The following is an 86,832-nucleotide window of genomic DNA, read 5'->3' as shown; positions in this document are numbered from 1 at the left end:
CTCGGACAGCAGCGTGACCTGCGGGACACCCAACCGCTCCGCCAGCACCGCCGGCAGCACACCCATCGTGCCGTCCGTCGACGCCATCCCGCAGATCACCAGGTCGTAACCCGCCTTCTCGACCGCCTTCGCCAGCACCAGCGACGTACCCATCACATCACTGCCGTGCAGATCGTCGTCCTCGACATGAACAGCCTTGTCCGCACCCATCGACAACGCCTTGCGCAACGCGTCCCTCGCGTCCTGCGGCCCCACCGTCAGCACAGTGACCTCCGCACCGTCCACCCCGTCCGCGATCTGCAGCGCCTGCTCCACCGCATACTCGTCCAGCTCCGACAACAGACCATCGACATCCTCACGGTCCACCGTCAGATCATCGGCGAAATGCCGGTCACCCGTGGCGTCGGGCACATACTTCACACAGACAACGATCCTCAAGCTCACGCCGGCTCTCCTACTGCATCGTCATTTCTGGGCTGCCTTGTTGCACGCAGCATAGGCGCCTGATGGGGCGGTTTCCGGTCGGGGCGACCGATGCTCCGAAGGAAATATTACTAGCCAGTACATCCAGTGCTTCACCCATGAGCAAGCGCTTGGAACTGTGATCTGGCCAACGTGCCGCACCCATGTGCCGCTTGGGAGTTCTCAGTCCCGCAGGGCGGTGAAACCGCCCTGGTGATAGAGCAGCGGGCGACCGCCTCCGGCCGGATCTCCGACCACGGCCTCCGCGATCACGATCCGATGGTCGCCCGCCGGGATCCGGGCCACCACGCGGCAGACCAGCCACGCCAGCACACCGTCGAGCACCGGCACACCTTCGGGGCCGCTGCGCCAATGGGTGGACGGGCCGAACCGGTCGGCTCCGCTGCGGGCGAACGTGGCAGCCAGGTCCCGCTGGTGCTCACCGAGTATGTGGACGCCGATGTGCTCGGCCTCGGCCACGACCGGCCAACTGGAGGACGAGGTTCCGACCCCGAAGGAGATCAGCGGCGGCTCGGCGGCGACGGAGTTCAAGGAGGTGGCGGTGAAGCCGACCGGCCGGTCACCTGCGGCGGTGATCACTGCGACACCGGCGGCGTGCTGCCGGAAGACCGAGCGGAGGAGTTCGGGGGAAGCCGTACGGGAGGTGCCGAGCTCGGGCGAAGCCGTCATGGAGATGTCCTTCTGCGGAAGAGGTGTACGGGGGCCTTGTTCGCTCAGGCACCCGGACAGCGCGCACTCGCGTTGCGGGCGAGATCCACGTGGGCCCGGCCGTAGAGAAGGAGTTCCGGCGGCATAGCGTCAGACTGACGATGCGTGGTGGGTGCAGTCAAGGGCGTTCCGCAATGTGGGAGATGCATCACGGTCCGTCACATCGCTTGTCCCAGCGCGGCGACGACATCGACGGTGCGCGGCTGCCCGACGGCCCTGCGGACGATCCGGCCGCCGGAGTCGAGGACCATTACGGTCGGCGTCCGGCTGATCCCCAGCTCGCGCACAAGAGTGAGATGCGCCTCGGCGTCGATCTCGACGTGGGTCACGCCGTCCACCATGCGGGCCACCTCGGCAAGAGTGCGCCGGGTGGCCCGGCACGGCTGACAGAACGCGCTGGAGAACTGCACCAGGGTCGCCTTCTCCCCCAGTTCCGCGCCGAGTCGGGCCGCGTCCAGCGTTCCCCCGTGTGTCTGCCCCTCCACCTGCGGCCTCCTGTCAGAGCTCTTCGCAAGAGGTCAGCACCACCGGGCACCGTGGCATTCCCCGAGCTTGCACGTGACGAGAATCTCGCGCCCCGCGGCCCCTGAGACTGGCCACCGCGTCGCGCATGGGGCACGATCGGCCCAATGCCGCAAACCTACGGCTGCGTAACTTCCGCCGGGAGAACCCTCCCCAGGCGCTGAAGAAGGGTCTTCCCCAGATGGCAGAACTCGTCTATCGACCGGTCATCGGCGCCGCTCGTACGTTTTTCAAGGCGCTTGACCTGAAGATCGACACTCAGGGTTCCGAGCACATCCCGAAGACCGGTGGCGCGGTGCTGGTCAGCAATCACATCAGTTATCTGGACTTCGTCTTCACCGGGCTCGCGGCGCTGCCGCAGAAGCGTCTTGTCCGCTTCATGGCGAAGGAATCGGTCTTCCGGCACAAGGTCTCCGGTCCCCTGATGCGCGGGATGAAGCACATCCCGGTCGACCGCAAGCAGGGCGAGGACGCGTATGCGCACGCGCTCGCCTCGCTGCGGTCCGGGGAGATCGTGGGTGTGTTCCCCGAGGCGACGATCTCGGAGTCGTTCACCCTGAAGAGCTTCAAGTCGGGTGCCGCCCGACTGGCCCAGGAGGCCGGCGTCCCGCTGATCCCGATGGCGCTGTGGGGGACGCAGCGGTTGTGGACCAAGGGACGGCCGCGCAATTTCAAGCGCAACCACATTCCCGTGACGATCCGGGTCGGCGAGCCTGTGGAGGCGCCCACCGACCAGTACGCCGGCGCGATCACCCGGCGGCTGCGGGAGCGGGTCCAGGAGCTTCTCGAAGCGGCCCAGCGCGCCTATCCCGTACGCCCGAAGGACGCCGGCGACACCTGGTGGGTGCCCGCGCACCTCGGTGGTACGGCTCCGACGGCCGCCGAGGTGCGCGGGGCGAGCTGACCCGGCGGCCGGTCGCGGCCACGGCTGAAACGTCACTCCGGAGCACCGACGGCGATCCGTGCTCCGGAGCTCAGCTGCTGCGGCCACTCATCGGGTTCGGCGCCTGTGGCTTCGAGTTCGCCGATCGTCCGAACCGTTCGGCCGATCGGCGGGCGGCCCCGTCCAGCAGGGCCGGACCCACGTCGTCGACGACGGTGAGCGCCGGCGGCGTCGACGGCCTTGCCCCGGGACGGGATCTCAGAGCGCCGTGGGGAGAGTGCGCCACAGCTGCGGGCGGCCCTCGGCGGACCGCAGGCTGTGCAGTACCGCCGGATGTGGTGACGCATAAAGCACTGGATAGTCCACTTCATTGAACTCCGGCCGCACGGGCCACGCCAGCCGCTCGCCGTCGAGCGAGAAGTGGGCGTCGACGCCCGGCTTGTTGCCGCGGGGGTCCTGACGGTCCCAGCGGTCACGGCCGGGCAGCCTGACCGCGATCAGCCCGTGCAGGGGGCCGGGCTCACCGCCGTCCTCACAGAGTGCCTGGTAACACAGAGCGGTCGGAATGCCCGCCGCACGGAGGAGGGCGGCAAGGGCATGGGACTTGGCGTGGCAGATGCCGTTGCGTGTCGCGAGGATGTCGGAGGCACGCCAGGCGACCCGCATGTCGCCCGAGTCGGCCGAGTACGCAATCGTGTCACGCACGAAGGCATAGGCAGTAGCCGCGTATGAGTATGCATCAGCGGTCTTGCCGCGGAGAGCGGCGACCGTCTCCCGTACCACCGGGTGCCCGTGATCGATGGCCTCGTCCGCGGCAAGGTAGGCGGAAAGTTCCGGGACTTGCTGGATCAGCTCCATGACCGTCGAGCGTAAGTATGCGGCCGACCGAGTGTCAATGACTTTCCGATAGACCGCATACTTATTCAGACTGGCTACTTCGCCATCTCGTCCTTCAGCGCAAGGACGAACGCGTCGACATCGTCCTCCGTCGTGTCGAAGGAACACATCCAGCGCACATCACCGGCGGCCTCGTCCCAGAAGTAGAAGCGGAAGCGCTTCTGCAGCCGCTCGCTCACCTCGTGCGGCAGCCGGGCGAAGACGGCGTTGGCCTGGACCGGATGGAGGATCTCCACCCCGTCCACCGCGCGCACGCCATCCGCGAGCCGCTGGGCCATGGCGTTGGCGTGCCGGGCATTGCGCAGCCAGAGGTCTCCGGCGAGCAGCGCCTCCAACTGCACCGAGACGAAGCGCATCTTCGAGGCGAGCTGCATCGACAGCTTGCGCAGGTGCTTCATGGCACGCACGGCGTCCGGGTTCAGGACGACCACGGCCTCGCCGAAGATCGCCCCGTTCTTCGTGCCGCCGAAGGAGAGGACGTCGACGCCGACGGTGTTGGTGAACGTCCGCATCGGTACGTCCAGCGACGCCGCGGCGTTGGCTATCCGGGCCCCGTCCAGATGGACCTTCATGCCGTGACCGTGGGCGTGGTCGCAGATCGCGCGAATCTCGTCGGGTGTGTAGACCGTGCCCAGCTCGGTGTTCTGGGTGATCGAGACGACCTGCGGCATGGCCCGGTGCTCGTCGTCCCAGCCGTACGCCTGCCGGTCGATGAGCTCGGGCGTGAGCTTGCCGTCCGCAGTGGGCACGGTGAGCAGCTTGAGACCGCCCACCCGCTCCGGGGCACCGCCCTCGTCGACGTTGATGTGGGCGGACTCCGCACAGATCACCGCGCCCCAGCGGTCGGTCATCGCCTGGAGGGAGACGACGTTGGCGCCGGTTCCGTTGAAGACCGGAAAGGCTTCGGCGGTGGGGCCGAAGTGGCTGTGCATGACGCGCTGGAGGTGCCCGGTGTACTCGTCCTCGCCGTAGGCGATCTGGTGACCGCCGTTGGCGAGGGCGATGGCCGCGAGAATCTCCGGGTGCGTGCCCGCGTAGTTGTCACTGGCGAAACCGCGTACCCGTGGGTCGTGGTGGCGTCGCGCGTCGGTCCTTACGGTTGTGGGGTCAGCCACAGGCGCTTTCCGTTCACTTCCGGGGCGGGCCGGTCCCAGACGCCGACGATGGCGTCGGCCAGATCCTTGACGTCGGTGAAGCCCGCGAATTTCGCATGGGGGCGCTCGGCGCGCATCGCGTCGTGCACCAGTGCCTTGACGACCAGGATCGCAGCCGCCGTTCTGGGCCCTTCCTCGCCCCCCGCCTTGCGGAAGGCGTCCGCGAGGGCGAGGGTCCAGGCCTCGGCCGCGGCCTTCGACGCGGCGTAGGCCGCGTTTCCCGCGGTGGGCTTGCTCGCCCCGGCTGCGCTGATCAGCACATAACGGCCCCGGTCGCTGCGCTGCAGCCCCTCCTGGAAGGCCAGCGAAGTGTGCTGGACCGTGCGGATCAGCAGCTTCTCCAGCAGGTTCCAGTCGGCGAGGTCGGTCTCGCCGAAGGTGGAACTGCCTCGCCAGCCGCCGACGAGGTGGACCAGGCCGTCGATCCGGCCGAATTCCTTCTCCGTCCTGTCCGCCCAGTCGCGGGTGGCGCCGAGGTCCAGCAGATCGACCGTGTCACCCGTGACGGTGGCGCCGCCGTGGGCGTAGCGGGCGGCATCGACCGCCTCGGCCAGGCGGGTGGCGTCCGCATCGGAGGCGACGACGGTCGCACCGGCTTCGGCGAGCCTCAGCAGCGCGGCCCGGCCCGCCGGGCCGGCGGCACCGGCGACCGCGACCACGGCACCTTCGAGAGCACCGCTCCCGTTGCCCTTGCCGTTTCCGTTCATGGCCACCGCCTCCTCAGGACCGGCGCTCACGCGGCTGCCCGCTCGGCATCCGCGGCAGTGATCCCCTTGGTCGAGGCGATCACATTCTTCAGCTTCTTGGAGAGCGCCTCATAGAACATGCTCAGCGGAAACTCGTCCGGAAGCACCTCGTCGACGAGCTTCCGCGGCGGCTGCGACAGATCGAGCGCGCCCGGGCCCTTGGCCCAGCGGGAGCCCGGGTGGGGTGCGAGGTAGGTGGAGACGAGGTCGTACGCGGCGAACCAGTGCACGAGCTTGGGACGGTCGATGCCGTCGCGGTAGAGCTTCTCGATCTCGGCGCAGAGTTGATTGGTGACCTGCGGGGCACGGTCCCAGTCGATCCGCAGCGTGTTGTCGGTCCAGCGGACGACGTCGTGCTTGTGGAGGTAGGCGAAGAGCAGCTGACCGCCGAGGCCGTCGTAGTTGCGGACGCGCTCGCCGGTGACGGGGAAGCGGAACATCCGGTCGAACAGCACGGCGTACTGGACGTCGCGGCCCTGCGGGAAGCCGTCGGCCTCCAGCTTCACGGCCTCCTTGAAGGCGGTGAGGTCACAGCGCAGCTCTTCGAGCCCGTACATCCAGAACGGCTGGCGCTGCTTGATCATGAAGGGGTCGAACGGCAGGTCGCCGTGGCTGTGCGTCCGGTCGTGGACCATGTCCCAGAGCACGAAGGCCTGCTCGCAGCGCTGCTGGTCGCCGACCATCTCGCGGATGTCGTCGGGCAGCTCGACGCCGAGCAGCTCGACCGACGCCTCGGTGACCCGGCGGAAGCGAGCGGCCTCACGGTCGCAGAAGATCCCGCCCCAGCTGAACCGCTCGGGGGCCTCGCGCACGGCGACGGTCTCCGGGAAGAGCACCGCGGAATTGGTGTCGTAACCCGAGGTGAAGTCCTCGAAGGTGATGCCGCAGAACAGCGGGTTGTCGTAGCGGGTGGCTTCGAGCTCCGCCAGCCACGCGGGCCAGACCATCCGCAGCACGACCGCTTCGAGGTTGCGGTCCGGGTTGCCGTTCTGGGTGTACATCGCGAAGAGGACCAGGTGCTGCACCCCGTCGGCGCGGTTCTTGGCCGGCTGGAAGGCGAGCAGCGAGTCGAGGAAGTCCGGCACACCGAAGCCGGCCGCGGCCCAGCGGCGCAGGTCCGCGACAAGGGCACGGTGGTAGGCGGCGTCGTGCGGAAGCAGCGGGGAGAGCTCCTCGACCGCGGCGATCACGCGCTCCAGGGTCGCCTCGGCGACCGCCGGTGACGGCGCGTCCTCGGCGCCGAAGTCGATGGATCCGTCCTTCGACTGCCAGGGGCGGATCTCCTCCACGGCATTCTTGAGCGCGGGCCAGGCGGGGTGATCGACCACCCGTTGGTCCTCCGTAGCTATGTCACCTGCGGCGACGTCGTGCACAAGAATTTCCGTCATCACACTTCCTCCACGGGAGAACCTCGCGTCAAGCAACCGTATCCGTGTGCAGTTCCTTCGGACAAGTGAGACTCAGAAGATTATCCTGCCGACCCCCCATGGTCACCGCGATTCTTCCTGTGCAGAACCTCCAGGGCGACCACTTCCGTCGACCTGATGCATTCCAGCGACTGCCGACCCGACAGACCTCGAACGCATGCGCGATCAGGTCGGGCGGGACGCGCCCACGCACGAGCGACACGGCTCCGCGGACACGGCCGCAGACCGCCGGGACGGACGGCATCCGCCCTTCGCCCCAGCGCCGGAGATCCACCGCGCGACTGTCCGTGCCGTCCATGTCGCAACCGTCGTCACCGGGCTCCTGCTCGGTGCCGCTGATGCCCGGGAACACGGCGCCGCTCCCCCGGCGCCGGACGGTTCCCTCCCGGCAGCGGGCGGTTCGGGGCTGTCCCGCAATCCCCGGCGGGCGCACGACGACAGCTACGGCACCTCGCCGCGTCGGTCGGAACCTCCGCACACATCCAGTACGCGGAAGTCCCTCCGCCTCGCGATGCACCGCATCCGACGCCGCGCGCTGGTTCACCAGGGATTACGGAGCAGCCCTTAGGCTGCCGAATTGCCGTAATGCCGCGGTGCTGCGTGGGTAGGAGCAGTCCGCGGGGAGACGCCGTCGACGGAAGCGAGTTGCCTTGTCCTTTCTCACCATCGGTCATCGCGGAGTGATGGGCGTCGAGCCGGAGAACACCCTGCGGTCGTTCGTCCACGCGGAACGAGCCGGGATGGACGCCATCGAACTCGATCTGCATCTGAGCAAGGACGGCGCGCTGGCCGTCATGCACGACGCCGAAGTGGACCGCACGACGGACGGCAGCGGTCCGATCGCCGAGAAGACCCTCTCCGAACTGCGCGAGCTCGATGCCGGGCTGGGCGAGCGGGTGCCGGTCTTCGAGGAGGTGCTCGACGCCGTACGGTCCCCCGTACAGGCCGAGATCAAGGATGTGGCCGCGGCCCGCGCCCTGGCCGAAGTGATGCTGCGACGCGGCCTCGTCGACCGGGTCGAGGTGTCGTCGTTCCACGACGAGGCGGTCGCCGAGATCGCCCAACTGGTACCGGGTGTAAGGACCGTGCTCATCGCCAGCCGCTGGCGGAACGACGTGGTGGACCGGGCGAAGACGGTGGGCGCGGCGACGCTGGCGCTGAACATCCGCCGCCTCACCCTGGAGGTGGTCGAGCAGGCACACGCCGAAGGACTGAAGGTCATCGGCTGGGTGGTGAACACCCAGGATCATCTGCGGCTGGTACGCGCCCTGCGGTTGGACGGCGCGACCACCGACTACCCGGAGATCCGCCGCGCCGGCCGCTTCACCGCTTGATCGCCGCCCCGGTCAGACCAGGTCCTTGACCAGGAGTTCGAAGGCGAGATCGTCACGCTGCGGGATACCGAAGCGCTCATCGCCGTACGGGAACGGGCTGAGCCTGCCCGTACGGCGGTAGCCGCGGCGCTCGTACCAGGCGATCAGTTCCTCGCGCACCGAGATCACGGTCATGTGCATCTCCGTCACCCCCCAGCCGTCCCGGACGGTGCGCTCGGCCTCGGCGATGATCACCTTGCCGAGACCGGCCCCCTGCAGCTCGGGACGGACCGCGAACATCCCGAAGTAGGCGGCGTCGCCGCGGTGTTCGAGCTGGCAGCAGGCGATGAGCGCACCATCGCGCTCCACCACGAGCAGTCGGCTGCCGGGCGCTTCGACGACCTGGCGGACGCCGTCCGGGTCGGTCCGCTGCCCCTGCAGAATGTCCGCCTCGGTGGTCCATCCGGCCCGGCTGGAGTCCCCGCGGTAGGCCGACTCGATCAGCGTCACGAGTGCGGGCACATCGGCGTCGGCCGCATCGCGGAAGGTCAGCTGCGAGTCCTGGGCGGGGGCTATGTCCATGGCGATGGCTCTCCGTTTCTCTGCTGTGGCCGTGCCGGAGCAGCGTAACGCGCATGCTCCGGTCCCAGGACCGCTCGTTCCGATCACGCCCGGCTCTCGTGCCCGGCACCCATGACGCCGGGGGTTCGCTCGCCATCGCGCATCAGGCCGTTAAAGTGCGGCGCATGGTTCATGTGCTGAGCAGCCGGATCCTGTTGCGTCCGGTCGATCCCGAGCGGTCACGGGTCTTCTACGGGGAGCGCCTCGGGCTGCCCGTCTACCGGGAGTTCGGCACCGGCCCCGAGCGGGGCACGGTCTACTTCCTCGGCGGTGGTTTCCTGGAGGTCTCCGGCCGCGCCGCCGCGCCGCCGGTGCCCGGTCTCGAACTCTGGATGCAGGTGGCGGACGTCCGGGCGGCGCACGAGGAAATGTCGGCCCGCGGCGTCGAGGTGCTGCGGCCGCCGGTGCGCGAGCCGTGGGGGCTCGTCGAGATGTGGATCCGTGACCCGGACGGGCACCGGATCGTCATGGTGGAAGTGCCGGCGGACCATCCGCTGCGCCACCGCCCCTGACGCGGTCGCCCGTACAAGGCCGTCAGTGCGGCGCGCGGCTGCGCTCCGCACAGTCGACGAGCACGGGCAGGGCCTTCTCCAGACTGCCGTCGTGGTCCGCGAACGGCAGGCGCAGGTGGTGGCGGAAGCCGTCCACGGCGGAGAAGGCGGGGCCGGGCACGATCAGTACGCCCGCGCGCCGGGCCAGCTGGGCGATGGCCTCGGCATCGGCGCCGGGGATCTCCACCCAGAGGGCGGAGCCTCCCGCGGGCCGGTCCCATCGCCATCCGGTCCGCTGGGCGCGCAGGAGCCGTTCGGTCTCCGTCAGGCGTTCACGCAGTCGGGCGCGGCGCGTGGCTCGTGCCTCGGGCAGTTGCCGAAGCAGCTGTACGGCCAGCATCTGGTCCACCACCGGGCACGAGAGGTCGACGGACTTCTTGATGTCGGCCAGACGGCGGACGACAGTGGTGGAGGCGCGTATCCAGCCCAGTCTCAGGCCGCCCCAGAAGAGCTTGGACAGGGTGCCGACGGTGGCGGTGGCGGCGGGCGGCAGCTGGGCGGCCAGGGAGACCGGTGCGGTGTCGTGACACAGGGACAGTTCCGCGTAGGCGTTGTCCTCCACGGTGTACAGGCCCTGTTCGGCCAGCACGGCGGCCCAGGCACGGCGGATGTGCTCGGCCATGCCGCGTCCGGTGGGGTTGTGGACGGACGGCTGGAGATAGACGAGGCGTGGGCGGATGTGGCCGGCCAGCCGTGCGAGTGCGGCGGCGCCGTCGCCGTGGGCGGTGTCGGCGGGCAGCGGGACCAGCCGGGCGCCGCGGGCCCGCAGCGCTTCGAGGGCGCCGCGGTAGGTCGGGTCCTCCACGACCACGGTGTCGCCGGGCTGGACCAGCCCCTGGGTGATCAGCCAGACGGCCTGCTGGGACCCGGCCGTCACCAGGATCTCTTCCGGCGAGGTCGGCAGGCCGGCCGAGCGGTGGTACTCGGCGATCCCCTCGCGCAGTTCGGGCAGACCGTACGGCTGGTACCCGTCGCCGGCCAGCGCCGCGGTGAGGTCCCGGGCGGACAGCGCGCCGACCGCCTCCGCGACCGCGGGCAGGCCGTCCAGCGCACCGCTGGACAGGTCGATGACCCCGTCCCGGGTCCCGAAACTGGCCAGCCGCCCCTCCGTCGCGGGCCCGCCCACCGCACCCGAACCCCGCAGCCGGGAGCCGCTCCCCTGCCGGCTGTCGAGCCACCCTTCCGCTTCCAGCAGCCCGTACGCCGCCGTCACCGTGCTGCGGCTGACACCGAGCGCCGCCGCGAGGGCGCGCTGCGAGGGCAGCACCGTACCGGGGGCGACGTCTCCCCGTTGCGCCAGCTCGCGCAGCGCCTCCGCCAGCAGCAGCGGCATCGCACCCGCACCGCCCTTGGACCACCCGGTCAGCAGGCGCGACAGGCGGGTGGGAGGAATGCGGTGCATGCCCCCATCATCACCCGCCGCAGGCCAATTGCCGCCAAGTGGTCTTTGCCGCTCCCCGGCACCCGACACATGATCGGGAGAACGCCGTTGCAAAGGAGCAGAACATGGCGACCGTGGTGCTCGTCGGGACACTGGACACCAAGGGTGCGGAGTACGCGTGGCTCTCGGCGCGCCTGCGCGAATCGGGATGCGATGTCGTCCTCGTCGACGCCGGTGTGATGCCACCGCCGGTCGGTGCCCCCGCGGGGGACGTCGACGCCGCCGCCGTCGCACACCGCGCCGGGCATGATCTGGAGGCGCTGCGCGCCGCCGGGGACCGCGGGGCGGCCGTGACCGCGATGGCCGAGGGCGTCGAACTGGTCGTCGGTGATCTGCACCGCGAGGGCCGGCTGCACGCGGTGCTGGCGGTGGCCGGCAGCGGCGGGTCATTCATCGCCGCGCGTGCCATGCAGGCGCTGCCCGTCGGCGTCCCGAAGCTGCTGGTGTCCACCATGGCCGGCGGGGACGTGTCGCCGTACGTGGGCAGCAGCGACATCACCATGATGTACAGCGTGGTCGACGTCGCGGGCATCAACTCGGTGTCGTCCCGGATCCTGGGCAACGCGGTGGCCGCGGCGGCCGGCATGGCCGCCCACCACGAGCGGAGCGTCAACCGGCCGCACCCCGGCGGGCGGCAGCTGATCGGTGCCAGCATGTTCGGCGTCACCACGCCGGCGGTCGACGCCGCCCGGCGGCGTCTGGACGAACTGGGTTACGAGGTCCTGGTCTTCCACGCCACGGGCGCGGGCGGCCGGGCGCTGGAGAAGCTCGCCGCGGGCGGGTTCCTCGCCGGTGTCCTGGACCTGACCACCACCGAACTCGCGGACGAACTGGTCGGCGGAGTACTGAGCGCCGGACCGGACCGGCTGACCGCGGCCGGCCGGGCGGGCATCGCGCAGGTCGTCGCACCGGGCGCCCTGGACATGGTCAACTTCGGCGCCCGGGAGACGGTTCCGGAACGTTTCGCCGAACGCCGTCTCCTGGTGCACAACCCCACTGTCACCCTGATGCGCACCACGGCGGACGAGATGACGGAACTGGGCACCCTCGTGGGGCGGAAGCTGGCCTCGGCACGCGGCCCGGCAGCGGTCTTCTGGCCGCTCGGCGGCGTCTCCGCCGTCGATGCCCCGGACGGCCCCTTTCACGATCCGGAAGCCGACGCGGCGGGGCTGGCGTCCCTGCGTGCGGCTCTCCGGGGCAGCGCCGTCGAGCTGCGCGAGATCGACGCGCAGCTGAACGACCCGTCCTTCGCCGTGGCGGCAGCCGACCGTCTCCACGAGCTGATCACCGCTCATGACCACTCGTCCGCGAGCGTCTGACTCACACACTCACCGAAGAGGAGTCCTTCCGTGAACCGTAACCAAGCCCTGACACGCCTGACCGACCAGGTCGGCGCGGGCAAGGCAGTCATCGGCGCAGGCGCGGGCACCGGTCTGTCCGCCAAGTGCGCGGAGGCCGGCGGTGTCGACCTGCTGATCATCTACAACTCGGGGCGCTACCGGATGGCCGGCCGGGGCTCGCTGGCGGGTCTGCTGCCCTACGGCGACGCCAACGCGATCGTGCTGGACATGGCCGGCGAGGTCCTCCCCGTGGTGCGGGACGTCCCCGTGCTCGCCGGTGTGTGCGGCACCGACCCGTTCCGGATCATGGGCAACTTCCTCGACCAGCTGAAGGCCATCGGCTTCACCGGTGTGCAGAACTTCCCCACGGTCGGCCTGTACGACGGGAAATTCCGCGAGAACCTGGAAGAGACCGGCATGGGTTTCGGTCTGGAGGTCGACATGATCCGCCAGGCACACGAGCGCGACCTGCTCACCGCCCCCTACGTCTTCGACCCGGGGCAGGCCGCCGACATGGCGCGGGCCGGTGCGGACGTGCTCGTACCGCATGTCGGGCTGACCACCAAGGGTTCCATCGGCGCCTCGACGGCGCTCACGCTCGATCAGGCCGCCGCCGCCGTGCAGGACATGCACGACGCCGCCAAGCGCGTCAACCCCGACATCATCGTGCTCTGCCACGGCGGCCCGATCGCCGAGCCCGAGGACGCCCGCTACGTCCTGGAGCACACGTCCGGAATCACCGGCTTCTTCGGTGCGTCGTCCATGGAACGGCTTCCCACCGAGCGGGCCATCACCGACCAGGCACGTGCCTTCAAGTCCCTCACCCTCGGCTGACCCGGCCGGGTGAGTACAGCGCGCGGCGGGGAACACTCCCCCCGCGCGCTCCCCGTGCACCTCAGTGCGCCGCGTACGACGCTCCCGGTCCGGGCATCGACTAGGGGGGACCATGTCGTACGTCCAGGGGGAGGTGCGCCGTGCACGGACCGGCGATGTCCGGCTGGCTGCTCATGGCATTGTGCGCGACGACGGGCGCGTACTGCCTGTTGCGCACACGGAGCGAGACCGCGGAAGAGCGCAGGACGGCGCGTGCGGAGGCCTTGATGGGCTTCGGCATGGCGGCCATGGCGATGCCGGCCGCCGTGATGACACCACCCGGGTGGGGGTGGGCGGTGTACGCGGTGCTGTTCGGCGCGGCCGCGTTGCGCGCGCTGTGGTTCTCCCGGCGCAGCGGGCACCATCTGCACCACCTGGTCGGGTCGTCGGCGATGGTCTACATGGCGTTGACGATGGCGCCCGGCGATGGAGGGGGACACGGCGGGCACACGGGCCATGGCAGCATGGAAACGGCCGGGGGCATACCCCTGCTGACCGGACTGCTGCTGGCCTACTACGCGGTGTACGTACTGCGGTCGGGGGCCCGGCTGATACCGGTGGTCGCCACGGCGGGAGGCGACGGACCGGTCGGGGAGGTGCCGGTCGGGGGCGGCTGGGGCACACGGCCGGAGCTCGCGCTCGCCTGCCGGCTGACGATGGGGATCGCCATGCTCGCGATGCTGCTCACTCTGTGAGACAGGGGGGCGAGCAAACCGTGGCGTACGTCACTTGCCGTGCACAGCCATACCGTGGCCACCGCGCCGCTCATAGGCTGACGCCATGTTGGTCTCCCTGGCCCTGCTGCTGCTCGGCGCACTGACCGCCGTCGTGACCCCGCGTCTGATGGCCCGGGCGCAGTGGCCGGAACGCGAGCCCGTCGTCGCGCTGTGGTTGTGGCAGTGCGTGGTGGCCGGAGTGCTGGTCTCCTTCGCGCTCTCCATGACCTTCAGCGCGGCAGCGGCCTGGCAGGCAGTACGCGGGCATGTCTTCGCACCGGCGCCGCGCGGCGTGGTGGAAGCGTATGCGCTGAGCGGGCACGGACAGTGGTCCGCGGCCATGGCGGTGCTGCTGGCGCTCGGCGGGGTGTGGACGGCGGCGATGCTGACCCGGGAGATCCACCGGGCTCAGGTGCGCCGCAGGCAACGCCGGGCGGAATTGCTGGTGCGTTCCCCGCTGATGCCCGGGGAGGAGCCCGGCAGGGGTCGGCTCGTCGTCCTGGAGGGAGAGCGCCCGGGTGCCTGGTGGTTGCCAGGTGCGGCGCCTCAACTGGTCATCACCACCGCGGCACTCGGCCGCCTGAAAGGTCGTCAGCTGGATGCGGTGCTGGCCCATGAGCAGGGGCACGCAAAGGCCCGGCACGACTGGTTGCTGCACTGTTCCGGCGCCCTCGCGACGGGGTTTCCGCAGGTGCCGGTGTTCGCAGCCTTCCGTGACGAGATGCACCGGCTGGTCGAGCTGGCGGCGGACGATGTGGCGTCGAGACGCTTCGGACGGTTGACGATCGCCCTGGCCCTGGTCGAACTCAACGAGGAACGGGGGGTGTTCGGCCCGTGCCCCTCGCCGGACGCGCAGCTGCCGCGGCGGGTGAACCGGCTGCTGACCCCGGTGGAGCGGCTCACCGCGGGCCGTCGGCTCCGACTCACCGCGGCGGGCGCCCTGGTACCGGTGGTTCCGCTTCTGGTGGCCTTCCTTCCGGGACTCAGCGCACTGGGATAGGCGGATGCGCGGATCTTCCGAGAAGATCACCCCATGCCCACCCCGCCTCTCGCACCACCGGGCCGCACCCGGTTCCGCGCCACGCCGTTCGGCACGGCCACGGCCTGCGCCGCCCTCGCGCTGATCCTGCTGGTCCTGGTCGCCGTGCGCTGGTCGCCGCTGATGTCGGTCGATCGCACGGTCGCGGACACCCTGCACCGCAGTGCGGTCACCGAGCCCGGTCTCGTCCACGTGAACCGGATCCTGACCGACTGGGTGTGGGATCCGTGGACCATGCGCGCGCTGATCGCGGTGGCCGTGGTGGCGGTGTGGTGGCGTGGGGCACGGGCCCTCGCGGTATGGGTGGCGGTGACGAGCGTGCTGTCGGCCCTCCTGCAACAGGGACTGAAGTCCGCGGTCGGCCGGGAACGGCCGCGGTGGCCGGATCCGGTGGACTCCGCCCACTACGCCGCGTTCCCCTCCGGTCACGCGATGACGGCGACGGTGAGCTGCGCCCTGCTGCTCTGGCTGCTGCGCCGGCACGGCACGGGGCCCCTGGTGTGGCGGACGGCTCTGGTGGTGGGCTGGTTGTCGGTGATCGGGGTCGGTGTCACCCGGCTCTATCTGGGGGTGCACTGGCTGAGTGACGTGCTCGGCGGATGGCTACTGGGGGCGGCCCTGGTCGGGTTCTCCGTCGTCGGCTTCGCCCGGTACGAGGGACGCGGTGGCCCGGCCTTGCGTCGGCATTCCTGATCCGGGGAGGATCGCGCCCATGCAGATCAAAGGTGTGCTCTTCGATTTCTCCGGGACTCTGTTCCGTATCGAGCCGATCCGGTCCTGGCTGCGCGCGGTCCTCGCCGAGCGGGGGGTGACGGTCGACGGGGCCGACTTCGAGCGGTACGCGCGGGGGCTGGAGGACGCCGGGGCACTTCCGGGCGGTCCGCCTCCACGGCAGGTGCCCACCGGGCTCGCCGCCTTGTGGGCCACCCGTGACCAGAGCGCGGAACTCCACCGGGCGGCGTACACCGAACTGGCCCGGCAGGTGGCCCTGCCGGATCCGGGTCTGTACGACGCGCTGTACGAGCGGCACCGGTCACCCGCTGCCTGGCAGCCGTACCCGGACGCGGCGGAGGTGCTCGGCGCACTGCGCGACAGCGGCACCCGCGTCGGTGTGGTCAGCAACATCGGCTGGGACCTCCGGCCGGTGTTCCGGGCGCACGGGCTGGACGCCCTCGTGGACGCCTACGTCCTGTCGTACGAGCACGGCGTCCAGAAGCCGGACGCACGACTCTTCCACAGGGCCTGCACACTCCTCGGACAGGATCCGACGCATGTGGTGATGGTCGGCGACGATCCGCAGGCGGACGGCGGGGCGGCAGCACTGGGCTGTGACGTGCGGTTGGTACGGCATCTACCGGTGGAGGAGCGGCCCGACGGGCTGCGGACGCTCGGACTGCTGCCAAGCGTTGCCTGATGGACATGTGAGAGATGTCCCTGACGCGCAATGGGTCCGATTGTCACATCGGGGCCTTAGCCTGTACGCATGTCCCGTTCTCCGTGCTCCTCCGATTCCGTGCGTACCCCCGCCGTGGTGAACAAAGAGATTCGTGACCTGTGGCAGCGCTCCGGCGGCTGCCTGTCCCCCGAGGACGAGGAGCACTACCAGCGACTGCTGGTGGAGTGGGCGGCGGCGACCGGCGGGAGCGCCAGGCCCGCCGCCTGACGCGGCTGCCGGCCCCGAGCGGCGCCTGGACGCCGCCGTGCCTCCCACCGGGCGGGGAATCCGCCCGGCGGGAGGCACGGGTGCGCGCTGGAGCCGACTGGCGCGGGTGTGGGGGTGACCGGCCGGTTCAGCGGTCGAAGTAGTCCGGCTGCGTCTGCACATTGAGCTCGTCCAGTCGCACCTGCTTCGCCGGGTCGGTCCGCCGGTCGTCGAGCTTCAGGACGTCGAAGCCCTTGGCGATGTCGTTGGAGTAGATGTAGCCGTTGTAGTAGTACGCCGACCAGGAGCCGGCCGTGGTGACCGCGTCGGTGCTGACGGGGCCGCGCTCGAAGTAGCCGATCTCCTTCGGCTTGGAGGAGTCGGTGAAGTCCCAGACCGAGACTCCGCCCTGGTACCAGGCCTGCACCATCACGTCGCGGCCCTTGACCGGGACGATCGAACCGTTGTGGGCGACGCAGACCTCCGTGTCGGCCTGCGGACGGTCGATCTTGAAGTAGCTGCGGAAGACCAGCTTGCGCTGGTCTCCCTTGCCGACGATGTCGTAGATGCCGTCGGCACCGCGCTTCGGGCCGACCTCCTCGTTGCAGGTGGCCGCGCCGCCGCCGCCGAGTTCATCGGTGAAGACGACCTTGTCGGCCTTCTGGTTGAACGTCGCGGAGTGCCAGAACGCGAAGTTCACGTTGTCCTGCACCTGGTCGATGATCTTCGGGTGCTCCGGGTCCTTGATGGAGAACAGCAGACCGTCGCCCATGCAGGCTCCGGCGGCAAGATCCTTCGAGGGCAGCACCGTGATGTCGTGGCAGCCGCTGGTCTTGGAGACGCCCGGGTTGGTCGGAGCGCCCGGGTTGCCGCCGTCCGGGAAGAGGACCGGGAAGTTCACGACAGCGGCCTTCTCGGGTGCGTTGCGCGGCACCTTGATGACGGAGATCCCGTCGTGCGGCGGCTGGCAGTCGGGGAACGCCTCGCTCGGCGCGTACGAGGAAACGTACACGTATACGTTCTTGCGTTCGGGGACCAGCGTGTGGGTGTGCGATCCGCAGGCGGTCTCGACGGCGGCGACGTACTTCGGATTCCGCTTGTCGCTGATGTCGAAGACCTTCATGCCCTCCCAGGAGGACTTCTCCGTGGCGGGCTGGGTGGTGCTGGTGCAGGAGTTGTCACTGCGCGAGGAGTCGGTGGACAGGAAGAGCAGGTTTCCCGAGACCGAGATGTCGTTCTGCGAACCGGGGCAGAGGACCTGTGCGACGGTCTTGGGGGACTTGGGATTGCTGATGTCATAGATCCGGAAGCCGTCGTAGTTTCCCGCGAAGGCGTACTTCCCCTGGAAGGCCAGGTCCGTGTTCAGCCCCTTGAGCGCGTCCTTAGGGACGTTGGCCAGATGGGTGATGTTGCCGCTGTGGACGACCTCGTCCACGCCGGGTATCTCACCGCTCCTGATGGCGGCCGCGGCTTCGGCTTCCTGGGCGGCGGAGACATCGGTACGGGCGGCGGCCGCGTCACCGGGGTCGGGCGTCGCGGCCGCGGGACCGGCCAGGAACAGCGTGGCCAGCAGCCCGGCGACCGCCGCGGCGGCCCCGAGGCGTCTGCGCCGCACCGGGCTCGTGTGCAACGAAATCACTGCGTCCTCCCATGTATCCGAACGTAGTTGAACGGTTCACGGACCTCGGCAGTATCGTCCCTCCCATGGCCATCCCAACAGATGGCAACAGAGACGTAATGAAAGTTTCTGATCACTGTCGCGCGGAAGCGTGTTAGGACGGTGGGCAACCACCCATATGGCAATGGAGGTCCACTTGTTGATCCGCCGTCAGACCATGTGTGTCCGCCGCTTCGTGTTCGTCGCGGCCGTCATGTCCGCCGCTCTCACCCTGAGCGCATGCGACGCGGGGAGCGGTGACAGCCGTACGAAGGCGCGGACGGACGCGGGCCCTTCGGTGGTGGCGCCCGGAAAGCCCGGAGAGCCCGCGCGGACCCTCTCCGCCGAGGAGGCGCTGAAGGCCGCCGGGGACGACACCCCCAACTCCGCCGACTTCCGGTACGTGCAGATGATGATCCAGCACCACGCGCAGGCACTGGAGATGACCGAACTCGTTCCCGGCCGCTCCGGCTCCGCCGCCGTCGCGCGGCTCGCCGAACGCATCACCGCGGGCCAGAAGCCGGAGATCGGTGCCATGCAGGGCTGGCTCAAGCACAACGGCGGAGTCGGGCGCGCGAGCGGCCACGACCACGCGGCGATGCCCGGCATGGCGACCCCGGCGCAGCTCGAAGAGCTGCGGGCGGCGAACGGCGCGGCCTTCGACAAGCTCTTCCTGAGACTGATGACCACCCACCACCGGGGCGCGATCACGATGGCGACCGAGGTGCTCTCGCAGGGGAACAATGTGCAGGTCGAGGAGATGGCCGGGGACGTCCTCGCCCAACAGACGGTGGAGATCGACCGGATGCGCACGCTGTCGTCCTGACCGCGCCCCGGGCGCGCCTCCCCTGCGTCCCGGCCGCCGGTGTCATGCTGGAGGCATCCCGCGGGAAGAGGTGCGCCGTGCTCCGTGTCGCCGTCGTCGGCTCCGGCCCGAGCGGGGTCTACACCGCGCAGGCCCTGGTCGAGCAGGACCGGGTGCCCGGTGTCCGGGTCGATGTGCTGGACCGGCTCCCCTGTCCGTACGGCCTGGTGCGCTACGGCGTGGCCCCCGATCACGAAAAGATCAAATCGCTCCAGAACAGCCTGCGGACCGTCCTGGAGCACGAGCGGATCACCTTCCTCGGCAATGTCGAGGTGGGCGGCGGCGGGATCCCGCCCGAGCGGATCGGGGAGCTCTACCAGGCGGTCGTGTACTGCGTCGGGGCCGCGACCGACCGCGGCCTCGCCGTCCCCGGCGAGGACCTGCCCGGCAGCTTTTCCGCGACCGAGTTCGTCTCGTGGTACAGCGCGCACCCGGACGCCGCCGCCAACGGCTTCGCGCTGCGGGCCCGTTCGGTCGTGGTGATCGGTGTCGGCAATGTGGCGGTGGACGTGGCGCGGATTCTCGCGCGGGGCGCGGAGGAGCTGCGCACCACCGACGTACCGCACGGAGCGCTCGGCGCGCTGGCCGGCAGCCGGGTCCGCGAGGTCCACATGGCCGGCAGGCGTGGGCCCTCGCAGGCGAGGTTCACCACCAAGGAGCTGCGGGAGCTGGGCGGGCTGCCGCACGCCCGGGTGGTGGTGGACGAGGCGGAGCTGGCCCTCGATCCGGCATACGTCGATCCGTCCGCCGCGCCGGCGACGGCCATGTCCGCCCCGCCCGACGTGCCGCGCCTGACCGCGGCGGCGCGGCGCAACGTCGAGGTGCTGCGCGGATGGGCCTCGGCCGGCGCCATGGGCGCGGGCCCGGGAGCAGATCCGGCGCGCACCATACACCTGCGGTTCTTTCTGCGGCCCGTCGAACTGCTGGAGCGGGACGGCCGGGTGGCCGGGGTGCGGTTCGCCCGTACCGTGCCGGACGGCAGCGGGGGTGTACGCGACTCCGGGGCGTACGAGGACATCGGCGCCCAGCTCGTGCTGCGGGCCGTCGGCTACCGGGGGCTGCCCCTGCCCGGCCTCCCGTTCGACACGGCGCGCGGGACGGTGCCGCATCTGGCGGGACGGGTGCTGCGCGACGGCGTGCCGTCGCCCGGGGAGTACGTCGCCGGGTGGATCAAGCGTGGGCCGACCGGGGTGATCGGCTCGAACCGGTCGTGCGCGAAGGAGACGGTGGCGTCCTTGCTGGACGACGCCCCGCTGCTCACCGGGCGCCCGTCCGTGCCCGATCCGGTGACCGCCCTGCGGGCGTGGGGGCTGCGGCCGGTGGAATGGAAGGGCTGGCTGTCCATCGAGCGGGCGGAGGCGGCACTGGGCCGGTCACTGGGCCGGGGGCCGGTGAAGATCCCGGACTGGGCGGGGTTGCTGGACGCCGCGGAGGGTGCCGAGCGGGGCGGATCGTGAGGCTATCGGTCCTCGCCGATGCGCTGCACCTGCCGGTTGGCGGCGTCGAGGACGGTGTCGAGGAGCCCGGGGAACAGTGCTTCCAGATCGTCCCGGCGCAGCCCGTTCATCTTGGCCGTGCCGCGGTAGAACTGCTGGACGATGCCACTCTCGCGCAGCACCCGGAAGTGGTGCGTGGATGTCGACTTGGACACCGGCAGGTCGAAACGGGAGCAGGTGAGCTCGGAGTCGGCGACGGCCAGTTCACGGACCACGCGCAGCCGCATCGGGTCGGAGAGCGCGTGCAGCACCGTCTCGATGCGGATCTCGTCCCGCGTGGGATGGTCGAGCGCGCGGCCACCGACCGCAGCGACTCTTTCGACGGGGGCGCTGGCTGGGGTCACGATGGCTCCATTCCCTGGCTTCGTCCGGTCTCCCATAATACGAGACTCTTCGTAGTTCGAGGTTCGCCGTAGGACGTGTGCGGCCGCGCATGACCCGGCGCCATCGGCGCGCGATGCCGCTCCACGGGCGTCGACGGGTTCTTCCTTGCGGAGCTCCGCCCGGCCGCGCACCGGCCGCGGCGCGGTCGGTCAGCCGCTGAGCAGGTCCGGGTTCCCGGCGAGTGAGGCGAGATGCCCGGCCGGATCGGCGATCAGCCTGCGGGTCGTCAGATCGAGCAACCCCGCCACGCCCGTGACCTGCGCCGCGACCGTGCCGTCCTCCTTGAGGACCTCCTGCGCCACCGCGAACGTCTTTCCCTCGCCGTATTCGAACCGGCAGGTCACCCGAACCCGGTCACCACCCCTCAGTTCGCGCAGGAACTTCACCGTTGTTTCGAGCGCCACCGGCCCGACCCCACTGGCCAGCAGCTTCTCCTGCGGCAGGCCGGCGGCGCGCAGCAGTTCCCAGCGCGCGTGCTCGGCGTACTGCAGGTAGACGGCCTGGTTCAGATGTCCCTGCGTGTCGAGTTCGTAGCCCCGGACGATCACGTCCACAGAAAAGGTCATGGACATCCCAACATCGCGACGTATTCCGTCATTCCCCCCTTCCCGGGATCCGCGCCACTGTCCACGCCTCAGCCCCTTACGCACCTGTCACGCCCCGTGAACGCGGCGCCGGGCAGGATCGGCGCCGCGGGGCCCGTACCTCAAGCAGCGGGACCGGAGGCGGGGGCCCGGTCCTCCCGTGGGGCGGGCCCCCGCCGGGGCACGGTGGACTCGCGGACGACGAGGGCGTAGCCGGGGCGGGGCCGACGCGGTTCGGGAACCGGGTTGCCGGAGAGCCGTTCGACGAGGCTGTCGACGGCGAGCCGCGCGATGGCTTCCTTGTCGGGGGCGACGGTGGTGAGGGTGGTGGCTCCGTACAGGCTCTCCTCGATGTTGTCGAAGCCGACGACGGCGACGTCCTCGGGAATGCGCAGGCCGCGTGCGGTGAGGGTGCGCATAGCGCCGATGGCGATGAGGTCGTTGTACGCGAAGACCGCATCGGGCCGTTCTCCCCGGTCCAGGAGTGCGGCCATGGCCGTGGCTCCGTCTTCGCGCCCGTAGCCGTCGGTGACGACCACCAGTGACTCGTCGGGCTCGATGTCGGCCGCGGCCAGTTCCTCGCGCCAGCCCCGCAGCCGCAGGTGGGCGGGCTGCCGTTCGCGTCCGGTGCGGGAGCCGAGGAAGGCGATCCGCCGGTGGCCGCGGTCGATGAGGTGGCGTACGGCGTCACGGGCGGCGGCCACGTTGTCGATGGCGATGTGGTCGTACGGGGCCTCGTACTCCCGCTCGCCGAGAAGGACCAGGGGCGCGGTCTCGGTGCGCGCCATGAGGTCCTCGGTCTCCAGATGGATGGGACTGAGGATGAGGCCGTCGATGACATGCGAGCGGAAGCCCTGGCTGACCAGGAGTTCCTTCTCCCTGAGGCCGGCGGTGTGGTCGACCAGGACGGTGTAGTCGTGCCGGGCGGCCGCGTCGACGACCGCGCCGGCCAGTTCGGCGAAGTACGGGTTGCCGAACTCGGGCACCGCCAGGGCGATGATGCCGGTACGGCCCTTGCGCAGATGGCGAGCGGTGAGGTTCGGCCGGTAGCCGAGTTCGTCGATGGCCCGTTGCACCTTGGCGCGCATCTGTGGAGTGACGTGCTGATAGTTGTTCACCACGTTGGACACGGTCTTGATCGACACGCCCGCCCGTTGCGCAACATCCTTGAGGCTGACGCCCACGGCACTCCCTGACTCGGCTCGGTGCGCACCGGTGCGCACTGGATCGGCTTGGCTCGCGCTTCGAGGGCCGGGGGGCTGCCCCGTCCGGCACGGCTCAGCTGGTTCTGCGGCCGCGCGCAAGCCAGCGCTGGGCCACCACGACAACGATAAGGAACCCTCCGCTGACCACCGACTGGTAGGAGGAGTTCAGCGAACCGATCTGGTTGATGAGGTTCTGGATGACGGCCAGCAGCAGGACGCCCCAGAGGGTGCCGCTGATCGAGCCGGCGCCACCGACGAGGAGGGTGCCGCCGATGACGACGGCGGAGATGGCGTCGAGTTCCATGCCCACACCGACGATCGTGACGCCGGAGGACAGTCTGGCCGCGTTCAGCGCGCCGGCGAGTCCGGCGAGCAGCCCGCTGAGCGTGTAGACCAGGAGTTTCGTACGGGCCACGGGCAGGCCCATCAGGGCCGCCGCATCGCTGCTGCCGCCGACGGCGAAGAGGGACTGGCCGAACGAGGTGCGCTGCAGGAGCAGTCCGCCGGCGCCGAACAGCACCAGGGCGATCAGGACCGGGTGTCCAAAACCCCATATGCTCCCCTGGCCCAGTTCCGCGAAGGCGGAACCCTTGGGGACGAGATAGGTGGTGGCGCCCTCGTCGGTCAGGGCGAGGAGTATGCCACGGGCGGCCAGCAGGGTGGCGAGAGTGACGATGAAGGGGGCCATCGCGGCACGGGCGATCAGCAGGCCGTTGAGCAGACCGATCGCCCCGCACACCACCAGCGGCACGAGCAGCGCGGGCAGGAGACCCCCTTGCGAGGCCCAGGCGGCGAGCACTCCGCCGAGGGCGAAGACGGAACCGACGGACAGGTCGATGCCGCCGGTGATGACGACCATCGTCATGCCGAGGGCGACCACGGCGAGGAACGACGCCTGCACGGTCACACCGCGGGCGTTGTCCAGCGTCGCGAACGTCGGGTAGACGAACGAGGCGGCGATCACGACGGTCAGCAGAACGGCGAGCACGCCCTGGCCCTGCAGGAGTTCGGCGAGCCACCGTGTGATCGTCGGCGCGGGACCGGGTGCCGGTCGGGGCTCGCCGTCCCCCGGCACCTCTGGGCTCCTTCGTGGTGCCGGGGACTGGGCGACCGCGGCAGGTGTGGTTTCGTTCATCGGGACCGACGCTCCCGGGCGACGTAGACGGCGGCGATGATGATCGCCGCCTGGGCGATCTGTGCGGTGGAGTCGGGCAGGTCGTGCTTGACCAGAGTGGCGCGCAGCAGCTGCATCAGCAGGGCGCCCGCGACGGTGCCGAGCACCCGGACGGAACCGCCGTTCAGCGGGGTGCCGCCGACCACGACCGCCGTGATGGCGGAGAGTTCCATGAGGGTGCCGAGCGAGGAGGGATCGCTGGCGGTCAGCCTGGCGGTGGCGAGGATGCCGGCCAGGGCGGCCAGTACGCCGCAGAGCACGTAGACGCTGATGAGCACCCGCCGCACTGGCAGGCCGGCGAGGACCGCGGCCGAGCGGTTGCCACCGACGGCGACGACCTGACGGCCGAACGTGGTGCGCTGCACGAGGAAGGCGACGGCCACGGCGAGGACCGCGGCGATCAGCACGACCAACGGGACGCCGAGGAAGGAGCCCGTGCCGAGCGAGAGCAGATCCGGGTTGACGATCTGCTTGAGCCGCCCGTCGGCCATGACGAGGGCCAGGCCCCGGCCTCCGACGAAGAGCGCGAGTGTGGCGACGATCGGTTGCAGCCCGATGAGCGAGACCAGTGCGCCGTTGACCGCGCCGACGACGGCGCCGGCGAGCAGCGCCACGACGAGCGCGGGCACGAGCCCGTATCCGAGGTAGAGCGGCAGGAGCGCGGTGGCGAGCGCCATCGTCGAGCCGACGGACAGGTCGACGCCCTCGGTGCCGATGACCAGGGCCATGCCCAGGGCGACGATGACGACGGGGGCGACCTGGACGAGCTGGGTGCGCAGATTGTCGGCGGTCACGAAGTGATCGGTGAACAGGGCGTTGAAGACGAGCACCACCGCCACGGCGACGTACACGCCGTACTCCTGGTACCAGGCGGGGTCGCGCAGCCGCGCCAGGGGGCGGGCGGAGGTGGCGAGGGCGACCTGGGTCATCGGGGATCCTCCTGGGCGGCCGGGGCCTTTCCGGCGGGCGCCGGCGCGTGGTCGGCGAGCACTTCGAGCAGATGGCTCTCGGTCACCTCGTCGCCCGTGAGTTCGCCCGCCACCGAGCCGCCGCGCAGCACGACGACGCGGTCGGCGCCCTCGACGAGTTCCTCGATGTCGGAGGAGATGAGCAGGACGGCGAGGCCCTCACGGGCGAGCTCGTCGACGAGGCCCTGGACCTCGGCCTTGGCGCCGACGTCGATGCCCCGGGTCGGTTCGTCGAGCAGCAGCACCCTGGGTTCCAGACAGAGCCAGCGGGCGAGAAGGACCTTCTGCTGGTTGCCTCCGGAGAGTTCGCCGACCTTCTGCTCGGGGCTCGCCGCCTTGATCCTCAGCCGCTTCATGAAGATGTCGACGACGCGGTCCTGCTTACGGCGGGAGACCACCCCGAATCGGGAGAGCCGGGGCATGGCGGCCAGCACGATGTTCTCGCGCACGGAGAGACCGGGCACGATGCCATCGGCCTTGCGGTCCTCGGGCAGCAGGCTGATTCCGCGGCGGATGGCACCGGCCGTGCCGATCCTGCGCAGCTTCCGTCCCCCGATGACGAGTTCGCCGGAATCCAGGCTCAGTGCACCCGCGAGGGCCTTCGCCGTCTCGCTGCGGCCGGAGCCGAGGAGGCCGCCGAGGCCGAGCACCTCGCCGCCGTACAACGACAGCGATACGTCGTGGAGTTGGTGGCGGCGGTGGAGGCCGGTCGCGGTGAGTGCGGGGGTACGTGCCGCGTCGTGTGCCCCGCTGCCGAAACCGGTGAGGCCGGTGCGGCGGACCTCGGACAGATCGCGGCCGAGCATCATGGAGACGAGCCGCATCCGGTCGAGGTCGGCGAGGCCGCCGGTGTGGATGTGGTGGCCGTCGCGCAGCACGGTGACGCGGTCGCAGATCCGGTAGAGCTCGTCCATGCGGTGGCTGACGTAGAGAACGGCGATGCCCCGGCCGCGCAGGTTCTCGATGACCCGGAAGAGGGTCTCCACCTCGCGCGGCTCCAGCGAGGAGGTGGGCTCGTCCATGATGACGACCTGGGCGTCGACCGAGACGGCGCGGGCCAGGGCGACCATCTGCTGCGTGCCGATGCCCAGTGTGTGCAGGGGCGTTCGCGGGTCGACACGTACGCCGAAGCCCTCCAGCAGTCCCCTGGTCTCGCGGTGCATCCGGGAGAAGTCGATGAGGCCGAGGCGGCTCTTGGGCTCACGGCCGAGGAAGATGTTGCGCGCCACGCTCATCAGCGGGACGAGATTCACCTCCTGGTAGATCGTGGAGATCCCGGCCTGCTGCGCCTCGAACGGCCGGGCGAACGCCACGGGACGACCGCTCAGCCGCAGTTCGCCCTCGTCGGGGCGGTGGACGCCCGTCAGCACCTTGATCAAGGTCGATTTGCCCGCGCCGTTCTCCCCCACCAGGGCGTGGGTCTCCCCGGCGCGCAGGGCGAAGGAGACACTGTCGAGGGCGACGACGCCCGGGAACCGCTTGCTCACCGAACGGGCTTCGAGGACCGTGCCGGCGTCGGGAGGAGAGGTGACGTCCGCCGGGTGGACGGCGGGCTCCGGCGCCTGTGGTACTGCTTCGGGTGATGCCATGGACGGTATCGGCCTTCCGCTGCTCCAGGGGGTGGGCCCGTGCCGCCGCGGCGGGGCGGCGTGCGGCTGCGGAGAAGGGCTTCGCCGCGGCGGTGGACCAGGACGTCGCGGGTCCCTGCGGACCGCTGCGGTCAGAACGCGCCGCCGAGCGAGGCCTTGGCGTTGGACTCGTCGTACGCCCGGTCGGAGATGATGACGTTCTCCGGGATCTCCTCGCCGTTGTAGAACTTCTGAGCGGTCGCGAAGGCGAGCGGCCCGAAGCGCGGGTTCGACTCGATGACGGCGTTGTACTCGCCGTCGACCAGGGCCTGCACGGCATTCCGGGTGCCGTCCACGGACACGATCTTGATGTCCTTGCCCGGCTTCTTCCCGGCCGCCTTCAGCGCGGTGACCGCGCCGAGCCCCATCTCGTCGTTCTCCGCGTAGACGGCGGTGATGTCGGGCTTGGACTGGATCAGCTGCTCCATGACCTGCTGCCCCTTGTCACGTGCGAACTCGCCGGTCTGCTGGGCGACGATCTCCAGGCCGGGGGCCTGCGCCTCGAGTTGGTCGACGAAGCCCTTGGTGCGGTCGGTGGTGACGTTGTTGCCCGAGGCGCCGAGGAGGACGGCGACCTTGCCCTTGCCGCCGGTCGCCTTGATCATCGCGTCCGCCGCGCGCCTGCCCTGCTCCACGAAGTCGGAACCGAGGAAGGCCACATGGTCCTTGCACGCGGTGGAGTTGACCTTGCGGTCGATGGTCAGGACGGGGACCTTCTTGGCCGCGGCCGCCTTGAACGCCGGCTCCAGCCCGTCGGAGTTCAGCGGGGCGACGATGAGGAACTGGGCACCCTGCGACAGCATGTCCTGGATGTCGCTGATCTGCTTGGAGAGTTGCGACTGCGCGTTGGTGGTGAGCAGCTTCCTCACACCGACCTTCTCGGCCTCGTCCTTGATGGACCGTGTTTCGGCGATACGGAACGGGTTGGCCTCCTTCTCCGACTGGGAGAAGCCGACCACCGCATCCTTGAGGTCCAGCTTCGGCGCGCCGTAGGCCTGCAGCGAGCAGCCCGAACCGGAGCTGCTCTCCAGGGACTTGGCGGTCTGGGCCCCTTGGCTGCTGTCACCCCCCGCATTGTCCGAGGTTTCCGACTTGGCGCAGCCGGAGGCGGCCGAGGTGACGGCGGCGAGGAGGAGGCAGGCCACGACGAGGGGACGGGATCGGCGCTGGATCATCATGCGCGGGGCGCTCCTTGGCGAGGTGACGGCACGCTTCGGGGCGTGCGGTCGGGGCATGACCGGACGATGCATCAACCGCCGGGCCACTGATGCCGCCGCATTCCTCACGGTCCCGCTCCGAGCTGCCTGAACAGCCGTGGAAACGGTGGTCATGAGCGCCTGCGCGGCCTGTCGGCAGCTCGGTTTACAACGTTATATAGGCGGTGTGGCGCAGGCGGCAAGAGAGCGGCCGGCGCATTTCCAAAATGCGCCGGTCCCGAAGCGCGATGTGTTCGCGGCCGACCCCCGGGTGACGGGCAGCGGAACACCGTGTGCGGCCAACGATGTTCACCCCCGACCGGAAGTCGGCGACGACGCCGGCGTGACCGAAGCGGCCCCCGTGGTCCACCGTCGCCGTCGTCCCGCATCTGACACAATCGGTCGGATGCGAGGATGGACAGGCCGTGCACCGTGGTGGGTGGTCGCGCTCGTCGTGGTGTACGTCGTCGTCATGGTCTTCGTGGGAGCCGCCTCGCACATCGCCGACCTGGTCCGCGACGGCCTGTTCCCCTATCGCTGGGCGCCCGACTGGCTGAACCTGTACTGGTCGTCGCTGGCGGCATTCGACTCGGCGGCGGCGCTGCTCCTGATCGGCGGGAGGCGGGTCGGCATGGACCTGATGTGCGCCGTCATGGCGACCGACCTGGCGGCCAACTGGTATGCGGTGTACGGCATCCAGCACAGCGATGTGGCGGCGGAGCCGGGACTGCAGCGCCTCGCCGCCTTCGCTTTTCTCGTACTCCTGACCGGCCCGTTCGTCCGTGCCCGGCTCAGCCCCGTCAGTCGATGACACGCGGACGCCTCGGGCCCGAGCCTCCTGCGGCACGTCACGGCGTGCCGGGCGCCCGGGCCGACGAGGTCCGCGCGGTCAGACCGCGCGGAGGTACTGGTCCGGTGTGCGGAGTTCGCCGCCCAGTTCACGGGCCGCGTGCTGGGCCCACGAGGGGCTCCGCAGCAGCTCACGCCCGAGGAGGACCGCGTCGGCCCGCCCTTCGGTGATGATCTTCTCGGCCTGCTGCGGCTCCGTGATCAGACCGACGGCCGCCACGGGGAGCGAGGTCTCCGCCTTGACCCGTTCGGCGAAGGGAACCTGGTAGCCGGGCCCGGTCCCGATGCGGGCGCGCGGGGCGTTCCCACCGCTGGAGACGTCCAGCAGGTCGACGCCGTGGGCGTGGAGCTCCTTGGCCAGCCGCACGGTCTCGTCGACGGTCCAGCCCTCGCGCTCGTCCTCGTCGTTCTCCGTGAGCCAGTCCGTCGCGGAGATCCTGAAGAGGACGGGCAGTTCCTCCGGCCAGACCTCACGCACGGCGTCGACGACCTGAAGTGCGAAGCGGACGCGGTTCTCGAAGCTGCCGCCGTACTCGTCGTCACGCCGGTTGCTGTGCGGGGAGAGGAACTGCCCGATGAGGTATCCGTGGGCTCCGTGCACCTCGGCGACCTCGAAGCCCGCGTCGAGCGCACGGCGGGCGGCCTCACGGAACTGATCGACGACGCCCCGGATCTCGTCCACCGTCAGCTCGTGCGGTACGGGGTGACCGTCGTCGAACGGCAGCGGGCTGGGGGCGACGGGCGTCCAGCCGTGCGCGTCCGGGCCGACGGGGTCGCCGCCCAGCCAGGGGGCCGCCGTCGATGCCTTGCGACCGGCGTGCGCAAGCTGGATGCCGGGAACCGACCCCTGCCCCTTGAGGAAGTCCGTGATCCGGCGGAAGGCGGCCACCTGGGTGTCGTTCCAGATACCGAGGTCCGCCGGGCTGATCCGGCCCTCGGGGCTGACGGCCGTCGCCTCGGTGAGGATGAGCCCCGTTCCGCCGATGGCACGCGCCGCGAGGTGGGCGAAGTGCCAATCGGTCGCGACGCCCGCGTTCGGCCCCACCGGTTCGGCGCTGTACTGGCACATGGGCGCCATCCACACCCGGTTGGGAATGACGAGCGAACGCAGGGTGTAGGGCTCGAAGAGGGCACTCACGTCGGACTCCGTTTCGACGGCACGAAAGACTCACTAGTACGATACATATCGTACTACGAAACCTGTCAAATTACGACGCCCCTCGTACAAAGGCGTGAACGCGCGTGAGGCCCGTTCCCGGCCGGAAACGGGCCTCACGGCACCGACAAGGGCTGTCCTGTAGGGGGCGTGCGTACGCGACCTATCCACGACGCCTGAGTGTGATGACCGCGTCCGCGTCATACCCCTGGGTCCAACTGCGTCCGGCACCCGACTTCCAGGTCACATGGGCGGTGGCCCCGTCGATCCTGACGCCCTCCACCGTCATGGCCCGGTCGCCGTCCCGCACGTCCCCCCGGCGCAGCTCGCGCGCTCGGACGCTGACGGGCTCCGCCGACCCCGCACTCTCGGCCCCGTCCGCCGCCAGGGCGAGGGCCGCCGCCAGTTCCCGGGCACGGTCAGGCGTACAGACCAGCACGGTCTCGCCCGCCGGCACCGTGACCCGGACCTCGACCCCCGAGCCGACAGGGACCACCTCCAGGTCCACACCGCGCCCCTCGCGATCCTCGATCCCACGCGTCATCGCGCCACCTCTCCCTTCGCCCTTCGCCCGGCTCACCTCTCGACCGGGTGCGGCCGGAAGCTCTCCGGCAAACACGGACCACCGAGCCCCCGGCCACCGGTGCCGACCGCCGGTCCATGGCGGCACCGCCGGGGCGGCCTTCCAGAATTCCAGCACACGCGGCATCCCCGAGGACCTCAGTGTCGTCGGCTTCGACGACCTGCCGCTCACCCGGTGGATCGGGCCGCCGCTCACCACGGTGCGTCAGCCGCTCATCGAGATGGCCGAGACCGCCGCCCGTCTGGTCCTCGATCTCGCGCGGGGCGAACGCCCGGCGACCACCCGCGTCGACCTGGCCACGAAGCTGGTGGTCCGCAGCAGCACCGCCGGGCCCCGCCGCTGACCCCTTCCGCCGGGGCCCGCCGACCCGGTCCGGCCCGCCCTCCTATCCCGTTGCGGGCCGGAGCGGCGCCACGTAGCGTCCCGCCTCATGACGACCCCCACCCTGCACACCGGGCGGCTGAGGCTGGAACCGTACGTGCCCGCGGACGAGGACGACTTCGTTGCGCTCTTCCAGGACAGCCGGGTTTCCCGGTGGATGGGTGACGGACCGCAGACCGAGGCCGAGGACCGCGCCCTGTTCGGGCGGATCTTCAGCAAGGTGTACGCACAGGGTCTCTTCGACGTGTGGGCCGTACGACTCGGCGATCGCCTGGTCGGCCACGCGGAGATCAAACCCTCCCCGTCCCCGGAGGTGGACGGCCACGAGATCGTCTACGCCCTGGCTCCGGCCGAGTGGGGGCTGGGGTTCGGTACCGAGATCGCGCGGACGGTGACCTCGTACGGATTGGACATCCTCGGGCTCAGCGAGGTGTACGCGACGGTGGCCGCAGAGAACGCGGCGTCGCTGGCGCTGCTGGGCCGGATCGGCTTCCGGCACGTCGGGGACGCCCGGGAGGACGACGGCCGCACGATCCGGATACTGGCACGCCCGGCGGGCGGTGACGGCACGGGATCCGGTCAGCCGCGGTAGACATCAAGACGTCCGCACATGCCGAACCTGCCGTGCACGGAAGGGTGTTCGGCGTGCACACAGGCGTCGGCGAGGTATCCGGCGTCGCCGCGCGCCAGGGCGTCGAGCTGGTCGCCGGTCACCTCGGACGCGGCGGCGGCCCCCTTCCGCCAGCGCTCCCGCCAGTCCTCGGTCCTCGGACGCACGAGTGCGGCGGCGGCCCGGTGGAAGGCGGCGAGCGGTTCGGGGTCGCCCGCCTCGGTGGCCCGGCGCAGCGCGAGAAACCCCTCGACGGCGAGGTCACGGCGAGCGCGTGCGGCCCGTTCCTGTTCCGCCTCGGATCCGTCGACGGGGAGGGCGACCGCCGCCCGGTAGGCATCGGGGTCCGCCAGGTGGCGGGGCGGCAGGGTGAGGACGGCGTCACCGGCCTCGGGCAGTCCGCTGTTCTCCATGAGGACGACGATACGCAGCCCGTCCTCGTTGACGAGGCGGTGGATCGTGCCGGGCGTGAACCAGACAAGGGCGCCCGGCGTCAGCGGTGTCCGCCGGAACCCGGACGCGGTGAGGGTCTGCACCGAGCCCGCGCCCGCGACCACCACATACCCTTCGGAGCAGGTGAGATGGACGTGGGGCGTCCCGCCGCGCAGGCCGTCCTCGGCGGGCCAGTCGTACACCCGCAGATGGGAGACGGCGACGGAGCCGGGCAGCCCCTCGAAGGTCGGCACTGGTGCTCCTCGGTCTCTCGGTCACGATGCCGGGCAAGCGCTTTCTACCTCTGCTGCACCGTACTTCACCGGCCGGGGAAGCAACAGGGTCCGGTGTCCGGGGCCGCGCTGCGGGCCTCTGTCAGTGGTGGGGTGCAGACTGGCCCGTATCCGACACAACGGCGTTTCGGGAGGTTCGGCATGACCGACGTACTGCTCACCGTGGGCACCCGCAAGGGACTCTTCATCGGCCACCGGCGCGGCGGCGCATGGGAGTTCGACGGCCCGCATTTCAATGCCCAGGCGATCTACTCCCTCGCCATCAACACCCGCAGGCGCGTACCCCGGCTGCTGGTCGGCGGGGACAGCGCGCACTGGGGCCCCTCGGTATTCCATTCCGACGATCTGGGCGGCACCTGGGTCGAGCCGCAGCAACCGGCCGTGAAGTTCCCGGGGTTCACCGAGACATCGCTGGAGCGGGTCTGGCAGCTGCACCCCGCCGGCCCCGAAGCGCCCGATGTCGTCTACGCCGGGACGGAGCCCGCCGCGTTGTTCCGTTCCCAGGACGGCGGGGCGTCCTTCGAGCTGGTCCGCCCCCTGTGGGAGCATCCGACGCGTTCGAAGTGGGTGCCGGGCGGGGGCGGCGAGGGTCTGCACACCATCCTCACGGACCCGAGGGACGCCCGCGCCGTGACGGTCGCTGTCTCCACGGCCGGGGTGTTCCGCACCAAGGACGGCGGCGCGAGCTGGGCTCCTTCGAACAAGGGGGTCTCGGCGGTCTTTCTCCCCGACCCGGATCCCGAGTTCGGCCAGTGCGTCCACAAGGTGGCCCGGGACGCCGTCGATCCGGACCGGCTCTACCTCCAGAACCACTGGGGGGTGTTCCGGAGCGACGACTCGGGAGACAACTGGACGGACATCGGCCGGGGACTGCCGTCCGATTTCGGTTTCGCCGCTGCCGCGCACCCGCACCGCGCGGACACGGCGTACGTCTTCCCGATCAACGCCGACATCGACCGCGTACCGGCCGAGCACCGCTGCCGGGTGTTCCGCACCGGCGACGCGGGCAGCACCTGGGAGCCGTTGTCGGCGGGCCTGCCGGAGGAGACGCATTACGGCACGGTGCTGCGCGACGCGCTCTGTACGGACGACGCCGACCCGGCGGGCGTCTACTTCGGCAATCGCAACGGCGAGGTGTACGCGAGCGCGGACGACGGGGACACCTGGCAGCAACTCGCCTCGCATCTGCCGGATGTCCTCTGCGTGCGGGCGGCGGTCGTCGGCTCCTGACCACCGGGGCACTTCGTCGCCGGCATCGGCCGCCCGCGCCGGCTCATGACGGGTTCCGCCGCGGGGCAGGGCCCGACCTGGCGCCCGACGCTCTCCGTCGGCCGCCGACATCGACATGGACTTCGCCGGTTTCGCCATCCTGCCGGCCGAGCGCGGGGCGGCATTGTCCACCCTCGATGTCGAAGAGCGCTGATCGCGAAAGAACTTCGGTGAGTCGTCGCGCCCGGTCCGGCCGCCGTCCCGGATGGTGGAGCGTCCCTGCCCGGCCCGGTGGTCACCGCGGTGGTGCGGGACGCTTCGTACGGGCGGCGCGCAACGCGTCCGACCGAAGGACGTGGCACCGGGCCCGGGTGGAAACCGATGCCGCGCCGCATCCGGCGGAACGGCCGTGCGACTGCCCCGGGTTACGGCAGTTGCCAGTCGACCGGCTGGGCCCCCTGGCGGAGCAACGCTTCATTGGTGCGGCTGAACGGGCGCGAGCCGAAGAAGCCGCGGTCCGCCGACATGGGCGAGGGGTGCGCGGACTCGATGGCCGGAAAGGCGTCGAGGAACGGCCGCAGATTGCGCGCGTCACGCCCCCACAACACGGACACCAGCGGCTTGCCGCGTGCGGCCAGCGCCCGGATCGCCTGCTCGGTCACTTCCTCCCAGCCCTTGCCGCGGTGCGCGCCGGGCTTGCGGGGCGCAGTGGTGAGCGCCCTGTTCAGCAACAGCACGCCCTGCCGCGTCCAGGGCGTCAGATCCCCGTTGGACGGCCGCGGAAGCCCCAAGTCCGTATGCAGTTCACGGAAGATGTTCTCCAGGCTGCCGGGCAACTGACGCACCTCGGGGGCCACGGAGAAGCTCAGCCCCATCGCCATCCCGGGCGTCGGATAGGGGTCCTGACCGACGATCAGGACGCGTACGTCGTCAAAGGGCTGCTGGAACGCGCGCAGCACGTTCGCTCCGGACGGCAGGTAGGTGCGACGTGCCGCTACCTCCGCACGCAGGAAATCGCCCATCGCGGCGATCTGTCCGGCCACGGGGGCGAGCGCGTCGGCCCAGCCGGACTCGACTACTTCGTTCAACGGTCGTGGTGCCACGAAACATCACTCTACCGGCGTACACGACCGCCTTCCCGCCACGGAGCCACCACATGGAGGCCGATCTTCCACACCCCCGGTCACGGCTCGCGGTACCGGGGGTAGGCTGCCGCCGTCCTTTTCTCTTCTTTCTGGAGCCGGTCCATGAGCTCACGCGGGCGTTCGCCGGAGAACAACGCTGCCGGCGCGGGTCGGGACGGGTCCACCAGCGCGACGGGTCCGTACGTGCTCGGCGTGGATTCGGGCGGCTCCGGGCTGCGGGTGGCGCTGGGCTCCGTCGGCGCGTCCGCCCCGGCGGGCACGACGGTCTGCGCCGAGCCGGTACGCACCGGAGCCACGGGGATCGACGCGGGCCATCTGCTGGAGCAACTGTTGCCCGCCGCCCGTCGGCTGCTGGAACGGCACGGCGCGGGCACCGGCTCCCGGATCGCCGCCGTGGCGGTCGGAGCCGCCGGTATGGCGACACTCGGCGGACAGTTGCGCGCCGAGCTGCCCTCGGCTCTGGAGCACGCGCTCGGGGTGCGCCGACTGGCTCTGGCCGCCGACGCGGTGACCGCGTACGCGGGTGCGGTCGGTCAGCGCCCGGGGGCGGTCGTCGCGGGTGGCACCGGCATGATCGCGCTGGGCACGGATCTGACCGGCTGGCACCGGGCCGACGGCTGGGGGCATCTGCTGGGTGACAGCGGTGGCGGCGCCTGGATCGGGCGGGCGGGCCTCGACGCGGCCATGCGCGCCCACGACGGGCGGCGCGGCGGGTCCGGCGCGTTGCTGGCCCGACTGGAGGCGGTGTTCGGGCCGGCGCCGGAACTGCCCGGACTGCTCTATCCGCGCACCGACCGCCCTGCCGTGCTGGCCTCGTTCGCGCCCGAGGTCGCCGCGTGCGCCGGGCACGATCCGGTGGCCGCGGGCATTCTGCGCGAAGCCGCGGGGCACATCGCGGAGGCCGCCGCGGCCGTGTGCCCGAAGGCCGGAGCCGACGACGAACGGTACGAAGTGGCCTTGACGGGTGGCCTGTTCCGGATGGGCGATCCGCTGCTCGTACCGCTGCGCGAGGAACTGTCCCGACAGGTCCCGCAGGCACGGGCGGTCCCCGGTTCGGGTGATCCGTTGACCGGTGCGCTGTCCATCGCCCAGGCGTTGGCCACCGGGGATCTGCGGCTACCGCACCATCCGACGCTGCTCCGCGTACTCGGTGACGATCCTGGGCAGGGCCTGAACAGCCACTGACAGAGCGGGACAGTCGACCAGTAAGCCTCCCATCGGATAAAAGCGGACAGATAACACCCGACTGGGCCCTCCCCGAACGGAGGCGTACCCAAAACCAGTAGCATGCGGCGCCATGAGCACCCCCACTGGGCCCGCTTCCGGCCTGCCTGTACGAATGCCGCGACCTCGCCAGTCCGGACGGCACCGCCGCCCGGAGCCCGTGGTCGCACCCGAGGGCGCCGCCGCGCTCGTTCTCGCCGTTCCCGGCACCCCCTCCTCGGCCACGCGCGGCCTGGCCGAGGAGGTGATCAGCATCGCCCGTTCCGAGCTGCCCGGCCTCAATGCCCGGATCGGCTATCTCGACGGTGACGACGACGAGTACCCCACGCTCTCGTCCGTACTCACCCACAGCGCCGCCGAGCGCGTCGCGCGCTTCGAGCAGGCGCAGGCCGCCGGCCGCGAGGTCGCCGAGCCCGAGGGTCCCTCCGCCGTCGTGGTGCCGTTGCTCGCGGGGCCGGACAGCGCCCTGGTCCGGCGGATACGGCAGGCCGTGATGGACAGCGGTACGCAGGTCGAGCTGACCGATGTGCTCGGGCCGCACCCGCTGCTCGCCGAGGCGCTCCACGTACGTCTTTCGGAGGCCGGGCTGGCCCGCGCCGACCGGGCCAGGCTCTTCACCGTGGCGACGGCCGCCGACGGCATCGTACTGGCCACGGTGGGGGGCGAGGAGGCCGTGCAGGCCGCCGGGATCACCGGCATGCTGCTCGCGGCCCGGCTCGCCGTACCGGTGATGGCCGCCGCACTCGATGTGGAGGGTTCCGTCGCGTCGATCGCCGAGCAGCTGACGGGCTCCGGCTCGGCGCAGCTCGCACTGGCGCCGTACCTCGTCGGCCCCGAGGTGCCCGAGGGGCTGCTGGACGCCGCCGCGAAGGAGGCGGGCTGCGCGACGGCCGAGCCGCTCGGCGCCTATCCCGCGATCGGCAAGCTCGTGCTGTCGATGTACACGACGGCGCTCGGCATCGCGCCGGCGACGGCGCAGGGTGCTCAGGCACACTGACCCGATGCCGGGCACGCCCGGCAGGATGTGCGTCCCCGATCGCCGGACGGCCCTGGATTCCCGGGCCCGTCCGGCGATCGCGTCATGCGTGGCGTGGTCTCGTGACGCCGTGTCGTGCCGTGCCCTCAGACGAAGATCACGCAGGACGCGGCGGGGGCGCCCAGGGAGCCCGCGTGACGCGGAACGCCGGTCACCGGGTCGAGCGTGAACCAACTGACGTCGCCGGACCGCTCGTTGGCCGCGTACAGCCGTCGGCCGCTGGGGTCGAGTGCGAGGTCGCGCGGCCAGTGCCCGCCGCAGCCCACGGTCGTGACCAGGGACGCCTTCGCGCCCGCCGCGTCGAGCGCGAGGACGGAGATGCTGTCGTGGCCCCGGTTGGCGGTCCAGAGGAACCGTCCGTCGTGCGAGACGACCACCTCGGACGGGTACGTCACCGTGTCCCCGTCCCGCGTCGCCGCCTCGGGCAGCACGGACGTCTCACCGACCGGTTCCAGGATCCCGGTGGTGGCGTCCCACACGCATACGGTCACGGTCGGTTCGAGTTCGTTCAGGACGTAGGCGTGAGCGCCCGCGGGATGGAAGGCCAGATGACGCGGGCCCGTGCCCGGCCGCAGGGCTGTCTCACCGTGCAGCCGCAGCGCCCCCGCGGCCGCGTCGAGTGCGCAGATCCGTACGGAGTCGGTCCCGAGGTCCACGCTGAGCACCCAGTTCCCCGAGGGGTCCGGGAGCACCTGGTGGGCGTGCGGGGCCTGTTGACGGTCGGCGTTCGGACCGCTGCCCTCGTGCCTGAGCACGGAGGTGGCGGCGCCGAGGGAACCGTCCGCCCGCACGGACAGTGCGGTGACGCTGCCGGAGCCGTAGTTGGCGGTGAGCAGATGACCGCCCGCGAGCGCGAGATGGGTCGGGCCGTCGCCCTCCACCGGCCGGATCCGGCCGATCGGCTCCGGCACTTCACCGGTGATGTCGAGGGCGGCGGCCGCGCCGTGCTCCGTCTCGCTGACGGCGTAGAGCACGCGACCGTCCGGCCCCGGGCCATGGCCCAGGGCGAGGTACGAGGGGTCGGGAACGGCGTCCGTCGCGCCGAGGACGGTCAGCGCCCCGGTCTCCCGGTCCACGGCGGCGACGGTGATCCCCCGTCCGCCCGCCGAGGTGAAGGACCCGATGAATGCCCGCCCCGCGCCGTCGTCGCCGTCCATCGCACCGCTCGTCACCACAACCGCCCCTCTTCGCCGACTGACCGCGGCCGTTCCCGCCGTCGCGATCCTCCGGGGCGACGGTAGCAGCCACCCTCCCAGGTCCAGACCAGGCGTCGGTCACCCGTCGGCTCCGTGGAAGCCGCTTCACACACCGATCGACGGGGCGCGCGGATCGCTGCGCAGCGGTACGGCGAGTTCGGCGAGCGCCCGCTCCAGACCGTGCAGATGGGCGAGCGCGGGTTCCGCGGCGGCCGGGTGCGGCGGGAGGCCCGGCACGCCGGCCCTGCGCGGCAGGTCCGGGGCCGTCAGTGCCTCCACGGCGGCCTCCACCCGCCAGCAGGCGGCCGCGAGGCGCGCGTCGTGGGAGGCTTCCGGGTCCGCCGCGACACCGGCCAGCCCGCGCACCTCCCGTGCGCATGTGTCCAGCAGACCGAGCACCTGTCGGGCACGGGCCTTGCGGGCGCGCAGCGGGCTCAGCGGATGCACCAGCGGAGCCAGGGACAGCCGCACCCGCCCCAGCAGCGCCTCCAGCTCGGCGATCCGGGGCGCGGGGTCGGCGGTCGCCGAGCCCGCGAGTCGCGCCGCGGCTTCCGCCGTGCAGGTGTGCACGCAGCGCAGGGCCCGCTGGATCCACCCGTCGGTCGTGGCGTGCGTGGTGACCGGCAGCACCAGGAGCACCGCGAGCATCGCGGCGAGCGCTCCCACGACGGTCTCGGTGAGCCGCAGCACGAGCAGGGCGGGGTCCAGTACGCCGAGCAGTCCGTAGAGCGCCCCGGCCAGGACCGTCACCGAGAACACCATCCAGGTGTACGAGACCGCCGCGGTGTAGAAGATTCCGAAGATGCCGAGCGCGACGAGGACCGCGCTGGGCACGGCCGAACCGTGCAGCGGCACGACGACGGCCAGGCCCACGGGGACGGCGATCAGTGTTCCCAGGATCCTGCGGTAGCCGCGCACCAGCGTCTCGCCGCGCGAGGCGGTGTTCACGAAGACCCACCAGGTGGCACCCACGGCCCAGTACCAGCGCTGCTCGGAGAGGAGCAGTCCCGCGGCCAGAGCCACGGCTCCGCCGACGGTCGCCTGGATCGCCTGGCGTGTGGTCGCGCGGGCCAGCCCCTCACCGGTCGTCGGGACGGGCGGGGCGGCGACGGGCAGCCGTCGCTCATAGCACCAGAGCCCGAAGCGGACGGTCGACGAGGCGAGCAGGGAGAGAGCGACCGCGGAGTACAGCTCCGGCAGTTGTCCGGGCAGTGTGTGGAGGAACTGCGTGGTGAAGAAGGCCATGAACGCGAAGACGCCCAGCGAGTGACCGCGCGGCCCCCATCGCCGGGCGTACACGCCCAGCCCCATGACCGCGAGAAAGGCCGCGTCCCGCGCCGGCGGACAGTCGTGCAGCAGCGCGGCGAGGGCGAGCACGGGGAAACCGGCGGCGGGCAGCAGCGCGGTGGTGATCGCCTGGTCCCGCACCGTGGTGTCGAGCACCGTGAACAGGGCCAGCAGCGCGGCGAGGCCGCCGGTGACGGCCGCGACGAGCGAATGACCGGCCAGGCCGCACACGGTGACGGCCGAGCCGATACCGAGGACTGCCCGGACGGCGCCGCGCAGCCGCGATCGGCCCGGGTCCGGGGCAACGAACATCCTCTTCAGCACGGCATGCTCCCGCTTCTGCACACCGGCCCTGCGCACCGGCATGAAAAAGGCGCCGCGGGGATCCGCAGCGCCATCGACGGATCCATCACAACATCTTTGCGACTCATGGCTCAACTGAAGGGCGAACCAGTGAGCCATTGGCCCAGTCAATGAAAGATGAAAGGCGACGTCATTGGGCCAACGGGCGACAATCGGGCCCAACCCGCTCGAATGCCGCCCCGGCGCCACCCCAGGGTCACCCGCCGGGCGGGCGGCAACACCCGGCACGGGACGGCCGGGCCGGGCCACGGAGCCCACGGCGCGCCCGCACGCGCGCTGCCGGGCAGTGCACGCGGAACCGTCGCGGGCCACTTCTCCCGCGCCGCCCCCGCGGGTACGGGACGCGGGCCGGGCTGTGCGGAATCGGTCCGGAAGGGGCGCCGACCTGACCATTGGTACAGTCTCAGCCCGGATCGGCCTACCAGGAGGAGACCAACGGACCATGGCGGTGGACGCCCTCGACACCCGCATCCTGCGCTTGCTCATCGAGCAGCCGCGTACCAGCGTCCGTGAGTACGCACGCCTTCTCTCCGTCGCCCGGGGCACCCTCCAGGCCCGTATCGACCGACTGGAGAGAGACGGCGTGATCACCGGCACGGGGCCGGTCCTGTCCCCGGCCGCCCTGGGTCACCCGGTGCTGGCCTTCGTTCATCTGGAAGTCACCCAGGGGCATTTGGACGAGGTCGGTGAGGCGCTCGGCGCGGTGCCGGAGATCGTCGAGGCCTTCTCGACCACGGGTGGCGGCGATCTGCTGGCCCGGGTGGTGGCCCGTGACAACGGGCATCTGGAGGACGTGATCCAGCGGTTGATCCAGTTGCCCGGTGTGGTCAGGACGCGCACCGAGGTGGCGCTGCGCGAGCGGGTGCCGCACAGGTTGCTGCCGCTGGTCGAATCGCTGGGCCGCACGGCCGTCGGCAACTCCGGGTGATCAGCGGCTCGGCACGCCGGATGTCCTGACTTCCCGGCACATTCCCCACCCACCCGGTGAGGAATCCGCGGCGCCTCCTCCTCCCGGCCGACGCCGGTGGACGGCCGGGAGGGTGATCGGCGTGCCGTCGAGCTCCGGGGCCCGATATCCTGATCTTGCCGCGCGCCCCCCACCCGTCCCGATCCCGATCGGGACGCCGCCGTGGCAGTCGAAGCGGCCCACAATTCGAGATTGGTGTACAGGTGCTGGTAGCAGGTCGGTACCGCTTGATGTCCTCCATCGGCAGAGGCGGCATGGGCGAGGTGTGGCGCGCCACCGACGAAGTGCTCGGCCGGGCGGTGGCCGTGAAGCTGCTGCTGGGCGACCAGGCGGACGAGTCGGCCACGGCCCGATTCCGTCTGGAGGCACAGACCGCGGCCCGCCTGAGCCACCCTCACCTGGTGGCGGTCTTCGACTTCGGCGCCTGGGAGGACCGCTTCTTCCTCGTGATGGAGCTCGTCGAGGGCAGAAGCCTGGGCGATCTGCTGACGGCCGAGGAGCGGCTCGGCGCCGAGCAGGTCGCCAGGATCGCGGGACAGGCCGCGGCGGGACTCGCCGCCGCCCATCGGCAGGGCATCGTGCACCGTGACATCAAGCCCGGGAACCTGATGCTGGATTCCGAAGGGTCCGTCAAGATAGGCGACTTCGGCATCGCCCAGTTCGTCGACGACCCCTCCGCCGCCCTCACCACCGCGGGGCAGATCGTCGGCACCAGTCTCTATCTCGCCCCGGAACGTGCCCTCGGCCATACGGCCGGTGCGGCGTCCGACATGTACTCCCTGGGCTGCGTGATCTACCAGCTGCTGCTGGGCGATCCGCCGTTCCGTTCGGACACGGCGACCGCCACGCTCTATCAACATGTCGATACGGCACCCGTGCCACTGAGACAGCGGGGCGTCGACCTCTCCCCGGCCTTCGACTCCTATCTGCTGGGGCTGCTCGCGAAGCAGCCCGAGGACCGGCCCACTGCCCAGCAGGTCGCCGACTGGTTCCAGAGCGACGCGTGGCGGGGGCAGCCGGAGCCCCTGCCGCTGTACGCCCCCATGCCCCCTCCCACTTCCGCGGCAGCCGGCGTTCCCTATGCCTCGTCATCCACTCCCGCGTTCAGCCCCACCCCGACGCCCGCCTCCGCTCCGCAGGCCGACGGTATGACGTACCGACTGCCACAGGCCGGCGGGCACAGGCGGCGTCCGGCGGAGCGCTCCGCGCCCGTCAGGCGGCGTACCGGCGCCCGCGAGGCGATCAGGCGTCGCCCCAGGGTGGCCAGCGCCATAGCCGGCACGGTGGCCTTCCTCGCGGCCGTCTATCTGGGGATGAGCCTGTTCTCGCCTGATTCCAGCTCGGCCGGCACCCCGGACACCGGTGCCACCACGACCACCGGACCCGAAGCACCGGCCCCCGACGGGCCGACGCCGGACAGCGGAAACAGCGGAAACAGCGAGAACGACGGAAACAAGGTGAACAACGGGAACGGCCGGAACAACGGGAACAACGGGAACAACGGGAACGGCTGGGGCAACGGGAACAGCAGGGACCACGGAGACAACGGCGACGACGAACAGGACTGAGGCGCGGCACCGACCGTCAAGCAGCCGTCAGGACCGGCGGTCGGGGCGTCAGCGCTTCATCAACGAATGCCGACGGGCCGGTCGGCTTCCCTAACGTCGCAGCCATGGATCGACGTAACATCCGGGCCGTACCCGGCCGTCGCACCGGTCGGGCACAGTCTTCCGGCGACACGACCGCGCACGACCACGGCTGGGCCGGGGACCTGCGATTCGCGGCTCACTGCGCCATGACGCTTCTCGGGCTGCTGCTGGTCGTCGACGCCGCGGCCGGTCGCTTCACCTGGCCGCGCGCACTGTTGTGGACGAGCTTGGCCGCCCTGCTGTTCGTGGTGCTGGTGCCGCCGCGGATCCGTGCGGGTGCGGGGTGGGTCTCCCGCCGGGGCCTGATGCGCGAACACATCGTGCGCACCGACCGGCTGGTGTCGGTGCGCTGGTCCGACGGCGTCTCCCAGCGCCTGGTGCTCCGTGACGCGGACGGCCGCCGAGTCGAGCTCGACCCCCAGGTGCTGCTGGACAATCCGGCGCTGTGGCACCGGCTGGACGAGGACGCACGCGGCTGCGTGAAGCGTGGGACACTACGCTGCGGGGTGACGGCGCTGCGGCAGCTGGCCGACCGTATCGACCGCCGGACCGCGCGTACGGTTTTCACGATCTCCGGTCTGGAATAACGGCCTGGTGCACGATGGCGAGCGGGTTCCCGGCGCCATCGTGCACCAGGCCGTAACCGTCCCGCCCTCCACGGCAGTTGTGCGATCCCACCACCGTCGCTTGACCAAACTTGCCAAGTCCCTCCGCACCGTTCGCAGTTCGTTGACGCAGCCATGACGGCATGTGAGTGTTCGGTCGCTCGATCACGGACGACGGCGACGCGGACGACGGGGCCGGTCTTCGACGGCCGAAACAGGGGTGCCGCCGTATGCCACCGCCCGTGATCGAGACCCCCCGACTCAAGGAGCCTCGATGAAACGCAGACCGATGACGGCCGGGACGACCCTGGCCGTCCTCGCCGGAATGCTCGTCGCCACCAGCGGCCAGTCGGCATCCGCCGAACCCTCTCCACCGGCCCCGACCGCACTCTCGGCCGCGGTGTCGGCGGCCGACCGGGCGGCGGCCGGCGGCCTGGATGCCCTGGCCAAGGGGCCCGACGAGCGCTACGAGCGGCAGATGGTGACCCCTTGGGTCAAGGGCATGTACTCCATCGCGTATCAGCGCACCTACCGCGGTTTGCCGGTCGTCGGCGGGGACGCCGTGGTGGTGGCGGACTCCAAGGGGCGGGTGCGCGGCACCCGGTCGGCCGTGTCCCGGCGGATCAACGTGCCGACCACACCGACCGTTTCCGCCAAGGCGGCCGAAACCACCTCGCGCAAGAAGCTCGTCACGGTCAAGCGGGTCGACTCGCACCGCTTGGTGGTCCGCGCCATGGGCAGGACCTCCAGGCTGGCCTGGGAGACGGTACTCACCGGCCGCACTGCCAAGGCGCCCAGCCATCTGCACGTCTTCGTCGACGCGGGCACCGGCAAGGTGTTCGACAGCTACGACGACGTCAAGGCGGGTACCGGCAACAGCCAGTGGAACGGCCCCTCCCCGTTGGCCATCGACACCACTGCCTCGGGCAGCAGCTACTCGCTGCGTGACCCGAACCGGCCCGGTCTGAGCTGCGCCGACTACAGCACCGGCAGCGTGTTCAGCAAGTCGAGCGACTCCTGGGGCACCGGCAACGCCTCCAGCAAGGAGACCGGCTGCGTCGACGTCATGTGGGCGGCGCAGCACGAGTGGAACATGCTCAAGGACTGGCTGGGCCGCAACGGACACGACGGCAACGGCCGCAGCTGGCCCGTCAAGGTCGGACTCAACGACGTCAACGCCTACTGGGACGGCTCCACTGTCTCGATCGGCCACAACAACGCCAACCAGTGGATCGGCGCGATGGACGTGGTGGGCCACGAGTTCGGCCACGGCATCGACCAGTACACGCCGGGCGGCGCGAACAACGAGTCCGGGCTCGGCGAGGCCACCGGCGACATCATGGGCGCCCTCACCGAGGCGTACACCAATGAGCCGGCCCCGTACGACGACCCCGACTACACCGTCGGCGAGAAGATCAACCTGGTCGGCAACGGGCCGATCCGGATCATGTACGACCCGGGACAGACCGGCGACCCGAACTGCTACAGCGCCTCCATACCCGACACCGAGGAGCACGCGGCGGCCGGTCCGCTGAACCACTGGTTCTATCTGCTGGCCGAGGGTTCGAACCCGGGCGGCGGCAAGCCGTCCAGCCCGACGTGCAACAACTCCTCGGTCACCGGCGTCGGCATCCGGAGCGCCGGCAAGGTCTTCTACGGCGGAATGCTGCTCAAGACGAGCGGGATGACCTACAAGCGCTACCGCACGGCCACACTCACCGCAGCCAAGAACCTCGACTCCAGTTGTGTGCTCTTCGACCGGACCAAGGCCGCGTGGGACGCCATCGGCGTCACCGCCCAGAGCGGCGACCCGACGTGCACGTCCGGCGGCACCAACGACTTCACGATGTCCCTGGACCCGGCGTCCGGCTCGGTGAAGCCGGGCGGCTCGGTGACGGCCGCGGTCCGGACCGCGGTCAGCTCCGGGAACGCGCAGACGGTGAACCTGACGGCGAGCGGTCTGCCCAGCGGTGTCACCGCGTCGTTCAGCCCGTCGTCGGTGCAGTCCGGGGCGTCCTCGACGATGACCGTGTCCGCCTCGTCGGGCGTCGCTCCCGGCGCGTACACCTTCACGGCGAAGGGTGACGGCACGCAGAGCCACACCGCGCAGTACACCCTGACGGTGGACAACGGCGGCACCCCGGGCGGCGGCGCACCCGACATCAGCGTCGCCAATGTGCAGGCCCACCTGACGCAGCTGAACACCATCGCCGCCCAGAACGGCGGCAACCGCCGGGCGGGCAGCGCCGGTTACACGGCCTCGGTCGCCTACGTCAAGGGCAAGCTGCAGGCAGCCGGTTACACGGTCAGCGAGCAGACCTGCACCAGTTGCACCTACCGCGGCAACAACCTGATCGCCGACTGGCCGGGCGGCCCGTCCGACCAGACCGTCATGTTCGGCGCCCATCTGGACGGTGTCGCGGCCGGCCCCGGCATCAACGACAACGGTTCGGGCTCCGCCACCCTGCTGGAGAACGCGCTCGCCCTGGCCCAGCGGAACCCCACGATGACCAAGCACGTCCGCTTCGCCTGGTGGAACGGCGAGGAGCAGGGCCTCCAGGGTTCCCAGTACTACGTCGGTCAGCTCACCGCCGCCCAGCGCGGCACCATCAAGGCGTACTACAACTTCGACATGATCGCCTCGACCAACGCCGGGTACTTCATCAACAACCTCAACTCGGCGGCCTCGGCCCCGATGAAGGAGTACTGGGACTCGCTGAACCTCGCGCCGGAGGAGAACGTCGAGGGCCAGGGCCGGTCCGACGACTACTCCTTCCAGCAGGGCGGCATCCCCACGTCGGGTTACGCCACCGGTGCCGGCGACACCAAGTCGTCGACGCAGGCCGCCAAGTGGGGCGGTACGGCAGGCAGGTCCTACGACTCCTGCTACCACCAGTCCTGCGACACCACGGCCAACATCAACGCGACCGCGCTCGACCGCAGCGCCGACGGTGTCGCCTACACGGTGTGGAAGACCTCCGTCGGTGCCACCGCCCCGGCCGATGACTTCTCCGTGACGGTGAAGCCGGTGTCCGGAAACGTCCAGCCGGGCGGCTCGGTCGCCGCGAGCGTGTCGACGGCGACCACCAGCGGCTCCGCGCAGACCGTGAACCTGTCCGCCTCCGGGGCGCCGAGCGGTGTCACGGTCTCGTTCGCCCCGGCCTCCGTGCAGTCGGGTGCGTCGTCGACCATGACCGTCTCCGCCGGGAACGGGACCGCGCCGGGTACGTACACCCTCACGGTGACCGGAACCGGCACGGCCACCCACGCCACCACGTACTCGCTCGTCGTCGGTGGCGGCGGCACCTGCCGGCCCCGACAGATCGTCGCCAACGGCGGTTTCGAGGAGGGCGTCGCGCCGTGGACCCAGACGGACGGCGTGATCAACAACCGGACGTCGGAGAAGCCGGCGCACAGCGGCGCGTACACGGCCTGGCTCGGCGGCTGGGGATCCACGCACTCCGACACCCTCGCGCAGTCGCTGACCGTTCCGGCGGGCTGCTCGGCGTACAAGCTGTCGTTCCACCTGCGCACCGACACCGACGAGTCGGCGGGCGACCCGACCGCGTACGACACGATCACCGTCAAGCTGGGCACCAGGACGCTCGCGACGTACTCCAACACGGACGCCACGGGCTCCTACTTCCAGAAGACCTTCGACGTCGGCGATCTGGCCGGCCAGACGGTCGGCCTCACGTTCACCAGCAATGAGGACGCCTATCTGCAGACCAGCTTCGTCGTGGACGACGTGACGCTGAACGTCGGCTGATCAGGCATCAGGGGCGGTCCGGGCGGGGCGTGTACGCACACGCCCCGCCTCCGGTGTGTCAACGCACGACGGCCGCGAGCCTACGGGTGAACTCGTCGAACTCCGGCCGGCCGCCGTGTGCGGCCGTCAACCTGACGTGCAGACCGCGCAGTTCCTGGCCGAGGAGGGTCGACGCGGTCACCTCGGTGGCGTCCAGCACAGGTCCTGCGATGTCGATCGCCGCCTGCGGGTCCCGCGCACAGACGTGGGCGTCGGCCATCCGCACCAGGAACAGCATCCGTGCCGAGTGCATCCCCGGCGGGAGCAGACCCAGGGCGGTACGGGCCGCGGCGACCGCGCGCAGCGCCAGTCGGCGGTCCCCGGTCGCCGCGGCGAGGTCCCGCAGCGCCCCGGCGGCGCCTGATTCCACCCGCAGGCGCACGGAGGCGACGGACAGCCAGGGTGCCTCCGTCTCGTCCCGCTCGCCGACCCGGTCCATCTGCGACCAGGCACGGTCGATGTGCCCCAGGGTCCGGGGTGCGTCGCCCCGTACCGCGTGTCCGCGCGCCTGGTAGAGATCGCTCATGGCGCCCGCCCAGTACCGGCCGGCGGCCGCCTGCCGGATCGCGCCGCCGTAGGAGAGGGCGGAGGGTCCGTCGCCCTCCAGCCGCGCCAGTGTGCTCATGTCGCTGAGCGCCGCCACCTCCGTGCCGACATGACCGGCCATGCCGGCCCAGACCAGCGACCGGTCGAGCCAGGCCATCGCTGTGGCGTTACGACCCCAGAGCAGCCTCAGGCACCCGGACGACTGCGCGTACTCGGCCGCCAGCGGGGCGAGTTGAAGCTGGTACGGTGCCGCGGGCAGGGCCATCCAGCGGAGCATCGCATGCAGGGTGCGCTCGACCACCGCGGTCGCTCCGTGCCAGGCACGCTCCTCGTCGGCCCGCAGGCAGACGGCGAGCAGTGCCGTCAGGGCGTGGACGGTATCGATGTCCAGCGGCGGGCACGAGACGGTAGCCGGGCCCAGGGCGCAGAAGGCCGAGTGCAGCGCGATGACATCGGCGCGTGCGGGAACGGCGCAGCCGTCGCGGCCGTGCACCGGGCACATCAGACCGTAGGTGGGCAGGCTCGTGGGCAGGACGGTGTCCGGTGGCAGCGTCGAGAGCAGAGCGCCCCCAGGGGGCTCACCGGGCAGCGGTCCTGTGCGCGCGATGGTCGGCGCGGGAGGTGCGGTGGCCGGCGCGGGACGTACGTCCTCGCCCATTTCGCCCGTGCCGACCGGCCCTTGGGCCTCCGCCGCCTCGCAGGCGTCGACGAGGTCGCCGCCGGCCGTCAGCAGGTCGTCCAGCCTGCGGGCGAGCGGCAGGGGGGTCTTGCGGGTGCCGTGCTCCAGCTTGCTGATGGCGGTGTGGTCGTACCCGACGCGGGTGCCCACCTGGGCCTGGGTGAGCCCGGCGCGCCTGCGCCACTGACGCAACCGGGTCCCGAAGTCTCTCCACGCCTCTGCGGTACGGACATCCGGCGAAGGACGCATAGCCGGGAGGATAGCGAGCACGTGTGCGCGCTGTCCCGGTGCGGCGGGAAGATGGCGCCTTCCCGCGCCTCGGCGCGGACTCCCGCGCCGCCGCGCCGTCCGGTCGCCGGCCCCGCCCCGGGTCCGGTGCGATGCCCGCGGGTCGCGGAGCGCCGGACGGTCCGTGCCGTCGTGTCCGCTCCGACCGCCGTCCCGCTTCGTCACACCCGCCCACAAGCGGCCGGTCGGACGGGGGGATCCGCATGAAGGGGCGACCTGCCGGGCATATGACGATTATCCGTCAGGAGGTGGTGCAGTGGGCCGCATCAAGATCGTCCGACGTCCCCAGCTGCCTTCGCGGCCTCCGCCCCTCGATCTGCGCACTCCGTCCGGCCGGCCGCTGCCGTACTGAGCGCGCCCTCCGTGACCACGCACACCGGGCCGCACCTCCCCTCCCGGCCGCCAGGGGGCAGGCGCCTCACCGGGCACGGGCGCGCGGTGCGGACGGGGACACGGACGCGAGGGAGCACAACACCGGCGCGTGGTGCGGTGTCCGGCCGCGGGGCAGGCCATGAAGGCCTGGGGCGCCGGGTCATTACGGGAAACCGCAGGGTGGCGGGTGCGGAGAACATCATCCGGTTCGAAGGAAATCCTCGTACCGGCTCCGGTCGGCGCTTTCTAGCGTTGCCGGTGAGGCGCGACGGACTTCTCGCGTCTCTCCGCCACCGGCCAGGAGCCAGTTCGTGGATTTCGTCACCCTGGGCCTCCCCCAGGAACCCGCAGGCGGTGTCGCGGGCTGGGCAGCCGACCTCGTCGACACCATGGGAGGTCCGGGCGCCGGCCTCGCCATCGCCCTGGAGAATCTCTTCCCGCCGCTGCCCAGCGAGGTCATTCGCCCACTGACCGGGTTCGCGGCGGGGCGGGGCGTCATCAGCCTGGCCTACGCGCTCTCGTGGACCGCACTCGGTTCAGTGGCGGGGGCGGTGGCTCTGTACTGGATCGGAATGCTCTTCGGCCGTGACCGGGTGCATGCGATCTGGGCGAAGCTGCCGCTGGTCAAGACCTCCGATCTGGAGCGCACGGAGCAGTGGTTCGCCAAGCACGGCACCAAGGCCGTCCTCCTCGGCCGCATGGTGCCGATCTTCCGGAGTCTCATCTCCGTGCCGGCCGGTGTGGAGCGCATGCCGCTGCCGCTCTTCATGGCCCTGACCGCACTGGGCAGTCTGCTGTGGAACTCGGTGCTGGTGATGGCCGGATACTGGCTCGGCGACCGGTGGGACCGGTGGAGACGTATGTCGGGGTCCTCTCCGAAGCCGTTCTGGTCGTGGTCCTGGCGGCCGTCGCCGTGTACCTGGCCCTGCGCCTCCGATTGGCATCTCCCGCCATTGCCCGCCGGAGGCTCAGGCACGTGAGGTGTCTATCTGTTTCGTCAATCCCGGCGGCGGTGTTTACGCGGAGTTCGCTCTGGTTTTCGGGAACGGCCCGCAAAGCGGGACGTTCCCGGCGGGTCGGTGCTGTGCGGGTAGCCAGCCTGTTCGATTTCCGCCCGTCCACTCCCTCCGGCTCTGCGGCAGTAAGGGCGTACACCTCGCCCCCGTCGGACGCGATCCCCCTCGCTCGACGCCCGCCGTGCCGCGTTGCGGGCGCAATTCCGCCGAACCCACGGCGACCGGTCACAGAGTTCCGGAGTCCGGCCAGTTGGACCAGTGAGTATTGGGTGAAAGGCTCGGTCGGTAGCGTCCGACGTCACCAGACGCTAGAACTTCCGCGATCTGCTGGTAGGTCTCACTCGTGCTGGGAGGTGTCTCGATATCCTCCGGCTGGTGCCATTCCTCCAGTTGCAGAACCTTCGGCAGGTCCCCGGGAATCCTTGACTGCACTTCGGCTTCGTCGGCAAGGATCAGATCCCGGTACTCCGGCACCAGCCTGCGGAACACGACTTCGAGCGGCTCGCCGGGCTCCGCCTCCACGGCCGGCGTCCGACCTCTGACAACCATGGGAGCACCACCTGCGTAGGTCTCCTGATCGTCGATCTCCTCCATGTTCTCGACGCGATAGTGGAAGCCCTCGTTCTCCCAACCCGGTTCACCACTGATCAGGCAATTCCCTTAGGTGCCCACCACATTGACGAGGTTGCCCATGCGCGGGTTGTATCCGACGGTCTCGATGATCAGGGCCCAGCGTCCCGGGTCACGGTAGAGGTGCATCCGCACGTCCACTGCGTAGAAGTAACCGTTGTCGGGATGCGGGAGCTTGAACTCGTTGGCGCATTCGTCCAGTTGGGCGAGAATATCGTTCGCTTCGATCACGTCGCGGACGTTACCAGGGCTGACTGACTGTGGAGCTTGCCTCACTTCGTTTTGAGGAAGCCCAGGATGTCCGCGGCGACTTCCCGCGGCAGCTCGACGCCCGGGGAGTGCGTCTCACCGTTGAGCCGCGTGTATGTGAACCACGGGTTCTGCGCATGGAACTGCTTGTGCAGGGAGTCGTAGCTCTCCGGCTTCGGATGCGAGAACACATGCGGGACCGGATGGGGCTCGGTGAGTTTTTCGAGGCGGACCGTGACCCGGTCCTCCTCTCCTTGTGTTCCCCGCCGTGCTCCGGCTCGGGTGGACGCCACCGTCCGTCCGACAGGACCTGATCGGCTTCTTCTCCGGCCCCGCCGTCTTTCAGCGCGACCGACCGCCTTCCGGAACCATCGCCCGGCCCGGGGCACGATGCGGGAGGCACCCCCCTTCGCTGTCTGGCCGTCCGCGCCTACGCGGGGACGCTGTTCGGTTTCGTGGTGGCGCTGCTGGGCGTCGGGGTGGTCCTGGCCGGGCTCCTGATGGTCGGGGTGGCCCGTGCCACCACGAGCCGGCAGGAGCTGCTGACCCAAGGGGTGCTCGGCGGTGTCCTCCTCTTCCTCGACCTCCAGGGAATCCACTCGCTGGGCGCCCTCGACGCACGGTCGGCACGCGAGCACTTCGGCCCGTCCGAGCGGGAGTTGCTGAAGCGGCGCATCGCGGAAATGGCCGCCGGCCGTGCCGGGGTGCTCCGGGCGGTGGACGTGGAGCGCAGACGCATCGAGCGGGACCTGCACAACGGCGTGCAGCAGCGGCTCGTCGCGCTGGCCATGCGTCTGGGCCGGGCCCGCCGCAACCGAACGCCCGAGCAGGTCGATCTGCTGCTCCGGCAGGCGCACCAGGAGTCCCAGGAGGTCCTCACCGAGCTGCGGGAAGTGGCCTGGCGCGTCAATCCGTCGGCGCTCGACGACCTGGAACTGGAGGAGGCACTCGGCGGCGTGGCCCAACGTTGCGGCATCCCCCTGCGGGTCGAGTTCGATCTGCCGGTGCGGTTGTCGCGGCCCGTGGAGACGGCCGCCTACTTCATCGTGTCGGAGGCCGTGACCAACGCGGCGAAGCACTCCGGTGCCACCCACATCTCCGTCAGCGTCAAAGGTGACGCGAGAGGGGTTTCCCTGTGTGTCCGGGACAATGGCACCGGTGGCGCGGATCCCACGGGCAGCAGGCTCACCGGGCTGCGCGGCCGGGTGGACGCGCTCGACGGCCGACCCCACATCGACAGCCCTTCCGGTGGCCCCACCACCATCATCGCGGAGCTGCTGTGCGCGTAATGCTCGCCGAGGACTCGACCCTGCTCAGGGAGGGACTGGTACGCCTGCTCGCCGAGGAGGGGCACGAGGTCCTCGCCGCGGTGGGTGACGGGACGGCACTCGTCCAGGCGGTCGAGGCGGACCCGCCGGACCTCGTGGTGCTCCTGCGCTACCTGTAGTCCTGAGCACCTCGGCCTCTCAGCCCCTCGACCTCTCGGTCCCTCGGCTCTCCGACTCCTCGGCCTCGCGGCGCCGCGGCGTACCGGCGGAGGAAGAGGGCTTCGACATGGGCCATGTGCTGGATCTCCGTGGGGTCGACGCTCTCGTCGAAGGCGTCGATGAGGCACTGCGGCTCCTCCACGCCCATCAGGATGATCTCGGCGCGGGGGAAGGCGCCGCTGAGGACATTGCACAGCGGGATGGAGCCGCCCTGTCCGAGGGCACCATCGGCTTTCCGTAGACACACCGCCTTGGTGTCGGCGATGACGGGTCGTTGTCCGGGCCCGCCGGAGCCGTTGGACAGCTGGATCCTCCACAGCGCGGTCCTGAGGGCGTCGTCCGGGGACTCGCACACGATGCCCCTGTCCGTGCCCAGCAGTCGTTGGACGGTGCCGGTGTCCGGCCCCGGACATCCGGCCCGCACCAGCTGATCGCCGAGTCGATCGGCCTTCTTGTGGGACTCGTGGATTTGACGCTCGTGTACTGGGCCACGCCGACGATCCCGAGGGCGATCAGGATGACGATCGCGCCGAAGTGGATCCAGCGGGTGCTCGGAGGCCGTGCGCGTCGGGCTCATGCGCCACCCGCCGCCCGCGACCGGCCGGGACGTGACCGGCGTGCGCCCGGCGCTTCCACTGTCGGAGTTGTTTGTCCGCCTGATGATTGACGTGGTGTCAGGCGAGTGCCGGACATCCGGAGCGGGTTCCGTACCGGCTGTGCTTGATCGATGATGATGCACAGGGCTGCCGTCCTCGGTACGGCGCCGGCTGTCCCAGGAACAGGAAGGGGTTCCCCATGAGGGAAACGACGCCAGACCGGTCCGGGTCGGACGATCGGACCGTCCACGGCCCTGACGAGGAAGCTCAGGTGATCGTGGTGGGAGCGGGTCCGGCGGGCTCGGCCGCGGCCTTCCATCTCGCCAGGGCGGGCGTCGACGTCCTGCTGCTGGAGAAGTCCCACTTCCCCCGGGAGAAGGTGTGCGGGGACGGCCTGACGCCACGAGCGGTACACCAGCTCATCAGAATGGGCGTCGACATCAAGGCCCCCGGGTGGACGCGTTCACGCGGTATGCGATGGGTGGCCGGGGACCACCATGTGCACATCGACTGGCCCGCGCTCGGGCGCTACCCGGATTTCGGGCTCTCCCGGAGCCGGCACGACTTCGACGACATCCTGGCCCGGCACGCCGTCGCCGCCGGAGCCCGGCTGCGCAGCGGCGTCAAGGTGACCGAGCCCGTGACCGACCGTGCCGGCCGCATCACCGGTGTCACCGCCACGACCGGCACGAAGGAGCCGTTGGCCTTCCACGCACCGATCGTCATCGCCGCCGACGGCGCCTCCGCCCGGCTCGCACTCGCGATGGGGCTGCAGCGGGACACGAGCAGGCAGATCGCGACGGCTGCCCGCCGCTACTACCACAGCCCGGAGCGTTCGCGGGAGGAGTATCTGGAACTGTGGGCCGACCTCCGCTTCCCGGGCGGCGATCACTACCTGCCCGGATACGGCTGGATCTTCCCCATGGGCGACGGCCGCGTCAACGTCGGTCTGGGTGCGCTGCCTCATCGGCGGCACGGAACAGCGGATCTGCGCGCCACGTTGGACGAATGGCTGGCCCGCACCCCGCACGCGTGGGGGCTGCGCGAGGAGAACGCGGAGGGCCCCGTCCGCAGCGCGGCTCTTCCGCTGGGCTTCAACCGCCATCCCCTCTACACCCGCGGGCTCCTCCTCGTCGGAGACTCCGGAGGCATGATCAGCCCCTGGAACGGCGAGGGGATCGCCCAGGCCATGGAGGCGGGTGAGGTCGCGGCCGAGACCGCCACGCTCGCCCTCGCTCTCCCCCGGGGGCCCGGACGGGAAAGGGTGCTGCACCGCTATCCGGTCGAGATGAACCGCCGTTGGGGGCGCCACTACCGTCTCGGCAACACCGCCGCCGACCTCGTCTTCAGCCGTTCGGGATTCCAGCCGGTCCTCAACCGCTACGTCATGGGGTCGCCGTTTCTGCTCAACACCCTGGCCCGACTGCTCACCGATCTCACGGACAAGCCCTCGCGCGACCTGATCGACCACCTGCTCAACGGTGCCGTCCGCCTCGTTCCCGCACCGAAGGTGCGACGCAGAGGTTGAGCCCCGGGGCCCGATCGCCCGGATCGAGCGGCTATGACCGCGGCGCGGCGGGTACCGACCCCCGTCGTGCCCCTGTCGCGCCGAGTCCGCGACGCCGGCCGGAAACGGACATCATCCTCCCCCGAACGAGGAGGGTGGCGCGCGTACGAGGAGGGTGGCGCGCGCGTACGAGGAGGGCGGCGCGCTCTTCCCGTACCGGAGCCGATCGGCACCGCGGGTGATACGGGGTCGGGTTACGACCGGCGGCGCGGCTTTCCGCGCTTGCCACCCTTGGGCCCGCCGGAACCGCTCCGCGCGGTGCGGCCTCCGGAACCGCTCCGCGCGTTCTTCGCCGCCGCCTTCTTGGCGGCCGTGGGCTTGCGTCCGGCGCCGCCCGTCCCGGAGCGCTTGCTCTCCGGCTGCACGGGGGCCTTCGGACGCCCCCGTGAGCTGTTCACGGTCCGCCCGCGGACGATCCCGATGAAGTCCTCCACCAGGTCGGTGGTCTCGTCCTCCGGCCACGACAGCGCGACACGTGACTCGGGGGCGTCCGAGACCGGTCGGTACGTGAGGTCCTTGCGGTGGTGCAGCCGGGCGAGCGACTGCGGGACGACGAGGACGCCCACGCCCGCCGCCACCAGCGCGATGGCGTCCGCCGTCGTGGCGGGACGCTCGATCGCGGGGCGTCCCGGCCGGTGCTCCCATTCGAGGGTGTCGTCGAGCGGATGCAGCACGATGTCGTCGGCGAGATCCCCGGCGGAGATCTCGTCGACCGCCGCGATGACATGGTCCTTCGGGATCACGACGACCGTGGTCTCGGCGTAGAGCGGAATCGCGCTGAGGCCCGTCCGGTCGATGGGCAGCCTCACCAGTCCGGCGTCGGCGCCGCGGTCCCGCAACACGTCGGACGCCTCGGCGGCCGACACCCCGACGAGGGTCAGCGGAACGTCGGGCAGCCGCTCGTTCCAGATCCGCACCCACTTGGTGGGGGTCACCCCCGGTACGTACGCGAGCCGGAACGACGGGGTTTCTTCCGAGCTTGTCACCCCGCCAGGTTACCGGCCCTGGTCAGAGGTGGCGCACATGCTCGATACCCTTGACATCATGACGTCGCACAAGACCACCCAGACAATGAAGCCCGCGACCGCGGCGAAGAAGCTGGGTGTGTACCTAGAGGCCACCCCCGCCGAGTTCCAGGAGGGTGTCGTCTCACGCACCGAGCTGAACGCACTGCAGTCCGACCCGCCCGAGTGGCTGCAGGAGCTGCGACGCAACGGCCCGCACCCCCGGCCGGTGGTCGCGGCGAAGCTGGGTGTCTCCATCTCGGGGCTCGCCCGTGGCGGAGTCACGGACGCCCTCACCACGGAGCAGATCGAAGCACTGAAGAAGGAAAGCCCCGACTGGCTGCAGCAGGAACGCGCCACCCAGGCCGAGGTCCGGAAGGAAGCGGCGCGCATCAAGGAGAGGAACACGGCCCGCGACGATCAGTCCCGCGCACCTCGTTCCTGACCTCCAGGGCCTCTCGTCCGGATCACGCCGGCTCGCGTGCCCCGTGTTCCGCTCGGCACCACTCCTCGCCCCCGCTCCGGTCGGCACCGCGTACCGGGACGCCGGAGCTGTGGGCGCGGGCGTCGCCCCCGCGCTCTCCCATGAGCCCGGTACACGCTGGGCTTGCCCGAACTCACCCGGCCGGAAGCCGAGTTCACCGGACGGCGGGAGAGCGGCGCAGTCCGGCCCCAGCGCCCGGCCGCACGGTCACAGACCGGAAAAGGTCTTCGGGCGTGCGCCGATCGCCCCTTAGCCTGGCAAGTGGCGGCAGCGCCCTCGCGGGTACGACCACCGCGGGTTCGTCGATCGGGGGATTCCGCATGCGGGGGCAGGGGCAGGGAGCGGACAGCGCCGTCGCGACGCGGCTGGCCCGTCGTGCGGTGGAAGCGGCGGCGCCACAGGAATTGGGGCAGTTCGCGATGACGGCGGAGGCCTTCCACCGCGCCGCTCCGCACAGACGCCTGCCCTTCGGTGGGCGTGACGAGCCGTTGGGGCTCGGCGTGGAGGCGGTCGCCGCGCTGCTCAGCACCGCGGCTCTCGCCGCGGCGGTCCAGGTCCTGGAACACCTGGCTCAGCAGTCCACCGAGCGCGCCGTCGACACCGTGCGGCGACGTGCGTTCCCGCGGCTGCGACGACGGCGTCCCGAGGTCACGGCCACCGTCGCGATACCGGAGCGACTGTCGAGCGAGCAATTGGCGCAGGTGCGTCAGATCGCCATGCGGACCGCGGCACGCTTACGGGTCCCCGAGGCACAGGCCTGGACGATCGCGGACGGAATCGTCGCGGAGCTGGCCACCGTGGCCCCGGATGCCGCACCGCCGGGTGAGTCCGAGGAGGGCACACCGGAAGCCGGGCAGTGACCGCGCCCACGGCGGAACGCCCACGACGCGGACGCACGGACCTCTCGGGCCTGCCCTCCGGGACCACGGTGCGTTTCGTGCTGCTCATCGTGGCGGTGGCCACTGCGGCGGCCGTCCTGGGAAACGGCCTCTCGTCCATGATCTTCACCACGGTGGATCTGTCCGACGTGGCGGACTACTACGACTGCGCGGTCCGTGCGACGGAGGAAGCGGCCCGCCGACGGGCCGGGGAATCCGGCGTGGGCATCCCGCCGGTATTCGAGTTCGACTGCTCCGATCCGCGTGCCGGGACGAGCTGGACGGTGCCCGTGGTCACCTCGGGCTGTCTCGTGCTGGTCGTCCTCGGCGTCTATGCCTCGCTGCCGGCCTGGCGCACCTGGCGGCGCGGCTACCGCCCCCTGACCGGCATGCCGCAGGTATCAGACTATGTGCAGGGTCTGGTGCGCGAAACGGGTGTGCGGTCCAGGGTCGCGTTCCTCGCGGAACCCCTCAATCCCCGTATCGCCGCACTGGCGTTCGGGCATGTGCGGCAGCGCCGTGTGGTACTCAGCGGCGGACTGCTCACCTTGTACTCCCTGGACCGCCGGGCGTTTCGCACGGTGGTTCTCCACGAACTCGCCCACATCCGCAACCACGATCTGGACATCGCCTTCCTCACCCTGATCGTGTGGCGCACGGTCGGGCCGCCGCTGCTGATCGCGTCGCTCCTCGGCGCACTGGCCAGTCCCTTGATCGTGGTCGAGATGCCCGCCGCGACGGCGGCCGACCTCGCCTTCACCGCGGAGGCTGTTCTCCTGGCCACACTGGTCACCCTCCTCAAGAGCTCGGTGCTGCGCAGCCGCGAGTTGTACGCGGACGCGCGTGTGCGCTCGTGGGAAGGGTCCGCGGATTCGCTGCGGCGGCTGTTCGCGGGATACGGACAGCCGTTCGCACCTCCCTCCGGCGGGCGGTTCCCCCTGCTCCGTGTCCATCCGCCGCTCCCTCTGCGTGTCAGGGCACTGGACGACGACCGGGTTCTGACCGCCGTCGGGTTCTGGGACATGTTCGCGGTGGGCGCGGCGGTTGCGTCTCTCCACGGCTTCCTGACCTTGGGGCCGATCGGTGGGGGTACTCTGGCCGGTTCCGCCATCGATGTGGTGGCGGACGCGCTGGCGACCACGCTGCTGATCGGGGCTGCGGGAGCGGTGCTGTGGCGGGCGGCGGCACGGCCACCGGACCGTGGCGCTCCGGTGCGGGCGGGACGGGCGGGCATCGCTCTCGGCCTCGGCCTGTGTGCATCGTGCCTGCTCTCGCCGTCCGGGGCGTTCAGCCTGGCCTCGCTGAACGGCAAGGGGATCGCGATGGCGTTCCCGTTCGCGGCGTTGCTGTGCCTGTGCGGCTGGGCGCTGACGCGATGGCTGACGCTGGTGGCCCGGTCGTGGACACCGGTCGTGTTCCGCAACGACCGTCCGGGGCTGGTGTTGTGCACGGTGCTCGCGGTCTGCATCGCCGGGCTTGCCTCCGCCTTCGACTTCCTGATGACCCTGCCGACCATGACGCTGTACGCGGCATCCTTCATCGCCCCGTCGCACCCGCCGGTGCTGGTCTTCGTCGGAAGTGTCGGCTACCTCGCCGTGAACAGCACGACGTTCCTCCTGACGACACTCACGCTGACCGCCGCGCTCGTACCCCTCGTCGGGCAGCGCGTCGCCTGGCGCAATGGCATGCGGCACACCTTCACGGAGTTCGGGCCGCCACGGCCGGCGGCGGGTGCCCTCGCACGGTTCGGTGTTCCCACGGGGCTGGGGGCCGCGTTCCTCGGAGTGCTGCTGCCGGTGCTGGGCATCCCGTTCTCCGTCTGGTCCCTGATCACGCTGATGGGCATCGCGCAGGCGGCCGCCGCCCTGTGGGCCGGGAAAGGTTGCGCGCCCCTGCCCCTCCCCCGAGGGCTGATCGCCGCGTACAGCGCGGGGGTGCTCACCCTGCTGGCCTGGACCACCGGAGTGGAGGCGCTGACGAGCTGCCTCCCGGCCGAAGGTCCCTGCCGACCGCTCCCCGGCTACGACCACATCCGTCTGGCGATCACCGCGGCGGCCCCGGGGGCCACCGCGGCCTGGCTGCTGCACGCGACGCTTCTCGCGCTCACGCGGCGCCCGAAGCGGCACCTCTGACCGTGCGCGCGGTGCACATGACACCATGCCGAGCCGACACAGCGGCCGTCCTTGTCACGATTCCCGCGGTGCGACCGCCAGGACGCTCTCGGGATTCAGCAGCTTCGTCAGATGGCGGGCCGACGCGTCCCAGGACCAGGACTCCCGGGCCCACTCGCGGCCCGCGGCGCCCATCTCGGCCGCCAGCTCCCCGTCGAGCAGTATCCGGGTCAGCGCGCCGGCGACGGCCGCGACGTCGGTGCCGTCCACAACGCGTCCGGTGCGGCCGTCGAGCACCGTGTCCGGGGCCCCGCCCGAATCGCCGACGACCACCGGCACACCGCTCGCCGCCGCCTCCAGGAACACGATGCCCAGCCCCTCCGCCTCCAGACCGCCCTTCCGGGTACGGCACGGCATCGCGAAGACGTCCGCCGCCGCGTAGTAGGCCGGTGTCTCGGTGTGCGACTTCCCGCCCACGAAACGGACCGCACTCCCGTCCAGGCGTCCCGCCATTTTGCGCAGCCGGGCCTCGTCCGGCCCCCGGCCGACCACCACCAGCACCGCGTCGGGCACCTCCCGCCGGATCAGCGGCAGGGCGCGGATCAGCATGTCCTGGCCCTTGCGCGGGACCAGCCGGGCCACGCACAGGATCACGCGCTCGCCGTTCAGGCCGAGTTCGGTCCGCAGGTCGAGTCCGGCATCGGCGTCGGGCCGGTACACCTGCGCGTCCACCCCCGGCACCAGGCGGCTCATCCGGGCACGCGGGCCGAGAGCGGGCTCGATCCGGGCGCGCGTGTACTGACCGAGGTACGTGACGACGTCCACGCCCTCCCCGATACGGCGCATCATCCGCCGCGCACCAGGTGTCCTGGCCCACCAGATCTCATGACCGTGGGTGGTCGCGACCATGCGGCGGATGCCGCTGCGGCGCAGGGCCGGCGCCATCAGGGCCAGCGGCGCGGCGGCCCCGAACCAGACCCGGTCGCACCCATGCGCCTCGGCGATCTCGACGGCCCTGCGGGTGACCCGTCGGGTCGGCAGCAGCATGCCGCTGGAGTCGCGTACGACGGGAAACGGGAGAGCCGCGTCGTATGCGGCATCGCCCGGTTCGCGCGAGGTGTAGACCACCACGTCGTCGTCGGGTATTCGGGTGGCCATGGCGTGGACGAACGTCTCTATGCCCCCCTGACGCGGCGGGAAGTCGTTGGTGATGACAAGGGTGGAACCCATGAATGTGTCGGATCCTTCAGCTGGATGCGGTCGAGCGGGCCGTGAAGAGGTAGTTGCGGCAGTCTTCGGTCACGTCGGTCACGCGCGTCCAACCCCGGTTCCACCAGCGGTACATGTCGTAGCCGAGAGCGCCCAGCCGGCCGACGAGCTCGTCCGGCGTCATGGCGTACTTCTGCAGGTGACGGTCCTCGATCTCCAGCAGGAGGGCCGGCCGGTGGCGCAGCAGTGTGCGTCGGGCGCCCGACAGCACGGCCGCCTCCGCCCCTTCGACATCGGCCTTGATGAAGTCGACCCGGTCCAGCCCCATGCGGTGACACAGCCCGTCCACCGTCCGCACGGGTGTGGTCACCGGGCGGGAGGTGGCGAACTCCGCGTTGGGGCCGGGCCCCGAGGCACCCTCGGTGAGATAGGCGCGCCCGTGGACGGGCAGCAGCCGACGCCTGGGCAGGCTCATCGTGCCTTCGTGCGCCCGCTCGCCGAGGGCCATGCGGTGCACGGTGACGTTGTCGCAGCCCAGGGCGGCTGCCGCGGCTCTCAACCATTGCGCGGGGCCATGCAGCGGTTCGACGCAGTGCACCTTCCCCGCCGGTCCGGCCAGCGCGGAGAGGCTCCAGGTGTAGAGGCCGTACTCGGCCCCGATGTCGAGACAGACGGCTCCGGGCCTCACCACCGGCCGCAGCCCCGCCACCTCCTCTTCCACGAAGTGCCGACGCGAGGCCGCCCAGCGCAGTGTGAGCGCGACCGATGTCACACGCACCCCGGAGTACCGACGGCCGCCGGTACGAAGGCCCGGGGGTTCCGGGCGACGTGCCGGACTGCCACTCATCGAACACCTTTCGGCCTGCGGGATGTACGGGTGCTGCTGCCGAGCGGCACCGCACGCGATCGGCCTACCATCGCATCATCGGATGCGCTGTGATCCCATCCTTCTTCAGGAGCAGATCGACCGGCAAGTCAGACCTGGGACGTACCCCTCAGGGCGAGCCCACAGCAGCTGAAATCGGTCTGAAAGAACGCGAATCACAGCATGGCGGCGTTCTGACGTATGAGGGGGGCGGGCCTTTCGTCCGGATCCGGTCCGATCCGAACGAAAGGCCCCGAGGAGCGGCCCGGCCCACCTGCTCGCCGGTGGCGGTTCCCTGGGTCAGGAGTAGAAGTTGCGCTGCCACCGGTGCTTGGCCAGCACGGCGAGCTGGTCGGCGGTGAGCGGACGGCCGTCGCTCAGGGCCGTGTTGCGCTCGACGTTGCGAACCGTGCGCATGCCGGGGATGACGGTGGAGACCGCCGCCGAACTCAGTACGAACCGCAACGCGTGCTCAGCGAGCTCGTCGAGGGTGATGCCCAGGTCGGCGACGATCGCCGCCACCCTCTGTCCGACCTGTGCCGGGCGGTCGTCGCGGAAGTACCGGTTGCGCCAGTCGCCTTCGGGGAACGTCGTCCCGGCGTCGATCCGCCCGGTCAGACCGCCCTCGTCCAGCGCCACACGCACGATGACACCGACGCCGTGCTCCGCACAGGCCGGCAGCAGTTCCTCGGCGGGCGCCTGGTCGAAGATGTTGTAGATCACCTGCACGCTGTCCACGGCACCGCTGCGGACGAGTGCCAGCGCGGTCTCGGGCCGGTGGTCGTTGACGGAGACGCCGAAGGAACGGATCTTTCCCGACTGCTTCAGTTCGGCGATGGTCTCCAGCCAGTCCCCTCGGCCGACCCAGTCGTCGCTCCAGACATGGAACTGCAACACGTCGAAGTGATCCAGGCCGCTCACGCGCAGGCTGGTCTCCAGACTCTCGCGGATGTGCTCACCCGGGAACGTCGCGGCCGGGTCCAGCCCTGCGGGTGCGGGCCACATTCCGTTCTTCGGCGGCACCTTGGTCGCGACGAGCACCTCTTCACCGACCCGCTCGCGGACGACCCTGCCGACGATTCGTTCGCTCTCCCCGTAGCCGCGGGCGGTGTCGACGAAGTTCACCCCGAGGTCGACGGCGCGGTGCAGAGCGCGTACGGAATCGTCCTCCGTGGCACCCACCCAGCTGGACTCACCGATGCCCCAGGCACCGTATCCGATCTCGGAAACGGACAATCCGCTGAGTCCCAGCTCGCGGTAGCGCACAGTCGTCCTCCACGTCATGACTCCTCGCCCTGGCCGAACGAGGTCTCCGTCAGGAATCACGTCGACGATAGGGGAGTTGGGCCGCGAGGTCAGTCGGGATTTGGCGACGGACACCGGCGTGAGCACGGGTGAGGGGTGGGGTGTGCCGTTCGAAGGACGTCGCGGAAACGGGCGGACGAGAAGTCCGCACCCCGTGAACATCCACTTCACAGGACCTCCCCCCGAGGTGACCTGAACAGACCTTGCCCTCTCAACTCTCCTCGCTTCAGAGTGGATTGAGCACCTATGCATCAGGAGTCACAAGCGGACTGCTTGCCCCGGACGGCCAACCGCCCGGGGGCTGACGGGGGAAACTGATGAAGCGCGTGCGACCGAGGCGCCCGGGGACTGCGGGGCCCGAGCGATCGCGCATGCCGTAGCGGGTGGGACCCGCTGACGAGCCGTCTCCCTCTGCCGTCTCCTGGCGCCTTCACCCGGTGCCTGAGAAGGGATAGGAGGGGGAATGCCGACGAATGCAGTGAGCACTGCCAAGCCGACTTATCCCGGCGTCTACGTCGAAGAGCTTCCCAGCAGTGCCCGCACCATCTCGGCCGTGACCACCTCGGCGACCGCCTTCGTGGGTCACACACGGCGCGGTCCGCTCAATGAGCCGGTGCGCATCACGAGCTTCACCGAGTTCGAGCGCCGCTTCGGCGGGTTGAGCGCACAGAGCGCCGTCGGCTACGCGGTGCACCAGTTCTTCGGCAATGGCGGCACCATCGCCGTGATCGTGCGCGTCGCGAAGGCGGGCACCGGCAAGACCGCCTGTGCGACTCTCGACTCCACCGAGGGGCACAGCGAGTGCGCGGCCCTCAAGGTGCACGCCAAGGAGCCCGGCGTGTGGGGCAACGGCCTGCGCGTCGCCGTCGACTACGACACACCGCAACCGGACGAGACATTCAATCTGCGGGTGTACGACGCCAGGGGCGAGGCCCGCGAATCCTTCACCGGCCTCTCCCTGGATCCGGCCGGGGGCCGTTACGCCCCGACCACTGTCAACACCGCCTCGCGACTGATCCGTGTGGACGTCGTCGGCGAGGGCCGCCCCGACCCGTCGGGCACCGTGTCCAAGCCATTCGGACATGAGCTCCCGAATCTTGCGGTCGACCTGACTGTGAAGATCGGCGAGGTCGAGCGCGCATTCACCCTGTACGACCCCGAGCGCGACGGCGAGGCTCCGTGCACCGTCACCGAGCTGGCGCTGCTCCTCGAACGCAAGCTGCGCGCACTGCCGGACGCTCCCGGCAGGCACGCCTTCGCCGGCGCCGAGGTGACCTCGTTCGGCCGGCGTCTTCAGGTCGTCGCGGGCTCCACCGACCCCGCGGACGTCGTCCGCTTCGTCGGCGAGTGCGCCAACGACCTGGGGCTGGAGGCTTCGGTCAATCCTCCGGTCTTCCCCCTGGGCGGCGGCGAGGACGGTGAGGCGCCCGGCCCGCGCGACCTGATCGGCAGCGAAACGGACAAGACCGGCATCCAGGCGCTGCGCGACGTCGCCGATGTCAACCTGCTGACCCTGCCGGAGCTCGCGGCGTACGAGTCGACCGAGGACATGGTCACGGTCGTCTCGGCGGCGCAGCGCCTGTGCGAGCAGCAGCGCATCTTCCTCCTGGTCGATGCCCCCGGCAGCTGGGGCAGCGTGGACGGGGCACGCGCGGGCCTGTCGGCGTTCGACGCGGTGCGCGGCAACCACGCCGGCCTGTACTTCCCGCATCTGCAGCTCACCGACCCGCTGACCGGGCGGCTCCGCTCCTTCCCGCCGTCGGGCGCGGTGGCGGGCGTGTTCGCCCGTACGGACGCGGAACGCGGGGTGTGGAAGGCCCCGGCCGGTACGGAGGCACGCCTCGCCGGCGTGCACTCGCTGACGGTCCAGCTGACCGATCGTGAGAACGGGCTGCTCAACCCACTGGGCGTGAACTGCCTGCGCACCTTCCCGATGGTGGGCCCGCTGGTGTGGGGGGCGCGCACGCTGGAGGGCTCCGAAGGCATGGAGAGCGAATGGAAGTACGTGCCGGTGCGACGGCTCGCCCTGCACGTGGAGGAGAGCCTGCAACGCGGGCTGCAGTGGGTCGTGTTCGAGCCGAACGACGAGAACCTGTGGCAGCAGATCCGCCTGGGCGCCTCCTCGTATCTGCACACGCTGTTCCGTCAGGGGGCCTTCAAGGGCAGCACGCCGCGCGAGTCGTACTTCGTCAAGTGCGACAAGGACACCACGACGGACGAGGACATCGCGAACGGCGTGGTGAACGTCCTGGTCGGCATCGCACCGGTCAGGCCCGCCGAGTTCGTGATCGTCAAGATCCAGCAGACGTCCGGGCAGTTCGAGCTCTAGGAATACCGAGGAAATTCGATGGCTGAGTTCACGGTCAACGCCCATCGTTTCGATCCGTACAAGAACTTCAAGTTCCTGGTCCTGTGGGACGGTCGTACGGTCGCGGGCATCAGCAAGGTCAGTCCGCTCAAGCGGACCACCGAGGTCGTCAAGCACCGGCACGGAGGCGATCCCAGCTCCCCGCGCAAATCGCCGGGGCGCTCCGAGTTCGAGGGCATCACGCTGGAGCGCGGGGTGACGCACGACCCCGAGTTCGACCGCTGGGCGGACAAGGTCTGGCAGGTCGGCGCGGGACTCGGCTCCGAGGTGTCGCTCGCGGACTTCCGCAAGGACATCGTCATCCAGGTGCTGAACGAGGCCGGCCAGGTGGCCGTCTCGCACAAGCTCTACCGGACCTGGCCGAGCGAGTACCAGGTACTGGGCGAGCTCGACGCGAACGCGAACGCGGTGGCGATCCAGAGCCTGAAGCTCGAATGCGAGGGCTGGGAGCGGGACTACGAGGTGCCGGAGCCCGAGGAGCCGTCCTTCCTCAACCCGGCCTGATTGCAAGCACGTCGAGATCCCGACCCACGCGGGGAGCGAGTCGCGCGGACGGGAGCGAACGGGGGCACACATGGCGATCGCTCGGACCACTGAGCTCCTTACCACCTGGGAGGCCGGTCTCCACCGGTCCTTCGACGGCCGTGCCCTGCTGCTGCACCAGGCGGCGCGCCCGGACACCGTCGGCGACGGCGAGGCACTGCTGTCGTTGCCGGTGGGCGCGCGCGAGGCCGATCTGTTCGCACTGCGTCGGGACCTGTTCGGCGAGAGGATGCAGGTACGTCTGGAGTGCGGGGCATGCGGGACGGACATGGAATTCGACCTGGATGCGGAAGAGTTCGCCCGGTCGCTGCCGGCGCCCGACGCGTCGCCCCTGCGGATCGTCGAGGACGGCTGGGCGGTCGAGTTCCGGGTGCCGACCACCGCCGACGTCGCGGTCGCGGCCCGGCACGCCGACTCCCGGGGTGCCCTGCTCGACCGTTGCGTCGTCTCGGTCGTACGCGACGGGGAGGACGTGCGCGCCGGGGCGGACGCGGATGCCGGAACAGGCGCGCGTGCCGGGAGGGGCGTGGATGCCGGGGAAAGGATTCGGGCCGGGGAGGGCGTACCCGCAGGTCGGGGCGTGCCGGTCGGCTCGGACAACGCCGTCCGGGGAACGTCCTTGACCGATCTGCTGCCGACGTCCGTACAGCGGCGGATCGCCGATGCCATGGAGGCCGCCGATCCAGCGGCCGACGTGACGATCGGTGTCACCTGCCCCGACTGCGGCGCGGCAACCCGTGCCGAACTGGACATCGCCTCCTACCTGTGGACCGAACTGGACGCCTGGGCGAAGGAGTTGTTGCTCGACGTCCATCTGCTCGCCACCGCGTACGGGTGGAGCGAGCCCGAGATCCTGGCGCTCAGCCCGCTGCGGCGCCGCTACTACCTGGAGCTGTGTGCGGATGTCTGACTCCTCCGGGCGCGCACCCGAGAACGCCGCTGCCCCCGACCACCTCGACCGGCTGCTCGCCCGCCATGCGCCGGGCATCGCACCGCGCCCCGGCGTGGTGCGCGTACGGCCCCGTCTGGCCGAACCCTTCGAACGGGTCGAGGCGGTCCGCTCCGGGGCGCCGGAGATCCGGGAGGCCCTGTGGCCGACCGCGCCCCATGGACCGGCCGACCGGGACGAGCCCCCGCAGTCACCCGCTTCCCGCGGCATCCACTCCCGCACGGAACGGGAGCCGACCGTCGTACGCACCGCACCCGTGACACCGCCCGCGACCCCCGTTTCCCATGCGACGGAGCGGGAGGCCCCGACGGCGCCGCTGCTGCGGCCCGCCGTCACACCGACGCCCAGGACCGGGTCCGCACCCGAGGCGGGGCGCCGGGCAGAACGCGCCCGCGCCGACGTACCCGGGTCCCGCAGGGCGGCACTCTTGCCCGTTCCTCCGCATACGAACACCGCTTCCGCGACCGGATCCGCACCCCTGCGGCCCAGTGCGACGGACACGGCGGCGGCCCGGGATGCCGTGCGGCAGGCGACGGGCAGAAGGTCGGGGCGCGGCACCGAGCAGGTGGTGCACGTGCAGATCGGCCGGCTCGAGGTGACGGCGGCGCCTTCGCGTCCGGGCGAGGACCGGGGCCGGACGCCCACGCAGCGGCGGGCCGCGGCGACCGTGAGCCTGGAGGAGTACCTGGTGCGGGGGCGCGAATGAACGGCGCGAGGACCGCCGGGCGATGTGCCACGGAGCCGGCCGTCTCCGAGCCGGGGGCCGAGGAATCAGGAACCACGGATCAGGGACTGAGGAACTGACGCCATGAGCAACGCACTCGCCATCGCCCACGTCACCCAGGCCCTCGCCCTGCTGATCGAGGCCAACCTGCAGCCCGAGATCGACATGGCCGTCAAGGTCGAGACGCGCAAGCCGCCCGCCGATCCGCCGGCCGAGCCCACCATCACGGTCTTCCTGTACCAGACCACACCCAACACCTCACAGCGCAACAACGATCTGGCCACCCGTGCGCCGGACGGCAAGCTGCTCAAACGCCCTGCCGCGGCCCTCGATCTCAACTTCGTGATCAGTGCGTACGGCGAGGAGACGGAACTGGTCGGGCAGCGGCTCATCGGCAGCGTGGTGCGAACCCTCCACGAGATTCCGGTGCTTCCTCGCGACATCGTCGAACAGGCCGGGGAGCGGCCCTACTTGGTGGGGAGCGACCTGGCCGACGCCGAGCAGCGCGTCCGCTTCGTGCCGACGGTCATGGACATCGACGAGACGTCGAAGCTGTGGGGAATGCTCAACCAGACGCCGTACACGCTGTCAGTGACCTATCAGGCGGCGCTGGTCCTCATCGAGGGCCGTGGGACGCCGCTGCCGGCCAGGCCGGTCGAGCGATCCACGGTTCAGGTGCTTCCCTTCGGCGCTCCCGGTGCGCCGGTACCTCCTGGTCCGGCCGCCGACGCCGGTCCGTCCGGGGACGACGCCGACCGGACACCCGAGAAGGCCGGCGCGGAACCCGGGACGGAGCCCGGCACCGAGGCCCGGAACGAGGCAGCCACGAAGTCCGGCCCCAGGACGAAGGCCGTCACGAAGGCCGTGGCCAAGAAGTCCACGAAGGCTGCCGCCAAGTCACCCGCCCGCGGCCGCAGATCGACCGCCGGAACCACCCGGCGCACCGCCCCCGACCCACCCGCCACCAAGCGGGGCGGCGCCGAGGGTGAAGGGCGCTGAGACCCGGTGCGAGCGAGTGGGAGCAGGTGAGGACATGAGTACGCATAGGACGGACGCGGCGCCGGGCAACGGGGTGACCCTGCTCACGGAGGTTCAGCGCGTCCTCACCCTGATCGATGAGCACGCGGCCCGCGCGACACGGGCCGCCGCACCGGGAGGCGCGTCGCACGCCGGTGCCGACGCCAAAGCCGGAGCGGGCTCCGGGGTCGCCGCCGGAACGGGGGCCGGGGCGGGAACAGGGACGGGGGCGGAACCCGACGGCTCCCCCACCGATCTCCCCGCCGATGTCCGCCCCGGCCGGCGTCGGCCGCGCGACACCGATCCCGCCCCCTTCCCTGCACGTCCGGTGGCCACGGGTCCAGCGCTTGCGCCCCTCTACGCCCTCACCTCCTGCTTCGGCCTCACTCCCTTCGAGCGGGACCTCGTACTGCTCACCGCCGCCTACGAGTTGGACCCCACCACGGCCACACGCTGCGCCGCGGCCTGCGGGAACCCCGAGCGGGCCTACCCCACCTTCTCGCTGGCGCTCGCCGCACTCGGCGGGGCGCACTGGAGCGCTCTGACCCCGGTCGCACCGCTGCGCAGATGGCGGGTGATCGGCCTTGAGGACGAGACGCGGCTCACCCGGTCCCGGCTGCGGCTCGACGAGCGGATCCTGCACTTCCTGCTCGGTTCGCCGTACCTGGACACCCGGCTGCACGGCCAACTGCGGCGCACGCCCGTCCCGGACGGGCTGCCGCCCTCGTACGACGTCGCCGTGGACGGCGTCACCGCGGGCTGGACGACAACGGCGCGGCCCGGGGCCCCGCTGCTCGTCGAGGTCGTCGGAGGGGACCTGTGCAGCCGGGCCGACATCGCCGCTGCGGCGGCCGCGCGGGCCGGGCTCGGCCTGTACGCGATGGGCGCCGAGGACATTCCCACCGATCCCGCTCAGCGCGACCTCCTCGCCCGGCTGTGGCAACGCGAGGCGATCCTGCTGCCTGCCGCGTTGCTGGTCGAAGTGGGTGAACTCGACCGCGACCAGCACGTGGCGACGGAGGCGTTCCTGGCCGGTGCCGCCGTCCCCGTCGTCGTGTCCAGTCCCGATCCCCGGCCGACCGAGCGGACCCGCGGGCGCCGGGTGAACGTGCCGCGCCTGGGCGACGAGGAACAGCTCGGGCTCTGGACGGACGCGTTCGACGACGTGCCCGACATCAACGAGGGCGAACTCCGGGCACTGGTCGCTCAGTTCCAGCTTCCCCCACACGTCATTCGCGCCACGGCCGAAGCCGTGCGCCGTGATCTGCCGCGTGAGGACGAGCTGGACGCCGCCTCGCTCGCCTGGCGGGCCGGGCTCGACGAGGCCCGTGTCGGCATGGACGGTCTCGGCCGGCGGATCGAACCGGAGGCGGGCTGGCCCGACCTGGTGCTGCACGAACGGCAGACCAGCACCTTGCGCGAGATCGTGGCGCATGTGCGCCGACGCGCGACCGTCCACCAGGAGTGGGGCTTCGCCGCCACGCTGCGCCGCGGACTCGGCGTCACGGCCCTGTTCGCGGGCGGGTCCGGCACGGGGAAGACTCTGGCCGCCGAGGTCATGGCGAAGGAACTGGGGCTCGACCTGTTCGTCATCGATCTCTCGCAGGTCGTCAGCAAGTACATCGGGGAGACCGAGAAGAACCTGCGCAAGGTCTTCGACGCGGCCGAACGCGGTGGCGCCCTGCTGCTGTTCGACGAGGCGGACGCCCTCTTCGGCAAGCGCAGTGAGGTCAAGGACAGCCACGACCGGTACGCCAACCTCGAAGTCAGCTACCTGCTGATGCGCATGGAGGCCTACCGGGGCCTGGCCATCCTCACCACCAACATGAAGAAGGCCCTGGACACGGCATTCATGCGGCGTATCCGCTTCGTCGTCGACTTCCCCTTCCCCGCGGAGCGCGAGCGCGCCGAGATCTGGCGCCGGGTGCTGCCGCCGCAGGCGCCGACGAAGGGCATCGACCCCGAGCTGCTCGCACAGCTCACCGTCGCGGGCGGTTCGATCCGCAACATCGCGCTTTCGGGAGCGTTCCTCGCTGCCGAGGAGGGCGACCGGCTGCAGATGCGTCACATGCTCGCCGCGGCCCGCACCGAGTACATGAAGCTGGAACGCTCTCTGACCCCCTCGGAGGTCCGCGGATGGGTGTGACAGGCGAGCGGGGCGCGCAGGCGCCGGATCAGCGGCTGCCCCGCGCGATCCGGGTGGACATCGGCGAGCTGGTGCTCGACGGCTTCGACGTTGATCCGGAACGCGTGTCCGCCGCCTTCGAGCGGGAGTTGACCCGTCTCGTACGTGAACGGGGAGTGCCGGTCGCCGCGGACGGCGGCCGGAGCCTGGACACGCTCTCCGGCCTGCCACCGCTGCCCGCGGGTCTCTCCGCGCGCCGGCTGGGCCAGGAACTCGCGCACGCGGTTCACGCGGGTCTCTCGGGCCCTGGGGAGGTGGCGCGTTGAGCACCTCTCGGAACCAGGACTCCCAGACCGACCAGGCCGCTGAGCAGCGCCGCCGCAAGCGCAGGGAGCGGGTCGGCAAGTCCCGTGCACCCGAGCCGAAGGACATGGTCAGCGGCGCCGGGCAGCCACTCGACATCGGTGTGCGCAGGGAGCTCGAGGAACAACTCGGCCACGACTTCAGTCGCGTACGCCTGCACACCGACCGGGACTCCGGCGCGCTCACCGAACTGCTGGGCGCGGACGCCGTGGCGGTCGGCCAGGACATCTTCTTCGGTGAGGGTGCCTACCTCCCGGGCACCGCCGAGGGGCAGCGGCTGCTCGCCCACGAACTCCTGCACACCGTGCAGAACCCGCACGGCCTCGGCGCGCTGCGGGCCGGACGCGACCTGGGCGCGGTGAGCCTGCCGCAGCAGGCGATCGAGCGTGAGGCCGAGTCGGCGGCGCAGGACCTCGTACGCACTTCGGCGGACGAGACCACGGGGGTGGCCGCGGAGGTGAACGAAGGCCAGGCCACCCCTGGTTGGCTCCGGTACGCCACCCTGGACGCCGACCGCAATCGCATGGAGCGGATCGACCCTGCGACCCTCGTGGACCGGCTGACGAACTCGGTCGTACGCTCGCTGCGCGGCGATCCGGAGGACCTGTCGAAACGCACCCGTAAGCAACTCGCCCGTCTGCCTGATGAGTTGCTCGACGGTGTACTGGAGCACCTGGAGGACAGGCTCCTCGGCTCGGAGCACGACCGGATCCTCGATCTCGTCGACGAGATCGAGGGCACCGACGATCCCGGCACCGGCGACGGGCCGGAACTGAACTCCCACGACGCCCCGGCCGATGAGCCCGACGCCGCCCAGGAGTTGGAGTCGGAACGGGAGAACGAACGACGTTCGGCCGAGGAACGTCTGGAGGCTTCGCAGCGACCCGGTGCGGCGCCCGGTCCGGAGAAGGACGACGTCCTCGCAGAGGGCGCGCCCGGCAGCACACCGCAGAACGGCGGCGCCGCACGGCGCGGCGACGGCGAAACGGCCGGGAACGGGAGCACTCCGCAGGGCGATCGACCGGACCGGAAGCCGGGCGCCGCAGCGGCCGACGGGATGGGCGGCGGTCCGATCGCCGGGGAGCAGCAGTCGGCGCCATCGGCCTCCGCGCCTCGACAGGAGGCTTCCACGTCCTCGGAGGGGAGCTCCGGGAACGGGAGCACCACGTCGGGCACCCAGCAGGGCGCCGGGAGCAAGGGCGCAGGCTCCGAGTCGGGCACGCAGGGCGGGGAAGGGACGGAACAGCACGGCGCCCCGGCGGCGAACAAGGAGGAGTCCGCAGCCAGGAACCGCCCCGGAGCCGTCGATTCACTGGTGGCGGGCCGGCGGTTGAAGCCGGAGGACAAGCGGGGCTCGCAGCAGCCGGAGGGTTCGGGCACGCCGTCCGGCAAGGACACCCAGTTGCCCAGTGCGTCCAGCACGCTCGACGGCGTCCGTGATCAGGGCCTCGACGGTCCGCAGGAGAGGACAGAGGAAGCCCCCTTCGGCACCGGCAGCGAGTCCGAGGTCGACATCGGCGGCGGTGAGCAGAGTGCCTGGGACGTCAAGCTCCAGGCAGAGGACTTCCTCCCGGCGCAGGACCTCGATGTGTCCGGCGTGCCGAGCGCGGACCGCCTCGGCCCCTCGTCGGACGCTCCGCCCGCTGCTCCGTCGTTCCCCGCTCCCCCGGTGACCAAGGCCGACCAGGTGCAGGCCGAGCGGGACGCGGAGGACGCCGAGGACGGGGCGGCCGACACCGGGCCCCAGGAGGAGGGCGTCGACGCCGCTTCCGGTCCGGAACCGGTGGCCGAGGCGGACGATGGCGCGCCGGGTGACGAGCAGGCGGGCGGCCGCGCCCTCGAACAGGCCTCCGACGCGCCGACGACGGCGGGCACGGCATCGAGGGACCCGGAGAGCGGCGACGACCCGAAGGCCGGTCCCGTCGCCGCGCAGATGACCGTGCAGGAGGCACCCGCGAGCTCCGCCACGGCCGGCGGTGACGCCAAGAAGGGCGCCGCCGAGGAGGAGAAGGGCACTCCTGCGGCCGGCGACAGGTCGGGGGGCGCGCAGGAGAAGGGATCTCCGCAGGCGGTGGCCGGTCGGTCGGCGGCGTCCGGAACCGCGGCCGGGGCGGAGCAGTCGAAGTCGGGCGCCGCCCCGACGGCCTCGGACACCAGCCGCGCGGGGGTGGACACACAGCCCGCCTCGCCCGCACGGGACACCTCTGTGTCCGGTGGGTCCGACGCCGATACGCCGGGCCGGGCTACCAATGGCGCGTCGAACGGGGAGCGAGGAGGGACGTCGGACAGCGGTGCGGCACAGGATTCCGGCGACCGGACCCCGGCCGCGCGGCAGTCCACGCCCGCCTGGTCGCCCCCGAGGTCTCCCGGAACCTCTGCCGCGCCGACGCAGAAGGGTGCGAAGGCGTCGAAGGCCGCCCCGGCGCCCACGGCATCGCCCGCTGCGAAGGGTCCTGGTGGTGGAGGCTCGGGAGGTGGCACAGGCACCGTCCCCGCGCCCGCCAAGGGCAGGAAGGACTCGGGGTCGCCCCCCAATCTGTCGACGGTGTCACCGGAGGCGGGTCTTGCCACGGCCTCACAGCTCAAGCCCCACAAGGCGCTTCAGGCCATGTCCGGTGTGGGCGGCGCGGTGGACCGCACGATGGGCGACGAGCACGAGGCGCTGGCTGCCGCGCCGCCCTCGATGACGCGGCCGACGGGCGCGCCGCAGACGCTCCGGGGCAAGCCGAAGGCCGACGCCCCGGCCCAGTACTCGCAGGATCCCGCCCAGAAGTCCGACGCACCCGAGCAGGAGAAGGCGGAGGTCGAGGGCGCCAAGGAGCCCGAGGGCCAGATCGAGGCCGAGAAGGCGGAGGAGCCGGGCGGCTGGGACACCTTCAAGATGGCCCTGGGCTTCGGCCTGGGCAAAGTGGCGAGCTGGCTCGGCTTCAAGGTGGACGCGCAGGAGCTGGCAGCCAAGTTCGCCGGACTGCCGACGAAGGACGAGGCGCTCAAGAAGGCCCGGGCGGGCAACGCACCGGGCGTGCAGATGCAGGGCGCCGCCGAACAGACCGCGGGTGAGCAGGGTTCGGCCGTCGACACCAAGGGCCAGGAGGCCGTGGCGACGGGGCGCGACGACGCCGGGCGCCCGATGGGCGAGAACCAGGTCTACCCCGATGTCCCGAAGGAGCGGATGCGGGCCGAGGTGCCGGGGGCTCAGGGCGGCGCGGGCGGTGCGCCCGAGGCCGGAGCGGGGACCGGAGCCGTACCGCCGGAGGCCGCTTCCGAGGTGGCGGAGCATGAGCGCGGGCCACAGTTCCAGGCCGCGTTCGGCGCGGGCCGCAAAGCCATGTCCGACGGCCGGCAGACCAAGGACAGGGACTTCCGGGACTCCCAGCAGAAGCACAAGCAGAAGGTCGACGCGGAGGTCGGGACAAACACCAGGAGCCAGGCGGCCGAGCGCGACAAGGCCATGGCCGAGGTCACCTCACAACGCGCCGACTGGCGTACGGAGCAGGACGGGGAGCTGAAGAAGCTCGGCACCAAGAAGACCGAGCGGCACGAGAAGGTCCGCGAGGACGTCAAGGACAAGGAGGAGAAGACCGACAAGGACGTCACGAAGGAGAAGGAGGACGGCGACAAGAAGATCCAGGACGAGAACACCAAGGCGGAGAAGGACGCCGAGGAGCAGCGCGACACCAGCGTCAAGGACTCCGGAAACTGGGTCAGCAAGGCCTTCGACTGGATCAAGCAGAAGGTCGTCGAGATCAAGAACGCGATCGTCCGCGTCATCAGGGCGGCGCGGGAAGCGGTCGTCGGGTTCATCAAGCACTTCAAGGAGACGGTCGAGCGCTGGATCAACGAGGCGCGGAAGTTCATCGTCGACACGATCAAGAACCTGATCAACGACCTGATCGAGCTGGCGAAGAACATGGTGCGGGCCGTCGTCGAACTGGCCAATCGCATCCGCAACTTGATCACTACGTTGATCGCCGCCGCGATCGCGCTCGTGAACCGGCTCGCCGCCGCGCTGAAGCAGATCGTCACCGACCTGCTGAACGCCATCGGCAAACTCCTGAGCGACATCCTGAACATCCTCAAGAAGATGCTCCAGGCCGCGGTCAAGGCGGTCGTGGACGCCGTGAAGGCGGTCCTGGACTTCGCCTCGAAGCTGCTCAGCGCGCTCGGCGACTGGATGCTGATCGCGGTCGACTTCCTCTCCGACCCGGGCGGTTGGCTGAGCGGCGCCAAGAACTCCGCGGTGGACGGCGCGAAGAACCATCTCTTCCGGGAAGTCTCGTCGGCCGTCAAGCAGTGGTTCAAGGACAAGATCCAGGAGATCATCGGCGTCCCGAAGGCGATCCTGGACAAGCTGGTCAGCGGCGGCTTCACGCTGGAGAAGATCGTCAAGGAGGCGTGGGACGCGGTCGTCCCCCAACTCCCCCTGATCATCGGCGAACTGGTCATGACCAAGGTCGTGGCGAAGCTCATCCCCGGTGCGGGCTGGGTGATGGCGGTGATCGACGCGATCCGGACGGCGTGGGGTGCCCTGAGTGCCATCCTGCGCGCGCTGTCCATGGTCCTGGACTGGCTGAAGCTCGTCCGCAGCGGCGGCGCGGGCCTCCTTTTCGCGAAGGCGGTCGCTTCGGGCGTGGTCGCGCTCCTGGAGGTCCTCTACCAGGCACTGATGACCGGCATCGGCAAGTACGTCTCCAAGGTCGGCAAGCGCCTGAAGGGTGTCGCCGCGAAGCTCGGCAAGGGCAAGGGCGGCGGCAAGGGTCCGGGAGGCGCGGGTTCGGACGACAAGGGCGGCAAGGGCGGCAAGGGCGGGGACAGGAAGACCGACGAGGACCAACCCGCGAACGCCCCGAAGAGCGCGACGCCCTCCTCCCCGGGCAAGGGCACGGACCCCAAGAGGCCCGCGGGCGCCGACAGGACCACCGACGCTCCCGGCAAGCCGAAGGACAAGACCGACGACAAGTCGGACACCCGCCCGACCCCGTCCGCGAAGCCCCAACCGAAGCCGGAGCCGCGCCCGAGGCCGAAGCAGGACCCGGAGCCCTCCGGGCCCCGCCCGAAGAACGACGCCCCGGCCCGCCCCAAGGACGACAAGGACACCCCCGCCAAGCCGAAGGACGGCGAGCACGGCCCCGCCCAGCCGAAGGACGACAAGCCCAAGGGCGGCAAGGACGGCACAACCCGGTCCAAGGACGACGGCAAGGACACTCCGGCCCGGTCCAAGGACCACGGCCCGAACAAGCCGAAGCCCAAGGAGAAGCCGGACAAGGATGGCCCGGTCAAGCCCAGGGCGAAGAGGAAACCTGATCGCCGAGGCGCCGGCAGGACCGGCCCCACGCACGACAAGAGCGGCCCGGGCAGGCCCAAGTCCAAGCCGGACAAGGACAGACGGAAGAAGGACGAGGACTCGAAGGAGTCCAAGGATGCGCGTCTCCAGAAGATCATTGCCCGTCTGCGACCGAAGGTGCGGAGCCTGCTCGAAAAGAAGCGCAGCCGCCCCGTGGTGGGCCTGGTCCTGGCCGCGCTTCGTGCCTGGTACCGCCTGACCGGTCTGACGGCGCAGGGCCGGGGCAGGGGCGCCGTCGAGGCGGTCCTGAACCCCTCCGGCGAGGTCGAAAGCACAAGTGACGTCAAGATCGCCCTCGACAACAAGCTCAACGAGAAGCCCGGACGGAGGAAGCGCCTGGACGAGGCGCTGAACTTCACTCTCGACGAGTGGATGCTCTTCCGAGGAAATTCCAGCATCCCGGCTTTCATGGCCGACATGGAAGCACAGCTCAACAAGCTCGATGCCGCCTACTCGGACACTTACCGAGAGGAGATGCTGATCATCCGGGAGGCGGAAAGACGAGTGAAACAGGAATACGCAAGGCGCGAATCTCTCGGCCAGTACGGTTTACTGGGTCCGGATCATTGGCAGGGATGGCCGGGAGGAAAGTACGAACGCCCGGAGGACACCCAGGCTGCTCTGGCAATCACCGGCTCACAAGTACAGAAACAGAAGTCGACGCCCCCGGCGGACCGCACACAGTCGACCGAGGTCGATCTCCCGTACGACGAGAGCAAGATGCCCGACTACGTGGCACTTTCCCGGAAAGCGGCCGACATGGCCAGCGCTTCACAGCGGGGCGAGCTGTCCAGAAGGAGCACCACACGCGAGGAAACGGATCAGGAAAGAGGGGAGAGGGAAGAGCGGAGCAGAAAGAGCGGGAAGGCCATCAAGAACCCGGGGAAGAACCGGAGCAAGTCCTTGAAGGCATCCTTGGAGTCCGGAGAGAAGCCGAACGTGAGATCCGTCGCCGAGTACGCCCAACGCCCCTCCATCGCGGAAGCGGTACGCATCTCGAACATCACGAGCGGCTACAAGAACAGCGTCCGAGCGGCTCTCTACAACCAACTGAAACAGATGGGTTCACCTCGGGGAAGCGATCTGCACACGCGCGTCATGAAACGGTTCGAGTCCATGGATCCCGATCACGTCATCGAGATCCAGACAGGTGGCGGGGACTGGTGGCAGAACCTGCGGATGATGGACGGCCCCACAAACAGGAACATGGGCAGCGAACTACACTTCGAACTCGACCGAAAGAACGTCGGCGAGGGAACACTCATCGTCGTCAACATCACGGGGCTCATCAAACCGTAGAGACATACCAAGCCAATCCGAAGGACGTATCGCACATGCTCTCGCGTGACATTCTCGTCGACGTTTTCGACGAGGAGAACATCATCACTCTCGATTTCGATGATGCAGTGAGTCTCGGGCTCTCGGAACTCGACGCGCTGCTTCTTTCCCATGTGGGACTGCCTCGTGACATCGGAACCGCGTTCACCACCGAGCTCGAAGGGTCTCCTGGGCTGTTCAGCGTTCAGCCACTCGACACACCGGATGGAACCTCCAACGCGGCCATTTTTCTTGGGGCGCCGGGGCGCAAACAGATGATGCGTTACTTCCTTGACGTCAAGAACAGTCTGGTCGTGCTCTGCTCGCTGGATGACGCCAACCCGGCGGCCGAGGTGATCAACAGCTCCTTCAGTAATTTCGTTGATTTCATTCACCACATCGGGGTCTTCTACCAGGCGGAGGGCATGAGCCCGGACGAGGAGAGGCGATCCGCCGATGAACTCGCCGAGCATCTGCGGGAACGAGATCCCTACGCATTTCGCGAGCCCAAGACCTGGTGGTCCATGGCGATTTCGACGATCGTCGACCAGACGAAGGGCGGCTCATGACCCGCTACGCAGACATCCCCAAACCCATCCGCTCCGGAATAGTCCTCATGGACCCCGAACGCGGCACCCCCCGACGCATCATCGTCCTCCAGTTCAACCCGGACACCCTCGAACGCAGTCTCTCGCCCCAGTCGGCAGGCGGCAGCGGTGACTCCGGCGGAGGCGGCAGCGGAAGCGGGGACAGGAACGAGGCCCTCCGGCTCAAGGGCCCCGCGCAGGAGACCTGGAAGTTCACCGCGGAGATCGACGCCACCGACCAGTTCGAGATCGCCGCGCCGGACGGCATCCACCCCCAACTGGCCGTCCTCGAAATGCTCGTGCAGCCGACCTCGGCCCAACTGCGTGAAGCGAGCCGCCTGTCCAAGACGGGGACCATCGAGATCAGCCCGATAGAAATGCCGCTGACCCTCTTCACCTGGGGCAGCAAACGCGTCATGCCCGTGCGGCTCACCGAACTGTCCATCAATGAATCCGCCTTCGACGTGAACCTCAACCCGATCCGGGCCTCGCTCAGCATCGGACTGAAGGTGCTCACCGTCAGCGATCTGCCGGCCGGACACCGCGGCGCCGAACTGTACTTCGCGCACCTCGCTCAGAAGGAGCGCCTGGCCGGTGCCGCGCCGGCGGGGAGTCTCGGCACGCTCGGGCTGAACCCCGGCGACATCGGCATGGGAAGGGGCTGACCGAAGACCATGGCCGGCACGGAACCGTACGAGAACGCCCTGGACGCCATACCCGGCGCCCACCCCTATCCCCGGTCCAGCCGCTATCACGACGCCGACATCGGCGTGCACCGGCAGCCGGACGGCACCGAAGTCCGCTACACCAAGCGTCGGTTACTTCCCGCGATCACGGCCGACGCCGACGACACCCAGCCTCATTCCGTGAACGCCGGCGACCGCCCCGACCTCCTGGGACAGCGCTACTTCGGCGACCCCCGGCAGTGGTGGCAGATCGCCGATGCCAACCCGGTGATCGACCCGCGCGATCTCACCGCCGAACCCGGCATCGAGATCGGGATTCCGCTCGCCGGCAACTTCCCCCGGGGGGACCGGCGTGTCTGAACTGCCCGTGGGGCAGGGCCCCGTCCACATCACCCTCTCCATGGGACCGCAGCTGGTCCGGCCGGTCCCCGCCGAGGTGGCAGAAGCACTTCTCTCCGCGCAGATCACCGCGACCGCAGGCGAACGGAGCGGGTTCCAGCTCGCCTTCGACCTGACCAAGAACGGGCTCATCAGCAGCACCCTGCTCCCCGAGGGATTCTTCGACCCGAAGACCCGCCTCATCGTCACCGTCACGATCAGGGGCACACCCGAGGTCCTCTTCGACGGGCTGATCGTGCGCCAGGAAGTCGGCACCAGCAATCAGCCGGGACACTCCACCCTGACCGTCACCGGCGAGGACCTGACGCTGCTCATGGACCTGGAGGAGCGGACGGACAGCTATCCCAACCTTCCGCCGTCCGAGCGTGTGCTCGCGATCCTGCGCCGCTACTCGGACTACGGCATTCGTCCCGACGTGTACAAGGAGAAGATCTCCCAGCCACCGCACCAGAACCTGCGCGTGCACTACCAGACGGGCACGGATCTGCAGTACGTGACCGAGCTGGCCCGTGCCAACGGGTACACCTTCTATCTGGATCCGGGCCCGGCACCCGGCCAGTCGTCGGCCCGCTGGGGCCCCGAGGTCCGTCTCGGCATCCGCCAGCACGCCCTCAACGTCAACATGGACGCCAACTCCACGGTCGACCAGCTGACGTTCGCGTACGACGGAACGGCCCGCGAGGAGCCGCAGGCACGCTGGCAGGACCCCGGGACCCGGCAGTCCACCCTGCTCCCGCAGCCGGTCATCAGCCCCTTGCGCCCACCGCTGGGCAAGCGGGCCACCCCCGCGCTCAAGCGCAGGACCCTCTCCGGCACCGCCAAACAGCAGCGGGAAGCCGCCGAGGCCGAGCTGCTGGCGCGCGCGGCCGTGTCCGCCGACGTGATCTCCGGGTCGGGATCACTCGACGTCAACCGGCACGGCTACATCCTCCAACCGCGCCAACTGGTCGGCGTGCGCGGCTCCGGGCGTTCCTATGACGGCGACTACTACGTCAAGTCCGTGACGCACAACCTGCGGCCGGGCTCCTTCCAGCAGAACTTCACCCTCTCGCGAGAAGGGCTCGAAGCACGCAGCCCGTATGTACGGCCCTGAGGAATCAGCGGGCACCACCCAACAGATCAGGAGCAGTTCAGCATGGCGGCACCCAGCAACCGCTACCTCGGCAAGTTCCGCGGCCGAGTCGTGGACAACAACGACCCGCTGCACATCGGCCGCGTCACGGTCGAGGTCCCGGACGTCCTGGGCGATGAGCCGTCGACCTGGGCGCTGCCTTGTCTTCCGTTCACCGGACCGCAGGCGGGCCAGTTCGTGGTGCCGCCGCCGGGCACGGGCGTGTGGGTCGAGTTCGAGCAGGGCGATCCGAGCTTCCCGGTGTGGACGGGCTGCTGGTACGGGTCCGAGGCCGAACTGCCGCCGGACGCGCGTGCCGCCGTGCAGCAGAACTCGCCGAACAAGCCCGTCGTCGTACAGACCCCGGGAAACCACAAGGTCGTGATGAACGATGCGCCCGACCAGGGGATTCTGCTTCAGGCGCAGGACGGCGCGTACATCCGTGTCACCAAGGAAGCCGTGGTCATCGCGACCGGTGGCGGGGCCAAAGTCGTGCTGCGCGGCAATGAAGTGACCATCAACAAGGGCCAGTTGAACTTGGCCGCCAAGCGATAGAAGACGGGGGATCAACAGGATGTCCGGGATGTCCGGCAATCTGCTCACCATCGGCTCGGGCGGTGGCTCCGGCGCCGTGATCAGCTGCCCGCACGGCGGTCGCGCCACCGCGACGACGGGCCCGTCGGGCCGGGCCGTGCTCATCGATGGCACGCCCGTCGCGACGGCTGCCCACGGTTACGCCGTGGTCGGCTGCCCCCACACCGTCGACGGCGTGCCCGAGCCGTGTGTCGCCGTCCGCTGGACCGGAACCGCCACGGGCATCACGATCGACGGCACACAGGTGCTGCTCGACACCTCCGCCGCCCAGTGCGTCACGGCGTCGTTCGTGCCGCAGGGCCCGCCCTTCGTGCAGCCCTCGCAGCGAGAGGTGACCGTCCGATGAACCCACGCACCCGGGTCCGCAGCGACCTCGCCTTTCCGTTCCGGGTCGACCGGCGGGGGCGGACCGCGCACGCCGACCGCGACGAGCATGTGCGCGACCTGATCGAGCAGCTGCTGTTCACCAGCCCCGGCGAGCGCGTGATGCGCCCCGACTTCGGCTGCGGCCTGCTCGATCTGGTCTTCACACCCAACAGCCCCGAGTTGGCGAGCGCGTTGGAGCTCTCGGTACAGGCGGCGCTGCAGCGCGTGCTCGGCGACCTCATCGAGGTGGCGGCCCTGGACGTGGTGAGCGAGGAGAACGTCGTCCGCGTGCGTCTGTCGTACACCGTGCGCTCCACGGGGAGCCGTCGTGACGACGTCTTCGAAGGGAGGGCCGAGGCGTGAACGGTTCCGTGTCCACCCGCCGGGCCAAGGTGAGGGCGGCGCAGCTCAACGGAGTCGATGCCGTCGAGGTCGGTGACGACGGGCTGTTGCTGACCGTCTCCTTCCTCGGCAAGGCCCCGCACGGCCTGCGCGCCCAGAACGTACGCATCGACGGCGGCCGTCGGATCACCGGCATCGAGGCCGTCGACGTCAGTGTGGAGCGCGAGGAGGATCCCGAGCTGGACGACCGTCTGTATGTCACCCTCGACAAGGCCGGCGACACCTCCCGCTACCGGCTCCGACTGGTGGAGACCGATCCGTACGGACGGCCGGGGACCGAGCCCTTCCGCGGCTTCGACCAGCGCTACCACAGCGCGACGTTCGCCTTCGGGCCCGATTGCCCCACCCCCTTGGACTGCGAGGACGAGACGGCTCCGGACCCCGTCCTCCCCCGGACGCCGGTCGTCGACTACACGGCCCGCGACTACGACACCATCCGCAAGCTCCTCCTGGACCGTCTGGCCCTCACCACGCCCGACTGGATCGAGCGCAACCCGGCCGACCTCGGCATGACGCTCGTCGAGCTGCTCGCGTACACCGGCGACCAGATCAGCTACCAGCAGGACGCGGTCGCCACCGAGGCGTATCTCGACACCGCGCGCCGCCGTGTCTCCGTACGACGTCATGTGCGGCTCATCGACTACGCGATGCACGACGGCTGCGCCTCCCGCGCGTACGTGACGGTGGAGGCGGCCGGTGAGCACACGGTGCCGGCGGGTACGTTCCGCTTCGCCTCGGTCGACGTGCGCGTCCTCGATCCGCACGATCGGCCCGCACCCGGGACGGTCGTCGACGACCGTGACCTCGCCGATCTCGTGGAGCGGGGCACCGTGGAGGTGTTCGAGCCGGTGGCGGCCGGTGATCCCCTTGAGCTCCGGGCCGCGCACAACGCGATCCGGCTGTGGACCTGGGGCGGCGACGTGTGCTTTCTGCCGAAGGGGGCCACGTCGGCCACACTGCGTGACGAATGGCGGGACACGGAGACCTGCGAGGGTCGCCGACTCGGCCTGCGGGCGGGCGACTTGCTGATCCTGGAAGAGGTGAAGGGGGCGAGCACCGGGACACCGGTCGACGCCGATCCGACGCACCGGCAGGCCGTCCGCCTCACGTCCGTCACACCCGGCGTCGACCGCGTCGAGGACCAACCGGTCCTGGAGGTCACCTGGGCGGCCGAGGACGCGCTGCGTTTTCCGCTCCGCCTGACCACGCGCGGCGGGCGCGACTGCGCACCCGTCGAGGACGTCGCCATGGCACGCGGGAACGTGGTCCTCGTCGACCACGGCCGTACGCTGCGATGGTCCGGGGACGCCCCGGCGGAGACGACGGTCGTGCCGCCCGCACCCGCCGTCGTGCCTCCCTGCGGCCCCCCTGCGTTCGGCTGCTCGGATCGCGACGAGGGCAACGCGACGGCGAGACTCGTCAACTCCCTCACGGACAAGGCCGAATGCGGCGAGGCGCTCATCGCGGACGACATCCGCGAGCTGTTCGACGTGGTGGGCGAGGACGCGACCGTACGCGCCGGGCTCGGTCTGGAGTCGGCGGGGCAGCGGCAGGAACGCGTCGTGCCCGGCACCGCGTACGCGCAGTCCGCGGCGTTGCGCATGCTGCTCGCGCAGTCCGCCTACCCGGGCATCGCACCCCGGTTCCGGCCCCGGCTCGGCCGCTCCCCCGTGGCGCAGACGGTGCCGTTCCCCGACCCCCGTGCCGTTTCCGCGGGGCAGGCCGAGCGGATCGGCGCCATCCCGGAACGGGTGAAGCAGCGGCTGGTGGAGCTGTGGCGCAGCGCCCGCGACCGCGACGGACTCGGTGACGAGGAGATCGCCGAGCTGGCCGTCATCTACGGGCTGAAGGTCCTCGACCGTCTCGAACTGCGCCTGCATCCGGTGCGCGCTCTGCGTGAACTCCTGCACCGCAGCGATCGGTTGCTCGATGCCAAGCTTCGCCGTGTCGAGGTGCTGACCGCGCGCGCCCGTGCCGGGACGGTACTCGACGGCCACATCGCCTGGGAGATCGCGCACAGTTGGGGTGCGGCCTACGCCCGGGGACTGCACCCGGACGAGCCGGTCCTGCGGGGCTCCGCCTCGGCGGGGCTGGCCCAGGACCCCCGCCGCGCGCTTCCCGCCGTGCGCCTCCATGAGGACGGGCTGCGCTGGACACCGCGCCGCGATCTGCTCGAAAGCGGTCCCCGCGACAGGCACTTCGTGGGTGAGCTGGAGGACGACGGGCGGCTCGCGCTGCGCTTCGGCGACGGGCGACACGGTGCGACGCCGACGCCCGGCTCACGGCTGGAGATCCGCTACAGGCTGGGCGGTGGTCTCGCGGGCAACGTCGGCGCGGAGGCCATCAACCATCTGGTGCTGCTCCGCGACGACGCCGCGGACCGGACCGACGGGCCGCTGGTGACCGGAATACGCAACCCGCTCCCCGCCGTGGGCGGGACGGATCCCGAACCCCTCGAACAGGTGCGTCAATTGGCTCCGCTGGACCTGCGCCGCACCCGGCTCCGCGCCGTGACCGCCGACGACTACGCGAGTCTCGCCTCGGCCCTGCCCGGGGTACAGCGGGCGGCGGCGGAGCTGCGCTGGACGGGCAGTTTCCAGGAGGCTCACATCGCGATCGACGCCCGGGACACCGGCGACCCGGCGCCTGAGCTGCTCGACGCGGTGGCCCAGTCCCTGGAGGCCTACCGACGTATCGGACACGACGTGGTGGTGGGACCCGCGCGTCTCGTACCGCTCGACATCGCGCTGTCGGTGTGCGCGAAGCCCGGACACCAGCAGGGGCAGATCCTGGCCGAGCTGTACCGCGTGCTCGGCCGTGGCCGGCTCGCGGGCGGACGGCTCGGTTTCTTCCACCCGGACGCGCTGACGTTCGGCGAGCCGGTCAGGCTCAGCCGCCTGGTGGCGGCCGCCGCGGCCGTACAGGGCGTGGAGAGCGTGCATGTCACCCGTCTGCGGCGGCTGTTCGAAGAGGACCGAGGAGAGAGGGAGGACGGCGTGCTGCGGCTCGGCCCGCTGGAGATCGCCATCTGCGACAACGACCCCGACCGGCCGGAGAACGGCCATCTGGCGATTTCCCTGGGGGGTGCCCGATGAGTGCAGCCGACCGTGGTACGGCCGACGCCCGTACCACGGCGCGTACGGGCGGGTGCGCCACGTCGCGCCCCGTCCCGTACGCCGTCCGCGACCATCGCCACCGGCCCTCGGCGGCAGACCCTGGAGGTGCCCGATGAGCGACGAGCCCACCCCCGACTGCGGCTGCGGCTGCGCCGGTACCCGCACCGGCGGTCACGACGAGCGGGTGGCCCCCGCGGCGCCCCACAACCCGCCGGGCCGCACCGCCCTCGACTACCGCGTCGGCGAGTACGGCTCCTTCCTCTCCGCCCTGCTCGACCGGCTCGCCTCCCCGGCCTACCCGGCGCTCGGCGGGCTGACCGTCCGCACCCCCGACGACCCGGCGATCGGTCTCCTCGACGCGACGGCCGTCCTCGGTGACCTGCTGACGTTCCACTCCGAGCGGATCGCCGACGAGGCCTATCTGCGTACCGCGAACGAGCACCGCTCGCTGGTGCTGCTGGGCCGCCTGGTCGGTCATCGACCGCGCCCCGGTGTGGCGGCGGACACGCATCTCGCGTACACCCTCGATCGCGACCCCCGGGCCGAGACCCTTCCCGTGCTCATCCCGCGCGGGGCTCGCAGCAACAGCGTCCCCGCATCGGCCGACGAGGAGTCGCAGACGTTCGAGACCGGCCGGGACCTGACGGCGCGCTGGGACTGGAACGAACTGGCACTCCGTCGCCGGCGTCCCTCCCTGATCACCCCGCAGGACCTCACCCGCCGCTCCGAACTCTTCGTCGAGGGCACGGCGAACTCCCTCCGGACGGGCGACCAGCTGCTCTTCGTCTTCGGTGAACAGGCCGGGGGCGAGCGGCTGCTCCTGCCCGTCACGCGCGTACGCGTCGACCGCGAGGACGGGATCACGGCGATCGGTCTGCCGCGCTCGGCCCCGCCGACGCTCGAGGAGCTCGTCGACGAGGTGCGCCGCTGGACCGCCGAGCCCACGGCTCCGGGCGAGCCGGGTGACGAGCCGCCCACACCCGAGGTCCCCGATCCACGCCCGGTGAGCCGTCTGATCGACGACTTCGACGACCAGGTCCTCGCCCCGCTGCGGGAGAGCCTCGACGAGGTGCGGACTGCGGACCAGCTGGCCTCCGCACTCACCGAGCCCGTGGACCGCCTCGCCGAGGCGCAGGTCCTGGCGACACCGTACGAGGACGTGGCCCAGTGGTTCGCGCGGCTCGAAGCGGTGTTGGCGGAACTCGCGGAGCGGGCGGGCGAACTGGCTCCGTCCCGGCCTGTGCAGGACCCGCCCGTAGCGGCGGCGTCCCCGACCCGACCGGAGGACACTTTCTCCCCGGCAGGGACGGCCGCCCCGCGCCCCCGCCCGCAGGAGGCCGCGCTTCAGGCGCTCACCGACCTCCTCCCCGCTCTGGGCGGAAAGGCTCCGGCTCCGGGCGGTGGCGGCACCTCCGCCGCCAGGCCCGGCGCGGACACCGCGCGCCTGCTCGGAACCCTCGACCCGTCCCTGGGCACCCTCTATCCCGCCTGGCGGCAGGCCGCGGCCCCGAGTGCTCCCCACCTTCTGCGTGAACTGCTCGCGCTGCGCGCGCGGGCGGCCCCCTTCGGGGCGACGGCCCCACTGAAGCCTGTCCAGGACGACCGGGGCCGGGTGATCCGTACCGCCGACTGGCCGCTGACCGGCGCTGTCCTCACCACCATGCGGGTGGTGTTCGACCCGGCCGGCAAGGTGCCCCGGACGGCCGAGTTCCAGCACGTCGAAGGCAGCACCTCCGACCAGCGGGCGAGGCCCCTCCCGGTCCCCCAGCCGGTGAACCTGCCGCTCGGCCCCGGCCAGGTCGAACTGTCCACCCGCAGTGGTCAGGACCGCGAGCTGAACTGGCTCGGCCGGCGTCCCACCGATTCCCAGGAGCCGGGCGTCACCGCCCGCCTCCACTCGGGGCTGCCCGAGCGCACGCTCTTCGTGCCGCGCCCGGACGCCAACGGCGTGATCAACGTCGGTGTGTACAACGGCACGGCCAAGGAGGTCCCCCTCCGACCGGGCGTCCCGGTGCATTTCTCGCACGGCGAGTACGAGGTGGCCCTCCGGTACACGGTCGGCACCACCGCGCCCGATGTGGAGATCGTCATCGCCACGAAACCGGCCCCTGCCGACCGTCGTGTGGTGCAGCTGGACACCGTGCACGACAGCATCGCCGTCGGCAGCTGGGTCGCGATCGAGCGGCCTGCCAAGGGAGATGACGACGCCCACCCCGGCGACAAGGCATTCAAGCTCGTCACCACGAAGGTGGTGGCCGTGCGCACGGCCGGGTACACCAACTACGGCATCACGGGCCGCGGCACCGAACTCGTCCTGGCCGATCCCTGGCTGGACGACAAGGACGTCCTGCTCTCTCACATCCGCGACACCACCGTGCATGCCGCGGGTGAGCCGCTGCGCATGGCGGACGAGCCCCTCGGCGAGGACGTGCACGGCAACGAGCTGGAACTCGCCGAGCTCTACGACGGGTTGCGCCCCGGCCGCACCCTCGTCGTCAGCGGCATGCGCAGCGACGTCCCCGGTACCGCAGGGGTCGGCGTCGAGGCCACCGAGGTCGTGGTGATCGCCACCGCCGAGCCCGCGCTGGATCCTCGGCTGCCGGGCGACCACGTCCATACCAGGCTGAAGCTGACCACCGATCTCGCGTACCGCTACCGGCGAGAGACGGTGAAGGTCCTCGGCAATGTGGTGGAGGCGACGCACGGCGAGGGGCGGGACGAGCCGATCGGCAGCGGCGACGCCGACCGCACGAGCCAGACATTCGCGTTGTGGCAGTCGCCGCTCACCTGGACGGCGTCCGACGCCCCGTTCGGCGCCGCTCCCGTCCTGGAGATCCGCGTCGACGGGCTGCTCTGGCAGGCGGTCGACAGCCTCGCGGGGCGCGGGCCGGGCGAACGGGTCTACATCACGGGCACGACCGGCGACGGCCGCACGACGGTGACGTTCGGCGACGGCGTGCACGGCGCGCGCCTGCCCAGCGGCCACGAGAACGTGCGCGCCCGATACCGCTTCGGCACCGGCAGCGCCGCGAACGTCGCCGCGGACCGCATCACCCAGGCGATGACCCGTCCGCTCGGCGTCACCGCGGTCACCAATCCTCGCCCGGCGTCGGGCGGTGCGGATGCGGACGGGCCGGCCCTGACCCGGCGCACCGTGCCGCTCGCGGTCGCGGCCCTGGACCGCCTGGTGGCCGTGTCCGACTACGAGGACTTCGCTCGTTCCCGCGCC

73 protein-coding genes and 4 pseudogenes (1 of these 77 running past the window's edge) are annotated in these 86,832 nt (G+C 70.6%); 46 read left to right on the top strand and 31 right to left on the bottom strand.

The features are described from left to right. The 3 genes from ACIOHC_RS21305 to ACIOHC_RS21295 all read right to left on the bottom strand — a co-directional run. The coding region (locus ACIOHC_RS21305) for an electron transfer flavoprotein subunit beta/FixA family protein (protein WP_401843484.1) at positions 1-444 on the bottom strand (444 nt) is incomplete at its 3' end. A gap of 201 nt (positions 445-645) precedes the next feature. Beyond that, entirely contained in the window at positions 646-1,152 is a 507-nt protein-coding gene (locus ACIOHC_RS21300; protein ID WP_351082442.1) for a flavin reductase family protein, read from the bottom strand. A gap of 197 nt (positions 1,153-1,349) precedes the next feature. Next, positions 1,350-1,676, bottom strand: a complete 327-nt coding sequence (locus ACIOHC_RS21295) for a thioredoxin family protein (protein WP_351082440.1) — start codon at positions 1,674-1,676, stop codon at positions 1,350-1,352. Positions 1,677-1,894: 218 nt separating this feature from the next. On the opposite strand from ACIOHC_RS21295, the gene ACIOHC_RS21290 reads away from it, so the two are divergent. Next, positions 1,895-2,617, top strand: a complete 723-nt coding sequence (locus ACIOHC_RS21290; RefSeq protein ID WP_351082438.1) for a lysophospholipid acyltransferase family protein — start codon at positions 1,895-1,897, stop codon at positions 2,615-2,617. Between the two features lie 237 nt (positions 2,618-2,854). Here ACIOHC_RS21290 and ACIOHC_RS21285 read toward each other — a convergent pair whose 3' ends face one another. The 4 genes from ACIOHC_RS21285 to ACIOHC_RS21270 form a co-directional block, all read right to left on the bottom strand. Further along, on the bottom strand, positions 2,855-3,454 hold the full coding sequence (locus ACIOHC_RS21285; protein ID WP_365693137.1) for a transglutaminase family protein: 600 nt from the start codon (positions 3,452-3,454) through the stop codon (positions 2,855-2,857). A gap of 74 nt (positions 3,455-3,528) precedes the next feature. Next, on the bottom strand, positions 3,529-4,608 hold the full coding sequence (locus ACIOHC_RS21280; RefSeq protein ID WP_351082435.1) for a low specificity L-threonine aldolase: 1,080 nt from the start codon (positions 4,606-4,608) through the stop codon (positions 3,529-3,531). Continuing rightward, complete coding sequence (locus tag ACIOHC_RS21275) at positions 4,587-5,354, bottom strand: SDR family NAD(P)-dependent oxidoreductase (protein WP_351082433.1); 768 nt, start codon at positions 5,352-5,354, stop codon at positions 4,587-4,589. Before ACIOHC_RS21275 ends, ACIOHC_RS21280 begins: the two co-directional genes overlap by 22 nt. Positions 5,355-5,380: 26 nt before the next feature. Then, positions 5,381-6,781, bottom strand: a complete 1,401-nt coding sequence (locus ACIOHC_RS21270; RefSeq protein WP_401843480.1) for a DUF6421 family protein — start codon at positions 6,779-6,781, stop codon at positions 5,381-5,383. Positions 6,782-7,470: 689 nt separating this feature from the next. Between ACIOHC_RS21270 and ACIOHC_RS21265 the strand changes: the two genes are divergently transcribed. Continuing rightward, positions 7,471-8,154, top strand: a complete 684-nt coding sequence (locus tag ACIOHC_RS21265; RefSeq protein WP_351082430.1) for a glycerophosphodiester phosphodiesterase family protein — start codon at positions 7,471-7,473, stop codon at positions 8,152-8,154. A gap of 12 nt (positions 8,155-8,166) precedes the next feature. Here ACIOHC_RS21265 and ACIOHC_RS21260 read toward each other — a convergent pair whose 3' ends face one another. Then, positions 8,167-8,715: a GNAT family N-acetyltransferase gene (locus ACIOHC_RS21260; RefSeq protein ID WP_365693140.1), complete on the bottom strand. Its 549-nt coding sequence runs from the start codon at positions 8,713-8,715 to the stop codon at positions 8,167-8,169. A 164-nt stretch (positions 8,716-8,879) separates the two neighbouring features. Here ACIOHC_RS21260 and ACIOHC_RS21255 point away from each other — a divergent pair, with 164 nt between their 5' ends. After that, entirely contained in the window at positions 8,880-9,266 is a 387-nt protein-coding gene (locus ACIOHC_RS21255; RefSeq protein ID WP_351082450.1) for a VOC family protein, read from the top strand. Between the two features lie 22 nt (positions 9,267-9,288). On the opposite strand, the gene ACIOHC_RS21250 is transcribed toward ACIOHC_RS21255, so the two are convergent. Continuing rightward, positions 9,289-10,707, bottom strand: coding sequence for a PLP-dependent aminotransferase family protein (locus tag ACIOHC_RS21250; RefSeq protein ID WP_401843478.1), 1,419 nt, complete (start codon positions 10,705-10,707; stop codon positions 9,289-9,291). Positions 10,708-10,811: 104 nt separating this feature from the next. On the opposite strand from ACIOHC_RS21250, the gene ACIOHC_RS21245 reads away from it, so the two are divergent. The 7 genes from ACIOHC_RS21245 to ACIOHC_RS21215 all read left to right on the top strand — a co-directional run bounded on the left by ACIOHC_RS21245 (position 10,812) and on the right by ACIOHC_RS21215 (position 16,377). Beyond that, a complete protein-coding gene (locus ACIOHC_RS21245; RefSeq protein ID WP_401843476.1) occupies positions 10,812-12,065 on the top strand; it encodes a Tm-1-like ATP-binding domain-containing protein in 1,254 nt (417 codons plus the stop codon). Positions 12,066-12,095: 30 nt separating this feature from the next. Continuing rightward, the gene (locus tag ACIOHC_RS21240) at positions 12,096-12,920 is read left to right on the top strand and encodes a phosphoenolpyruvate hydrolase family protein (RefSeq protein WP_351082422.1); all 825 of its coding nucleotides are present in this window, start codon (positions 12,096-12,098) and stop codon (positions 12,918-12,920) included. 140 nt (positions 12,921-13,060) lie between these two features. Next, positions 13,061-13,654 (top strand): DUF5134 domain-containing protein, encoded by a 594-nt coding sequence (locus ACIOHC_RS21235; protein ID WP_401843473.1) that lies wholly within the window; start codon positions 13,061-13,063, stop codon positions 13,652-13,654. Between the two features lie 85 nt (positions 13,655-13,739). Further along, positions 13,740-14,675: a M56 family metallopeptidase gene (locus tag ACIOHC_RS21230; RefSeq protein ID WP_351082419.1), complete on the top strand. Its 936-nt coding sequence runs from the start codon at positions 13,740-13,742 to the stop codon at positions 14,673-14,675. Between the two features lie 33 nt (positions 14,676-14,708). Then, positions 14,709-15,407: a phosphatase PAP2 family protein gene (locus ACIOHC_RS21225; protein WP_351082417.1), complete on the top strand. Its 699-nt coding sequence runs from the start codon at positions 14,709-14,711 to the stop codon at positions 15,405-15,407. Between the two features lie 19 nt (positions 15,408-15,426). Next, positions 15,427-16,128 carry an HAD family hydrolase gene (locus tag ACIOHC_RS21220; protein ID WP_401843470.1) on the top strand — a complete coding sequence of 234 codons (702 nt, stop codon included), beginning with the start codon at positions 15,427-15,429 and terminating at the stop codon, positions 16,126-16,128. A gap of 69 nt (positions 16,129-16,197) precedes the next feature. Further along, positions 16,198-16,377 (top strand): hypothetical protein, encoded by a 180-nt coding sequence (locus tag ACIOHC_RS21215; RefSeq protein WP_351082413.1) that lies wholly within the window; start codon positions 16,198-16,200, stop codon positions 16,375-16,377. Between the two features lie 127 nt (positions 16,378-16,504). On the opposite strand, the gene ACIOHC_RS21210 is transcribed toward ACIOHC_RS21215, so the two are convergent. Beyond that, positions 16,505-17,995 carry an LVIVD repeat-containing protein gene (locus ACIOHC_RS21210; RefSeq protein WP_401843467.1) on the bottom strand — a complete coding sequence of 497 codons (1,491 nt, stop codon included), beginning with the start codon at positions 17,993-17,995 and terminating at the stop codon, positions 16,505-16,507. Positions 17,996-18,152: 157 nt separating this feature from the next. Here ACIOHC_RS21210 and ACIOHC_RS21205 point away from each other — a divergent pair, with 157 nt between their 5' ends. Continuing rightward, positions 18,153-18,839, top strand: coding sequence for a DUF305 domain-containing protein (locus ACIOHC_RS21205; RefSeq protein ID WP_389637492.1), 687 nt, complete (start codon positions 18,153-18,155; stop codon positions 18,837-18,839). A gap of 77 nt (positions 18,840-18,916) precedes the next feature. Next, positions 18,917-20,335 (top strand): FAD-dependent oxidoreductase, encoded by a 1,419-nt coding sequence (locus ACIOHC_RS21200; protein ID WP_351082410.1) that lies wholly within the window; start codon positions 18,917-18,919, stop codon positions 20,333-20,335. A gap of 2 nt (positions 20,336-20,337) precedes the next feature. On the opposite strand, the gene ACIOHC_RS21195 is transcribed toward ACIOHC_RS21200, so the two are convergent. From ACIOHC_RS21195 to ACIOHC_RS21165, 7 genes are all read right to left on the bottom strand, one after another. Then, complete coding sequence (locus ACIOHC_RS21195) at positions 20,338-20,718, bottom strand: helix-turn-helix domain-containing protein (RefSeq protein WP_365693147.1); 381 nt, start codon at positions 20,716-20,718, stop codon at positions 20,338-20,340. Between the two features lie 189 nt (positions 20,719-20,907). Further along, the gene (locus ACIOHC_RS21190; protein WP_351082405.1) at positions 20,908-21,324 is read right to left on the bottom strand and encodes an acyl-CoA thioesterase; all 417 of its coding nucleotides are present in this window, start codon (positions 21,322-21,324) and stop codon (positions 20,908-20,910) included. Between the two features lie 140 nt (positions 21,325-21,464). After that, positions 21,465-22,526 carry a LacI family DNA-binding transcriptional regulator gene (locus tag ACIOHC_RS21185; protein WP_365693148.1) on the bottom strand — a complete coding sequence of 354 codons (1,062 nt, stop codon included), beginning with the start codon at positions 22,524-22,526 and terminating at the stop codon, positions 21,465-21,467. A 94-nt stretch (positions 22,527-22,620) separates the two neighbouring features. Beyond that, a complete protein-coding gene (locus ACIOHC_RS21180) occupies positions 22,621-23,682 on the bottom strand; it encodes an ABC transporter permease (RefSeq protein WP_351082401.1) in 1,062 nt (353 codons plus the stop codon). Next, positions 23,679-24,650 carry an ABC transporter permease gene (locus ACIOHC_RS21175; protein WP_351082398.1) on the bottom strand — a complete coding sequence of 324 codons (972 nt, stop codon included), beginning with the start codon at positions 24,648-24,650 and terminating at the stop codon, positions 23,679-23,681. The genes ACIOHC_RS21180 and ACIOHC_RS21175 overlap by 4 nt, the downstream gene beginning before the upstream one ends. Beyond that, positions 24,647-26,278 (bottom strand): sugar ABC transporter ATP-binding protein, encoded by a 1,632-nt coding sequence (locus tag ACIOHC_RS21170; protein ID WP_351082395.1) that lies wholly within the window; start codon positions 26,276-26,278, stop codon positions 24,647-24,649. The genes ACIOHC_RS21175 and ACIOHC_RS21170 overlap by 4 nt, the downstream gene beginning before the upstream one ends. A 131-nt stretch (positions 26,279-26,409) precedes the next feature. Then, complete coding sequence (locus tag ACIOHC_RS21165) at positions 26,410-27,495, bottom strand: ABC transporter substrate-binding protein (RefSeq protein ID WP_351082393.1); 1,086 nt, start codon at positions 27,493-27,495, stop codon at positions 26,410-26,412. A 424-nt stretch (positions 27,496-27,919) separates the two neighbouring features. On the opposite strand from ACIOHC_RS21165, the gene ACIOHC_RS21160 reads away from it, so the two are divergent. After that, positions 27,920-28,324 (top strand): hypothetical protein, encoded by a 405-nt coding sequence (locus ACIOHC_RS21160; protein ID WP_351082391.1) that lies wholly within the window; start codon positions 27,920-27,922, stop codon positions 28,322-28,324. A 78-nt stretch (positions 28,325-28,402) separates the two neighbouring features. Here ACIOHC_RS21160 and ACIOHC_RS21155 read toward each other — a convergent pair whose 3' ends face one another. Next, a complete protein-coding gene (locus ACIOHC_RS21155) occupies positions 28,403-29,500 on the bottom strand; it encodes an NADH:flavin oxidoreductase/NADH oxidase (RefSeq protein ID WP_351082389.1) in 1,098 nt (365 codons plus the stop codon). Positions 29,501-29,681: 181 nt separating this feature from the next. Further along, positions 29,682-30,062: a hypothetical protein gene (locus tag ACIOHC_RS21150; protein WP_351082387.1), complete on the bottom strand. Its 381-nt coding sequence runs from the start codon at positions 30,060-30,062 to the stop codon at positions 29,682-29,684. Positions 30,063-30,225: 163 nt separating this feature from the next. On the opposite strand from ACIOHC_RS21150, the pseudogene ACIOHC_RS21145 reads away from it, so the two are divergent. Then, positions 30,226-30,444 (top strand): annotated as a pseudogene (locus tag ACIOHC_RS21145) (substrate-binding domain-containing protein); the annotation flags it as partial. Between the two features lie 87 nt (positions 30,445-30,531). Further along, entirely contained in the window at positions 30,532-31,074 is a 543-nt protein-coding gene (locus tag ACIOHC_RS21140; protein ID WP_351082385.1) for a GNAT family N-acetyltransferase, read from the top strand. Here the strand turns inward: ACIOHC_RS21140 and ACIOHC_RS21135 are convergent. Continuing rightward, positions 31,062-31,778 (bottom strand): cupin domain-containing protein, encoded by a 717-nt coding sequence (locus ACIOHC_RS21135; protein ID WP_351082382.1) that lies wholly within the window; start codon positions 31,776-31,778, stop codon positions 31,062-31,064. The genes ACIOHC_RS21140 and ACIOHC_RS21135 overlap by 13 nt on opposite strands. Positions 31,779-31,958: 180 nt before the next feature. Here ACIOHC_RS21135 and ACIOHC_RS21130 point away from each other — a divergent pair, with 180 nt between their 5' ends. Beyond that, on the top strand, positions 31,959-33,047 hold the full coding sequence (locus ACIOHC_RS21130) for an exo-alpha-sialidase (RefSeq protein WP_351082380.1): 1,089 nt from the start codon (positions 31,959-31,961) through the stop codon (positions 33,045-33,047). Between the two features lie 404 nt (positions 33,048-33,451). Here ACIOHC_RS21130 and ACIOHC_RS21125 read toward each other — a convergent pair whose 3' ends face one another. After that, positions 33,452-34,129 carry a uracil-DNA glycosylase gene (locus ACIOHC_RS21125; RefSeq protein ID WP_351082377.1) on the bottom strand — a complete coding sequence of 226 codons (678 nt, stop codon included), beginning with the start codon at positions 34,127-34,129 and terminating at the stop codon, positions 33,452-33,454. A gap of 144 nt (positions 34,130-34,273) precedes the next feature. Here ACIOHC_RS21125 and ACIOHC_RS21120 point away from each other — a divergent pair, with 144 nt between their 5' ends. After that, complete coding sequence (locus ACIOHC_RS21120; RefSeq protein WP_351082375.1) at positions 34,274-35,356, top strand: BadF/BadG/BcrA/BcrD ATPase family protein; 1,083 nt, start codon at positions 34,274-34,276, stop codon at positions 35,354-35,356. Between the two features lie 112 nt (positions 35,357-35,468). Further along, a complete protein-coding gene (locus ACIOHC_RS21115) occupies positions 35,469-36,392 on the top strand; it encodes a hypothetical protein (RefSeq protein ID WP_351082372.1) in 924 nt (307 codons plus the stop codon). 125 nt (positions 36,393-36,517) lie between these two features. Here ACIOHC_RS21115 and ACIOHC_RS21110 read toward each other — a convergent pair whose 3' ends face one another. Next, the gene (locus ACIOHC_RS21110; RefSeq protein WP_351082447.1) at positions 36,518-37,588 is read right to left on the bottom strand and encodes a lactonase family protein; all 1,071 of its coding nucleotides are present in this window, start codon (positions 37,586-37,588) and stop codon (positions 36,518-36,520) included. 144 nt (positions 37,589-37,732) lie between these two features. Further along, entirely contained in the window at positions 37,733-39,238 is a 1,506-nt protein-coding gene (locus tag ACIOHC_RS21105; RefSeq protein WP_351082371.1) for an FUSC family protein, read from the bottom strand. 481 nt (positions 39,239-39,719) lie between these two features. Here ACIOHC_RS21105 and ACIOHC_RS21100 point away from each other — a divergent pair, with 481 nt between their 5' ends. From ACIOHC_RS21100 to ACIOHC_RS21085, 4 genes are all read left to right on the top strand, one after another. After that, complete coding sequence (locus ACIOHC_RS21100) at positions 39,720-40,205, top strand: Lrp/AsnC family transcriptional regulator (protein ID WP_351082369.1); 486 nt, start codon at positions 39,720-39,722, stop codon at positions 40,203-40,205. 293 nt (positions 40,206-40,498) lie between these two features. Further along, on the top strand, positions 40,499-41,812 hold the full coding sequence (locus ACIOHC_RS21095) for a protein kinase domain-containing protein (RefSeq protein WP_389637507.1): 1,314 nt from the start codon (positions 40,499-40,501) through the stop codon (positions 41,810-41,812). A 104-nt stretch (positions 41,813-41,916) separates the two neighbouring features. Further along, positions 41,917-42,480, top strand: coding sequence for a hypothetical protein (locus tag ACIOHC_RS21090; protein ID WP_351082367.1), 564 nt, complete (start codon positions 41,917-41,919; stop codon positions 42,478-42,480). 307 nt (positions 42,481-42,787) lie between these two features. Beyond that, a complete protein-coding gene (locus ACIOHC_RS21085; RefSeq protein WP_401843491.1) occupies positions 42,788-46,267 on the top strand; it encodes a M28 family peptidase in 3,480 nt (1,159 codons plus the stop codon). 58 nt (positions 46,268-46,325) lie between these two features. Here the strand turns inward: ACIOHC_RS21085 and ACIOHC_RS21080 are convergent, their stop codons facing one another. Beyond that, the gene (locus tag ACIOHC_RS21080; RefSeq protein ID WP_401843458.1) at positions 46,326-47,780 is read right to left on the bottom strand and encodes a helix-turn-helix domain-containing protein; all 1,455 of its coding nucleotides are present in this window, start codon (positions 47,778-47,780) and stop codon (positions 46,326-46,328) included. A 722-nt stretch (positions 47,781-48,502) separates the two neighbouring features. On the opposite strand from ACIOHC_RS21080, the pseudogene ACIOHC_RS21075 reads away from it, so the two are divergent. Beyond that, a pseudogene (locus tag ACIOHC_RS21075) lies at positions 48,503-49,155 on the top strand (DedA family protein); the annotation flags it as partial. 277 nt (positions 49,156-49,432) lie between these two features. On the opposite strand, the pseudogene ACIOHC_RS21070 reads toward ACIOHC_RS21075, so the two are convergent. After that, positions 49,433-50,068: pseudogene (locus ACIOHC_RS21070) on the bottom strand (DUF7003 family protein). A gap of 41 nt (positions 50,069-50,109) precedes the next feature. Beyond that, on the bottom strand, positions 50,110-50,379 hold the full coding sequence (locus tag ACIOHC_RS21065) for a hypothetical protein (protein ID WP_365692354.1): 270 nt from the start codon (positions 50,377-50,379) through the stop codon (positions 50,110-50,112). 165 nt (positions 50,380-50,544) lie between these two features. Between ACIOHC_RS21065 and ACIOHC_RS21060 the strand changes: the two genes are divergently transcribed. Further along, a complete protein-coding gene (locus ACIOHC_RS21060) occupies positions 50,545-51,375 on the top strand; it encodes a sensor histidine kinase (RefSeq protein ID WP_389637485.1) in 831 nt (276 codons plus the stop codon). Then, positions 51,375-51,518: pseudogene (locus tag ACIOHC_RS21055) on the top strand (DNA-binding response regulator); the annotation flags it as partial. The gene ACIOHC_RS21060 and the pseudogene ACIOHC_RS21055, both read left to right, overlap by 1 nt. Before the next feature lie 5 nt (positions 51,519-51,523). On the opposite strand, the gene ACIOHC_RS21050 reads toward ACIOHC_RS21055, so the two are convergent. Continuing rightward, on the bottom strand, positions 51,524-51,997 hold the full coding sequence (locus ACIOHC_RS21050) for a hypothetical protein (RefSeq protein WP_389637483.1): 474 nt from the start codon (positions 51,995-51,997) through the stop codon (positions 51,524-51,526). Between the two features lie 371 nt (positions 51,998-52,368). On the opposite strand from ACIOHC_RS21050, the gene ACIOHC_RS21045 reads away from it, so the two are divergent. Next, entirely contained in the window at positions 52,369-53,697 is a 1,329-nt protein-coding gene (locus tag ACIOHC_RS21045) for a geranylgeranyl reductase family protein (protein ID WP_389637481.1), read from the top strand. 233 nt (positions 53,698-53,930) lie between these two features. On the opposite strand, the gene ACIOHC_RS21040 is transcribed toward ACIOHC_RS21045, so the two are convergent. Beyond that, a complete protein-coding gene (locus ACIOHC_RS21040) occupies positions 53,931-54,722 on the bottom strand; it encodes a LysR substrate-binding domain-containing protein (RefSeq protein WP_389637479.1) in 792 nt (263 codons plus the stop codon). A gap of 58 nt (positions 54,723-54,780) precedes the next feature. On the opposite strand from ACIOHC_RS21040, the gene ACIOHC_RS21035 reads away from it, so the two are divergent. The 3 genes from ACIOHC_RS21035 to ACIOHC_RS21025 all read left to right on the top strand — a co-directional run bounded on the left by ACIOHC_RS21035 (position 54,781) and on the right by ACIOHC_RS21025 (position 58,234). After that, a complete protein-coding gene (locus ACIOHC_RS21035) occupies positions 54,781-55,185 on the top strand; it encodes a DUF5997 family protein (protein WP_351080731.1) in 405 nt (134 codons plus the stop codon). Positions 55,186-55,544: 359 nt separating this feature from the next. Then, complete coding sequence (locus tag ACIOHC_RS21030) at positions 55,545-56,084, top strand: hypothetical protein (RefSeq protein WP_401843453.1); 540 nt, start codon at positions 55,545-55,547, stop codon at positions 56,082-56,084. Beyond that, the gene (locus ACIOHC_RS21025) at positions 56,081-58,234 is read left to right on the top strand and encodes a M48 family metalloprotease (protein WP_365692361.1); all 2,154 of its coding nucleotides are present in this window, start codon (positions 56,081-56,083) and stop codon (positions 58,232-58,234) included. The genes ACIOHC_RS21030 and ACIOHC_RS21025 overlap by 4 nt, the downstream gene beginning before the upstream one ends. A 54-nt stretch (positions 58,235-58,288) precedes the next feature. Here ACIOHC_RS21025 and ACIOHC_RS21020 read toward each other — a convergent pair whose 3' ends face one another. From ACIOHC_RS21020 to ACIOHC_RS21010, 3 genes are all read right to left on the bottom strand, one after another. Next, a complete protein-coding gene (locus ACIOHC_RS21020; protein WP_389637476.1) occupies positions 58,289-59,443 on the bottom strand; it encodes a glycosyltransferase family 4 protein in 1,155 nt (384 codons plus the stop codon). A 16-nt stretch (positions 59,444-59,459) separates the two neighbouring features. Continuing rightward, the gene (locus tag ACIOHC_RS21015) at positions 59,460-60,194 is read right to left on the bottom strand and encodes an FkbM family methyltransferase (RefSeq protein WP_365692364.1); all 735 of its coding nucleotides are present in this window, start codon (positions 60,192-60,194) and stop codon (positions 59,460-59,462) included. Between the two features lie 393 nt (positions 60,195-60,587). Then, the gene (locus tag ACIOHC_RS21010; protein WP_351080743.1) at positions 60,588-61,553 is read right to left on the bottom strand and encodes an aldo/keto reductase; all 966 of its coding nucleotides are present in this window, start codon (positions 61,551-61,553) and stop codon (positions 60,588-60,590) included. A gap of 502 nt (positions 61,554-62,055) precedes the next feature. Here ACIOHC_RS21010 and ACIOHC_RS21005 point away from each other — a divergent pair. The 17 genes from ACIOHC_RS21005 to ACIOHC_RS20925 form a co-directional block, all read left to right on the top strand. Continuing rightward, a complete protein-coding gene (locus ACIOHC_RS21005; RefSeq protein WP_365692366.1) occupies positions 62,056-63,921 on the top strand; it encodes a phage tail sheath C-terminal domain-containing protein in 1,866 nt (621 codons plus the stop codon). An 18-nt stretch (positions 63,922-63,939) separates the two neighbouring features. Next, positions 63,940-64,464 carry a phage tail protein gene (locus tag ACIOHC_RS21000; RefSeq protein ID WP_365692368.1) on the top strand — a complete coding sequence of 175 codons (525 nt, stop codon included), beginning with the start codon at positions 63,940-63,942 and terminating at the stop codon, positions 64,462-64,464. 70 nt (positions 64,465-64,534) lie between these two features. After that, positions 64,535-65,413: a hypothetical protein gene (locus ACIOHC_RS20995; protein WP_351080719.1), complete on the top strand. Its 879-nt coding sequence runs from the start codon at positions 64,535-64,537 to the stop codon at positions 65,411-65,413. Further along, positions 65,406-66,158 carry a hypothetical protein gene (locus ACIOHC_RS20990; protein WP_365692370.1) on the top strand — a complete coding sequence of 251 codons (753 nt, stop codon included), beginning with the start codon at positions 65,406-65,408 and terminating at the stop codon, positions 66,156-66,158. Before ACIOHC_RS20995 ends, ACIOHC_RS20990 begins: the two co-directional genes overlap by 8 nt. A 102-nt stretch (positions 66,159-66,260) precedes the next feature. Then, positions 66,261-67,175 (top strand): DUF4255 domain-containing protein, encoded by a 915-nt coding sequence (locus ACIOHC_RS20985; protein ID WP_365692372.1) that lies wholly within the window; start codon positions 66,261-66,263, stop codon positions 67,173-67,175. 34 nt (positions 67,176-67,209) lie between these two features. Next, positions 67,210-69,339 carry an ATP-binding protein gene (locus tag ACIOHC_RS20980; RefSeq protein WP_365692374.1) on the top strand — a complete coding sequence of 710 codons (2,130 nt, stop codon included), beginning with the start codon at positions 67,210-67,212 and terminating at the stop codon, positions 69,337-69,339. Next, the gene (locus ACIOHC_RS20975; RefSeq protein WP_351080711.1) at positions 69,330-69,644 is read left to right on the top strand and encodes a hypothetical protein; all 315 of its coding nucleotides are present in this window, start codon (positions 69,330-69,332) and stop codon (positions 69,642-69,644) included. Before ACIOHC_RS20980 ends, ACIOHC_RS20975 begins: the two co-directional genes overlap by 10 nt. Continuing rightward, positions 69,641-76,324: a DUF4157 domain-containing protein gene (locus ACIOHC_RS20970; protein WP_365692375.1), complete on the top strand. Its 6,684-nt coding sequence runs from the start codon at positions 69,641-69,643 to the stop codon at positions 76,322-76,324. Before ACIOHC_RS20975 ends, ACIOHC_RS20970 begins: the two co-directional genes overlap by 4 nt. 35 nt (positions 76,325-76,359) lie before the next feature. After that, positions 76,360-76,911 carry an SUKH-4 family immunity protein gene (locus ACIOHC_RS20965; protein ID WP_351080707.1) on the top strand — a complete coding sequence of 184 codons (552 nt, stop codon included), beginning with the start codon at positions 76,360-76,362 and terminating at the stop codon, positions 76,909-76,911. Further along, positions 76,908-77,594, top strand: a complete 687-nt coding sequence (locus tag ACIOHC_RS20960) for a hypothetical protein (protein ID WP_351080705.1) — start codon at positions 76,908-76,910, stop codon at positions 77,592-77,594. The genes ACIOHC_RS20965 and ACIOHC_RS20960 overlap by 4 nt, the downstream gene beginning before the upstream one ends. 9 nt (positions 77,595-77,603) lie before the next feature. Further along, positions 77,604-77,975, top strand: a complete 372-nt coding sequence (locus ACIOHC_RS20955; protein WP_351080703.1) for a hypothetical protein — start codon at positions 77,604-77,606, stop codon at positions 77,973-77,975. Next, complete coding sequence (locus ACIOHC_RS20950) at positions 77,968-79,107, top strand: hypothetical protein (RefSeq protein ID WP_351080701.1); 1,140 nt, start codon at positions 77,968-77,970, stop codon at positions 79,105-79,107. The genes ACIOHC_RS20955 and ACIOHC_RS20950 overlap by 8 nt, the downstream gene beginning before the upstream one ends. 42 nt (positions 79,108-79,149) lie before the next feature. Beyond that, positions 79,150-79,680 (top strand): phage baseplate assembly protein V, encoded by a 531-nt coding sequence (locus ACIOHC_RS20945; RefSeq protein ID WP_401843446.1) that lies wholly within the window; start codon positions 79,150-79,152, stop codon positions 79,678-79,680. A 28-nt stretch (positions 79,681-79,708) separates the two neighbouring features. After that, positions 79,709-80,065, top strand: coding sequence for a hypothetical protein (locus ACIOHC_RS20940; protein WP_351080698.1), 357 nt, complete (start codon positions 79,709-79,711; stop codon positions 80,063-80,065). Then, positions 80,062-80,448 carry a GPW/gp25 family protein gene (locus tag ACIOHC_RS20935; RefSeq protein WP_351080696.1) on the top strand — a complete coding sequence of 129 codons (387 nt, stop codon included), beginning with the start codon at positions 80,062-80,064 and terminating at the stop codon, positions 80,446-80,448. Before ACIOHC_RS20940 ends, ACIOHC_RS20935 begins: the two co-directional genes overlap by 4 nt. After that, a complete protein-coding gene (locus ACIOHC_RS20930; protein ID WP_365692376.1) occupies positions 80,445-83,582 on the top strand; it encodes a putative baseplate assembly protein in 3,138 nt (1,045 codons plus the stop codon). The genes ACIOHC_RS20935 and ACIOHC_RS20930 overlap by 4 nt, the downstream gene beginning before the upstream one ends. Positions 83,583-83,715: 133 nt before the next feature. After that, on the top strand, positions 83,716-86,832 hold the 5' portion of the coding sequence (locus ACIOHC_RS20925) for a putative baseplate assembly protein (RefSeq protein ID WP_365692377.1). It continues 732 nt past the right edge of the window; only the first 3,117 of its 3,849 coding nucleotides appear in the window; it begins with the start codon at positions 83,716-83,718; its stop codon lies off the right edge, out of view.

Source organism: Streptomyces sp. NPDC088252, from assembly GCF_044740965.1.
In the GTDB taxonomy this organism is placed as follows: Bacteria; Actinomycetota; Actinomycetes; order Streptomycetales; family Streptomycetaceae; genus Streptomyces.
The sequence above is the reverse complement of the archived record's forward strand: the minus strand, read 5'-3'. Positions and strand labels throughout refer to the sequence as shown.

Excerpts from the sequence above, each read along its gene's own strand:
- ACIOHC_RS21300 (WP_351082442.1), bottom strand. The coding sequence starts at position 1,152 with ATGACGGCTTCGCCCGAGCTCGGCACCTCCCGTACGGCTTCCCCCGAA.
- ACIOHC_RS21290 (WP_351082438.1), top strand. The coding sequence starts at position 1,895 with ATGGCAGAACTCGTCTATCGACCGGTCATCGGCGCCGCTCGTACGTTT.
- ACIOHC_RS21285 (WP_365693137.1), bottom strand. The coding sequence starts at position 3,454 with ATGGAGCTGATCCAGCAAGTCCCGGAACTTTCCGCCTACCTTGCCGCG.
- ACIOHC_RS21275 (WP_351082433.1), bottom strand. The coding sequence starts at position 5,354 with ATGAACGGAAACGGCAAGGGCAACGGGAGCGGTGCTCTCGAAGGTGCC.
- ACIOHC_RS21270 (WP_401843480.1), bottom strand. The coding sequence starts at position 6,781 with ATGACGGAAATTCTTGTGCACGACGTCGCCGCAGGTGACATAGCTACG.
- ACIOHC_RS21260 (WP_365693140.1), bottom strand. The coding sequence starts at position 8,715 with ATGGACATAGCCCCCGCCCAGGACTCGCAGCTGACCTTCCGCGATGCG.
- ACIOHC_RS21255 (WP_351082450.1), top strand. The coding sequence starts at position 8,880 with ATGGTTCATGTGCTGAGCAGCCGGATCCTGTTGCGTCCGGTCGATCCC.
- ACIOHC_RS21250 (WP_401843478.1), bottom strand. The coding sequence starts at position 10,707 with ATGCACCGCATTCCTCCCACCCGCCTGTCGCGCCTGCTGACCGGGTGG.
- ACIOHC_RS21245 (WP_401843476.1), top strand. The coding sequence starts at position 10,812 with ATGGCGACCGTGGTGCTCGTCGGGACACTGGACACCAAGGGTGCGGAG.
- ACIOHC_RS21230 (WP_351082419.1), top strand. The coding sequence starts at position 13,740 with ATGTTGGTCTCCCTGGCCCTGCTGCTGCTCGGCGCACTGACCGCCGTC.
- ACIOHC_RS21225 (WP_351082417.1), top strand. The coding sequence starts at position 14,709 with ATGCCCACCCCGCCTCTCGCACCACCGGGCCGCACCCGGTTCCGCGCC.
- ACIOHC_RS21220 (WP_401843470.1), top strand. The coding sequence starts at position 15,427 with ATGCAGATCAAAGGTGTGCTCTTCGATTTCTCCGGGACTCTGTTCCGT.
- ACIOHC_RS21215 (WP_351082413.1), top strand. The coding sequence starts at position 16,198 with ATGTCCCGTTCTCCGTGCTCCTCCGATTCCGTGCGTACCCCCGCCGTG.
- ACIOHC_RS21205 (WP_389637492.1), top strand. The coding sequence starts at position 18,153 with ATGGCAATGGAGGTCCACTTGTTGATCCGCCGTCAGACCATGTGTGTC.
- ACIOHC_RS21190 (WP_351082405.1), bottom strand. The coding sequence starts at position 21,324 with ATGACCTTTTCTGTGGACGTGATCGTCCGGGGCTACGAACTCGACACG.
- ACIOHC_RS21180 (WP_351082401.1), bottom strand. The coding sequence starts at position 23,682 with ATGAACGAAACCACACCTGCCGCGGTCGCCCAGTCCCCGGCACCACGA.
- ACIOHC_RS21175 (WP_351082398.1), bottom strand. The coding sequence starts at position 24,650 with ATGACCCAGGTCGCCCTCGCCACCTCCGCCCGCCCCCTGGCGCGGCTG.
- ACIOHC_RS21170 (WP_351082395.1), bottom strand. The coding sequence starts at position 26,278 with ATGGCATCACCCGAAGCAGTACCACAGGCGCCGGAGCCCGCCGTCCAC.
- ACIOHC_RS21165 (WP_351082393.1), bottom strand. The coding sequence starts at position 27,495 with ATGATGATCCAGCGCCGATCCCGTCCCCTCGTCGTGGCCTGCCTCCTC.
- ACIOHC_RS21160 (WP_351082391.1), top strand. The coding sequence starts at position 27,920 with ATGCGAGGATGGACAGGCCGTGCACCGTGGTGGGTGGTCGCGCTCGTC.
- ACIOHC_RS21150 (WP_351082387.1), bottom strand. The coding sequence starts at position 30,062 with ATGACGCGTGGGATCGAGGATCGCGAGGGGCGCGGTGTGGACCTGGAG.
- ACIOHC_RS21140 (WP_351082385.1), top strand. The coding sequence starts at position 30,532 with ATGACGACCCCCACCCTGCACACCGGGCGGCTGAGGCTGGAACCGTAC.
- ACIOHC_RS21130 (WP_351082380.1), top strand. The coding sequence starts at position 31,959 with ATGACCGACGTACTGCTCACCGTGGGCACCCGCAAGGGACTCTTCATC.
- ACIOHC_RS21120 (WP_351082375.1), top strand. The coding sequence starts at position 34,274 with ATGAGCTCACGCGGGCGTTCGCCGGAGAACAACGCTGCCGGCGCGGGT.
- ACIOHC_RS21115 (WP_351082372.1), top strand. The coding sequence starts at position 35,469 with ATGAGCACCCCCACTGGGCCCGCTTCCGGCCTGCCTGTACGAATGCCG.
- ACIOHC_RS21110 (WP_351082447.1), bottom strand. The coding sequence starts at position 37,588 with ATGGACGGCGACGACGGCGCGGGGCGGGCATTCATCGGGTCCTTCACC.
- ACIOHC_RS21100 (WP_351082369.1), top strand. The coding sequence starts at position 39,720 with ATGGCGGTGGACGCCCTCGACACCCGCATCCTGCGCTTGCTCATCGAG.
- ACIOHC_RS21095 (WP_389637507.1), top strand. The coding sequence starts at position 40,499 with ATGGGCGAGGTGTGGCGCGCCACCGACGAAGTGCTCGGCCGGGCGGTG.
- ACIOHC_RS21090 (WP_351082367.1), top strand. The coding sequence starts at position 41,917 with ATGGATCGACGTAACATCCGGGCCGTACCCGGCCGTCGCACCGGTCGG.
- ACIOHC_RS21085 (WP_401843491.1), top strand. The coding sequence starts at position 42,788 with ATGACGGCCGGGACGACCCTGGCCGTCCTCGCCGGAATGCTCGTCGCC.
- ACIOHC_RS21080 (WP_401843458.1), bottom strand. The coding sequence starts at position 47,780 with ATGCGTCCTTCGCCGGATGTCCGTACCGCAGAGGCGTGGAGAGACTTC.
- ACIOHC_RS21045 (WP_389637481.1), top strand. The coding sequence starts at position 52,369 with ATGAGGGAAACGACGCCAGACCGGTCCGGGTCGGACGATCGGACCGTC.
- ACIOHC_RS21035 (WP_351080731.1), top strand. The coding sequence starts at position 54,781 with ATGACGTCGCACAAGACCACCCAGACAATGAAGCCCGCGACCGCGGCG.
- ACIOHC_RS21030 (WP_401843453.1), top strand. The coding sequence starts at position 55,545 with ATGCGGGGGCAGGGGCAGGGAGCGGACAGCGCCGTCGCGACGCGGCTG.
- ACIOHC_RS21020 (WP_389637476.1), bottom strand. The coding sequence starts at position 59,443 with ATGGGTTCCACCCTTGTCATCACCAACGACTTCCCGCCGCGTCAGGGG.
- ACIOHC_RS21005 (WP_365692366.1), top strand. The coding sequence starts at position 62,056 with ATGCCGACGAATGCAGTGAGCACTGCCAAGCCGACTTATCCCGGCGTC.
- ACIOHC_RS21000 (WP_365692368.1), top strand. The coding sequence starts at position 63,940 with ATGGCTGAGTTCACGGTCAACGCCCATCGTTTCGATCCGTACAAGAAC.
- ACIOHC_RS20995 (WP_351080719.1), top strand. The coding sequence starts at position 64,535 with ATGGCGATCGCTCGGACCACTGAGCTCCTTACCACCTGGGAGGCCGGT.
- ACIOHC_RS20990 (WP_365692370.1), top strand. The coding sequence starts at position 65,406 with ATGTCTGACTCCTCCGGGCGCGCACCCGAGAACGCCGCTGCCCCCGAC.
- ACIOHC_RS20985 (WP_365692372.1), top strand. The coding sequence starts at position 66,261 with ATGAGCAACGCACTCGCCATCGCCCACGTCACCCAGGCCCTCGCCCTG.
- ACIOHC_RS20980 (WP_365692374.1), top strand. The coding sequence starts at position 67,210 with ATGAGTACGCATAGGACGGACGCGGCGCCGGGCAACGGGGTGACCCTG.
- ACIOHC_RS20975 (WP_351080711.1), top strand. The coding sequence starts at position 69,330 with ATGGGTGTGACAGGCGAGCGGGGCGCGCAGGCGCCGGATCAGCGGCTG.
- ACIOHC_RS20965 (WP_351080707.1), top strand. The coding sequence starts at position 76,360 with ATGCTCTCGCGTGACATTCTCGTCGACGTTTTCGACGAGGAGAACATC.
- ACIOHC_RS20960 (WP_351080705.1), top strand. The coding sequence starts at position 76,908 with ATGACCCGCTACGCAGACATCCCCAAACCCATCCGCTCCGGAATAGTC.
- ACIOHC_RS20955 (WP_351080703.1), top strand. The coding sequence starts at position 77,604 with ATGGCCGGCACGGAACCGTACGAGAACGCCCTGGACGCCATACCCGGC.
- ACIOHC_RS20945 (WP_401843446.1), top strand. The coding sequence starts at position 79,150 with ATGGCGGCACCCAGCAACCGCTACCTCGGCAAGTTCCGCGGCCGAGTC.
- ACIOHC_RS20940 (WP_351080698.1), top strand. The coding sequence starts at position 79,709 with ATGTCCGGCAATCTGCTCACCATCGGCTCGGGCGGTGGCTCCGGCGCC.
- ACIOHC_RS20935 (WP_351080696.1), top strand. The coding sequence starts at position 80,062 with ATGAACCCACGCACCCGGGTCCGCAGCGACCTCGCCTTTCCGTTCCGG.